We start from the raw sequence: 111,419 nt of genomic DNA on the forward strand, positions 1-111,419 counted from the left end.
CACCGGGCCGCAATGGTTCCTGGTGCCCGGCCTGACGCTGCTCGCGCTCAGGCTCGCGTACGGCTGGCGTCGAGGCCACTACGATGCCCTTTTCAGATGGAAGGTCACGACATGAGCGCAGGGATGGGGCTACGGGGAGACCGCATCCTCCGGTACGTCAACGCGTTCTGCCTGAAATGCCACGGCCAGGACCTCGACCAGGTCGAACGGCTGAGCGGCTGGCTGGCCGAACGCGACGGCAAGGTGTGGCTGGAACGCGGCTGCCGCGAACACGGCCTGATCCGCACGCTGTACGACGAGGACCCGGAGATCCTCTCCTACCTGGAGGAGTGGACCGCTCCCACCAAGCAGCACATCCCCGACGTGTCCGGAAACTTCGCTCCGATCCCCGGCGCGTACCTCAACGGCCTGCCCGAGATGCAGACCCAGCACACCTGCATCCTCCTGGAGGACATCGCCGAGGCGTGCAACCTGCGCTGCCCCACCTGCTTCGCCGACAGCTCGCCCGACCTGACCGGCGTCGTCCCGGTGGCCGACGTGCTGGCGAACGTCGACCAGCGTCTGGCCAGGGAGAACGGCAAGCTCGACGTCCTGATGCTGAGCGGCGGCGAGCCCACGCTCCACCCCGAGCTGAAGACCCTCCTCGCCGAGCTGGTGAGCCGGCCGGTCACCCGCATCCTGATCAACACCAACGGCGTGCTCATCGCCAGGGACGACGCCCTGCTCGACCTGCTCACCGAGCACCGCGACCGGGTGGAGGTCTACCTCCAGTACGACGGCTCGTCGGCCGAGGCGTCCAAGCACCACCGCGGCGGCGACCTGCGCCGGATCAAGGCGGAGGCCGTACGGCGGCTGTCGGAGCGGGAGATCTTCACGACCCTGGTCATGACCGCGGCCCTGGGCGTCAACGACGGCGAGATCGGCGACGTCGTGCGCCTCGCGCTCGACACGCCGTTCGTCGGCGGCGTGTCGCTGCAACCCCAGTTCGGCTCGGGGAGATCGGGCGTCATCGACCCGTCCGACCGGCTCACCCACACCGGCGTGCTCAAGCGGCTCGGCCCGCAGACCGGCGGCCTGGTGACCTGGCGCGACCTGACCGCCCTGCCCTGCTCGCACCCTCACTGCTGCTCGGTCGGCTATCTGATCCGCGACGACGCCCAGCAGTGGCGCTCGCTGGTCGCCCTGATCGGCCACGACCGCCTCAAGGAGAACCTGGGCCTGGTCTCCAACCGCATCGCCGACTCCGAGCTGCCGCGCGAGCTGCGGACGGCCGTCCAGGAATCGCTGCTCGGGCTGCTGTCGGAGCAGTCGTCGCTGTCCCACCCGCAGATCGGGGACCTGTGGCGGGACATCTGCGAGAACTGCGACCTCGGCGTCGCCACGCTGCTCACCCTCGCCTCCTCGGCGCTGCCCGGCCGGCGGAAGAAGCTGCGCAGGATGCTGGGCGAGCGGGTGGTGCGGATCACGATCAAGCCGTTCATGGACATCTCGACCATGATCGAGGAGCGGCTCACGCAGTGCTGCGTGCACGTCGGCACGCGGGCCGAGCAGGACCAGTGCGCGCCGTTCTGCGCCGTACAGGCCTGGCCGCAGCTGTCGCGGCAGCGGCTGTCCGCGGTGGCCGCCCGGCCGGGGCTGGTGATCCTCTGAACAGCCGGCCGTACGACCCGCTCCGGTTGTGCGTGTACGCCACCGTGGCGCTGCTGGCCTGGCTGCTCGGGCCGTGGGCGGTGCTCGGCTTCGCGGCGCTGGGGTTCGCGGGGTACTGGAAGGCGCGGCGGGCCGGGCTGACCCGGAGCAAATGCCTGCTCAGGGACACCCGGCTCGTGCTGGCCTATCTCGGGCTGATCGGGCTCGCCGCGGTGGTGGGAATCGTCCTGTCGCTGCGGTGATCAGCTCGCGGGGACGTACAGGCTGAGCGACTCGGCGATGCAGGCGGGCCGGCGCTCGCCCTCGATCTCGATCGTCATCTTCAGGTTGGCCAGATAGCCGGCCGGGGTGCCCTTGACGTCGGTGAGCTCGCCCACGGCCCTGACCCGCGCGCCCACGGGCACCGGCCGCGGGAAGCGCACCTTGTTCAGCCCGTAGTTGACGCCCATCGCGATGCCCTCGACGCGCACCATCTCGAACATGAACGTCGGCAGCAGCGACAGGGTCAGGTAGCCGTGGGCGATCGTGCCGCCGAAGGGCCCCTCCTTGGCGCGCTCCACGTCCACGTGGATCCACTGGTGGTCGTCGGTGGCGTCGGCGAAGAGGTCGACCTGCTCCTGGGTGACGGTGCGCCACTCGGTCGGGCCGAACGTCTCGCCCACGGCCGCCTTGAGTTCCTGTACGTTCGCGAAGGTCCGCATGGCCACGAACGCTATTGCGCGGGCGGGACGGCTGCCAAGTTGAGCACCCGGTACCCGTCGCGCAGGCTCTCGGCCCAGTACACGATCGCGGCCGGTTCGGCGGACCATTCGTGCCCCCACCAGATGCCCGGCCGGTCCGACGTGGCCAGCGTGCCGGTCCGCACGTCGTAGACCGCGCCGCCGCTGCTCACCACGAAACGGTCGAGGGCCGGGTAGTCGCCGAGCCTGGGCACGAGCCCGAGTCCCGGAGGTTCGGCCGCGCCGCCGCCGTCCAGGCGCTGCAGGTACGTGCGCCCGCCCCGCACGCCCCGGCACCAGGACGGGCCGCAGCGCAGCCTCAGCACGTCCGGGGGCGCGACGACGTCCCTGGTGGAGGGGCGGCCGGTCGACAGGTTCACGAGCCTGGTCTGGTTCCGGTCCTCGCCGTCGGCGACGTCGCTCGCCCACGGCCATTCGACGAGGTGCAGGCCGTCGCTGCCCGGAAAGCGCGTCGGGGCGCCGCCCGCGAGCGGCATCCACCACACGCCGCCGGTCCGTTCCGACCAGACGATCCGGTCGCCGTCGAGGGCGATGCGCTCGATCCGCAGGTGCTCTCCGGTCATCGCGGCGACCTGCCGGGGCTCGCCGCCGGCGAGCGGGACCGTCCAGATCTCGCGCACCTGCGTGCCGTCCTTCCGTACGGCGTTCACGTGCCAGGCGAGGTTCAGCCCGTCATGCGCCGGCGGCTGGGGGCGGTAGGTTCTCATGCCCGGCGGGGTCGAGATGCCGGTGATCTCGCGGAACGTCCGGGTGGTGGTGTCGTAGACCTCGATCGCGCGGATCGTGGCCATCCCGGGCCCGGCGACGACCAGGATCCGGGTGGCGTCGAGCGTGGTGACCGGGAAGCGGAACAGGCCGTCCGCGCGCACGCCGGGCATCGTGACGACGGCCTGCGGCCACGCCCGCTCCAGGGGCACGGCCACCGCCTGCGGGAAGGGCCGCGCGGCCGGGGACGGCGCGGCTGCCTGCCGCCCGTTCGCCGCCATGACCGTGCCGGCCGCGAGCACGGCCGCCACCGCCGTCACGACGGCCAGCCCCCGGGTACGCCGCCTCCGCCTGCGCCGACGCCGCCCCTCCACCCCGGCGAGCAGCCCGCCGGGGTCAGGAGCGTGGTCCGCCGCGGCCCGAAGCGTCTCGGTCAGGTCCTTCTCGCTCCTCATGCCCGTTCCCTCTCCAGCAGTGCCGGCCGGATCCTCAACGTGTGCAGCGCGCGCGACGCCTGGCTGCGGACGGTTCTGCGGGAGATGCCGAGGATGTCGGCGATCTCCTGGTCCGACAGGTCCTCGTAGTACCGCAGCACCAGGACCACCCGCTGCCTGCGCGGCAGCGTCGCCAGCTCCCGCCACAGCTCGCCGGAGGAGTGGCGGTCGGTGTAGGCGCCCTCGGGCACCTCGCCCGTGAGCTGTTCCCTGCGTCGCCGGCGCCACCAGTTCACGTGCTGACGGGTCATGATCGTGCGGACGTAGGACTCCGGGTTGTCCTTGTTGCGCACCTTGCGCCAGGTGTCGCCGAGCTTGAGCAGCGCCTCCTGGACGAGGTCGGCGGCGTCGTCCGGGTTCCCGGTGAGCACGTATCCGTACCGGAGCAGGGCGGCGCCACGCGCTTGCACGAACTCCTCGAACTCCACAACACCGAGACGCACGGGCGTCCCGGACTGTTGCAAAGATCTTTTACTCGAAACCATCGCATGCATGTTCGAGTCCGCGCTACAGTTCTGGGTATCGAAATCGAACAAGGGTTCGGCCTGGTGAGAGGGGGTGTGTCCGATGACGATGCTCGCCACAGCCCCTGCTCGGACACGCCGTAGCACTTTCTTCCCAAATCTAAGACGGCCGCTATATCCGGCAATAAAGTCCGAGAGCGTGGACCCTGTGCGCAATCCCTACGCCCCCGGCGCCGGGCAGCGTCCGCCGGAGCTGGCCGGGCGCGACCGTGAGCTGCAGCAGTTCGAAGTGGTGCTGGAGCGGGTCGCCCGTGGCCGTCCCGAGCGCAGCATGGTCGTCACCGGCCTGCGCGGCGTCGGCAAGACCGTCCTGCTCAACACGTTCAAGTCCATGGCCATGCAGCGGCTGTGGGGCACGGGCAAGATCGAGGCCCGGCCCGACCAGTCGATCCGGCGTCCCGTGGCGGCCGCCCTGCACATGGCCATCCGCGAGCTGGCTCCGCGCCACCGCGCGCCCGAGCGCATCGAGGAGTTCCTCGGCGTGCTGAAGGCGTTCGCGATGCGCGACCCGTCCGCGGCCAAGGGCACCTCCCACTGGTCGCCCGGCATCGAGGTGCCCGCCAGCCGCGGGCGCGCCGACTCCGGCGACCTGGAGATCGACCTCACCGAGTTGTTCGTCGACGCCGCCGGCGTGGCGACCGACCTCGGCGTGGGCATCGCGCTGTTCATCGACGAGATGCAGGACGTGCAGTCCGCCGACGTCTCCGCGCTCTGCGCCGCCTGCCACGAGCTGTCCCAGTCGGGCGGGCCGCTGATCGTGGTGGGCGCGGGGCTGCCGCACCTGCCGAGCGTGCTGTCGGCCAGCAAGAGCTATTCCGAACGGCTCTTCCGCTACGCGCGCATCGACAAGCTCGACCGTGAGGCGGCCGACCTGGCGCTGATCCTGCCCGCGCGGGAGGAGAAGGTCGAGTTCACCCAGGAGGCCCTCGACGCGCTCTACGAGGCCGCCGACGGCTATCCCTACTTCGTCCAGGCGTACGGCAAGGTCGCCTGGGACCTCGCGCTGCGCAGCCCGATCACCCTCGACGACGTCAAGGTGTCCGCGCCCGAGGCCGAGGAGGAGCTGGCCGTGGGCTTCTTCGGCAGCCGCTACGAGCGCGCCACCCCCGCCGAGCGCGACTACATGCACGCCATGGCCCAGATCGGCGATGAGCCGGTCGCCACCGCCGACGTGGCCGACGCCCTCGGGCGGAAGCCGTCCAGCCTCTCGCCCGCCCGCGACAGTCTGATCAAGAAAGGGCTCATCTACAGCGCCGAACGCGGTCTGATCGCGTTCACGGTGCCGCACTTCGGAAGGTTCCTGCGGGCTCAACCCATTTGAGCGCCGCCCCTAGACCTCTATTGGGCTGTCTAGTGGGGAAGCTAGACAGCCCAATAGAGCTGTATCGCCATGCCCGGATAGAGAAATCTAGGGCTCTCTAGCGTCACGCCGATACTGACGTATATTCCGGCAGAGAGTCGCTGTCGTCGCTGCTCACTACGGCCACGCGCACCGCCGGACGCCGTCCGCTCAGGTAGACCGCGAAGACGACGTCGTCGTGGTCGCGGCCGGTGAAGACGAAGAAGCGCCAGCACAGCTCACGCCAGCTGTCGTAGGGTTCGGGCGAGGTCAGCGCCTCCCGGTACGTCCGCCACGCGCCGCTCGACCTGAGCCTGGAGAGCATCACCTGCTCGGCGGGGCCGGGGCGCTGCTCACAGGGGGCGCGGTACCGTACGCGGTCGACCAGCTCCTCGATCTCGGGGGAGAGCAGCGCGAGCACCGCCACCCCCGCGGCCGTGAACCAGGTCGGGTGGGTCATCGCCGCCCAGCCCGACGCCGGCGCGGCCACCGACAACGCCGACATCCCGGTCAGCACGACCGTCCGGCCGATCGAGCGCATGCCGACCGGCGCCGAGCTGACCTCGCCGAAGCAGCCGCAGCCCGCGTCCGGACGCCGCCTGCGCAGCTCGATCAGCACGTACGTGGACAGAGCGAAGAAGCAGACCGTCCCCCACCTGAAGATCGGCGCGGTGCCGGCCAGCAGCCCGACGGCGAGCACCAGCTCGCCCGCCGCGCAGACCAGCAGCGAGGGCGCCTGCATCCGGCCGGGCATGAGCACGGCCGGGCCCAGCCTGGACAGGGCACCCGGCTCCCCGCCCCCGCGGACCGTCACCACCTTCGCGCCGGTGCCCATGACCAGCAGCACGATCAGGATCGGCAGCTGCGATCCCAGCACGCCCGTCTCCAGCACGCCCGTCACCCCAATCCGATCTGAGCGTTGAAGCAGCCCTTGATCAACTCGCCGCCCAGCTCGACGAACGAGGCCGGCGACAACTCGGCGACGCGCCCGCGCGGCGAGGTCTCGCACTCGACGCAGCGGTCGCAGAACCGCCCGGCCAGGCATCCGCAGGCGACCACCGGCAGGTTGGCCGTGCGGCCGGCGCACGTGTTCCTGATCTGCAGCAGCGAGCCGATGGCGAGGTAGGGCAGGCCGGCGCAGGAGAGCCCGGCGTCGGGGCAGCCGGTGTCCACGCGCTCCAGCATCGGGTACGCCGCGCCGCGCTCCTCCTCGTCGAACGTGTCGGACCAGGTGGCCGTGCCGGAGATGCGCGCCTGGGCCCCGGCGTAGGCCGGGGGCGGAGCCGGGACGCTGCCCGACCGGTGGGCGGGCTGCGAGGTCGCCGGCAGCAGCGCCAGGGCGGAGCCGTCGCGCCTGATCCCGATGGCGTCGAACAGGTAACCCGGCTCGAACTTCGGATGCCGCACCTGCAGCCGTCCGGTGGCCGGGTAGGGGATGACGATCGTGCGGGGGCCGCGGTGGGGGCCGCAGTCGAGCTCGACCGTCAGCTCCCGGCGCCCCTCGATCGAGACGATCGTGCCGGTGAGGCGGGTGGTGTCGGCCCAGATGCGCTCGACCACCCGGCCTTCGCGCAACGTGCGCATGAGGACCATGGAGCCCACCGGGAGGTCGGCGGGCGCGATCTCCGCGCCGTGCCAGGCCGTGGCCCAGGGGGCGATCACCAGCCGCTCCTCGGCGCCTTCGGAGGTCTCGACGGCGATGAGATGCGGGCTCACGTCAAGGATCTCGCCGGTGACGGCGCATAAAGGCGGGCCGCCGGCCGGGTCGGGGCCGGCGATGCCCGGGGCGCGGCCCAGCGCGGCGGCCGCGAGCAGTCTGCGGCGCTCGACGTTCGGATAGCCCATCCGCCCTCCCTCGTCAGGTACTAGGTTCACATGACTCCGGAGCGGCTCGTGCCGCGGCGAACAGATGGGAGCAAAATACGCATCCCCGGGGAAGGTAGTTGACACCCGCCTTCGAACAATCCGCCACCGACCTTGACTGACCTTTGTCTTCGTCGGGCCGAAACCTGAATTGTGGCTCAGTCGCAAAAGGGCATCAGGCTGCGATTCTGGCCACGATGCAGACCACCGGGTGGGAAGAGGAGTTCCGCGAGTACGTCATGGCCCGCGGTCCCGCGCTGCTGCGCGCCGCCCGTCAGCTCACCGGGCATCCGCTGGACGCGGAGGACCTGTTGCAGAGCGCCCTGGCCAAGACGTACCTGGCGTGGGGCAAGATCGAGGACCGGGGGGCGCTGGACGGGTACGTCCGCCGGGCGATGGTCAACATCAACATCTCGCAGTGGCGGCGGCGCAAACTGGAGGAGTACCCGTCGGACGAGCTGCCCGAGGTGCCCACGGCCGACCCGCCGGCCTGCGGCGAGGTGCACGAGCTGCTGGAACAGGCGCTGGAGGGGCTGCCCGAACGGATGCGGGCCGCGATCGTGCTGCGGTACTACGAGGACATGACCGAGCCGGAGATCGCCAGGACGCTCGGGATCAGCGTCGGCACGGTCAAGAGCACGGTGTCGCGGGCGATGGGCAAACTCAGGAGCGCCTTGGGGATCGCCACGGAGGCGGGGGGCCCGGGGGTGCCGGAGACGTCCGCGTAGGATCGCTCCAAGCTCTCGGTTGGTTCTAGGCCCTCGGTTGTGTGGCTCCAAGCCCTTGGTCGGCTCCAAGCCCTGGGTTGGCTCCCAGCCCTCGGTTGGCTCCAGCCCTTGGTCGGCTCCGAGCCCTCAGTTGAGCGACGGGGTGGTCTCCTCGGCGCCGGCGGTCGCGCAGGGGCGTACGACGTCTCTGATCTTGCGGAGCGTCTGCAGGAACGCGGCGAGCTCGTCGTGGCTCAGGAGGCCGGTGAAGGTGTCCTCGATGTCCTGAAGGTGCTGGGGCAGGACGCTCGCCAGCCGGTCGCGCCCCTCGTCCGTGAGCGCGGCGTAGGAGGCCCTGCGGTCGGTGGCGCACGCCTGCCTGGTCACCAGGCCCTCGCGTTCGAGCCGGTCGACGACCCTGGTCACGCCGCTCGTGGACAGGCCCGTCTGGGCGGCCAGGTCGGTCATCCGCAGCGCCTGCCGCGGTGATCGCGCCAGGCGGATGACGGTCTCGAAGTCGATGCCCGACAACCCCGCCGCACTGAAGACGGGCTGCATCCGGGCCGACAGGCCTGCGTGAACCTCGGCGAGCAGGCCCATCGCCGTCAGCCTGGGGTCATCGATGTGCTTCACGTCCATACCTTAACCGACGTTAGTTGACTTGCGGAATATTCCTCGTGTAGACATTTGTTGCCGCAGACATCCGCACAGCAACGTTCCCAAGGAGAACCCGATGAGCACCCGCACCTGGGAGTCCCTGACCATCCCCGCCGCCGGCACGTACAACCTCGACGTGGCCCACACCCGCATCGGGTTCGTGGTCAAGCACATGATGGTGAGCAAGGTCCGCGGCCGCTTCGGCGACTTCAGCGGCACCGTGACGATCGCGGAGAACCCGCTGGAGTCCACGGCCGAGCTGACGATCAAGACCGCCAGCATCGACACCGGCGTCGGCGACCGCGACGGCCACCTGCGCAGCGACGACTTCCTCGCCGTGGACAAGTTCCCCGAGATCACCTTCCGCAGCACCCGCGTGGTCGGCCACTCCGGCGACGAGTTCACCGTCGTAGGCGACCTGACCATCCGCGACGTCACCAAGGAAGTCGAGCTCACCGTCGAGTACGGCGGCGCCGGCACCAACCCCTGGGGCAACTCGGTCTGGGGCTTCTCCATCAACACCGAGTTCGACCGCGAGGAGTTCGGCCTGACCTGGAACCAGACCCTGGAGGCCGGCGGTGTGCTCGTGGGCAAGAAGGTCAAGATCGAGATCGAGGGCGAGGCGAACCCCGCCTGAGCTGGGTTATCCACACCCGGGAAGCCCGTCCTGACATGGGACGGGCTTCATCCACAGGTGGTTACCCACAGGCTGTTGATAACTCTTGGTGAAGGCACGACGCGCAACCGCTTTGCCGCCTCGGCAGAAGGCCGGTACGCTGTGCTGAGCCGCGATGGCTTCCAGGAGGATTCGCCTAGTCAGGTCTATGGCGCCGCACTGCTAATGCGGTTTGGTGGCAACACCATCCGGGGTTCAAATCCCCGATCCTCCGCCAGGTCAAAGGCCCTTCCCCGATCTCCGGGGGAGGGCCTTTTTCGATCTCTGCGGGGCTGTGGGTTGCAGTTGGCCTGTCAGCCCCAGAGGGCAGAGTCCGTGCGGTCGCTGGCGTCCTTCATCTGAAGGGTTGCGACGTGGGTGTACCGCTCGGTGGTGGTCACCCGCGTGTGGCCGAGGATCTTTTGTACGACACGGATGTGGACGCCCTGCTCGATCAGTAGCGTCGCGGCGGTGTGCCGGGCGTCGTGGACCCGGACGTCCCATACGCCGGCCTGCTTGAGGATGGATTTCCACTACTCCCGACCGTGGGCGGCCGGCCAGGTTTGCCGACGTGGCCGGATTGGCGTGCCCCTTCCAGCTCGCGGACTTTCCGGGTGACCTTCGCTTCCGTCTTGGCCTTGCGGTGGCGCCGGCCCTGGGAGCCGTCCGGCTTGATCCCGATCGTGACCCAGCCGTGCCAGAGGCCGTCCTTGCCGAGGTAGATGGAGGAGTGGCCGTTGGGCTTCCCGGTGGCCATCACACCGCCTCCCTTTCGGCTTCGGCCTCCAGGGCTTGGGCAAAGTCGAGGAGAGCCACCTCGGGAGCCGCCCGAGTGGACGATCATGAACTGTGGCGAACGGGACTGGACGGCGAAAGTGCCGTCCAGCGAGGTGACGGAGGCATGCGAACGTCAGTGAAGATCGTTTGTGGCCGTGCGATCAGATGTCGCGGGTCGCGTCGCGATCTGATCGCTGCGTGACGCGGATCACATCTCCTGACACGAACTCGTGCCAACCCTTCGGGCGAAAGCTGGTGAACCACCGCTCAGGGATTGGAGCACCATGTGACCGATGACGAATCCGATAGGGCTGTCGACGCCGAGCTGATACGGCGGTCGGAGCACGACCCGGAGTCCTTCGCCGACCTGTTCGACAGACATGCGCCCGCGTTACGGCGTTACGTTGCCCGGCGGCTGGGCCCCTCTCTTGCCGACGACATCGTCTCCGACGCCTTTCTGACCGCGTTTCGGCGCCGTGGCCGCTATGACATGAGCCATCCTGACGCACGGCCTTGGCTGTACGGCATCACCGCTCGACTCATCAGCCGACACAGACGTGTGGAGGTTCGGTTCTACCGGGCGCTGGTCCGCAGCGGCATCGACGAGATCGTCGAGCCCTACGCCGAGCGTGTCGATGACCGGGTCGCCGCACAGCAGGCCGGTCTGGCGGCGGCGCTGGCAAAGCTGTCACCCGGTGATCGGGAGGTGCTGTTACTCGTGGCCTGGGCCGACATGTCGTATCAGGACGTGGCCCGTGCACTGGATATCCCGATCGGCACTGTCAGATCCCGCCTGAACCGAGCCAGGACGAGGACACGCCAGGCGCTCGGCGGATCCGACCCCGCGATGACCCGAGAGGAGTCTTTCGATGGATGACCTGCGATCGTTGCACGAGTGGCGTGCCGAGGTCCCCGAGCCCGGCCATGAGTGGATCATCTCGGAACGCAGGCGGCTGCTGAAGCGGATAGGGGGGCGCAGGCGATCCGTGGGGCGGCGCCTGCTTGCGATCGGGGCGCTAGGGGCCGCCGCCTCGGTCGCCGTGGCCGCCCTATGGCCGCAACCGCCCGCTCAGGGGCCAGCGGCTAGACCCTCAGTCGTTCGGCTCGACTCCAGCGTGGTGCTGGTCCGCGCCGCCGATGTGGCGAGCAGGCGTAGGAGCGCCCAGGTGCCGCTGCCGACGCAGTGGCACTACACCAAGACTCTGGACAAGCAGCCGAACTCAGAGACGACCAAGACCCAGGAACAATGGCTGCGCTATGACGGCAGGCAGGCTGCCTCCTTCGGCGAGGACGGCCAGCTCACCGTTGGTAAGGAACACAACCCGCTGGATCCCGGCGATGACGACCTGTCGCCGCAGCAGTACGACGCCAAGCTGCGCAAGCTGCCCACTGACCCGAGGAAGCTGCTGGCCGAGATCACAGGTGATCGTCACTGGATCGAGGGAGCCCGCGAGGAGGGGGTGCCCAAGAGCGTCGAACCCGCTGATGCCCGCGCCTATCGCGTGATCATGCTCTACCTGAGCAGGTACGGCACGATGCCACCGCGGCTGGAGGCGGCCATGTTCCGCGCTCTGGCCCTCATTCCCGGCGTCCGGATCGAGCAGGGCGTGAGCGACGCCGCCAGCCGCAGTGGGCTGGGCGTCTGGCTGGAGCGCGTCGGCGATGCGCGGCCCTTCCGCCGATACGAGATCCTGGATCCGGCCACCTATCGCTACCTGGGAACTCGGACGGTCTGGTTGCGCGATGCGTTCATGCCTGGCAGCAGCGAGCCCGCCACCCGCAAGGGAGCGGTGTGGAGCACGGCCTTGCTGACGTCGATGATCGTGGAACGTCCCGGTCAGCGGGGCTGAGCGCTCACCCGTGGGTGGGAAGCACGCAAAGATGAGGGTCGGCTTGGGTCCTGTTCGTCGTGTGCGGCCGCATGAGCCAGGACGGTGGACGGCATGCACAGGGGCGCCGGGCTTGGCGTAACAGCGTCGTGACCAGCGTCGTCGCGGCGCTCTCGCTCGGCGTCTTGGATTTCGCGGTGCGCCTTGAGCTGGGCGAGGAGTGCAGGCGGGCACTGGAGAGTGAGCTTGCTCTTGCCCTTGCGTTGCCGGAAGACCAGGCCGCCGCTCGTCCGCTTGGGGCACTTGTCCGCGTGGCCGATGCAGTCTTTGAGGCAGAGGCGCTTGTAACAGTCGTGGCCTGCTTGGATGCAGTCCGGCTTGCAGCTCGGTCGATGGCCGTGGACCTTGCACTTCATGTGGCGCGGCCTGCGGTGCCACTTCTCACCGCAGGCGTGCGGATCGTCGCAGCCGTGCCGCCACTCCTGGCGCTGCACCTGGTGTTACTGACCGGAAGTACGCTGGCCTCTGTGTCGCTCAGCATTATCCCGTTGGGCGCGGACAGGACGAGCATGTGGCCCACCGAAGCGTTCTTCATGTTCGACGACGAGGAGGTTGCCGTCGAACTCGTATCGGGTCATCTGACGGTCACGCGGGCGCATGAGATCGCGGTGTACTCCCATACCTTCATAGAACTGGCTGAACGAGCTGTGTACGGCAAAGCCGCCCGCACGCTGATTATGAGGGCAATCCAGGTAGTAGACGAGCAGCCATCAGCTTTCCCTTAACCTTGAAATGTCACCTTCGGTCGAAACAGCAGAGGCGGCCATTTAGCAAAACCTGGGTGGGTGTCACGCTTGCAATCCCCCGGTGACATGGCTGAGATCGGCTGTCGCTGAAGATGATCCCATGAGAATCTTATGCGCGTTGCTAGGCGTCCTCGCCCTCCTGCTTACAGCGTCTCTGGCCGGCGTGGCGCACGCACAGGTCACCAGTTCGCTGGCTCAGGCGATATCCGCGCTCAAGGGTGAGTTCGCAGGTAAGAGCAGTGTGCTGTTCTCCCAGAAGACCCGCGCGGGCTTGGGTTCGGGCGCCAGCCTGGCGGTCACCCACGGCAAACACCGGTTCGCCGCCAAGACCGGCGTGTACGCCAGCGACATCACAGAGATTTCCACCGTGGGCGACGGAGACCCGGAACGGTTCCGCATGATCAACCTCGGCCGCAATACCTATACCCAAACCTATTGGGACGACCTTCCCGAGGGTAAGAAGTGGAACCACTGGCGGGATAAGGACGGCTTCCTTTGGTCACAGAACTTGGTGGACGCCCTCAATCCGAAATTCTTGCAGCTGATCTCCCGCAGCGCCGAGAAGGTGCCCAGCAAGGACAGGTGCGACGGCGTCCCCACCACCCGATATGACGGCTCGGTTGAGGTCGGTCACCTCGGCTCGCGCCAGGCCGGCATCTTCTACGGCAAACGAATAGGTGAGTGGACAGGAGGCCGCATCACGTGGAAGCTCTGGCTGGGTCCGGATAACCTGCCTCGACGCTTCCAGGCCGAGACCGTCTACGAGCCCTATGGCCCGGAGCAGAAAGCTGACACCGTGAGGATGAATGTCCTCTACAAAGGCTGGGGAAAGCCTGTCCACATCACCGCCCCTCCCGAGGACCTTGTGGTCGAGGCTGAATGAACCCCCGCCGAGACGTTCCCAACGCCGCCGACATCACCCTCATGTCCCTGTGCCAGATGGCACCGTGATGGCACAGACGACCCCCACCGCGCCACTGGAGGCCGAACCAATGCGCACAACCAGCGGCCCTTGACCTCCTGAAACACCATGAGGCCGATCGGCACCGAACGCCTGAGAGCGAGGTTCAAGGGACTGCTGATGCGGGAGCTCCGAGCCTGCTCTCTCAACAGCGTTGCGGCGGTGTGCCGGACGTCGTGAGCGCGGATGTCCCCATGCCGGCCTGGTTGAGGATGGACTCCACGCGACGCGCCGGCTTGTCCTGAGATGCGGCGGTTCTGCTTTGCGACGGTTGGCCGCCGCGCGGGACGAACCCGATGACCTCGCCGCTGTGGGGGCATCCGTACGGTCAGCGTGCCGGTGGGGTGGCGTTCGGGAGTCAGCCGGGCTGATCATCGGCTCGGACCAATCGGCGTTCCCAGGTCAGGGCTGCGACGACCCCGATGGCGTAGGCGACCAGGTCCCACGGGTCGGGGAACGCGCCGACCAGGACACCGCCGACGCCCGGCGGGGTTATGCCGACTATTTGGTAGAACTCGACGGCGGCGGCGATTGCGGCCGTGGCCAGGGTGCGGCGTGCGGCGGTGGTGCGCCACAACAGTCCCAAGAACGCGTAGACCAGCATGGTGGCGCTGACGTCGCTCACGTAGCCGCGGATGAACGGTTGTCCCGGGCCCCGGTAGAAGAGGACGAACGCGCCGATGGCGAGGGCGACGCCACCCAGAAGGACCATGGCGCGGCGCATGAGATTGACATCTTCTCCGAATCTCAACGATCAGGACGAATCTGATCATAGAGTTCGTCACCCATGGCGGCATGCTCTCTGCGTCAGATCGGCGCCCGCGTGGAGCGCCATGGCGCCGATTGATCTCATCGCCGATGCCCGCATCCTTGCCCAGCCACCCCCGTTCCTCAGCTCCGCCCCGGAGCGCGATGTCGTCCGGCGTGTAATCCAACTGCCCAACCACTTTCGCCGGGTAGGTTCCACCTCACTCGTCGAAACCACCGTGGCCTGTCGACCGTGCACACTCCACCTTCGTTCAGATGCCGCTCTCACGATCGCCTGACGCCGGAGTTGAGGCTCCGTTTTGACATCGAGCTGTGGCGCGTGCTCGTTGCGTGCCCGTACGGTCGGCAGTCAACAGGGGAATAACGGGCACGCACGGGCACTCGGCCGGCATGCGTGCGGGTCACAGTTTTGGCAGATCAGGCCAGTGGCGTTGAAAGACTTCCCAAGCTGAGGGCGCGGACTCGATGTCTCAATCCATCCAGTGGAACCAAGCATCGAACACCCTGTACGGCGGCCTGCCGAGAACTGTTTCGGGCCGAAGCTCGGCCTCTAACGGCAAGCTGAGGACCTGAGAATCGAGCAGGGCGATGTCGTGTCGATCGAGCACCTGGTGAATCTGCCGATACTCCTCCTCCCAACTCGGAAGAGCAGTATCCGTGACCAGCGACAGCTCCGGCATGCCGCGACTACCGGCACCACTCGGCCCCGAAGCTTGGATGTCGGGCTTGAAGAGTGCTGCCAGTGGAGCGAGCCGGGACAGCACGAGGGGCAACCCCTCAACGTTCGTCCAGCCGTTCTCGGATTGGCGCATCGATCCGTCGCGCTTGGTGATGAAGACATCAACGAAGGAGGCATATCCAGAGCCGTAATGCCGGAACTCGGCATCATGAACGCTCAACGCCGGCATCCGGTCGAGATCAGCGACAATCCACCGGAGAAGCCCGTCAACAGAAGTAGCCCCGCTGGCCCACGCGCCCGCCCAGCCTGGCAGTTGATCATTCACGGCATTTCGGAGAGCCGTCGGATCCGTAGCCAGCTTCCTGCTCACTGGTTCACTCCTCGGTCTGACTTCTCGTCCATGCACAATAACCTTGGCATCCCGGCCGAGCTGCCAAGGGGGTGCCGAGGCTGCAGTTCGGGTTGCAATACAGAGGCGTTCAGAGCCGTTCAGGATAGACCGCGCAGGCCCTCTGACCTGAGCAATCTGGAACAGCTCAACCTGGATCTTCAATCCGTAGGGTCAGGGTTCGAGAGCCTGCCACAATCAATGGTGTGGACCTGGACTCCTCGCTGTTGAAGGCCGCTCAGTTCTGCTCCCCTCACATCCGAACCGAGGCCGGTGCCAGCGTCGCCGATGCGCTGGAGTACCTGGAGCACGGTGAATGGGAGATGGTCCTTCTTTTGCTGGAGGAACTCGGCGACGCGCCCCCCCAGCCGCCCGAGTTCTGGGGTCTGCTGGCCGACGCTGCCCGGGTGATGTGGCTTGAATGGTATGTCACCTGGTATGAGTGGCGGTGCGGCGAGGCCCGGAACGGTGTTCTCCGGGCTGAGCTCTGCCTCTTGCCTACCGAGAGGGGAGGCCGCAAGGTGCCGATACTCCCCGGTAAAGGGCTTCGACCCATGTGGGATATCGGACGGCGCACGCCTGACGGTGAGCTGTCGCTCAGTATCGCCTTCCTCTGGGTGGAAGGTCGTACGCCGTTGGAACCGGGAGAGTGTGCACCTGTGCGACTTGTTCCCTTGACCCCTGGCCACTGGCGACACGTCAAGCCGAGTGACGTGATCACAATGCACGAGATGCGACCGCCCAGCGGAACAGCCCGCATCATCGAGGTAATGCCGCCCGTGGTGTCTGCTCCCTAGTTGCAATCCAGCACCGTCCCACGCCGTTCCAGGCGGATCAGCCGGGTCGCGTTCGTAGGTCCCGGTTGAACCGATCGGGACAGGCAAGATCCGGGCTGCCAATGCGGTTTGATCGCAACACTCTCCGGGGTTCAATCACCGATCCTCCGTCAAATCAACGGCCCTTCCCCGATCTTCGGGATAGGGCCTCTTTCAATCTCTGCGGAGCTGTGGGTTGTAATTGGGGCGTCATTCCCAGAGGGCGGACTTAATGCGATCGGTGGCGTCCTTCCACAACTTCCGTTACTGGGATCGCCGGCTCGGTAGCGTCGCCATTGCTGACTAATGCACGCCTCGATTGAACGAGCCCACCGCCACGGCTTGGACGCATGCTGTCACGCGGTTGGGCGGTGCCGCTGCCGCCGCCATGGCCAATCAGGGGATGCGAGTGGGTCCGGCGACGTTCGGGCGAGGAAGCTAGCGAAGTACGCCTCCGGCGGGCACATCACAGCGCCGGGAGAGTTGCGGGCGGTCCAGGCGTCTTTCGCACATACGTACGATCCCCTAATCTGTCGCGAACATGGAAGCCGGGCGATCGAACGAGAGGGACGCATGGGGGTCTTCTACGACTATTACCGGGCGGCGAACAGGCAGGCCGCTGCGGAGAATCCTGATGACCCACGTGCAGTCGAGAAGCCCATCCCGGGGGTGGCCACGTTCGACGCCGTGGAGGCCAAGTGGATCGACCCCTACGTGATTCTCGGCCAGCTGATAGCCCTTGCCAGAGACGTTCCGTACAGCTTGGACCTGGTGCGGCCGGTCACCGTCTATCCGCCGCCCGAGGGTGCTCCGGCGACGATGGAGGAGTGGGAGGCTCTGCCCGACGACTCTCCTTACAAGGAGGGGCCGGGAATCGAAGAGCTCTCTGCGGATGTGCGCGACACGCTGGCCGGCATCCCGGACAGCAGGTTGGACGAACTCGTCGAGCGATGGGAGCAGATCGAGGAGTTCGCCTACGTGCCACCGGGCGCTGGATACCTGCTGGAGATTCTTACCGGGCTGCGAGGTCTTGCTCAACGGGCGCAAGAGGAAGAGCAGATGATCTATTGCTGGATCTGCATCTAGTCTCTGCCGGTGCCGGGTTCGAGCCCACGGCGTCTTGTTCCCCGCGGTTTCGCGCCCGGCGCCCTCCGCCTGCCGGCGCAGGGATCAGAACTGGACGTTGGTCATCGTGTACCAGGTGGGAGCGAACGTCAGCACGGCCAGGGCGACCAGGACGGCGAGCGCGCCGAGTACGCCTCGGGTGGTGACGGGTGCGGGGGAGATGGGGCGCAGCTTCCAGCGTCCGGCCGTGACGAAGGCCGCGACGGCGCCCAGGAGGATGTTGGCGGGAACCAGTTCGTACTCGCCGCGCAGGATGTGGAAACCGGCCGCGAGGATCATCGTCAGCGTCAGGCCGGCGGCGGCGAGCGGCGTCAGCATCGGCTTGACCTTCGTCATCGCCGGCAGGATCAGTCCGATGCCGCCGAGCACCTCGACGATCCCGATGAAGACGATCAGGGACTGCGGCACAGCCGCGTACCAGGCCACAGCTCGGGGCGCTGTCGCGAACAGGGCGTCGTCGTACAGCAGCACCTTGCCGAAGCCGCTGCCGGCGAAGAAGAAGCCCCACAACGCCTGGAGTGACCAGAGTGCGCCGTTGAGGGTGAACCTCATTCTGCGGGCTTTGGGCCGCTGCTGCTGCTCGGTGTCCGTGATGCTGAGGACGTTCTCGCTGACGTGGTGGCTCATGTCCGGTCACTGCCTTTTCTGATCGGATTCGCGGGGACTCGCCGGTGCTTCGTGCCTTCGTCAGTACGTGGTGAGCGGTGCGTGCTGACGGGGCTTATCCGAACACGGAGGCGAGGTCGTGCGCATCGTCCGTGGGACAGGGTGGGACACGCGAGAGGCGGTCTGCCTGCGGAAACGTGAGTCATGCCGGGGCCGTGGGATGGGACGGTCCGGGGTGGGGCGGGCGCCGCAGGGTGGGGCAGGTGTTCCTGCGGCGCCGAACCGAGGCCCGGCTCCCAGGCGTCAGTCCTGGAGGACCGAGGCCTGGCTTCCGGGCGTCAGTCCTGGAGGACTGAGAGGACGTTTCCTGACGGGTCGGTGAACCAGGCGATCAGGGGGCCGCCGCCGCGGAAGATGCCCTTTTCGTCGGTCTTCAGGTGGTCGTAGCGCTGGAAGTGCACGCCCCGGGCCGCCAGGGCGTCGACGGCCTGCTCGATGTCGTCGACCGGGAAGTTGAGGATGGTGAAGGTCGCGGGGACGTGGTCGGGCTTGGGGTAGACCAGGATGTCGGTGCCGCCGGCGATGTGCAGGGTGAGCAGGCCGTTCGACTCCGACACCTCCAGCCCGAGGGTGTCGCCGTAGAACGCCTTCGCGGCGGCCAGATCGTTGACGGAGAATCCGCTGAACGCCTTCGTCTTGCCGAACATCGTCACATCGCCTTCCGGTGTTCCTCGCTGAGCTGGATGATCTGGACGTAGTTGCCGTCGGGGTCGATCGCCGTGGCGAACAGGCTGCCCTCGCGGTCTTCGAGCTCGGCCAGCCAGGACACGCCCGCCTCCTCCATCCGGGCGACGATCGCGCGCGCGTCGGGGACGTCGAAGTTGAGTATCACCCGTCCGGGCTCGGGATTCTTGTCCGCCACGTCGGCCCGGGTGTCGATGATCAGGTGGAAGTCGCCGAACGTCAGCACGCCGTAATGGGTGACGTCGGTGTCGGACTCGGGGTCGAGCACGGCGGCGTACCAGGCGCGTAGCCGGGCCGGGTCGGTGCTGGCCAGGAGCAGGCTGTTCAGGTTGGGGCGCGTCATCGGTGCCTCCCGGTGGTCGGTGCGGCGGAGGGTATCCGCTGTCGGGAGGGCAGACCGGGCCGGGCATGAGAACTCATCGGTGGCGCGCGAACGAATTTCCCCAAGGGAGCGCGCGAACGGATTTCCCGAAGGGAGCGCGCGAACGAATTTCCCGGAGGGAGCGCGCGAACGAGTTTCCCGAAGGTCCAGGGTGGCCCTGGAAGAGGGCGGGGTGTGGTCAGGCGGTGCGGAGGGTCAGGCCGTACGCGCTCAGGATCTCGTTGACGGGCTGGAAGTACGTCGTGCCGCCCGTGCTGCAGTTGCCGGAGCCGCCCGAGGTCACGCCCTGGGCCTGGCCGCCCGAGATGAACGGTCCGCCGGAGTCGCCGGGTTCGGCGCACACGTTGGTGCGGGTCAGGCCGTACACGGTGCCCTGGGCGTAGGTGATGGTGGCGTTGTGCTGCTGGACGGTGCCGCAGTGCCAGCCGGTGGTCGGGCCCCCACGGCAGACGGACGCGCCCACCGTCGCCTGGACCGAGCCGCGTACCGTCACCAGCGTCCCACCGGGGCCGCGGACGTACGGCTGCGCGGTGTACCCCGGGGTGGCGACCCACGCGTAGTCGTTGCCCGGGAAGGACGAGCCCTGGACGGTGCCGGCCGGCGACTTGACCAGGTCGCCGGTGTGCCCGCAGTGTCCCGCGGTGACGAAGCCCGGCATGCTGCCCTTGGTGACCGAGAAGCCGATCGTGCAGCGCATCGAGCCGATGTAGAAGGGGTCGCCGCCGATGATGTCGGCGTACGTGCGGGGCAGCTCGGCGGCCGGCGCCACCACGACGGCCGCGCTGCGCGCCGCCCTCACCAGGGCCGGGGCCGGGGCCGGTCCGGACGGGGAGGGGACCTGGAGGACGACCCGGTTCGCGCGGACGTCGGCGTACCAGAGGGCGGGACCGGTCCGGATGCGGCGGGCGGCCTGGTCCAGGCGGCGCACGACGGCGTCCAGCTCCGACAGCGAGTGCCGCACGACGGCAGGGCGCGCCCCCCGGGCCGAGATCGCGGCGGTCCTGGCGGGGTCGGTGGTGGCGACGACGAGGGCGGAGGCGTCGTCGGTCAGCCACGACCCGCCGTAGGAGTCGCCCAGCGAGGTGGCCAGTTCAGCCTCCAGGGCGGCGGCATGCCGCTCGTTCGCCAGCCGGGTGACCACTGCGGGCTCCGAGAGGCCGAGGTCGCGCGAGAGCGCCTCGATCACGGGGTCGGACGCCGCGTGGGCGGGGGTGGCCAGGCAGGCGGCCAGGAGGGTGACGCCTGCCACTGCACAGCGAAACATGCCGCCGCTCCTCGATGGGGGGGTTCTGTCACGGTAACGGCTGACAGACAAATGAGGAGATACCAATCATTTCCTATTAAGGCGATATGCCCGTCCTTCCGGCCACCGGCCACAAATGGAGATTTTTCGTCCTAAAGTTGTAACTGGTGGTATGTCGGTATCGTATTGGGCCTGGAGGTGTTCTCTATGGGTAATGGTGTTCGTCATTTCGCCGGGGCCGCGGTGGGGGTGGCCGCGATCCCGTTGATCGCGGCCGGTCTTCTGTACGGACTGCGCGCGACCACGTCCGTCCCCGAGTCCGTCCCCGAGTCCGTCCCCGACTGGACGGCGACGGCGGCGCTGGCGGGAACCGCGCTCCTCATCGGAGTCCTGGCCGGTTCCCGGATTTCTCCGGTCGCCTCGCTGCTGCCCGGCCTGGCATTCACCGCCCTGGCCGGGGCGACGGTCGTGCGGGCCGCCACGGGAGGCGACCGGAGAATGGGATTCGACCTGGTTCCCGCCGATTATCTGGACGCGTACGCGGCATTGCTGAATACCTGGTCGTTGGTGGTCGGTGGCATTCTGCTGACCGCTTCGGTGTTCCCGTCCCGCTGGCGGGCGCGCCGGGGCGGGGCGCCGGCTCCGGAGAAGGAGGGGGAGGAGCCGCCGCCGCTGCCCAAGCGCGTCCCGTTCGCGTCGAAGAGGATCACATCGGCGCGACCCGCTCCCGGGCCAGCCACAGGGCGATGACCACGTACGGCAGGATCAGGAGGGCGAACGTCGTGCCGTGGGACAGGAACGGCGATCCCGCGCCGTAGGCCGTGTAGACGGCCAGGGTGACCACGTTCGTCCCGAGGCCGGCCACCGACGTCACGGTGGCCCGCTGATCGCCCGAGACGCGTTCCTGCAGCCGCGTGTCGGCCACCACGCCGGCCATCTGGAACGCCCCGAAGGCGCCGGCGACCAGCAGGAACCCGGCCGGATGCGGAACCAGCGCGCCCGCCGCCATGGCCAGCGCCGCCAGCGCCAGGACCAGCGCGAACGACCGCTCGCTCAGGCGGCGGGCGGGCCCCGCCAGCAGGCCGCCCGCCGCCGCCCCGACCCAGACGGCCAGGACGAGCAGCGGCACGGCCGTCCTGGGCGCGCCGGTCGCGGCGGCCAGGAAGGGCACGTACTCCTCCAGCGCGCCCCAGATCGCCGTCACGACGGAGATCAGGACGATCGCTTCGAGCACGTTCCGATCAGTACGGGCCTCGGCCACACCGGCTCGCAGAACCGCGAGATACCGCCCGTCCGAATCAGCGGACGTCGCTCGGGCAGGACGCCGCTCGGGCAGGGTCAGCGCGGTGGCGGCGCACAACAGGCAGGCCGCCACGCTGGCCACCCCCACCGCCGGATATCCGCCGACCGCGAACACGGGCGTGGCGAGGGCGATCGCCGACGCGGCGGCGGCGATGCCGATCGAGTGCGCCCGGCCCATGACGGCGGCGTACCGGCCCTGCAGGCCCCGGCGTTCGAGCTCCTCGTACGCGAGCGCCTCGAAGGCGCCCGAGACGAGCGCGCCCTCGGCCCCCCACAACACGAAGCCCAGCGCGAAGGCCCAGTAGGACGGGAACAGCACCCACAGCGCGAAGCCGGCGCCGGCCAGCAGCGGGCCCAGGAACAACAACAGCCTGCGGGACACCGCGTCGGCCCAGGCGCCGGAGGGGATCTCCAGCACCATGCCGGTCACGGACCAGATGACGAACAGCGAGGACGTCTCGGCCACCGAGAGCCCGGAATCGGTGAACAGCAGCGTGTACACCGGGTAGAGCAGGACGAACTCGCCGAGGAACGTGTAGACGTAAAGCTTGGGGACGAACATGCGGCCCTCTCGGAAGGGGCGGACAGGGACTCCGTCTGGTGCTCGGCACCTCGGAGGCCCGCGCGCGCTCCTGCCGCGTCGGCCGCTGGTGGTTCATCAATGTCGCCAGTGCATGGCCGGAGTCTAACCCCGGCCCGCCTCCCCGCGCTCGCCCGTACGCGCTAGGCGGATCTGGCCGGTTCCTCGGGCAGCGTGATCCACTTGTGCGCCCAGGTGACCAGCTCGTCGAGCACCGGACGCAGCTCCTGGCCCATCTCCGTCAGGTGGTATTCGACCCGCACCGGCGACGTGGCCAGCACCCGCCGCTCGACGAGCCCGGCCGTCTCCAGCTCGCGCAGCCGGCGGGCCAGCATCGTGTCGTTGATGCCGGGGATGGCCGCCTTGAGATCGGCGTAACGATGGGCGCCCTTGAAGATCATGTGGATCACGGCTCCCGACCACCGGGCGCCGATCAGTTCGAGGGCGACGTGGAACCGGACGCAGACGGAATGGGGGCTCACGGGGATGATCCTAGCATTTGCTAAGAAATGTTTAGTTACTCAATAATGTTGAGGTATCAACTACCTGAGGAGGAACCCCATGGACAAGCCGGTCCTGCAGATCATCGTCGCCAGCACCCGTCCCGGCCGCGCCGGGCGCGAGGTCGCCGAGTGGTTCAGGAGCCGGGCCGTCGCCTCCGGCCACTTCGACGTCGAGCTGGTCGACCTCGCCGAGGTGGGCCTGCCGTTCCTCGACGAGCCGAACCACCCCAAGCTCAAGCAGTACGTGAACGCCCACACCAAGGAGTGGAGCGCCACCGTCGACCGTGGCGACGCCTTCGTGTTCGTGACCCCCGAGTACAACCACAGCTTCACGGCCGTGCTGAAGAACGCCCTGGACTACCTGCACCACGAGTGGCAGCACAAGGCGGCGGGGTTCGTCAGCTACGGCGGGATCTCCGGCGGCACCCGGGCGGTGAACGGCCTGCGCCAGGTCGTCAGCACGCTGAAGATGATCCCCGTGGTCGAAGCCGTCAACATCCCCTTCTACCAGCAGTTCATCGCCGAGGACGGCAGCGTGGCGGCCAACGACGTCATGATCGCCGCCGCCGACGCCATGCTCGCCGAGCTGGCCAAGCTCACCGGCGCGCTGCGTCCCATGCGGCTGGCCTCCGCCTGAGCTACGCTGCCGGTCGTGGCGCTGGCAGTGGATGTGGTGGTCCGTTACCGCAAGGCCGTGACGTACGGCGTGCACGCGGTGCTCGCCGCCCTGGAGACCTCGGGCGTGGAGCACCGGCAGCTGCTGGGCGTCACCCCGGAGGAGACGGCGGCCCACATCGCGGCGAGCCGGGCCGACCGGGTGCTCGTGCTCTGGTCGTTCTACTCGCCCGACGCCGAGGCCATGGCCGCCGAGCTGGCCGCCGTCAGGTCGCTCAGCGACGGCCGGGGGCTGCACATCGCCGGCGGCGTGCACGCCACCGCCGAGCCGCAGCAGGTCATCGACGCCGGCTGGGACCTGGCCGCGATCGGCGAGGGCGAGTCCACGATCATCGCCCTGGTCGAGGCGCTGCGCCGGGACGAGCCGCTGACGACCGTGCCCGGCCTCGCGGTCAAGGACGGCGACGGCGTCGCGCTCAGGACGCGCCCGGCCCCGCAGCTCCCGCTCGACGCGTTCCCGTCGTTCCTGGGGCGTAAGGGGCCGATCGAGATCACCCGGGGGTGCCGGTACACCTGCCGGTTCTGCCAGACCCCGTTCATGTTCGGCGGTCAGTTCCGCCACCGGTCGGTGGCGAGCGTGCGCGAGCACGTCAGGGGCATGGTCGAGCAGGGGCTGCGGGACGTGCGGTTCATCACGCCGACCTCGCTCTCCTACGGCTCGCCGGGCCCTGATCCCGATCTCGGCGCGGTGGAGGAACTGCTGGCGGGGGTCAAGGAGGAGCTGCCGCCGCACGGCCGGGTGTTCTTCGGCAGCTTCCCCTCCGAGGTGCGCCCTGAGCACGTCACGCCCGAGGCCATGCGGCTGCTCAAGCGGTACGTCGCCAACGACAACCTGATCATCGGCGCCCAGTCGGGGTCCGACCGGGTGCTGGCCGCCTCGGGCCGCGGGCACGGCACCTCGCCCGTGCGCGACGCCGTCCGGATCGCCGTCGAGCACGGCTTCAGGCCGAACGTCGACTTCATCTTCGGCATGCCGGGGGAGTCGGAGGAGGACCAGCGCCAGTCGCTCGTGCTGGCCGGCGACCTGGCCGAGCTGGGCGCCCGCATCCACACGCACACGTTCATGCCGCTGCCCGGCACGCCCTGGCGGGACGCCGAGCCCGCGTTCATCCCGCTCACGACCATGCGGGAGCTCGACCGGCTGGCCCAGCGCGGCGACGCGTACGGCCACTGGCGCCGGCAGGCCGAGCACTCGGCCCGGCTGGCCGAGACGGCCAAGGCCTACCCCCGCCGCACCCGCCGCCGCAGAACCGACTGACGGCCACGAGCCGCTACGCGCCCGTACGCGCCATGACGGGCCGGTCAGGGCCGGTCAGGGCCGGTCAGGGCCGGTCAGAGCTGGTCAGGGCCGGTCAGGGCCCGATCAGGGTCGGTCAGAGTCGGTCAGTCGTCGTCGGTGAGCCGTTCCAGCGCGCGGTTGATGGAGTCGCCGAGCGGCCGCAGCACCTCGGAGAGCGCCTCGGCCAGCGGCCTGAGGATCTCCGTCGCCTCGTCCAGCAGGTCGGGCGACTTGTGCTCGGGAGGCGCCCAGCGCATGGCGTCCGCGCTCAGCGTCTCCCATTCGTCCACGACGCCGTCGATGGCGTCGAGGACGTGATCCGGATCGTTTGGCATGACCCTCTCCGGAACAAATCGGTCGGATACCTGCCACGGTACCTTCAGGCCGGGATCGACACCCCTACCCCGCCCCGGGTCTGGGCGCCGTACCGCTCCTTGTCGGCGGCCAGGTCGAGCGGGCGGATGGCGGACCTGGCGGCCAGGGTCTCGTCCGTGATCAGCGAGGCGGGCACCAGCCAGGAGACCTCGAACTCCAGCCCGTCGGGGTCCTTGGCGTACAGCGCCTTGGTCGTCCCGTGGTCGGAGGCGCCGACGAGGGAGCCGAGCTCGCCCAGGGTGACCGCGATGCGCTCCAGCTCGTCGAGCGTGTCGACCTCCCACGCCAGGTGGTAGAGCCCGACGGCGGTGCGTCCGGCGGGCGAGGGGCCGGCGCCCGCGCCGATCTCGAACAGCCCGAGGTCGTGGTCGTTGCTGGAGCCGGGGGCCTGGAGGAACGCGGCGCCGCGCATGCCCATGACCACCTCGAATCCGAGCGCCTCCCGGTAGAAGGCCACGCTGCGCTCCACGTCACGGACGTAGAGGACCGCATGGTTGAGCCTGTGGACCGGCATGGTCGTCCCCTTTCACCTGTTATTCCCGGGTCAGAGTATATGAGAGTTCAACTAAAATGAGAGGGTGACCCGATGGCTGGATCCGGACGAGCAGCAGACCTGGCGTGACTTCCTGGCCGCCGGCCAGCTCATCAACGAGGCGCTGGACCGGCAGCTCCAGCGCGAGGCGGGCATGCCGCACACGTACTACATGATCCTGGTGGCGCTGTCGGAGGCGCCGGGCCGGTCGATGCGCATGAGCGAGCTGGCCGCCAGGGCCCAGAGCTCCCAGAGCCGCCTGTCGCACGCCGTCGCCCGCCTGGAGGAGCGCGGCTGGGTGCGCCGTGAGCGCTGCCCGGCCGACGGCAGGGGCAACCTCGCCGTCCTGACGGACGAGGGGTTCGCCACGCTGGCCGCCGCCGCCCCCGGCCACGTGGAGGAGGTGCGCCGGAGCCTGTTCGACGTCCTCACCCCCGAGCAGGTCCGCGAGCTCGGCGCGATCTGCTCGGCCGTGCGGGGCGCGCTGGAACGGTAGAACGCCCGGCCGTGCGGGGCGCGCTGGAACGGTAGAACGCCCGGCCGTGCGGGACGCGCGGGAACGACTTGGTCGCGGGCCGTGCGGGACACGCTGGAGCGGTAGCGAGCGAACTGTCGTGGCCAGGCCGTAGCCTCTCCCGGTAGCCGAACGAGGGGATTGCCGATGCACGACACCGAAGAGGCACTGTTCCGGACGGTCCACGGCATCGCCGGGCTGATGGCGGGCCAGCCCGTGCCCGTCGTCATGGAGGCGTTGCTGCGCCACTTGCCCAAGGCTCCAGGTCTCGAGGTGACGGAGATCCGCAAGATCGCGGAGGAGATCAGCGTCGGCCGCGACCCCTCGGGGTTGTGAATCATCCGAATTGCCCCTGAACGTCGCTCCCGAGCGGGGATACCATCTCAACCATCTCGCGCGGGAGCACGCATAAGGAGTTCGGGTGACGCTGGTCGCTGGGGTTGATTCCTCCACGCAGAGCTGCAAGGTCGTCATTCGCGAGGCCGAGACGGGCGCGCTGGTCAGACAGGGCCGCGCCGCCCATCCTGCCGGCACCGAGATCCACCCCTCCCACTGGTGGACCGCGCTGCTGCGGGCTGTCGAGGAGGCCGGCGGGCTGGCCGACGTCGCCGCCGTCAGCGTGGCCGGGCAGCAGCACGGCATGGTCTGCCTCGACGAGTCGGGCGAGGTCGTGCGCGACGCCCTGCTGTGGAACGACACCCGCTCCGCCCGGGCCGCCGCCGACCTGGTGGCGGAGCTGGGCGGGCCGGGGGCCTGGGCCGACGCGGTCGGCTCGGTGCCCGTCGCCGCGTTCACCGTGGCCAAGCTGCGGTGGCTGGCCGAGCACGAGCCGGACAACGCCCGCCGCACGGCGGCGGTCTGCCTGCCGCACGACTGGCTGACCTGGCGGCTGGCGGGCGCGCTCGCCCTGGCCAACGGCTCGGGTTCGGGCAAGGGCTCCGGTTCAGGCAAGGGCTCGGGTCCGGGCGGCGGCTCCGGTTCGGGCAAGGGCTCGGGGCCGGGCAGTTCGGGCGCCGGTTTCGATCTCGCGGCCTGGCACGATGCGCCTCCGCCGCCGCTCGACCTGCTCACCACCGACCGGGGCGACGCCTCGGGCACCGGCTACTGGTCCCCGGCGACCGGCGCCTACCGCACCGACCTGCTCAAGGCGGCCTTCGGCGCCGTCCCGCTGCTGCCCCGGGTGCTGGGGCCCGCCGACCGCGCGGGCGACCCGGCGTCTGCGGGGCCGCTGCTCGCGCCGGGCACCGGCGACAACATGGCGGCCGCCCTCGGCATCGGGGCCGGGCCGGGTGACGTGGTGGTCTCGCTCGGCACGTCCGGCACGGTGTTCGCGGTCGCGGAGACGCCCAGCGCCGACCCCACCGGCGCGGTCGCCGGGTTCGCCGACGCCACCGGCCGCTTCCTGCCGCTGGTGTGCACGCTGAACGCCGCCCGGGTCCTCGACGCGGCCGCCGGGCTGGCCGGGGTCGGCCTCGACGAGCTGAGCGACCTCGCGCTCCGGGCCCCGGCGGGGGCCGGCGGGCTGACGCTGGTGCCCTACCTGGAGGGCGAGCGCACCCCCAACCGGCCCACCGCGACCGGCTCGGTCCTCGGGCTCACGCTGGCCACCTCGACTCCGGCCCACCTGGCCCGCGCGGCCGTCGAGGGCATGCTGTGCGGCCTCGCCGACGCCCTAGACGCGCTCGGCACCCGTCCGGAGCGGGTGCTGCTGATCGGCGGCGCGGCGCGCTCTGAGGCCGTACGCCGCGTCGCGCCGACCGTCTTCGGCGTGCCGATCGCGGTGCCGCCGCCCGGCGAGTACGTCGCCGACGGCGCCGCCCGCCAGGCCGCCGCCCTCCTCACGACCCCCGACTGGCGAACCGAGGACACCGAGACCTACGACGCCCCGGCCGTCCCGGAGATCCGCGCCCGCTACGCCAGGGCCACGTCCCACGTGCTCGACTGAGGGCTCTTGTTATTGGGCGAAAAAAGCCTCGCGGTGGACAAGTCATTAGAAATCCGATGCGTGTCGGAGTTGCTGGTCGCGGCCGCGCGAAGCGATGCTGCGATCAGCGTGATACCTGGCACCACGGGTGTCCTTCCTGCGAGAAACGGAGAGATCCGTGGCCCTCACTCTTAATGCGGTGACCATTGACGCCGACGACAATGTCAACGGCGTTTTCCGGTACGACGGCTCCGGCACTTCCTGGACCCAGATCAGAGGACCGGTCACCATCCATGGGCCTTTCGGCGGCGGGTGGGGAACCCTTGTCGAGGGCACCGGCGACGAGACGGGCACCGCGTTCGGCTACAGCGGCACCCCATTCGACTGGTTCTCCGTCGGCGAGGTCGGCGGGACCTACGCCGTCTCCGACGACACCCTCTACAAGACGCCTCAGGACGGCAGCCGGATACTCCAGTTCGACGGCTTCGACGGCGACACGCCGCTGTGGAGCAAGGTCGGCGACTCCGGCTTCCTGAATGTGGCGGGGTTCAGCGTCGTGGCCCAGATGCCCGACTTCCAGGGTGACACCTTCCTCTACAGCGGCAACCCGAACGAGTGGGAACGCATCGGCCCCAAAGGCGGCGCATACGCGATCGCGGACACGGTCTACCGCACGGACCCGCTCAACAACACGGTGTTCAGATACACCGGATCCGGAACCGCCTGGGACAATCTCGGCGCCCCTCCCCGCGGCATTCTCCAGATCTTCGCCGGAGGTTTCGGGCTGTTCGCCACCGCCGCCGACTTCAGTGGCGTATATCAATTCCAGGACGCGGCCGGAAACTGGCAGCGCATCGGGGAGCACAGCGCGTCCTGCGCGGTCACGGACGACACCGTTTTCCGAGTGGCTCGGGACATGAGCGTATTTCAATACGATGGATTCGATGACTCCTGGACGCCCGTCGGCCGTCCCGGCCGCGTGTTCTCCCTCTTCGTCGCCTCCGACTGAGGGACGTCCACCCCGGGGGCCGGGGAGGGGGACTCAGGGGTGGACTCAGGGACGGCTCGGGGGCGCCACCGGATGTGGCGGCACGCCTGGGGGCGCGAGAGTTGGGCACATGACCGCAGTGCCGAACAGCAGAGTGAGAGTCGCGAGAGCGCCCTGGAGCGTGAACCTGAGGGCCCTCATGACCCCGACGAGGCTCTACCCCCTGATCGCCTGTGCATCGATCGTGTTCTCGGTGGTCGCGATCCTGGTCGGCCACTTCGGGCCCGACCCCTACCTCGACCCCATGAACGTGACCATCAGCGAGTACGCCGTGACCGACCGCGGGGGCGTCACGGAGGTCGCGATGGCGGTGCTCGGGGTCGGCTCGCTCACGCTGCTGGCGGCCCTGCGGAGGATGGGGGCGCCGATCCGGGGGCTGCCGGAGAAGTTGCTCATGGTGTGGTCGGCGGCGCTGATCGTGGTGGCGGTCATCCCGACCGTCCCGCTCGGTCTCGATCTCGACCTCGCGGCCCAGATCCACCGGTACGTGTCGATCGCGGCGTTCGTGAGCCTTCCGGCCGCCGGGGCCCTGCTGGTGCCCAGGCTGACCGCGAACGCCCACTGGAAGCCCGTCGCGCGGGCCGTGGAGTGGGTGGCGCTGGCGGGCGGGTTCGGGCTGCTGGCGATCACGTACGTGGCCCTGCCGGGGGAGCGGGTCATGATCGGCCTGGTCGAGCGGCTGCTGCTGGGCGCCGAGGTGTCGTTGCTGGGCCTGCTGGCGGCGTGGGCGCTGTGGCTGACGTGGTCGCCGGCCCGCGCCCCGAAGCACCCAGTAGACGCAAATTTCCCGACATATCACAGATTTATCGCTAGTCGATCTTAATCTCGTCTGTTTCGATGCTATTCTCTCCGCGATCTTCTATGCGGGAGCAGGTGTCATGGCATCGGGCAGATCCATCCGATTCAAGATCTCGACGCTGCTCGTCATCCCCTTGATCTCCCTGATCGCGCTCTGGGGCTTCGCCGCGAGCACGACCACGGGTGAGGCGCTGAACCTCTTCAAGGTCGACGCCATCTGGTCGGGAGTGATCAACAACGCCGACGGCCTGGTCTCCAGCCTTCAGGTCGAACGCCTGGCCTCCGCCGAACGCCTCGCCGGCACGGCGACCGAGCCCGGAGCCCTGACCAAGGCCCGCGCCAAGGTGGACGCCGCCAGGAAGACCCTGCGCGAGCAGGCCCTGTCGGAGGACTCCCAGTCGGCGATGACCGACGACATGAAGAAGCAGTTCCAGGTCGTCCTGGACACCGTCGACCGGCTGCCGGAGGTCAGGCGCAAGGTCGACGAGCGCAGGATCACCCCCGGCAACCTGGTCACCGAGTACGCCAAGGTCTCCGACGAGGTCCACCTGCTGTACTCCCGGCTGACCGTCAGCACCGACCTCGAACTGTCCCTCCAGGCCCACGGCCTGATCGCGGCCGACGAGGTGCGCGAGCTGCTCAGCCGCGAGAACGCCCTGATGGTCGGCTCGAACGGCCGTCCCTCGATGCACGACGTGCACCTGCTGGCCGGCATCGACGGCACCCGCACGTTCCTGTTCCCGAAGGCGCTGGCCAACCTCGACACCGAGCTGCGGGCGCCGTTCGAGAAGCTGTTCTACTCCTCCAGGTACATCACCATGGAGAGCCTCCTGCGGAGCTACGTCGCCGGCCAGCCGGCCGACATGGACCTCTGGCGCGGCATCGCCGACCAGGTGCTCAAGGAGTACAGCGAGGCCGTCTGGGACACCGGGGACAAGCTGCTGGGCCGGATGCAGCCGGCCGGCGTGGTCATCGTGGTCAGGGCCGCGATCGCGGGCGCGCTGGGGCTCATCGCGGTGGCCTTCTCGATCTTCATCTCCGTCCGGGTGGGCCGCAGGATCACCAGGGAGCTGGCCACCCTCCGCCGTACGGCGCTGGACCTGGCCGAGGTCAGGCTGCCCGACGTGGTGACGAAGCTGCGTACCGGCGAGCGGGTGGACATCGAGGCCGAAGCCCCGCCGATCAAGGTCGGCGACAACGCCACCAGCGAGGTCGCCGACCTCGCCGCGGCCTTCGACAGCGTGCAGAGCACCGCCGTGGACGCCGCCGTCGAGCAGGCCAGGCTGCGCGAGGGCGTGGCCGAGGCGCTGCGGAACCTGGCCAGGCGCAGCCAGTCGCTGCTGCAGCGCCAGCTCAGGATGCTGGACGAGATGCAGCGCCAGACCGAGGAGCCCGAGGCCCTGGAGCGCCTGTTCCGGCTCGACCACCTGACCACCCGCATGCGCCGCCACGCCGAGGGCCTGGTGCTGCTCTCGGGCGGCACGGCGGGCCGCAGGTGGCGCGGCGTCATCCCGGTCGAGGACGTGCTGAGCGGCGCCGCCGCCCAGGTCGAGGAGTACACCCGGGTCCGGGTCTACCCGATGCCCGAGTGCGGCGTGTCCGGCTCGGCCGTGGCCGACCTCATGCACCTGTTCGCCGAGCTGATCGAGAACGCGACGTCGTTCTCCTCGCCCGCCAACGAGGTCTCGGTGCGCGGCGAGATGGTCGGCAGGGGCTTCGCGGTCGAGATCGAGGACCGCGGCCTCGGCATGGACGAGGAGACCCGCAAGGCCATCAACGACCGCCTGGCCAGCCCGCCCGAGTTCGACCCGGCGCAGACCGAGCGGCTGGGGTTCGCGGTGGTCGGCATGCTGGCCGCCCGGCACGGCATCAAGGTGACGCTGAAGCTGTCCCCGTACGGCGGCACGACCGCCATCGTGCTCGTGCCGGGATCGCTGGTCGAGCCCATGGCGACGCCGGTGCGGCCGATGGAGTTCGAGCCCGTGTCCGTCTCCGTCGTCCGGTCCGAGCGGCCGGCCGACGCGGGGGAGGCGACCGGGCCGGGCGAACTGCCGCGCCGGGTGCGCACGAGCAAGCGCGCGGGGCCCGCATCGGGCGAGGGGCAGGACCTGCCCCGCCGCGACCGGCAGACGGGCCTGCCGCAGCGGCAGCGGCTCAGGCAGGCGCCCTTGGCCGCGCCGACGCCACCGGCGCCCGTGGCGCCCGTGGCCGACGAGCGTTCTCCTGAGGAGACCAGGGCGCTGCTCTCCTCACTCCAGTCCGGATGGCAGCGGGGGCGGCAGGAAAGCGACCAGGATGGGGGGTCCCGAGCGTGAGCGGCGAGCACGAGTGGGTTGACGAGGAGGCCGGGCCCGTCGTCCGGCCGTACGCCGTGGCGCGGGGGCGCACCAGGCCCTCGTCCCCGGCCCTCGATCTGCTGGCGACCGTCGTCTCGACGGGACGGCCCGCGCCGGCCAAGGCCGAGCTGAGCGGCCAGCACCGGCGGCTGATGAGCTGCCTGACCGGTCACTCCAGGCCCGTCGCCGAGGTCGCCTCGGAGCTCGGGCTGCCCGTGGGCGTGGTCCGGGTGCTGCTCGGCGACCTGCTGGAGTACGACCTGATCGACGTGCGCCCGCCGCGCGACAAGACCGCCACCCCGACGGAGAGCCTGCTCCGCGAGGTGATCAGCGGGCTGCGCGCGCTCTAGCCCGGCGGCGGGCCGTGCCCGCCCGGGTTCGCGGCGGCGGGCCGCGCGTCCTAGTTGGCGGCGGTGAGCGTCCGCAGGGAGTGCTCGACCAGGGTGATCATCACTTCCTTGGCCGAGGCCCTGCGCCGCACGTCGCACAGCATCACCGGGACGTCGTCGTCGAGGTCGAGCGCGATGCGCACGTCGTCCACGCTGTGCTGGGAGGCGCCGTCGAAGCAGTTGACGGCCACCACGAACGGGGTGCCGCGCTGCTCGAAGTAGTCCACCGACGGGAAGCAGTCGGTCAGCCGCCGGGTGTCGGCGATCACGACCGCGCCCAGCGCGCCGTAGGACAGCTCGTCCCACATGAACCAGAACCGTTCCTGGCCGGGGGTGCCGAACAGGTAGACGACCAGTCCGTCGCGGATCGTGATGCGGCCGAAGTCCATCGCCACGGTGGTGGTCGTCTTGGCCTCCACGCCGTCGAGGTCGTCGACCCCGATCCCGCGGTCGGAGAGCACCTCTTCCGTGCGCAGCGGCTTGATCTCGCTGATCGACCCGACCAGGGTGGTCTTGCCGACGCCGAACCCGCCCGCGATGAGGATCTTCAGCGCGACGGGGTCCTCAGAGAGCACGGAGTCCATTGATCACTTCCTTGAGAATGCGCTCATTCGAACGCGACCCCGTTGCCGAGGGCGACGTCACCGAGATGAGGCCGTGGTCACGCATGTCGCCGAGCAGCACCCGGACGACGCCTACGGGCAGGTCGAGCTCGACGGCCAGGTCGGCCACCGAGATCGGGCTCCGCGCCGCCCGCAGGATGAGCTGCTGTTCCGGCCCGAGGTCGGCCGCCTGGTCGGCGAGCGCGCGCACGGACGCGACGAGGTCGAAGGCGTCTCCCGACGAGCGCGTCCGGCCTCGGATGAGGGCGAAGGGCCGGACGACGGGCCCGGCCTCCTCGTCGTACCAGCGGGGGGCGTCGGTCATGCCGTTCCCGCGCGCGGGTTGGTGGTGATGTGCTGGCCCACCCGCTTGACCAGCATCGCCATCTCGTACGCGATGTGCCCGACGTCGACGTTCGCCTCGGCGATCACGGCCAGGCAGGTGCCCTGGCCGGCCGCGGTGACGAACAGGAACGCGCTCTCCATCTCCACGATGGTCTGGCGCACGTCGCCGCCGCCGAAATGGCGCCCGGTGCCGCGGGCCAGGCTCTGGAAGCCCGCGGCCACGGCCGACAGGTGCTCGGCGTCCTCGCGGGTCAATCCCTTGGAGTACCCGACGGCCAGGCCGTCGGTGGAAAGGATGACCGCCTGGCGGACGGCGGCGACCCTGCCTGCCAGGTCGTCGAGCAGCCAGTTCAGCTCACCGGTGTTGGTGGTTTGCGCAGTCATGCGTCCCCCTTGCTCATGGGCTCCTCCTCGGAGGCTTCTTCTCGGGCACGTTGGGTTCCCCGCTGGAACGCGGAGAACAGATCGCGTACCTCGTCGGGAGAGCGTTCGGCCTGCGGCTCCGGCTCCGGCGGTTCTTCCTTGAGCTGCGGCGCCAGGTTCGCCTGGCGCACGCGCCTGGGCAGTCCGGCGTGGGTGCCCGAGGTGACCACCGCGAGTGCCTTCTTCGTCCGGCTCGGCAGCTCCGCCGGCCGGCCGTCGTCGTCGCCGGAGGTCAGCGCGGCCTGGTCGGCGACCAGCGAGCGCGGCACGAGCACGATGGCCGCGGTGCCGCCGTAGGGCGAGCGGCGGAGCTGGACCTTGACGCCGTGGCGTTCGGCCAGCCTGGCCACCACGAACAGGCCCAGCCGGTCGCTGTCGGCCAGGTCGAACTCGGGCGGCGCGGTCAGCAGCTTGTTGATCGCGGCGTACTCGACGGCCGACAGGCCGAGCCCCTTGTCCTCGATCTCGATCGCGTAGCCGTTGCTGACCACGTCGCCGCGGATCTGGACCACGGTGTCCGGCGGTGAGTAGATGGTGGCGTTCTCGATCAGCTCGGCCACGAGGTGCGTGAGGTCGGCCGCGGCCCCGCCGTCGAACGCGCTGACCGGAATGGCCTCGACGTTGACCCTCGTGTAGTCCTCGACCTCGGCGACCGCGGCCCGGACGATGTCGATCACGGGCACCGGCCGGCGCCAGGCCCGTGCCGGGGGCGCGCCCGACAGGATCATCAGGCTCTCGGCGTGCCGCCGCATCCGGGTGGTCAGGTGGTCGAGGCGGAAGAGCTCCTCCAGCCGGTCGGGGTCGTGCGTGCGGCGCTGCATGCCGTCGAGCAGCCCGAGCTGCCGGTGCAGCAGGCCCTGCTTGCGTCTGGCGAGGTTGAGGAAGACCTGCCCGACCCCGCGGCGCAGCGCGGCCTGGCCGACGGCCGCCGTCACCGCCGTGCGCTGCACGGACGCGAAGGCCCGGCCGACGTCGGTGATCTCCGCCGATCCGCTCACCCTGATGGCCCTGGCCTCCTTCCGCACGTCAACGTCCTCGCCCTTGCGCAGCCTGTCCACGACGTCGGGCAGGCGCACCTCCGCCAGCTCGATCGCGGCGGTGCGCAGCCCGTACAGCTCGCCCGCCAGGCGGCGACCGAAGCGTACAGAGATGATGATCGACGCGAGCACGGCTATCAACCCGAGGCCGCCCGCGACGGCGATCTCGACGACCGTGCCGGTCGCGGCCCGCGAGGTCCGGCCGGCCAGCGTCCTGGCCGCGGCGGCGCTGTCGCGGTCCAGTTCGGTGGTGAGCCGGTCCACCGCGCTCTTCCACGCCTCGGCGTCGGCGGGCGGCGCCCCGGTCTTGACGACCCTGGACTCCAGCGCGGAGAAGGTCAGGAACGGCTGGGACGCGAAGATCTGCTCGAACGGCCTGCGCAGCGGCACGTCGAGCCCGGCCAGCCCGCGGGCGTGCAGGAACTTCCTGGAGGCCGCGTACTCGGTGAAGGCGGCCCGCTCGGGCTCGGTCAGCCGCTTGTCCACCAGCGCGCCGACGATGAGGGCGTGCTCCCTGGCGATGTACTCCCGGGCGCTGCCCATGGCGTGCAGGGAGGTGGCCTGCTGGAAGACGGTCAGGTCGGAGACGGAGATCAGGTGGTCGTAGAGGGCGTAGACGGCGTCGAGCACCTGGTTGTAGGCGTCCACGCCGGCCAGGCGGGAGCTGATGCCGCCGTCGATGTCGGCGCGGATGGCGCCGAGCCGGTCGAGGTGGGCGGTCAGGGCGTCGAGCGGCATGCGCAGGTCGTCGCCGACCGCGTCGCCCGCCTCGGTGACGGCGTGCCGGAAGTCGGCCGCCGCCTTGTCCGTACGGGCCCGCTGCGCGCCCAGGACCTCGGTGAGTTCACGGGTGGTGAGCGCCTCGGCGGAGCGCACCCGTTCGGACTGGAGCTGTACGCCCAGGTCGGTGGAGGTGACGCCGAGTGTTTCGTAGAGCGTGTCGGCCCGGAGGAGTGACTGTGCGTCGCCCATGGTCAGGTTGAGGACGAAACCCCACAGCGCGCTGAGAGACAGGAGGGGTAGCAGCAGCAATAAAAAGATCTTGAACCGAATTGACCGGTTTCGCGAGCCCATGTCCCAACCTCGAGTCGGGGGCATTTCCACACCTTGTGTAAATACACCTCCGGAAGATCGCACAGGAGACTAGCATCGTTTATGGTTCCGGCGCAGTGGGAGGAACAGGATGATTACCGTGATTATTGGGGCATGATCTCGGTCTCCCGGCGAGCCGCGCGCAGCACCCGCCAGAGCCACCCCAGCGCGACCAGCGAGATCACGATGAGTCCGGCCCAGTTCACCAGCGTGTACACGTGCACCTGCCCTTCGGTCACGTTCGGCACCCGGCCGATCCGCAGCAGCTCGAACTGCCACCGCCGCCCGGTCAGGACCAGCGTGATCGCGATGGCGATGGCGCTCATCGAGTCCCACAACGCGTGCAGCAGCGAGACGCCGAGATAGCACCACACGACGTGCCCGGTGAGGCGTCCGTGGGCGGCGAACAGCACGCCGCCGAGTATCGCGGTCCACAGGCCGTGGCCCACCGGGGCCAGGATGCCGCGCAGGATCTCGGTCTCGACGAGCTGCGCCAGCGACAGGCCGTCGGCGGTGAACAGGGCGTTGAAGGCGTAACCGGAGCTCTCGAAGGCGGCGAAGCCGAAGCCGACCGTCGCGCCGAGCACCACGCCGTCCCTGGACGAGCGCCGGACCGCGTGCCGGGTGACGTACATCAGCGCGGCCAGCTTCACGCCCTCCTCGATCAGGCCGACCAGCGCGTACATGACGAACGAGGGCCGGATCAGCCAGCTCTCCAGCAGCGACGCGCCGAGCACCCCGAGCACGCCGCCGACCACGAACGCCCGGAACTGCAGCTCCACCGTGACCACCGGCGAGCGGTCGCGCCCGTGCGCCCACACCACGAACGTCACCGGGATCAGGAAGCTGCCGAACAGCACGACGGTGGGCACCAGGTTGGAGTTGGCCGTCCAGGCCGTGACGGCGACCGTGGCCAGCCACAGGACCAGCCCGCCGAGGAAGACCCGCAGCCAGGGCCTCATGCAGTGAGCTCGCGCACGGCCCGGTGCGCGGCCACCACCGCCGCGTCGCCGCCGGCCGCCGGCTCGGTGTCCGACCCGGCGATGGCGATGCGGCCGAACCGCCTGCGGGCGACGTCGGCGGGGAAGGGGCCGTCGGGGTAGAAGGGGTGCCAGGGCCTGCAGTACGCCACCGGCAGCCCGTGCCCCCAGCGGTGGACGGTGACCGCCTCGACGCCGGCCCGCGGGCCCAGCAGCCGGGCCACCTGGTCGCGCACGCCGTCCGCCAGCCGGTCGTACGGCGTCGCCATCATCTCCCGCCGGCCCGCCGCCGCCCCCGCCACGGGCCCGAGCTCCGACCGGCACGGCGTGGCCAGCAGGCGCAACCCCTCGGGCGCGGGCTCGCTCAGACACCAGAACGCGCCCGTCCACCGGGTGCGCCCGATCCGCGCCCGGCCGCCGCGCAGCCGCACGCTCGCCTCCAGGACCGGCAGCCGGGCCGCCTGGCGCAACGCCCGCTGCTGCTGCTCGGGCAGGTCGGGCACCAGGTACGGCACGTCCGCGCTCCAGCAGGCCATGATCACCGACTCCGCGCCGACGGTCCTGACCCGATGCCCGTCGAAGTAGGCGACCACCACGGACGCGTCCCCGTGCCGTACCGAGACCACGGGGCTGGACGGCCGCAGCACCGCCCGCGCGGCCCCGAGCGGGCCCGCGGTCGCCGGCCCGGCCGCCGAGGCGTACCGCGAGGGCTTGTCGAGCCCCAGGCCGCCGAAGCCCGGATAACCCGCGGCCCAGGCGTCCACCGCCCCGAGCGCCCGGCCGTCGTAGGCCCGTTCGGCGCACGGCAGCGTCCGGCAGAACCGTTCGGCGTCGGGATGCACGCCGCAGACCTCCAGCAGAAACCCGGAGTAGGTCAGCCCGGCCAGGCGCTCCTGCTTGTCCTCCTGCGACAGCCCGGGGAACCAGTCGGGCGGGTCGTCGCGCAGCATGCGCAGGTCGTCGACGGCCCGCGCGGCGAGCGGCAGCTCCTCCAGCCGGCCGGCCGGGACCAGCGTGTCGGCGCCGAAGCTCTCCCTGTCGCACATCACGCGCACGGCCGGGCGCGCGCCGAACCCCGCCGGGCCGCCGTGCTCGCCGGGGTCGCGGTTGTCCAGCACGAGCACGCGGGCCCGCGGCTCCCGGCGCAGCCACTCCGCCGCCGCGCTGAGACCGCTGCGCCCGCCGCCCACCACCACCAGGTCGTAGCTCTCGCCGGTGGGCTCGGGCGGGCCCGCGTGCCGCCAGAAGCGGCCGTCGCGCAGCGCGTGCGGCACGGCGACCGCCTGCGCGGTGTCCCCGCGCAGCCCTCCGGCCGGTTCCGCGTCATTGACAACGGCCTTCGCCGCCGAGCATGCCAGAGCGCTCACCGCAATCCCGTCGAACAAGTCACGGCGGGAAATGGGCACATCCATCCCGAGGTCGCGCGGATTCCTGCTCATGAGGGCGATCATCAGCACTTCGACCAAAAGCCCCACAGGGGCGCGCAGCGGTTCGAGAAACATTTTGCGTGGCCTATTACCGCGAATGCCCGTTTGGAGTAGCGTCCGGAACGGAAGCGAGCGGGGGGAGCGCGGTGGTCGGCAAGCAGGGCAGAGTCACCGGAAAGATCGGCCCTGGGCTCGTCGGCGAGGTCATGATCCCGGTCAGGGGCGGGGTGGAGGCCTTCTACGCCCACCCCAGCGTGCCCGACGAGGAGTTCGGCCTCGGAACCGTCGTCGTCGTGGTGGACTACTTCCCCCCGCGGACGGTTTACGTGGCCAGAGCACTCGTCTAGGGAGGGCCGGATGTCCCCCGAGGTCTTCATCGTCGCCGGAGCCGCGGTCGTCGCGGTCGTCATCGTGATTCTGCTGTTCAAAGCCGTCTGGCGGGTCGCCGAGCCCAACGAGGCGCTGATCATCTCCGGCCTGGGGGCGCGCCGCCGGGGCGAGGGCGTCGACAGCCTGGGCTTCAAGATCATCACTGGCAAGGGCACGGCCGTGCTCCCCGGCTTCCAGGCCGCCCGGCGGCTGCGCCTGGACACCAGGGCGGCCAATCTCCAGGTCTCCTGCGTCACCCAGCAGGGCATCCCCGTGCACATCCGCGGCGTGGTCATCTACAAGGTCGGCGACGACCTGTCCTCGATCGCCAACGCCGCCCGCCGCTTCCTCGACCAGCAGGACTTCATGACCAGCGCGATCCACGAGCTGTTCACCGGGCACCTGCGCTCGATCATCGGCAACCTCACCATCGAGGACCTGATACTCAACCGCGAGCGCCTGACCAGCGAGACCAGGGCCTCGGCGGCCGACGAGATGAGCAAGCTCGGGCTGATCGTCGACTCGCTGCAGATCCAGGAGATCGACGACGAGACCGGCTACATCGCCAACCTCGGCAAGCCGCACGCCGCCAGGGTCGCGGCCGTCGCCCGCATCGCCCAGGCTCAGCGCGACCAGGAGGCCACCGAGGCCGAGCAGATCGCCGCCGCCAACAAGGCCGCCGCCCAGCGCGACGCGCAGCTCAAGCGGGCCGCCTACCAGGCCGAGATCGACCGGGCGCAGGCCACGACCCGGCAGGCCGGGCCGCTGTCGGAGGCCACCGCCCGGCAGGAGGTCGTCGTCCAGGAGACCCGGGCCGCTGAGCTGGAGGCCCAGCTCGCCGAGCAGCGGCTGCAGTCGCAGGTGCGCAAGCCCGCCGACGCCAAGGCGTACGAGACCGTCACGCTCGCGCAGGCCGACCGGGACGCCCGGATCGCCCAGGCCCAGGCCGAGGCGCAGGAGACCGAGCTGCGCGCCGGGGCCCAGGCGAGCCAGGTGAAGCTGGCCGCCGCCGCGGAGGCCGAGTCCGTACGGCTGCGCGGCGAGGCGGCCGGCGCGGCCACCAAGATCGCGGGTGAGGCGGAGGCCCAGGCCGCCCAGGCGCGCGGGCTGGCCGAGGCGCAGGCGGCCAGGGCGCTGGGCCTGGCCGAGGCCGAGGCGATCAGGGCGCGGGCCGAGGCGCTGAAGGAGAACCAGGAGGCGGTCATCGCCCAGCAGCTCGCCGAGCGCTGGCCGGAGGTCGTCGAGGCGGGCGCGAAGGCGTTCGGGAACGTGGACCACATGGTGGTGCTGAACGGCGCCCAGGGCGTGGAGGAGCTGCTGGCCAAGGCGCTCACGCTCGGCGGCACCGGGATCGGCCTGGCCAGGGCGCTGCTCGACGGCGGAAGCCGGAACGGCGCCGAACCCGGAGTCCCGCGCGAGCCCAAAACCACTCGCGAGCCTGAAGTCCCGCGCGAGCCCAAAACCACTCGCGAGCCTGAAATTCCTCGTGAACCTGCCGAATTCCGTGAATAGCGCCGTTACTCGGCTCCTTACTCGGCCCTTCCTCTAGCGTTTTCGAAAAAGCCGCTAGAGCAAGGGGAGAATTCGTGCTTAAGGCTATTTCGGGGGTATGTCTGAGCATGATGGTCGTCGCCGGATGTTCCGCCGGCGAGGCCGGTGATCAGGCCGCCGGGTCGGCGCAGCCCGCCGCGTCCTCCTCGGCGGTGGAGGCGGCCCGGCTGCGCGCCGCCCTGCTGCCCGTGCCCAAGGGCATGCGCATCGCGTACGGGCCGGAGATGGGGGCGTTCGGCTCGCTCAAGTCCACCCAGGAGGGGCTGGCCGCCATCCAGCAGGCCAAGCTGGAACGTCCGGAGTGCGCCGGGGCCGCCCAGCTCGACGCGGCCAAGCCGGAGGTGGCCCGGGCGCCCGCCGCCGTCATCGCCTTCTCCGCCGCGCGCGGCTCGATCACGCAGGCCGTCGTGTCGATGCCGTCGGCGTCCATGCCGGCGCCGCTGCCGCCGCAGTGCGCCCTGTACAAGGCCACCGTCGAGGGCGCGGACGTGACCTACCGCACCGCCAAGCTGGCCATGCCGGCCAGGGGCGACGAGTCGCGGGCGTACCTGACGACGGCCTCCGGCGGCGACAAGCGCGCCCAGATCGGGTCGATCGTGATCAGGCGGGCCCACCTGATCATGAGCATGCTCGTCGTCGGCGAGAAGGTGAAGGCGGCCGGCCTGTACGAGCTCGCCCGCCTGGCCGACCAGAACCTGGCCCGCGTCACCCGCTGAGGCTCAGATGAGCACGTGGTCGTCCGGGCGGCCGACGAAGGAGAACTGGGCGTTGCGGGTCAGCTTGATGTGGTCGGCCTGCCAGGTGTGCATCGAGGCGTCGGCGCTGCGCCAGTAGACGAAGTTGAACCGGTCGGCCGAGTAGATCTTGACGGAGTCCTCCTTCAGCCGGCGTACCAGCTGGGTGTCCTCCCCCCGCGTGATGTCCGCGAAGCCGTACGAGCGGAACATGTCCGCCTTGCCGAGGAACGTGCCGCCCTGGACGAGGAAGGAGTACCGGTGCTCCAGGCCGGGCAGCCGGAGCATGGTGGTGTTGCTGCCCTCGAAGTACGCGTAGTGCGCGCCCTTGCCGACCAGCTCGGCGTCGGAGTAGTCGAACGCGCGCACCAGGTCCGACAGGTAGTGCTCGCCGTAGAGGTTGTCGTCGTCCATCTTGGCGATCAGGTCGCCCTCGGCGGCGGCGATGCCCAGGTTCATGCAGGCGCCGAGCGTCAGCTCCGGGGCGGCGGGCAGCACGACGACGTCCGTGATGCCGGCCATCCGCGCCTTGTCGGCGACCACCACCGGGTCGATGTCCAGCCCGTGCAGGACCATGACGAGCTGCAGCGGCCGGTGGAGCTGCCGGGCCACCGACGAGATCGCGTGCTCGATCTGCGCGGCCCGGTTGGTCGGCAGCACGACCGAGATCGAACGTGACCGCGGCGTGGTGGCGTGGCCGAGGTTCTGCAGGATCTGGTCCACCCGGTGCGAGAACAGGTGCTTGTCGAAGACCTCCCGCATCGCCAGGTGGCCCATCCTGGCCCGCAGCTCGGGGCTGTTGATCAGGTGCAACACCTGGTTGTACGACTCGACCGGCTCGCGCGCGATCGGCACCAGCTCGCCGAACGTCTCCTCGATCGCCCGCGACCAGCCCGACACCACCGGGGTCGCGCACGCCGACAGCTCGAAGACGCGGCGGGCGCACATGGTCGGCGAGTCGAGCACCGAGTTGACGTTGAGGAAGACCTTGTACATCCGGTACGCGGCCAGCATCTGGTCGTAGGGCAGCTCGCCCACGATGTGCGGCCGGTACTTCTCCGGCCAGGCGTACTTCTCGTCCACCTCGCCGTTGCGGGCGAAGATGTGCAGGCCCAGCTCGCGCACCGGGTCGAGGACGACCTCCATCTGCTCGCGCCGCTCGGGGTGCTTGTCGCGGAAGTACATGCCGGCGAACACCACGTCGTGCAGCCGGCCCTGCTTCTGCTGGATCGGGTTGTGCACCCGCGGCTGGGCGGCGAACTGCAGCACGTCGACCCGGTCGTGGCCGAGCACCTCGCGGTACTTCGGCAGCATGTCGCCGTCGCAGGTGAACACGTAGTCGAACAGCTTGGCCGTGTCGATGAAGAAGTCGAAGTTCGGCGGGTCCTCCTTGTTCCAGAAGACCGTGGGGATGCCCTCGGCGCGGCACCAGGCGACCAGGTCGCGCAGCGGCTCCTTGGGGGCGTTCGTGCCGGTCATCTGGTAGCGCCAGCGGCCCTGGTTGCCGTGCCAGGCCGACTCGCAGAACAGCAGGTCGGGGCGCTTGTCGGCGAAGATCTCCGGCCAGTCCTTGAGGCCGAACTCGATCTGGTCCCACTCGTACCTGAAGGCCATCCTGGAGAAGTCGTCCAGGATGACCGCCACCTTGAGGTCGGGCCGGTTGACCGGGCCGAGCGGCCACTTCGCCGCCGGCACCTCGACCAGCGGGGGGCGGTGGTTGGCGAGCTCGACCGCCTCGGTGACCGGCATGGGCGGCTTGGGCGCCTTGTCCTTCGACCTGACCGCCTCGACGATCCTGCCCGGGCTCTTCGAGCCCAGGGCCTCGCCCAGCTTGAACGTGCGCTTGGCCTGGGTGGCCTCCAGCTTCCAGCCGGCGTACGCGGCCTTGGCCTCGGCGATCTCCAGCCGCCGCCGCAGCTCCCTGACCTCGGCCTCGTACCGCTCGATGAGCTTGCGCTCCTCGGGCAGCCAGTTGACGGGTCCCAGTCGCTGGAACGCGGGGGGCTCAGGGTTTTCGGCCATGGTGATACGCCTATCGCTCAGCGGAGGTATGTCATAGTACGGCGGATTCAGTCGCTATTCGGGGCGTTTGGCCTGGGAAGCCGGGGCCAGGTTGTCGCCCTTCAGCCACGCCGCGATCACCGTCGCGATGCGCGGACCGGCCTTGCCGTCCCACAACACCGGCAGCTCGCCGGCCGGGGTGGCGGCGCCGTCGGCGAGCGCCTTCTCCGCGGCGGCGGGCAGCAGCGCGGGCGTGACCAGGCGGTTCGTGCCGTGCGTGATCGTGATCGGCCGCTCGGTGTTGGGCCGCAGCGTCAGGCACGGGACGCCCAGCATGGTCGTCTCCTCCTGCACGCCGCCGGAGTCGGTGACGACCAGCGCCGCGCCCCGGACGAGTGAGAGGAAGTCCACATAACCCAGCGGCTCGATGACCTTGATCGTGTCGCCGTCCACCAGACCCGCCTCGGCCAGCCGCGCCTTGCCGCGCGGGTGCACCGGCACCACGACCGGCGTCCGCCGCGACACCTCCAGCACCGCCTCGACCAGCTCCCTGGCGGCCTCGGCGGTGTCCACGTTGGCCGGGCGGTGCAGGGTCGCCACGGCGTACCGGGACGGCAGGCCGAGCCGCGCCACCACCGGCGCCGGGTCCAGCGAGGGCAGCGCGGCGAACAGGCTGTCGATCATCGGGTTGCCCACCAGGTGCACCTTCGCGGGCGGCACGCCCTCCGAGGCCAGATAGGCGAGGGCCTCGGGCGAGGTGACGAACAGCAGGTCGGCCAGCGCGTCGGTGACGACCCGGTTGACCTCCTCGGGCATGCCCCGGTCGAACGAGCGCAGCCCGGCCTCGACGTGCGCCGTCCTGATGCCGAGCTTGGCGGCGACCAGGATCGCGGCCAGCGTCGAGTTCACGTCGCCGTAGACCACGACGAGGTCGGGCTCCTGGGCGACGAAGACGTCCTCCAGGCCCACGAGCAGGGCCGCGGTCTGCCTGGCGTGCGTGCCGGAGCCCACCGCCAGGTTGGCCACCGGCTCGGGCAGGCCGAGATCGGCGAAGAAGACGTCCGACATCAGCGCGTCGTAGTGCTGACCGGTGTGGATGATGCCCTGCCGCACGCCGAGTTCACCGAGTGCACGCACCACCGGGGCCGCTTTCACGAAATTGGGACGAGCACCCAAAACGTGCAGGACCAGGGGGTTCTCCCTCATTGACCTCGCCTTTCATAGCGGAAGGGAAAAAACGCTGCCTATGGTACGGTCCCAGCGTGGCATCCGACGCCAGTCGTCAAGACTCCTCCAAGGTTTCCGCGAAGTCCGCCCGGGCCGGCGTCGGGGGACTTCTCAAAGGCTTCGTCCAGCACCCCGTCATCGTCTCCCGCGTCGTCGTGACCAAGGTCAAGTCCGACCCCGTCCGCGTGGCGCAGGCCGCCGCCGACGCGCTCCCGCCCAAGCTGCGCCCGTTCGTCGGCAGCGTGGCCTGGCCGGCCGCCCGTGGCGCCCGGCGCATGGTCCGCAAGCTCGGCATGCGCATGATCAAGGCGCCGTGGAACGAGGCGAAGGCCCACTGGGACGCCGGCCGGGTCTCCGAGGCCGCCGAGGTGCTCGACGCGCACACCAAATACCCCTTCGTCAAGCGCAGGGCCGCCTACTACCGCGGTGAGCTGGCCGCCATCAGCCCCGACCCGATCCCGCCGGGGCCGAAGGTCGCCATCGCCGGGCGCGTCGAGGGCCGCGTGCTGCACCTGGTCACCAACGCGCTGCCGTACACGCAGGCCGGCTACACCGTGCGCACCCACCGGATCGTCACCTCCCAGAAGGCGGCCGGGCTCGACCCGCACGTCGTGACGAGCTGGGGCTGGCCCATGCTCCAGGGGCACGCCGACGCGCCCGCGCAGGAGGAGATCGACGGCATCCCGTACTACCGCCTGCTGCCCGACGGGCACGGCGAGGTGCCGTTCGAGATGCGCGGCCGCATGGTCAAGGGCGCCGAGGGCGTCACCCGCCTGGTCGAGCAGCTGCGCCCGCAGGTCCTGCACGCCGCCACCGACCACCGCAACGGCTCGGTCGCCCACGCCGTCCGCGACCGGACGGGCACCCCGTTCGTCTACGAGGTGCGCGGCTTCCTGGAGGAGACGTGGGCCTCTCGCGACCCGATCCGGGTCGGCAGCCAGCGGCACGTGCTCCAGCGCGAGCGCGAGGCGTTCCTCATGCGCGAGGCCGACGCGGTCGTCACGCTGGCCGAGACGATGGCCACCGAGATCGTCGAGCGCGGCGTGCCCAGGGAACGCATCCACCTGGCCCCCAACGCCGTCGACGACACCCTGCTGTCGGCCCACTACGACGGCGCCTCCTTCCGCGAGGCGTACGGCATCGCCCCCGGCGAGATCGTGGTCGGCTCGGTGTCCAGCATCGTGGCCTACGAGGGCTTCGCCACCCTGCTGCGCGCCGCCGCGCTGCTGCGCGACGACCGCACGCCGGTGCGGGTGCTCATCGTGGGCGACGGCGCCGAGCGGGAGAACCTGCTCGCCCTGGTCGAGGAGCTGGGGCTGCGCGACGCCGTCCTGCCCGGCCGGGTGGGTCCCGACGAGGCGCTGCAGGCCCAGGACGCCATCGACATCTTCGCCTGCCCGCGCGAGGACCTGCGGGTCTGCCGGCTCGTCACGCCCCTGAAGCCGGTCGAGGCGATGGCGCTCGGCAAGCCGGTGGTGCTCAGCGATCTGCCCGCGTTGTCCGAGCTCGTCGGCTCCGACGGTGCCGGCCTGCTGGTGCCTCCCGGCGACCCGGCCGAGCTGGCCAAGGCCATCGCCGGCCTGCGCGAGGACCCGGCCAGGCGGGCGGAGATGGGCGAGGCCGGACGCGCCGAGGTCGCCGCGAAGCGGACCTGGAGCCGCGTTGCCGAGACTTATCAAGCCCTGTACCGATCGCTTGCCGAAAGATGACCTCCACGTTGCCTGTACGTTGTGACGGGTTCGGTCGCATTAGGCGTGAGCTAGGTGGACTTGAGATAACCTTTGCGACCATGAAGTGTTGTTTCCGGCTCTCGAAGGCACTGCTGTGACAGAAATCGACTTGGCTGTCATCGGCCTGGGCTACGTCGGTATGCCGCTTGCGAAGGAAGCGGTTGCCGCCGGGCTGCGGGTCGTCGGCGTGGACGTCGACCCCCGGAAGGTCGACGCGCTCAACGCCGGGCAGTCCTACATCGATGACCTGACCGACGCTGACCTCGATCACATGCTGGCGAACGGATTCAGCGCGACGCTGGACGAGTCCGTGCTGGCCAGAAGCAACACGATCGTCATCTGCGTACCCACCCCGCTGGACGAGGACCACCGTCCCGATCTGTCCGCGGTCGAGGGCGCGACCAAGGCCGTCGCCCGCAACCTCAGCAAGGGCACGCTCGTCGTGCTCGAATCCACCACCTGGCCCGGCACCACCGACGAGGTGGCCCGCCCGCTGCTGGAGCAGTCGGGCCTGGCCGCCGGCGTGGACTTCCACCTGGCCTTCTCGCCCGAGCGCATCGACCCGGGCAACCCGAAGTTCGGGCTCAAGAACACCCCGAAGGTCGTGGGCGGCTACACGCCGGTCTGCCGCGACCGGGCGACGGCGTTCTACAACCAGTTCATCGAGCAGGTGGTGCCGGTCAGCGGCACCCGCGAGGCCGAGATGGCCAAGCTGCTGGAGAACACCTACCGGCACGTCAACATCGCCCTCGTCAACGAGATGGCGATCTTCTGCGACGAGCTCGGCATCAACCTGTGGGAGTCGATCGAGGCCGCGGCCACCAAGCCGTTCGGCTTCCAAAAGTTCCTGCCGGGGCCGGGCGTCGGCGGTCACTGCATCCCCGTGGACCCCTCGTACCTGTCCTACACCGTGCGCAAGCTCGGGTACCCGTTCAGGTTCGTGGAGCTGGCCCAGGAGATCAACGAGCGCATGCCGTCCTACGTGGTGGCGCGCGTCCAGCGACTGCTGAACAGACACAAGAAGCCCGTGAACGGCGCCCGAGTGGTTATGCTCGGCGTCACGTACAAACCGGATATCGCCGACGAACGGGAAACTCCGGCTCTGCCGGTGGCGCGTGCGCTGCTGGAACTGGGGGCCGACCTCTCGTTCGCCGATCCGTACGTCAAGGAGTGGTCGGTCGACGGCACTCCGGTGCCACGGGAAGAGGATCTGGCCGAGGCCGTGGTCAACGCCGACGTGACGCTGCTGCTGCAGCAGCACGCCGCGTTCGATCTGGCCATGGTCGAGGCGAAGGCCAAGCTCGTGCTGGACACCCGCGGTGTGCTCACCGAGGGTGAACGCGTCGAGCGGCTGTAGCGACGGAGGGCTGCGCGCAGTGCACGTGCTCGTCATGACGGTGGTGCATAACCCCGAGGACGCGAGAATTCTGCATCGGCAGATCCGTGCCCTCGTGGATGCCGGTCATGAGGTCACGTATGCCGCCTCCTTCTCGGCACACGGGGTCGTACCGCGTCCATGGGTCAACGGCGTCGATCTGCCCAGGGCCGCCCAGCGCAAACGCATGGCGGCCGTCTGGGCCGCCCGGCGGCTGTTCAAGCGCATGCGGAACAAGGTCGACCTGGTCCTGATCCACGACCCGGAGCTGCTGTTCGCGGTCTGGGGCGTGCGCAACCGGCCGCCGGTGGTCTGGGACGTGCACGAGGACACCCCCGCGACGCTGTCGCTCAAGCCGTGGCTGCCCTCGTTCCTGCGCCCGCCGGTGCGCTTCTTCGCCCGCATGCTGGAGGGCACGGCCGAGCGGCACATGCATCTGCTGCTGGCCGAGACCGCCTATGCGGGCCGCTTCAAGCACGCCCACCTGATCGTGCCCAACGAGACCTGGGTGCCGGACTCGGTGACGCCTCCGGGCGACGACCGGGTGGTCTACCTCGGGTGGTTGTCGCGGGCGCGCGGGGTGTTCGAGGCCGTCGAGGTGGCCAAGCTGCTGCAGCCGTACCGGGTGACGGTGGAGCTGATCGGGTACGCCGATCCGCAGAGCCGTCCCATGCTCAACCAGGCCGTCGCCGACGGGCTGCTGGAGTGGCGTGACTTCATGCCCAACGACGAGGCGCTCAAGCGGCTCGACGGGGCGCTGGCCGGGCTGTCGCTGCTGCACGACGAGCCCAACTACCGGCACTCGATGCCGACCAAGATCGTGGAGTACATGGCGCACGGCATCCCGGTCATCACGACGCCGTCGCCGCGCGCGGTCGAGCTGGTGGAGCGGTACGACAGCGGCGTCGTCGTGCCCTGGGAGGACCCGAAGGCCGTCGCGCAGGCGGTGCTGACGCTGCGCGACGACGTGCGCGAGCGGCGGGCGCAGGGTGCTCGCGGGTACGCCGCGGCCCGCGCGAACCACCACTGGCCGAACTCGGCCAAGCGGTTCGTGACCCAGCTTGAGGCATGGGCCGGAATCACCCGATAGCGGTTTATCTCCGGCAGATCACGAGAGCGGTAGGTTCCTGAACGTGCGATGGCTCTTCCTGCTCGTGGGCGCAGCCGTCCTGGCCGTGGTCGCGGTGGTGATCATCCTCTTCCCGTCGTCGTCCGAGCGGCCGGTCGCGTCCTCGTCGAGCACGCCGAAGCCGTCCAGGACGGTCTCGACGCCGCCGCCGCCGAAGGTCAAGGAGTTCACCGACCCCTGCGGCACGTTCGACACCACGACCAAGAACTTCTACGCCGTCACCGGCTACTGGATCACGCCGAAGTCGAACCCGTGCACCTGGCGTCACCAGCTCCAGGAGATCCACCGCGCCGGCGGCGACACGATCATCAGGATCGGGTACGGCCTGCAGTTCCGGAGCGTCTCCGACGACACCGGCGAGGTGCTGGCGAAGGACGGAACGCTCGACCCGCTGTACAAGGCGTGCGAAGAGGACGGCCTGAGCTGCCACGACGCCGCCGAACGGGACCTGCGCAAGGCCAACCCCGGCAACCGGATCGGGCGCACGTACGTCTACCGCACCGACGAGGCGTTCGGCGGCGGCCTGTTCCGCTGCCCCAAGATGGAACACGCGGTCAAGGCCGGCGACCGCATCTACTACCGCATGGTCGCCCCTCCGGACGGCTCCGACGACGCCACCTGCGACTTCACCAAGAAGGCCACGTCGTACGACCTGATCCTGGTGGCCGGCTCGGCCAAGGACAGCCTGAACGAGCTGCTCGACCTGGCCGACCAGTTCAGCATGCGGGTCTTCCCCGCGCTGCCGCTCGCCCCGCGCGACTCCGAGACGCCGACCAGGGCGAACAAGCGGCACATCGGCACCCTCACCACGCTGACCCGGCGCATCCTGCAGGACTACGGCGTGCGCTTCGCCGACCGGCAGGCCCTGGGCGGCGTCTACCAGCCGTTCGAGGTCCAGATGGGGGCCACGCTGGCCACCAACCCCACCCTTGAGGTGTACGCCGACCAGCACCGGATCGTGGAGCAGGAGCTGGGCAAGCCGATCCTGATCAGCCCGTACCTGGACGCGCGCAAGCGGGTCGGCTTCGGCCAGACGCCGGCGCAGGTGGCCGAGGCGTTCAAGGCGCTGGCCCGGACCGGCGTCGGCATCATCGCCCCGCAGGACAGCCGGGGCACCGGCAAGGTCGGCCTGTTCTGGCCGGACGAGCGCGACACCGAGGTGGACGACCGGCTGCGCCCGGTGGTGGGCGAGGCCACGTACGGCACCGCGTACCACGGCTCGACCCGCGACTACTACCGGGAGATGGCCAAGGCCCGCGACGAGATGCTCCAGGCCGGTCACGAGGTGGAGCTGTGGGCGAACGTGGAGGCGTTCGAGCCGTCCGGCAAGCAGCCGTGCGCCCCGCAGGGCACCCGCGGCCAGACCGACAAGAAGCGCCTGGACCAGGCCGTCACGATGGCCGGCCGGTACGTCCAGAAGATCGTCTCCTACATGTGGAGCGACTTCATGACCTGCGGCGACCCCTCGCTCCAGGACGAGATCGCCCGCGACTGGCAGCGCCCGATCGCCGTGGACGCCATCAGGCGGGCCCGCGACCCGCAGGACGGCGTCGAGGTGCGCGGCTACAACCTCGACGGCAGCACCGTGCTCGTCGAATGGTCCGGCGGCACCAAGGAACTGGTGGTCTCGGCCGTCGGCTGGCTGGACAAGGACCCGCTGGACGAGCACCCGGCCCGGATGGCGACGGCCTGGGTGCCGTTCGACTGGACCCAGGTGCCGCCCGGGGAGTGGGTCAAGATAGGGATCAAGGGGGCGTCCGGCAAGGAGGCCACGACGCCCCTCCACGTACGCATATCCGCATAGGGCAGACGGGACTCCGTGTAACGTGCCGTCCATGGTCCCGAGCATCCCGGTCAGCGTCGACCTGGTCGTGCTCACCGTGCGCAACCACGCGCTCAGCGCCCTGGTGTGGCGGCGCGACAATCCGCCGTTCCTGCGCCGCTGGTCGCTGCCGGGCGGGTTCATCCAGCTCGACGAGGACCTGCCGGCCGCCGCCCACCGCGTGCTGGCCGAGCGGGCCGGGCTCCCGGGCGCCCCGGTGCACCTGGAGCAGCTCCAGACGTACGGATACCCCGACCGCGACCCGCGCCAGCGCGTGCTGAGCGTCGCCTACCTGGGCCTGGCCCCCGACCTGCCGGCCTCGGAGCAGGCGCACATGAGCTGGCAGCCGGTCGAGGCGCTTTCCGTCATGGCCTTCGACCACCGCCGCATCATGCTCGACGGCGTCGACCGCGCCCGCGCCAAGCTGGAGTACACGTCCCTGGGGGCGGCCTTCTGCCCGCCGGAGTTCACCGTCGCGGACCTGCGGCGGGTGTACGAGATCGTCTGGGGGCGCGCCCTCGATCCCCGCAACTTCCACCGGAAGGTCACCAAGGCGGAGGGCTTCCTGGTGGAGACGGGCGCCACCACCACCAGGGACGGCGGCCGCCCCGCCAAGCTCTACCGCCGCGGCCCCGCCGAGCTCCTCCACCCGCCCATGCTCCAGGAGTGACCATCCCGAACGACCTCGTCGACGTCATCGAGACCCCTCGCCTGTCGCTCGTGCCCCTGCGCGTCGAGCACGCGGCGGAGATGGCGGCCGTGCTCGCCGACCCGCGCCTGCACGAGTTCGTCGGCGGCGCCCCCGCCACCGAGCAGGAACTGCGCGCCCGCTACGAACGCCTGGTCGGGGGCCCGCCCGGCTGGCGCAACTGGGTGCTGCGCCTGCGCGCCGACGGCCGGCTGGCCGGTTACGTGCAGGCGACCGTCGAGGCGGGCACGGCCGAGATCGCCTGGGTGGTCGGGGTGCCCTGGCAGGGCCGCGGCCTGGCCGCCGAGGCCGCCCGCGCCCTGGTCTCCTGGTGCGACGCCCACGACCTCGGCACGGTCGTCGCCCACATCCACCCGGGCCACGCGGCCTCCGCCGCGGTCGCCGCGCACGCCGGCCTCCACCCCACCGACCTCGTGCACGACGGCGAGATCCGCTGGGAGCGCACCCGGCCATGAGCCCTCCCGACGTGCGGGGGCTGGCGGATGCTTCATCGGGCGTGGCCTTTTAAGGTAGTTCTATGCCTCGTTTCCGCCACATCCTGGACACCATGCCCCCCTACAAGCCGGGCAAGGCCGTGGTCTCCGCCGACGGCCGGTCGTACAAGCTCTCCTCGAACGAATCCCCCTACGACCCGCTGCCCTCCGTGGTCGAGGCCGTCGCCGAGGGAGCCCGGCAGATCAACCGCTATCCCGACCCCGGCGCCGTCGGGCTGACCGAGGCCATCGCCGAGCGGTACGGCGTGCCGTTCGAGCACATCGCGCTGGGCGCCGGCTCGGTCACGGTGGCCCAGCAGCTGTTCGAGACGGTCGGCGAGCCCGGCGTCGAGGTCGTCTACGCGTGGCGGTCGTTCGAGGCGTACCCGTTGCTGGCGGACCTGGCGGGGGTCACGTCCGTCCAGGTGCCGCTGGCGGGCGAGGACCACGACCTGGACGCCATGGCGGAGGCGATCACCGACCGCACCCGCATGGTCTTCGTGTGCAACCCCAACAACCCCACCGGCACCGCGATCCGCCGCGACGCCCTGGTGTCCTTCCTCGACCGCGTGCCGGAGAACGTGCTCGTGGTGCTGGACGAGGCCTACCGCGAGTACGTCCGCGACGAGGACGTCCCCGACGGCCTGACGCTCTACCGCGACCGGCCGAACGTCTGCGTGCTGCGCACCTTCTCCAAGGCGTACGGGCTGGCGGGCCTGCGGGTCGGCTACCTGATCGGGCACGAGCCCGTGGCGGCGGCCGTCCGCAAGACGATCATCCCGTTCGCCGTCAACCACCTCGCGCAGGTTGCCGCCGTCGCCTCGCTGAAGGCCGAGGATGAGCTGCTGGAGCGGGTCGAGCGGGTGGTCAAGGAGCGCAGCCGGGTCCGCGAGTCGCTGATCGAGCAGGGCTGGACGGTTCCGCCGACCGAGGCGAACTTCGTCTGGCTGCGGCTCGGCGAGCGCACCCTCGACTTCGCCGCCGCCTGCGCGGTGGAGGGCGTGGCCGTACGGCCGTTCGCGGGCGAGGGGGCCCGGGTCTCCATCGGCGACCCCGAGGCCAACGACGCCTTCCTCGCCGCGGCCAAGGCGTTCCGCGGTTAGGCGCTGACCTCTTCGGCGAGGGGCGCGGTCCTGGCCTTGGCGCGTCGTTCGGTGGAGACCACCAGGGCGACGCCCACCAGGATCACCGCCCCGCCGGCGATGATCTGCGGCGTCACGTGCTCGTTCACGACCAGCACGCCGAGGATCACGGCGACGACCGGGTTGACGTAGGCGTACGTGGAGACCAGCGAGATCGGCGCGTTCCCCAGCAGCCAGGTGTAGGCGGTGAAGCCGACCAGCGAGCCGACCAGCACCAGGTAGGCCAGCGCCGCCCAGGACCGTCCGGAGATCGCCGCCAGGTCGAGCCGTTCGCCGAGCGCCGTGCCGGTCACGGCCAGGCCGGCGCCGCCGACCAGCATCTCGATCGAGCTGGCCGCGAAGGGGTTGGCGGGCATGGGGATGCGCGCCGACAGGAACGAGCCGACCGACCACGAGAACGAGGCGACCAGGATCACCACGATCCCGGTGGTGTCCACCGACTGGCCGCCGGTCAGCGACAACGCCGCGACGCCGCCGAACCCGACGAGCACGCCGGCCAGCGTCAGCACGGCCGGCCGGTCCCTGACCAGGATCCGGAACACGACGAGCCAGAGCGGCACCGAGGCCACGAGCAGCGCGGCCAGGCCGCTGGAGATGTGCTGCTCGGCCACGGCCACCATGCCGTTGCCGCTGGTCAGCAGGAGCAGGCCGACCAGCCCGGCCCCGCAGACCTGCCGCCACGACACCCGGAACGGCTCCAGGCCCTTCCTGATCAGCAGGAAGCCGCCGAGCAGCAGCGCGGCCGTCACGAAACGCAGCGCGCCGCTCAGCATGGGCGGCATGGTCTCGATGGCGATCCTGATGCCGAGGTAGGTCGAGCCCCACACCACGTACACGATCGCCAGGGCACTCCAGACGAGGACGGGAGCCCGGCTGTCAGTGGTGTTCGCACTCATGGGTCATGACTTTATCCGGCGACTCCGACAAAGCACCTGCGGGTATCGGACTTCGGGATTTGGCGCGATATTAGCGACAGGCGGCTTTCGTGCCACTGTTGAGTGCGAGGGCCGGCTGGGAGGATCGCGACTGACCAGCAATGAAGGGACATGTCGTAGATGTCAGCCGTCACCTCCACCCCCGCCGCCCCCAACGCCGCCGCGCTCGCCCACTTCGCCGCCCGCCTGGCCTTCGAGACCGACGTCTCCGACGTGGCCGCCGACCTGGCCGCCGGCGTGCCGGAGGTCGTGGTCGTGGACTCGCGCAGCCGGGAGAGCTGGGACCAGGGGCACGTGCAGGGGGCGGTCCACCTGCCCACGGCCGAGATCGCCGCCGGGGCCGCCGCGCTGATCCCCCGGGACGTCACCGTCGTCACCTACTGCTGGGGCCCTGGCTGCAACGGCGCCACGCGGGCCGCGCTGGAGTTCGCCAGGCTCGGCTACGCGGTCAAGGAGATGCTCGGCGGCTTCGAGTACTGGGCCAGGGAGGGCTTTCCGGTCGAGACCGCGTCGGGCGTGAGCCGGCGACCGGTCGACGCCCTGACGGCGCCGGTGTCGGGGATCGCGTGCGCCTGCTGAAGCCGGCGCGGACGACGGCGTGCGTCTGCTGGACGGGCGATGGTGTGCGCCTGCTGAAAGCGTCCCAGGCGGGTTGGTGTGACCGGCTATATCCGGACATGCCCGGTGGCCCGACAGTGCCGCCAAACGGCCTCACAGCCCCGTCCGGACGCCTTCCGTAAAAAGGGCGGCGGCGAAGGGGCTGTGCGGGAAAGTTTGGCGCCCCCGTCCGAATCCCGTCGATCGGGGGCGTGGGAGAACATACCCGGATCTACTCGGGTCAACCAATAAGACCACAAGAGTCAAGCGGATTGTCTGTACCTTTGACTCCCCAGGTCAAGAACCGGGCACCCGTCGCCCCTGAAATGGGGCGACGGGCCCCCGTACGGTCACCGCGGTCCGAGCTTCTCCACGATGAGCCGGTAGAGCTGGCGCGGACGCCCCGGCTGCGGGGTGCGGTTCGGCGGAAGCGGCCACGCGAGTCCCTCGTCAACCAGCGTGCGCAGCAACCGCCGAGCCGTGCGCGGCGTCACCCCGAGCATCTTGCCCGCGCCCTCGGCGTCGACCACCGTGTCGCCGCCTTCGAGCTTGGCCGCCAGCCTGGCCAGCACCTCCACGCCCTTCGGCTTGAGCGCGGTCGACCCGGTGGGTGGCATCCGGGGGGCCGGGATGAGGGCCCGGCCCTCGCGGTCCACCGCGAACCCCTGCGCCTGCTTGCCCGCCTGGGTACGGGCCAGCGCGGCCCGCGCGTGCGACTCCGCGTCGTGTGTCGTCCGCCCCATGCCGACGCCCACCTCGACCGCCAGCCCCAGCTCGTCCCGGATCCTGGCCGCGAAGGGCAGCACCCGGAACCCGTCGGTGGCCGCGGCGATCGAGCCCCTGGTCGCGGTGACCAGGTAACTGTGATCGTCGATCGGCCAGACGGTCGCGTTGATCCGGTTCGCCTCCTGGACCAGCAACCGGTGCAGCGACAGCCGCAGCTCGTCGCGCCAGTAGCGCGGCGCCGCGCGCCGCACGGGCTCGCGCAGCGTCGGCACCTCCACCAGCACCACGGTGAGCTGCGACTCCTCCAGCCGGTGATGCGCCCCGAGCAGCGCCGCGGTGTGCAGCGCCGTCCGGACCGCGGCCGAGGTCGGCCTGATCCTGATGACCGGCACGCCGGCGGCGTGCAGGCGTTCGGCCACCGCGGGCAGGCACGTCAGTGCCCCCGAGGTGGCGCCCTGGCGGGCCAGCCGTTCGTGGTAGGCCGCGATCGTGCCCGTGGCTCCGGGCTCGTCGCGGCTGTGCACGTCCGTGGCCGGTATGCCGAGGTCGGTGTACGCCTCCTCGACATCCGCCCTGCTGACCACGTCCACGCTGACCCGTTGCGGGTCCATCCGAGTGTCAAGTGCGGCCTTCGCCAGCGCCGCCACCAATGCCGCTCCGCCGAGTTGCACGTAGGTCGCGGGCATCGTCAGCACGCCTGATCGCCTGGCCAGGTCATAGGGGACCGGGCTGGCGAACAGGCACGCGTCGACACCGGGACCGAGCCGCGTCACCTTGTCGGGCGCCTCCTGCTCATCGCGGTACGCGGCCGCGACCAGGCGACACGGCAGCGGTGCCGCGGCGTGACCCATCAGCATGACTCGCTCGACCAGGTCGTGGGGTCCGACCACGCCGATGGTGAGGTCCGGTGTCATGGCGCCCGGGCGTGACACTCGGGGAGTTTCTTCGGCCCTCTCGACCAATGTTCGTCCCATCCTGCCGTCCGTTGCAGTGCTCTCTTTTGGAACGATCGCTCGCGGGGGCCGTAATGTCACGCCCGACTTTTCCGGAAAGTCGTTCTGGTTGACCGCCCGACAAGATGTCTCAGCAGCTCAACGCGGTTTTTCTCATGTTTTTTAGCGCTCAGAAATCTCTCGTGTAATGTCCGCGCCGAGCGCGCGCATTCGCGCCGCGAGATGTGCGTGGCCGCGATCGATGAGGTATCCGGACTCGATGACGGTCTCTCCTTCGGCCGCCAGACCGGCGAGCACGAGCGCGATACCGGAGCGCAGATCGTGCGCCGTGACTTGTGCGCCCTTGAGCGGCGTGCGCCCGCGCACGACGGCCCGGCTGCCGTCGACCTCGACGTCGGCGCCCATCTTGTTGAGCTCGCCGGCCAGGGCGAAGCGGCCGTCGAAGATGCGCTCGTGGATGTAGCTGGTGCCGTCGGCCAGGGCCGCCACCGTCATCATCGGCGACTGCAGGTCGGTCGCGAACCCGGGGTAGGTGTCGGTGATGATGTTGATGGGCCGCAGCGGGCGGTCGCAGCGCACGTGCAGCACCGCGCCCTGCCGGGCGAAGTCGACGCCCATCTGCTCCAGCTTGTAGCGGACGACGCCGAGGTCGAGGCCGGTGCCCACGAGGCTGAGCTCGCCGCCGGTGATCGCCGCGGCCATCGCGAACACGCCCGCGTCGAGCCGGTCGGGCATCACGGTGTGCTCGACGGCGTGCAGCTCCTCCACGCCCTCGACGGTGATGAACCCGGTGCCGCCGCCGCTGATGCGCGCGCCCATCTTGGTGAGCATGTCGATGACGTCGAGCACTTCCGGCTCAAGGGCCGCGTTCTCGATCACCGTCGTGCCCTTGGCCAGGGCGGCGGCCATGATCAGGTTCTCGGTGCCGGTGTGGGAGGGCGTGTCGAGGTAGAGCGTCGCGCCGGTCAGGCCGCTGGCCTTGACGTGGATGACGGTCTCGCCCTCGTCGACGACCGCGCCCAGCCGCTTGTAGCCCAGGTAGTGGAAGTCGAGGTTGCGGCTGCCGAGGTTGCAGCCGCCCACGCCCTCCACGATCGCCTCGCCGAGCCGGTGGAGCAGCGCCGGGGTGAACAGCACCGAGCCGCGGAACCGGCGCGCGATCTCGGCCGGCAACACCGGGCTGCTCAGCCGGGAGGCGTCGATGACCAGCGTGCGCTCGGACTCGTGCAGCTCCACGTACGCGCCGATCGCCTCGGCCAGCTCGACCGCGCGCCGGACGTCTTCGATGATCGGCACGTTCCGCAGCACGGTACGGCCCTTGGCGGCCAGCAGAGCCGCACCGATCATGGGAAGCACGGCGTTCTTCGCGCCCTGGATGAACGCGGTTCCACGCAGTGCGTTGCCACCGCGCACGCGGTAACGGACCATTTCGTGCGGCTCCTTGAAATCAACGGTGAGGCTCGATCGGGCCAACAGTAGTGGCTGACACCAGGTGACCCAGCCGAATCATCCGCTAAAGGGAACCCCCGTGACGCGCTCATACGCTTCTAGGTATCGCTGCCTTGTGCGCTCGACAACGTGCTCCGGAAGCCGAGGCGGGGGGTTTCCGGATGATTTGTCCCATCCGGATTCGGGCGAGAGCAGCCAATCGCGTACATATTGCTTATCGAAAGAAGGTTGCGCCCGGCCAGGCTGCCATTCGTCGGCCGGCCAGAACCGCGACGAGTCCGGGGTCAGCACCTCGTCGCCCAGGGTCAGCACGCCGTCGGCGTCGAAGCCCAGTTCGATCTTGGTGTCGGCCAGGATGATGCCGCGCTCGCGGGCGATGTCCGCGCCGCGCGTGTAGACGTCGAGCGTGATGCGCCGCAGTTCGTCGGCCGTCTCCGCGCCGACCTCGGCGACCACCTGCTCGAAGGAGATCGGCTCGTCGTGCTCGCCCTGCGGGGCCTTGGTCGAGGGGGTGAAGATCGGCTCCGGCAGGCGGGAGCCGTCCTCCAGCCCCGGGGGCAGCGGCACCCCGGAGACCGTGCCGGTCGCGCGGTACTCCGACAGGCCGCCGCCGGCCAGGTAGCCGCGAGCCACGCACTCCACCTGGACCATGCGCAGCGGCTTGCACACCACGCTGCGCGCGTCGTCGCCCCTGGCCAGGATGTGGTTGGGCACGACGTCCTTGAGCTGGTCGAACCACCACAGCGACATCTGGGTGAGGATGGCGCCCTTGTCGGGGATGCCGGGCTCCAGCACGTAGTCGAAGGCCGAGATCCGGTCGGAGGCGACCATCAGCAGCAGGCCCTCGTCGGTCTCGTAGAGGTCGCGTACCTTGCCGGAGTGCAGATGCTTCATCGGGCGATGTCCGTCCTGTGGTGCGAGCCGCGCAGCTCGACGCGGTCGACGAGGTCGTAGGCGTTGCGGCGGGCGCTGGCCTGGTCGGGGCCGTGGCCGACGACGGTCAGCACCCGGCCGCCGTTGGAGACGACCTCGCCGCCGGGGCCGCGCGCGGTGCCGGCGTGGATCACGTACGCGTTCTCGGTCTCGGTCAGGCCGGTGATCACGTCGCCCTTGACCGGCGCGTCGGGGTAGTTCTCCGCCGCGATCACCACGGTCACCGCCGAGCCGTCCTTGAACACCGGGTCGAGGCCCAGCTCGCCGGTGGCGCAGGCCATCAGCAGCCCGCCGAGCGGCGTCTCCAGCCGGTCGAGCAGCACCTGCGTCTCGGGGTCGCCGAACCGGGCGTTGAACTCGACCACCTTCGGCCCCTTCCGGGTCAGGGCCAGCCCCACGTAGAGCACCCCCTGGTACGGCAGCCCGCGCCGCCCCAGCTCGGCGATCGTCGGGTGCACGACCTCGCGCATGACCTGCTCGGTCAGCCCTTCCGGAGCCCAGGGGAGCGGCGTGTACGCGCCCATGCCGCCGGTGTTGGGCCCCTCGTCGCCGTCGTAGGCGCGCTTGAAGTCCTGGGCGAGCTGGAGCGGCACCGCCGTGCTGCCGTCGCAGAGCGCGAACAGCGACACCTCGGGCCCGTCGAGGAACTCCTCGATGACCACCCGCTCGCAGGCCCGCGCGTGCTCCAGCGCCTGGTCGCGATCGCGCGTGACGACCACGCCCTTGCCCGCGGCGAGGCCGTCGTCCTTGACGACGTAGGGGGCGCCGAACTCGTCGAGCGCGGCGGCGGCCTCCTCCTCGGTCTCGCACGTGCGGGCCCGGGCGGTGGGCACGTCGGCGGCCTTCATGATCTCCTTGGCGAACGCCTTGGAGCCTTCGAGCATGGCCGCCTCGCGGGTCGGCCCGAAGCAGGCGATGCCGGCCTCGCGCACGGCGTCGGCCACGCCCGCGACGAGCGGCGCCTCCGGCCCGATGACGACGAGGTCGGCCCCCAGCCGCCCGGCCAGCTCGGCCACCTGCGCGGGATCGACGGGATCGACGGGATGAACGGTCGCGACGCCTTCGATGCCCGCGTTACCGGGAGCACAGTGGAGCTCGCTGACCTGGGGATCGAGTTTGAGCGAACGGCACAGGGCGTGCTCACGCCCTCCGGAACCAATGACTAGAACGCGCACGTGCCCCATTGTCGCAGGCCCGGCCCCCTCGCCCGGCGCGGGTCCCGGACGGCTCCGGAGCACGTCCCGGGCGAGTTGCGGGCACGTCGAATGCCGGATCAAGCCCGCATCTTTGTGTGGTTCCACCTGATCCGAGCAGCCTCCGGCGAGTATCGTCGTTTGGGTTCACCCGCCTGTGGTAGGTTAAGGCGGCTTTGCGGCGTCTCTTGTGATTGGAGGTGGTCCGGGATGAAACCTGGTGATCCCAGCAGTACGTGCTCTCCCACGTACGCCCCAGTTACCCCCGACCACTCCAATCCGGCAGCCTGATCGTGCCTCCACGCATTTGTGTCGATTGAGGTGACTTTTCATCGCGCGTGGAGCGTGCCAGGTCGGGCGGAAAGGGACTGCCATGCGCTCGTCCACGCTTTTCCGTCGCATCAACCGTCACCCTGTTCAGCCGCATGCCGCACGCCCGCTCACCAAGCCGGTGCGTGAGGTCTGCGTGCCCCCTGTCGACTCCATCGTCGAATTCGGCGCCTACATCCAGGGCAAGAAGGTCTGCGCCCCGGGCATCGTCGAGTCCCTCGAGCTCGTCCGCGAGCACAACAAGAGCTCCGACGGCGCGAACGCGTTCGTCTGGGTCGGGCTGCACGAGCCCGAGGCGCCCGAGGTGGAGTGGTTGTCCGAGGTCTTCGGCCTGCACCCGCTGGCCGTCGAGGACGCGGTCAAGGCCCACCAGCGTCCCAAGGTCGAGCGCTACGGCGAGTCGCTGTTCATGGTGCTGAAGACGGTCGCCTACCTCGACCACGACGAGCTGACGGCCAACAGCGAGATCATCGCCACCGGCGAGATCATGGTCTTCCTCGGCGTCGACTTCGTGGTCACCGTGCGCCACGGCGAGCACTGTCCGCTCACCCTGGTCCGCGAGCGTCTCGAGGACAAGCCCAAGCTGATGAACCGCGGCCCGGCCGGCGTGCTGCACGCCATCGCCGACCACGTCGTCGACCAGTACCTCCAGGTGGCCGACCTGATGCAGCTGGAGCTCGAAGAGGTCGAGGCGACCGTCTTCGCCGACGTCAGCTCCCGCGACATCAACCGGATCTACCAGCTCAAGCGGGAGATGCTGGAGATGAAGCGGGCCGTGACCCCGCTGCAGTCGCCGCTGTCGGCGCTGCCGCAGCGCCGCGTGATCCCCTCGGAGATGCGCGAGTACTTCCGCGACGTCGGCGACCACCTGTCCCGCGTGTGCGAGCAGGTCGAGTCCTCCAACGAACTGTGCAGCTCGATCCTGCAGGCCGCCCTGGCCCGCTCGAACGCCCTGGCCAACGAGGACATGCGCAAGATCTCTTCGTGGGTCGCCATCCTGGCCGTGCCGACGATGATCGCCGGCATCTACGGCATGAACTTCGACTTCATGCCCGAGACCAAGCAGGTCTGGGGCTATCCGGCGGTGCTGGCTGTGATGATCACGGCCTGCGTGCTGCTGCACCGCGGCTTCCGCCGCAACGGCTGGCTCTGAACGACGCGTCCGGACGCTCGGGGCTCGCGGCGCTCAGACGCTCACGGGCTTGAGCGGCCGGACGCCCTCCGGCAGATCGAGGCCGCGCTCGCGCCACAGCTCCCGCATGCGGTCGGGGTAGTCGGTGACGATCCCGGCCACGCCGAGGTCGATCATGCGAGCGGCCAGGGCCTGGTCGTTGACCGTCCAGACCGCCACGTCGAGGCCCGCCGCGGCCGCCTGGGCCATCAGCTTCTCGTCGACCATCACGTGCTCGGGCGAGAGCGTGGTGGCCCCGGCCTCCCGGGCGGCGGCCGGGATGTCGTCGCCCAGCCCGCCCTCGTGCCAGTGGAGCGTGTCGAACTCGATCAGCGCGAACCGCCTGGCCGCCGGGGCCAGCCGGGCCGCGTGCCCGATGACGCGCCAGTCGAAGCTGAGGAGGGCGGCGTTGCCCAGCCTGCCGTGCCGGTCGAGCTCCTCGACCACCAGCTCGGTGAACATCTCCGGGTCGGCCGTCAGCTCCGGCCTGGTCGGGTCGGACTTCAGCTCGACGTGCAGCCGTACGTGCTCGGCCTCGTAGGCGTTGACCAGCCCGAGCACCGCGCCGAGCGTCGGCATCCTGGTCTCCGGCATGGCGACCTGGGTCAGCGCGAACGGGTCGTCGAGGTGGCGCGGCAGGCGTACGCCCACGTCGAGCGTGCGCAGCTGGGCGAGGCTGAGCGCGTTGATCGGCTTGCCCACGTACGGGAAGAGCGGATCGCCCGGCCGCAGCGGCCGGCGGTCGGCACTGGTGACGGCCGAGACCGTGAGGTCGTGCGTGAGCACGAGGCGGCGATCGGCGGTGAGGGCGACGTCGAACTCGAGCGCGTGAACGCCCAGCTCCATCGTGTGGCTCAGCCCTGGCAGGGTGTTCTCCGGCCACAGGCCCCGAGCTCCTCGGTGACCATGAATCTCAACGCGCACACCGGGGACACTACCCGGCGCGAGGCCCGCTGAGGCAGTGCCACGCCGTGTCCTTTTTATCCTGCTACGCCCCGGTCGCCGGTGAAGGTGCTAAGAGAACTCTCCGCCCGCCTATTGCACGATAAATGCAACTACCTTGCAATAAGCTGGAGCTCATGACGGAGGTTCTCAAACATGCCCATTCCGCAACAGTCCGGGCATGGGTGGACGGCTGGGTGATCTCCCGCAACGCCCCGCGGCCCGTGCCCGAACCGTGGGGCCTCAGAGTGGACGTCGGCCTCCCCGGCCACGTGACGCGGCACGTCGTCCCCGCCCCGACCGCGGAGATCCTGGACCACCTGACCGGCACCCTCACCGTCCCCGGCACCTGGCTCAAGCTCTGCGCCCCCGCCGAGGCGGTCGCCCCCTCCCTGCCTCCGCGGTGGTCCGTGCAGGAGCAGGAGTACATGATGACCACCGCGTCCCTGACCCGCACCACCCCGAAGGCCCCCGCGGGCTACACCCTGGCGATCACCACCAGGGCGGGGGTGACCGTGGCGCGGCTGCTCACGGCCGCGGGCGAGGTCGCGGCGCGCGGCCAGTTCGCCGTCGCGGGCCGGGCCGCCGTGATCGACCAGGTGGAGACGGCCGCCGAACACCGCCGGCGCGGCCTCGGGACGGTCGTCATGGCCGCGCTCGCCGCCGCCGCCGTCTCCCGGGGCGCCCGTACGGGCATCCTGGTCGCCACCGAAGCGGGGCAGGCCCTGTACGAGACCCTGGGCTGGACCCTGCACACCCCGATGACCGCCGCCGTCCTCACCGCCGGAGGCCCGGCGGACGAGCAGCCCGCCGGCCGGCCGTAGTCCGGAGACACGCGAGGGGCCCGGCGCGTTCCCGCGCCGGGCCCTCTCTCACGTGCCGGTCAGACCAGCGACCGCACCACGACGGTCTGGTCGCGGCCGGGGCCGACGCCGATCGCCGAGATGGGCGCCCCGCTCATCTCCTCCAGGGCGCGCACGTACGACCGCGCGTTCGGCGGCAGGTCGTCGAACGACTTGGCGTTGGAGATGTCCTCCTTCCAGCCCGGCAGCTCCTCGTAGACCGGGACCGCGTGGTGGAAGTCGGTCTGGGTCATCGGGATCTCGTCGAACCGCACGCCGTCGACCTCGTAGGCCACGCACACCGGGATGCGCTCCAGGCCCGACAGGATGTCGAGCTTGGTGAGGAAGTAGTCGGTGATGCCGTTGATCCGGGTGGCGTAGCGGGCGATCACCGCGTCGAACCAGCCGCAGCGACGGTCGCGGCCGGTGGTGACGCCGTACTCGCCGCCGGTCCTGCGCAGCCACTCGCCCGTCTCGTCGGTCAGCTCGGTCGGGAACGGCCCCGAGCCCACGCGGGTCGTGTACGCCTTCAGAATCCCGATGATCTTCGTGAGCCGGTTCGGCGGGATGCCCGCCCCGGCGCACGCGCCCCCGGACGTCGGCGAGGAGGAGGTGACGAACGGGTACGTGCCGTGGTCGATGTCCAGCAGCGTGCCCTGACCGCCCTCCAGCAGCACGAACTTGCCCTCGTCCAGCGCCTTGGAGAGCACCAGCGAGGTGTCGGCGATGTGCGGCTTGAGCCGTTCGGCGTAGGCCAGGTACTCCTCCAGCACGGCGGCCGGGTCGATGCCGCGCCGGTTGTAGACCTTGGTCAGCACCTGGTTCTTCTCGGTCAGGGCGACCTCGATCTTCTTGGCCAGGATGCCCGGGTCGAGCAGGTCCTGGACCCGCACGCCCATCCGGGCGATCTTGTCGCCGTACGCCGGGCCGATGCCGCGTCCGGTGGTGCCGATCTTGGCCTTGCCGAGATAGCGCTCGGTGACCTTGTCCAGCGCCTTGTGGTGCGGCATGATCAGGTGCGCGTTCGAGGAGATCAGCAGGCGTTCGGCGGAGATGCCCCGCTCGGCCAGCCCGTCGATCTCGCTCAGCAGCACCCCCGGGTCGATCACCACACCGTTGCCGATCACCGGTACGACGTCCGGCGACAGGATCCCCGTCGGCAGAAGATGCAGAGCGTATTTCTGGTCACCGATGACGACGGTGTGTCCCGCGTTGTTGCCACCCTGATAACGGACGACGTAGTCGACGTCGCCACCGAGCAGGTCGGTGGCCTTGCCCTTGCCCTCATCGCCCCACTGGGCCCCAACGAGAACGGCAGCCGGCATTGTTCAGTCTCCCGAGCACAAAACGAAACCCCTGGCGCAAGTGCGACAGGGGCTCTTGCGTAGAGAGACTACCCGAGTCTGCCCATTCGTCCCAAGGCGCGTGGGTCCAATGCGGGCCCAACGCGCCGCTAACCCTTGGTCAGCGCCTCATATCCGGTCTCGCTGCTGTCCTTGAGGAACTGCAGGCAACGCTCGGCCTCGTCCTTCTCGCCGATGGACTGCGCCGCCCTGGACAGGGCGTGCAGGCAGCGCAGGAAGCCGCGGTTGGGCTCGTGCTCCCAAGGGATGGGGCCGTGGCCCTTCCAGCCGTTCCTGCGCAGCTGGTCGAGGCCGCGATGGTAGCCCGTGCGGGCGAAGGCGTAGGAGGTGACGGCATGGCCCTGCGCGAAGTACTCCTCCGCGAGCGCGGCCCAGGCCGCCGGGTGGGCGGGGAAGCGGGCGGCCACGTCGGCGGCCTTGGCCCCGGATTCCAGCGCCTCCCTGGCCTCGGGCAGGTCCGGCAGGTGAGTCGGGGGCGGCCCGGCGAGAAGGTTATCCATAGGACAAGTCATACCCGCCGTGCCGCCCAAGTGGCTAGGAGATCTTCGTCCCACTGCTCTTGAGGTTGTGGCAGGCCTCCGCCACGCGGGCCGCCATGCCGGTCTCGGCGCTCTTGCCGTAGGCGCGCGGGTCGTAGGCCTTCTTGTTGCCGACCTCGCCGTCGACCTTCAGCACGCCGTCGTAGTTGCGGAACATGTGGTCGGCGATCGGCCTGGTGAAGGCGTACTGGGTGTCGGTGTCGACGTTCATCTTCACCACGCCGTAGGAGATGGCCTCGTGGATCTCCTCCAGCAGCGAGCCGGAGCCGCCGTGGAAGACCAGGTCGAACGGCTTGTCCTTGCCGTACTTGGCGCCGACCGCCTCCTGGATCTCCTTCAGCACGCTCGGCCGCAGCTTCACGTGGCCCGGCTTGTAGACGCCGTGCACGTTGCCGAACGTGGCGGCCAGCATGTAGCGGCCCCGGTCGCCGACGCCGACGGCCTCGGCCGTGGCCAGCGCGTCCTCGGCGGTGGTGTAGAGCTTCTCGTTGATCTCGCCGACGACGCCGTCCTCCTCGCCGCCGACCACGCCGATCTCCATCTCCATGATGATCCGGGCGCGGGCGCACTTGTCCAGGAGTTCCTTGGCGATCTCCAGGTTCTCCTCCAGCGGCACGGCCGAGCCGTCCCACATGTGCGACTGGAAGAGCGGGTCGAGGCCCTTGGACACCCGCTCCAGCGAGATGTCGATCAGCGGCCGCATGTAGCCGTCGAGCTTGTCCTTCGGGCAGTGGTCGGTGTGCAGCGCCACCGTGACCGGGTACTTGGCGGCCACCACCCGGGCGTACTCGGCCAGCGCGGTCGCGCCCGTCACCATGTCCTTGACCGTCGTGCCGGAGAGGAACTCCGCGCCGCCGGTGGACACCTGCACGATGCCGTCGCTCTCGGCCTCGGCGAACCCGCGCAGCGCGGCGTTCAAGGTCTGAGAAGAGGTCACGTTGATCGCCGGATAGGCGAACCCGCCCGCCTTGGCACGGTCGAGCATCTCGGCGTAGACCTCTGGAGTCGCGATGGGCATGAGTCATCTCCCTGAGAAGTACGGCTTCGCGCCTGCCCAGTATCCCGGCTCCCAACCACAACTGGTAGTGACAACGCGAGCCGGATGGCCACATCCGATTCGCTCGGCTCCAGGTAGGCTCACGGGGTGGACTGGCTCTGGAATCTCCTCGACCCGACGTGGTGGCTCACCATCCTCGGCGCCTTCGCCACCATCGGCGTCCTGGCGATCATCTTCGCCGAGACGGGTCTGCTGCTCGGCTTCTTCCTGCCGGGCGACTCGCTGCTGGTGGCGGCGGGGATCTTCAGTTCCGCGTCGCTGGTCGTGGGCGAGGCGCCGCCGATCTCCTTCCCCGTCCTGGTGATCGGCACACCGCTGTGTGCCATCGCGGGCGCCCAGCTCGGCCACTTCCTGGGGGCCAGGTTCGGCAGGAAGATGTTCGACCGGCCCGACTCGCGGCTGTTCAAACGCGAACACGTGATCCGCGCCGAGGAGTTCTTCCAGAAGTTCGGCCCGGCGCGGGCGGTCGTGCTGGCGCGGTTCGTGCCGATCGTCCGCACGTTCATGAACCCGGTGGCCGGCGTCCTGGAGATGCCCGCCAGGCGCTTCTTCGTGTGGAATGTCATCGGCGGCGTGGTCTGGGTCGAGGGCCTGGTGCTGCTGGGCTACTTCCTCGGCAGCAAGGTCGATCCCAAGCAGATCGACAAGTACATCCTGCCGGGCGTGTTCATCATCGTCTTCATCTCGCTGATCCCGATCATCGTCGAGGTCGTCAAGAAGCGCCGCGAGCGCAAGCGGCTGCCGCTGCCCAACGGCAAGCACCACCGCGTGCCCTCCAGCACCGACCCCCAGCACTAGCGTCCGGCGCCGGCGCCGGGGGCCCGGAGTCACTGCCGGGTGCAGGCGCGCCCTGGTGCGCAGGGCGCGAGGGAGGTCTTCAGAGTCCGAGGTCCTGGAGGGTGAAGGCGGTGCGGTAGTCGAGCCCCTCCTCCGCCATCCGCGCCGCCGCGCCCCGGTCGACGATCGTGGCCACGGCCACCACCTCGGCCCCCGCCTCCCGCAGCGCCTCCACGGCGGTCAGCGGCGAGCCGCCGGTCGTCGAGGTGTCCTCCACGGCCAGCACCCGGCGGCCCTTCACCTCCGGGCCCTCGATCCGGCGCTGCATGCCGTGCGACTTCTGCGCCTTGCGCACCACGAACGCGTCGAGCGTGCGCCCGCGCGCCGCCGCCGCGTGCAGCATCGCGCAGGCCACCGGGTCGGCCCCCATCGTGAGCCCGCCGACGGCGTCGAAGTCGAGATCGTCGGTCAGGTCGAGCATCACCTTGCCGACGAGCGGCGCGGCCACCCCGTCGAGCGTGATCCGCCGCAGGTCGAGGTAGAAGTCGGCCTCCTTGCCCGAGGAGAGCGTGACCTTGCCGTGGACGACGGCCTTGCGCTTGATCTCGGCCAGCAGGTTGTCGCGGTCTGTCATGCGCCCAAGCTTAGGGTCCCAGGCTCAGCGTCCTGATGAGAGCCAGGGCCTGCGCGTGCGCGCGGGGGAGCCGGCGCACCCGGACGCGGGGGTGGCGGCCGTACAGGATCTCCGTGGCCCGCAGGTCGGCGACCTTCTCGGCCAGCCGATCGTCCTCCCTGGTCACCGCGCCGACGCGGGTGGGCGCGAGCAGCGCCAGCGTCTCGTCGCCGGTGAAGGCCCTGCGCAGCGCCGTGGCCAGGTTGAGCGCCGCCGCCAGCCGCTCGGCCAGTTCCGCGATCCGCCCGTACGGCTCGGCCACCACCAGCAGGTGCCCGCCCGCGACCGCCCCCCGGTAGAGCTCGCCCAGCCTGGTGCGCAGATAGGCCACCGTGGCCAGCCCGGTCAGCGGGTCCTCGCACTGCAGGTCGTTCATGGGCGCGAAGCTCTGCTCGGCCCACCCGGCCGCGTACGCCCGTACCAGCGGGAACGTCGGCTCGCCCCGATCGGTGACGGCGAACAGCGCCGCCAGGTCGCCCAGCCCCTCGGTGATCCCCACCCCCGCCCCGGCGCGCGCCGCGCCCAGCTCCTCGCAGGCGCGCGGCAGGTCGCCGCCGTCCGTCACGGCCCTGATCGCGTACGTCACCGCCGGGGTCCACCAGTCGTCGGCCAGCGACCAGCCCTCCGCCATGCTCCGGCCGCGCCAGCGCGACAGCACGTCCTCGTCCATGCGTCCTCCCGTGGTCCTCGGAGGTAAAGACGGCGCTTCGGTTTAGTCATGACGCAGAATGCGGAATGATTGCGCGGGGCAACCCGCTGTAATCGTGAGGTCACAATGAGTGTGGAATCGCCGCGAAGCGATGCGGACCTGCTGAAGGAGGTCCGGGCCGGCGACGCGACCGCGTACGGACGGCTCTACGAGCGTCACGTGGCCGCGGCCCGTGCGCTGGCCAGGCAGCTCGTCAGGGGCGAGTCCGAGGCCGAGGACGTCGTGGCCGAGTCGTTCACGAAGATCCTCGACCTGGTGGGCAGGGGCGGCGGTCCCGAGTCGGGGTTCCGCACCTACCTGCTGACCGTCGTGCGCCGCACCGTCTACGACCGCGGCCGGGTCGAGAGCCGCCAGGTGACCACCGGCGAGATCGAGCGCTACGACGCGGGCGTGCCCTTCGTCGATCCCGCGCTCGTCGGCCTGGAGCGGTCGATGATCTCGCGCGCGTTCCTGTCGCTGCCCGAGCGGTGGCGGGCGGTGCTCTGGCACACCGAGGTGGAGAAGTGCAAGCCCGCCGAGGTCGCGCCGCTGCTCGGGCTGTCGGCCAACGGGGTGGCGGCGCTGGCCTACCGGGCGCGCGAGGGGCTGCGGCAGGCGTACCTGCAGATGCACCTGCGCGCGGCGCCGCAGCACGAGTGCCGTCCGGTGCTCGGCAAGATGGGCGCCTACGTCAGGGGCGGCCTGGCCAGGCGTGACTCGCGCGCGGTCGACGAGCACGTCAACGACTGCGAGGAGTGCCACGGCGTCCTGCTCGAACTGACCGACGTCAACCGCGGCCTGCGCGTCATCGTCGGCCCGCTGATCGCCGGCCCCGTGTTCGGCGGGTACGCCGCGGCGCTGGCCAAGGCGGGCGCGGCCGGCGGCGGAGCCGGCTGGCTGCTGCGGCTGTTCGGCTGGTTGCGGCGGGCGCCCTCGCGGCAGCAGGTCGTGGCGGCGGGCGGCGTCGCGGTCGCGTCCGCGGCGGTGGCGGCGTTCGTGCTGGTGTCCGGGGAGTCGCCGGTGGCCGAGCGGCCGGCGGCCACGCCCACGCCGCTGGCCCAGCCCTCTGCGTCGGTGCGGCCGGTGCCGCTGCCCGTGGCGAGCGAGCCGCCGGCGCGCGTCCCGCCGCCGCGGAGGGAGCCACGGGGCAGGGCGCGGCTGCGGGCCACGATCGGCGCGCTCGGCGCCCTCGTACGCGCCCAGCCCGGCATCGTCGGCATGCGCCTGCGCAACGACGGCGACGGCCCGAGCGGCGAGCTGGCCGCGACCGTCGAGCTGCCGCCCGGCGTGACGCTCCTGCCCCCGGCCAGGCGCGGGCACGGCGTGGCGCTGCTCGAACCCGTGGGCACGGTCGACGGCTGGTCCTGCCGGCAGGCCGGCCAGGGCGCCCGGTGCGCCAGGCAGCCGCTGGCCGCCGGGCAGGGCACGGCGGTGTTCCTGCGCGTGCAGGTGTCGGAGCTGGCTCCGGAGGGCGCCGGGCCCGCCGTGCGCGTCGACGCCGACGACCTCCACGTCAACGCGCGGGCCGCGCAGGGCGTGCGCACGGTGGGGGCGTCGGCCCGGTTCGCCACCGAGGGCAGGGTGGCCGTCCGGGCGATCGGCAACACGTTGCTGAGCTGTCCCGAGGAGCACGACGGTTGTCCCGAGGCCAGGCGCCGCCAGGGCGACCAGCGCGACAACGACCTGTGGCCGATGACCCCGCTCGACCAGGACTCCAGCCCGGCCACCAGCGCCTCCAGCGCGGCCCGGCTCACCCTGCCCAAGGACGGCCGGGTCGTGTGGGCGGGCCTCTACTGGTCGGCGAGCGGCGCGGCGGCGGGGCCGGTCAAGGTCAGGGCGCCGGGCCGGCGCACGTACGTGTCGGTCCGTCCCGACCACGTCACGGCGCTCGACATGCCGCTCGGCCCGGCCTACCAGGCGTTCGCCGACGTCACCGCGCTGGCCGGGCAGGCGCGGCCGGGCGGTCTGTGGTGGGCGGCCGACGCGCCGATGGCGGAGGGGGCCTCCAGCCACGCCGGGTGGAGTCTGGTGGTGGTCGTGGCCGGGCCGCGGGAGCCGTACAGCCAGGCCGTGGTGCTCGACACGGCGACCGTGATCGGCGGCGCGGCCAGGAAGGTGCGCATGCCGCTCGGCGGCCTGAGCCGGGCCGCCGCGCCGGCCCGGGCCGAGCTGGTCACCTGGGAGGGCGACGCCGACCTCCAGGGCGACAAGGTCTCGCTCGGCACCGGCGCGATCGTCCCGGAGGGCGGCGACCGCGAGCGCGCCAACGTCTTCGACGGCTCCGCCAACGGCGCCACGGGCATGACCTTCGGCGTCGACGTCGACACGGTCGACGCCGAGCTGGGCCGCGATCCGGCGCTGACGATCGTGACCGACAAGGACGTCGTGCTCTTCGGAGCGGCCGCGCTGACCGTCCGGGCACGCTCATGACCGCAAACAGGACGAACTGGTACGGTCTGCCTAAATGGTCTGGCTGCACGGCGGCCCGCGGTCGAATCGTCGGGATTCACCCTCGCGCGATCACCTGCTTTCATTACCCTGAAAGAGGGCCGCCGAGTCCGGTCTCTGACGGTGCAGAGCCAGCAAGGTCGGACCACCAGGAAAGGGGCGGTGTCAGTGGATCGCTGTGCGCTGTTCGTGGACGCCGGCTATCTGCTGGCAGACGGAGCGATGGCCGTGCACGGCACTCGCCATCGAGAGGCCGTCGCCTGGGACTATCCCGGGCTGCTCCAGCTGATGACCAACCTGTCGCGCGAACGCACGGGCCTGCCGCTGCTGCGGTGCTACTGGTACGAGGCGACCGTCGAGGGCCGCCGCACCCCGGAGCACGACGCGCTGGCCGACATCCCGGGCCTCAAGCTCAGGCTCTCGCGCATCCGGCCGGGCCGCCGCGAAGGCGTCGACGCCCAGGTCCACCGCGACCTCATGACCCTCGCCCGCAACAACGCCATCTGCGACGCCGTCGTCGTCAGCGGCGACGAAGACCTCGCCCAGGTGGTGTGCGACGCACAAGACCTCGGCATCAGGGTCACCGTCATCCACATCGCCGCCGACGGCGGGTGGGCCGTGTCCCGGTCGCTGCGGCAGGAGTGCGACGACCTGGTCGAGCTGGGCAACGCCCACCTGCGGCCCTACGTCACGATGGTGAGCGGCGTCACCGAGTCCTCCAACGGCCACCACCAGTCGCTCAGCAACGGGCACGCCGCCCACTCGCTGCCGCCCGCGCCGCCGGCCGCGCCCCCGGTGACCCCGACGGCCTCGCTGCCGCCGGCGCCGTCCCCGCCGTCCGCGCCGACGGCGGGCAGCCACGCGGCCGGGCAGCCCTCCGGGAGCCACGCGGCCCCCTCCTCCGGCCAGTCGTCCGCCAACGGGCAGGCGTCCTCGGGCGGGCGGTCGGCCACGCCGCCGGTGCTGCCGTCGTACTCGGGGTACCAGGAGCAGCCGCCGTCGATCCCGCCTTCCGTGCCGCCGTCCGCGCCGGCGACCGGGCCGTTGCAGCAGCCGCAGTCCGCCTCGCCCACCACCGGGCAGTTCGCCACGCCGTCCTCGGGGGGCGCCTACCAGCCGGCGCAGCTCGGGCCGTACACCGGGCCGCAGGCCGCGCCCGTCTCGCCGCCGCCCGCCGCCACCGCCGGGGCCACCACGCTGGCCGACGCCGTGAAGGCCGCCCATCGCGAAGGGCACGACTTCGGCGAGTCCGTGGCCCGCGACGCGCCCGCGCTGTGGCTGGAGGCGGTGCTGGCCCGCAAGCCCCGCATGCCCTCCGACCTGGAGGCCCGCCTCCTGCAGGGCTCCTCGCTGCCGATCGACTTCCTGCTGCACGACGAGGTCCGCCACGCCCTGCGCCGCGGCTTCTGGGACGCCCTCGAACGCGCCCGCCACTGACCCGTCCCGCACAGCAAGCCGGACGCCCGGGCGCCGTGAGCGGCGGCCCGGGCGTCGGACGGCACGGGGTCAGGAGAGCGCGTCGAAGCCGGCGCGCAGGTGGGCGAGCCGATCGCCCAGGTCGGCCAGCGGCACGGCGAGCGCCGGATCCTGCGACTTGCGGGCCAGCTCCCGCACCCGGGCCAGCTCGTCCTCCACCGCCGTCAGCCGCCGGGACAACTCCGGCAGCACCGAGGCGTGGTCACCCGCTCCGGGCGGCAACTCGCCGGTCAGCCGCTCGCGCAGCAACGACGCCTGCTCGGCCAGGCGCTTGTTCATGTTGTAGAGCTCGGTGAACACCGACACCTTCGCCCGCAACACCCAAGGGTCGAACGGCTTGGTGAGGTAGTCGACCGCCCCCGCCGCGTATCCGCGGAAGGCGTAGTCGGGGGCGCTGTCGACCACGGTCAGGAAGATGATCGGGATGTTCCTGGTCCGCTCCCGCCGCTTGATGTGGGCGGCCGTCTCGAAGCCGTCCATGCCCGGCATGCGGACGTCGAGCAGGATCAGCGCGAACTCGGTGTTGAGCAGCGCCTTGAGGGCCTCCTCGCCGGACCTGGCGCGTACGGGCACCAGGTCGAGCGAGCTGAGGATCGCCTCCAGAGCGATCAGGTTCTCCTCGCGGTCGTCGACCAGGAGGATCTTTGCACGGTCCGGCATCGATCACGACCCTTCAGCGGTTGAGGGCGACGAGTCGGTCGTGGCTCCCCGCCCACGGCTGAGCCAGCCGCGCAGCCGTTCGAGCAGGCGATCGACGTCGACCGGCTTGGGCACGTAGTCGGACGCGCCCGAGGCGATGCTCTTCTCGCGATCACCACGCATGACCTTAGCGGTCAACGCGATGATCGGCAGGTCGGCGAACTGCGGCATGCGCCGGATGGCCGAGGTCGTGGCCCAGCCGTCCATCTCCGGCATCATGATGTCCATCAGCACGAGCGCGACGTCCTCGTTCCGTTCGAGCTGCTCGATCCCCTCGCGGCCGTTCTCGGCGTAGACGACCGTCGATCCGTGTCGTTCCAGCACGCTGGTGAGGGCGAACACGTTGCGGATGTCGTCGTCGACGATGAGGATCTTGGCGCCGTTGAGCGGGTCGTCGCCCTGCCACTGGGCGGGCGTCTCCACCGGCGGCTCGACCAGCTCCGGCATCGGCATGTCCAGCGGCGGCGGCTCGGGCAGGGTCGCGGCGGCGGCCTGCTCCTCGGCGGGCGAGGTCATGAGCTGCCGGCGCGGGGCCGTGCTGCCGTCGGTGGCGGCCAGCGGGCCGGTGTAGGAGGCCGGCAGGTAGAGGGTGAACGTGCTGCCCCTGCCCAGCTCGCTCTCGACGTGGATCTCGCCGCCGAGCAGCCGGGCGATGTCGCGGCAGATGGCCAGGCCGAGGCCGGTGCCGCCGTACTTGCGGCTGGTGGTGCCGTCGGCCTGCCTGAACGCCTCGAAGATGACCTCGCGCTTGTCGGGCGCGATGCCGATGCCGGTGTCGATCACCTGGAAGGCCAGCAGGTCGGTGGCGTCGTGGAGGGTGTCGTCGTCGAAGTCGACATCGCGGGGCGCCGCCGCGACCCGCAGCTTGACCTCGCCCTTCGGGGTGAACTTCACCGCGTTGGACAGCAGGTTGCGCAGCACCTGCTGCAGGCGCTGCTCGTCGGCCCGCAGCTCGCTCGGCACGTCGGAGGCCACCTCGACGCCGAACGACAGGCCCTTGTCCTGGGCCAGCGGCGCGAAGGCCGCCTCCAGCAGGTCGACCATCTTGGGCAGCGACACCTGGATCGGGTGGATGTCCATCCGGCCCGCCTCGACCTTCGACAGGTCGAGCATGTCGTTGATGAGCTGCAGCAGCGCCGAGCCCGCGCTGTGGATCGTGCGGGCGAACTCGACCTGCTGCGACGTCAGGTTGCCCTCGGCGTTCTCGGTCAGCAGCTTGGCCAGCACCAGCAGGCTGTTGAGCGGCGTGCGCAGCTCGTGGGACATGTTCGCGAGGAACTCGGACTTGTACCGCGAGGAGACCGCGAGCTGCTCGGCGCGCTCCTCCAGGGTGCGGCGGGCCTGCTCGATCTGGAAGTTCTGGATCTCGATCGCGCGGTTCTGCTTGGCCAGCAGCGCCGCCTTGTCCTCCAGCTCGGCGTTGGACCTGCGCAGCTCCTCCTGCTGCCGCTGGAGCTCGTCGGAGCGCTCCTGCAGCTCACGGGTGAGCCGCTGGGACTCGGTCAGCAGGTCTTCGGTGCGGGAGTTGGCGATGATCGTGTTCATCGTGACGCCGATGGTCTCGACGAGCTGCGTCAGGAAGTCGAGGTGCACCTCGCCGAACGGGGTGAAGGAGGCCAGCTCCAGCACGCCGAGCACGCGGTTCTCGAACAGGATCGGCAGCACCACGATCTGCGCGGGCGTGGACTGGCTGAGCCCGCTGTCGATGGTGATGAACTGCGGCGGCACGTCGTCGAGGATGATGTGCCGGCCCTCGGCCGCCGCCTGGCCGACGATGCCCTCGCCGATCGCGAAGCGCCGGCGCGGCCCCCGGTCGGGACGCACGCCGTAGCCGCCGATCAGCGTCAGCTCGTGGTCGCCCTCGGGGTCGATGCCGTAGAAGGCGCCGTAGCGGGCCGAGACCAGCGGGGTGAGCTCGCTCATCGTCAGCTTGGCCACCTCGAACAGGTCGCGGTGGCCCTGCATGAGCCGGGAGATGCGGGCCAGGTTGGACTTGAGCCAGTCCTGCTCCTGGTTGGCCTGGGTGGTCTCGCGGAGGTTGGCCACCATCGAGTTGATGTTGTCCTTCAGCTCCGCCAGCTCGCCCTGCGCCTCGACGGCGATCGACCGGGTCAGGTCGCCCCGGGCCACGGCGCTGGTGACGGTCGCGATGGCGCGCACCTGCGTGGTCAGGTTCCCGGCCAGCTCGTTGACGCTCTCGGTGAGCCGCTTCCAGGTGCCCTCGACGCCCTCGACCCGGGCCTGGCCGCCGAGCTGGCCCTCCGAGCCCACCTCGCGGGCCACGCGGGTGACCTCGGAGGCGAAGGAGGACAGCTGGTCGACCATCCGGTTGATGGTGGTCTTCAGCGCCAGGATCTCGCCCTGGGCGTCGACGTCGATCTTGCGGGTCAGGTCGCCGTTGGCCACGGCCGTGGTGACCTCGGCGATGTTGCGCACCTGATAGGTCAGGTTGTTCGCCATGAAGTTGACGTTGTCGGTGAGGTCCTTCCACACGCCCGACACGCCCTGGACGCGCGCCTGGCCGCCGAGCTGCCCCTGCGTGCCCACCTCGCGGGCGACGCGGGTGACCTCGTCGGCGAACGACGACAGCTGGTCGACCATCGTGTTGAGGGTGTCCTTGAGCTGCAGGATCTCGCCCTGGGCGTCAACGGTGATCTTCTTCGACAGGTTGCCCTGCGCCACCGCGGACGAGACGGCCGCGATCTGGCGCACCTGCGAGGTGAGGTTGTTGGCCATCGAGTTGACGTTGTCGGTGAGGTCCTTCCACACCCCGGACACGCCGCGCACCTGCGCCTGGCCGCCGAGCTGGCCTTCCGTGCCCACCTCGCGGGCCACGCGGGTGACCTCGGAGGCGAACGAGGACAGCTGCTCGACCATCGTGTTCATGGTCGACTTGAGTTCGAGGATCTCGCCCTGGGCATCGACGTCGATCTTGCGGGTGAGGTCGCCGTTGGCCACGGCCGTCGTCACCTGGGCGATGTTGCGCACCTGGTAGGTCAGGTTGTTGGCCATCGAGTTGACGTTGTCGGTGAGGTCCTTCCAGACGCCCGACACGCCCTTCACCTCGGCGCGTCCGCCGAGCTTGCCTTCGGTGCCGACCTCGCGGGCGACGCGGGTGACCTCGTCGGCGAACGAGGACAGCTGGTCGACCATCGTGTTGAGGGTGTCCTTGAGCTGCAGGATCTCGCCCTCGGCGTCAACGGTGATCTTCTTCGACAGGTTGCCCTGGGCGACCGCCGTCGCGACGGTGGCGATCGAGCGCACCTGCGAGGTCAGGTTGTTGGCCATGAAGTTGACGTTGTCGGTGAGGTCCTTCCAGACGCCCGACACGCCGGTGACCTGCGCCTGGCCGCCCAGCTGGCCCTCGGTGCCCACCTCGCGGGCCACGCGGGTGACCTCCTCGGCGAAGCCCGAGAGCTGGTCGACCATCGTGTTGACGGTGTTCTTCAGCTCGAACATCTCGCCCACGGCGTCGACCGTGACCTTGCGGCTCAGGTCGCCCTTGGCGACCGCCGTGGTGACCACGGCGATGTCGCGCACCTGCGCGGCCACGCGCGAGGACATCGTGTTGACGGCCTCGGTGAGGTCGCGCCAGCTTCCCGACATGCCCCGCAGGTTGGCGCTGCCGCCCAGCCTGCCCTCGGTGCCCGCCTCGCGGGCGACCCTGGTGACCTCGGAGTTGAACAGGGCGAGCTGGTCGACCATGCCGTTGATGGCCTTGCCCAGCCGGCGCACCTCGCCGCGCGCCGACCGGTCGAGGTCGATGCGCCGCGACAGGTCGCCCTTGGCGACCGCGTCGATCACGTCGGCCGCGCCGCTGACCGGGCTCACCAGGGCGTCGATCAGCATGTTGACCGACTCGACGCTCTCGGACCACGCCCCGACGCCCGGGCCGGGCGTCAGCCGCTCGCCGAAGCGCCCTTCCTTGACGACTTCTTTGCGAACCCTTGCCAGCTCGTTGGCGAGATGTTCGCGGCGATCGGCCACTTCGTTCAGCAGCAGGCGCACTTCGCTGAGGATGCCGGGAGGAGCGTGCGGGACCCGACGCCGGAAATCGCCGTCACGCCAGGAGAAGAGAGTCTCCAGCACGGGAACGAGATCCGATTCTGTATAGGTCCGCTCCTCCGGGCTTGATGCGGCCTTGGCCGTGGTCATGGGGCCTCCTTCACTCGCGACGGGTCCCGGCGAGTGATTCAAGTCTGTCACGATGAGTAGCTCGTAGTCCTGCCCTTGGATTTACCCCAAGTCAGTGAGAAGTGTGGTAGGCACGATGGGATGACTGCTTCTCCCCACGCGGTCCTGGCCGCGACCTTCGCGCCTGGCGATACCGCTGTGACGGCTGCGATGAGGTTCACGCGCGAGGTGATGACCGCGTGGGCCACCGTCAGCGTGCTCCACACCGCCGAGCAGGTGGCCGGCGATCTGGCGGAGCAGGTCTCTGACGAGCCGTTTGAGGTGATTTGGAAGCATTACGGGGACGCAGTCCAGGTCGAACTGCGGCAGCGGAACACCGCGCACGGTGACCCGAAGGCTCCTTCCGTGAACGTGGAGGAATGGGGAGTCACCTTCGCGGGCGATTCCCGTGTCCATTGGGCAAGGCTCACGCTACCCGGCTCCGTGGACCAGGTGGCCGCCGAATGGGCGGAGGAGAGCGCGCGGGGCCCCCACTGGCTCGGGTTCCTGGCTGACGCCAGCGACCTGCTGGCTGGCACCCTCGACCCCGACATGGTCCCGGCGATCATCGCCCAGATCGTCGTGCCCCGCCTGTCGAGCTGGTGCGCGGTCTACACCGCCGGCAACTCGGGCGGCCCGCTGCGCCTGGTCTACCTCTGGCACGCCGACGAGGCCCGCATCGACGGCCTGCGCGAGCAGCTCACGGAGCTGGACGTCGGCGCGGCCGACACCAGGGCCACGTCCGTCATCCACCTGAACGACTCCCAGGTGCTGGCCGTGCCGCTCACCGCGCGCGGCCGCGGGCTCGGCATGATGTGCCTGGGCCGGTCCGACCGCTTCCCCGACGAGGTCATCCAGTTCGCCGACGACATCGGCAGGCGCGCCGCGCTGGCCATGGACAACGCCCGGCTCTACGCCCAGCAGGCCGCGGCCAACCGGGCGCTGCAGCGCAGTCTCCTGCCGCCCAACGAGCCCGAGGTGCCCGGCCTCGACTACGGCGTCATCTACGAGCCCGCCGGCGAGGCCAACGAGGTCGGCGGCGACTTCTACGACCTGTTCAAGGCGGGCGACGACTCCTGGCGCTTCGCCATCGGCGACGTCTGCGGCACCGGCCCCGAGGCCGCCGCGGTGACCGGCCTGGCCCGCCACACGCTGCGCCTGCTGGCCCGCGAGGGCTACGGCGTCGCCGCGGTGCTCGGCCGGCTCAACCAGGCGATCCTGGAGGAGGGCGAGCGGGCCAGGTTCCTCACGCTGCTGCACGGCGACATCACGCCCGTGGAGTCCGGTCTGGAGGTGCGGCTGGTGTCCGCCGGCCATCCCGAGGCGCTGCGGCTCAAGCCGAGCGGCAAGGTGGAGGCGGTGACCACGCCCCAGTCGCTGCTCGGCGTCTTCCACGAGGTCGTGTTCGAGGCCGACACCATCCATCTCGACCACGGCGACGTGCTGCTGGCGGTGACCGACGGCGTGACCGAGCGGCGCTCGGGCGGGCGGCTGCTCGACGACGACGGCGGCCTGGCCAAGCTGCTGGCCGAGTGCGCCGGGCTGTCGGCCAGGGCGGTGGCCGAGCGCATCCGCAGGGGCGCGGCGGAGTTCGCCGCCGAGCCGAGCGCCGACGACCTGGCCATCGTGGTCCTGCGCGCGCGCTGACCCGCCCGGGGCGCCCCCGCAGGAGCGCTCCCACGACGTGCGCCAGAGGTCAGCCGACGTGCACGTGCTTGCGGGCGAACTCCAGTTGCAGGGCCGTCTGCGCGATGCGTTCGGCGACCACGAGCGAGCCGCGGATGGCGCCGTAGGTGTAGAGCTCGTGCTCGCGGCCGTGCTCGGCCAGCTTGGCCACGTACTTCTCGATCTGGCGCAGCGGGCAGCGGGTGTCGTTCTCGCCGGCGAGGATCAGCAGAGGGCTCTTGATCTGATCCACGTACGTGATCGGCGAGCAGAACGCGTACCGCTCGGGCTGCTCGTCGGGGGAGCCGCCGAGCAGGGCGCGCTGGTAGGCGCGCAGGCTCTCGGCCTCGTCCTCGTAGCAGGTCTGGTGGCAGGCGATGGGCACCGCGGCGATGCCCGCGGCCCACAGGCCCGGCTGGACGCCGAGCCCGAGCAGCGAGAGGTAGCCGCCCCAGGCGGTGCCGGCCAGGATCAGCCGGGCGGGGTCGATCGTGCCCCGGTCCACCAGCGACTGGCGGACGGCGGCGATGTCGGCCAGCTCGATGTGCCCGACGTCGCCGTGCAGCGCGTCGCGCCAGGCGGAGCCGTAGCCGGTCGAGCCGCGGTAGTTGACGCGGACGACGGCGAAGCCCGCGTCGACCCAGGCCGCGACCTCGGGGGAGAATGCGTCGCGGTCGTGGTCGGTCGGGCCGCCGTGCATGAGGAAGACCGCCGGATAGGGCGCCGCGCCGGTCTCGGGCTTGGACACCAGCGCGTGGATGCGCCCGCCGGGCCCCTCGACGTCGAGGTCCTCGACGGGCACGCTCGGCGGCGCCGGCGGGCCGCCCGCGTTGAGCACGACCTGGCCGTTGCTCGACCGGATGACCGGCGGCCGCGAGCCGCTGGACCAGGAGTACTCGATGTGGCCGCCGGGCCGCGGCGCGGCCTCGTCGATCACGCCGTGCGGGGTGTCGATGAGCGTCAGGACGCCGCCCGCCAGGTCGTAGCGGTGCAGGTAGCTGCGGGCACGGTGGTCGCGCACGATCAGCAGGCCGCGGCCGTCGTCGAACCACTCGGCGGCCAGGTCGCCGGGGTCCTTCAGCCAGATCTCGCGCTGCTCGTCGGTGACCGGGTCCCAGACCAGGGGCTCGTGGCGCTGGCGGCGCTCGTGCAGGGTCAGCAGGCGGCGGTCGCCGAGCACCGGGGCGAAGCGGAGGCCGTGCACGCCCTTGTCGGGGCCGTCGTAGAGCTCGCCGACGGTCTCGCCGTGCTGGTCGACGACGCGCAGCGCCGGACGCCGGAAGTCGCCGTACTCGCCGTGGTTGATGGCGATGAGGGAGCCGTCGAGGGACATGTCGGTCACCCAGGCGGCCTCGGCGTGCTCGTACAGCAGCTCGGCCGGCCCGCCGGGAGGCACCAGATGGATCCGGAACGTGCCCTCGCTGGCCAGGCTGATGGCGGCCATGCCGGTGGCCGACAGCGCGATGCCGCCCGGCTGACCCGGCGGCAGGCCGGGCGCGGCCGGTTCGCTCGGACCGCCGGCGAACGGCTGGCGCCACCAGGTGCCGAACTCGTCGCCGTCGGTGTCGGCGAACCAGTAGATCCACTGTCCCGCCGGGTCGATCGCCGCGTACGCGGTGCCCTTGGGCCGGTCGGTGACCTGGCGCACGGCGCCCGTCGCCCGGTCCCAGGCGTAGACCTCCCACGTCCCGGTGGCGTTGGAGCGGTAGATGGAGCGGTTCGGGGCCTGGCGGGCCCAGGTCGGCAGCGTCATGCGCGACGCGCGGAACCTGGCCTGCCAGCGTTCCTCCGCCTTCATCCGGCGCGCCCCCTCCCATCGATGGCCCACGCCCTCTGGGTGCGGGATGCCGTCCAGTATTGCGCCTGAGTCGGGGAAATACTCGGGGAATGTGGGGGAATTTCGGACTAAATGCCCCATCAGTAACACCAGTCGCAGATGCCCGTCAAGGAACAGGTCTTGAACGGGGCTCAGGCTCGAAGATAGACAGATGAAACGCGGCTCTGACCGTAACTTTCTTCTGGCCATTCTTGGCATGCCGGCGGAAATAACCGGATATGCGGGCGGCCAGCTCGGCGGAATCAGTGTGCCACGCGCTCGGGCCCATTCCCACGACCTGGACCAGCTCGTCCGGCCCGAGCTCCATGTCGAACTCGATCGTGCGCCGCCCGGCCTGGGCGAACCCCTGCATGCTGCGGGCGACCCGGCGATCCTTCTCCTCGTCCACCGAGAGCAGCCCCAGCTCCTGCACCAGCGGGCTCAGGTGCGCCGCGGCCGGGGTCGCGACGACCGCGGCCCCTCCAGGGCGCAGGATCCGCCGGAACTCGGGCCCGTTCCTGGGCGCGAACACATCGATCACCACATCGGCCACCCCATGCCGGATCGGGAGCGGCCGCCACACGTCCGCCACGAACGCCCCCAGCCTCGGATGCGCCCGCGCCGCCCGCCGTACGGCGTGCTTGGACACGTCGAACGCCATCCCGATGCCATCGTCCACCGCATTGAGCACGGCCGCCAGATAGTGTCCGGTGCCCGTGCCGGCGTCGACGATCAGCGGTGCGACCCTGCCCGCCGCGCCGAGACCCTCGACGGTCACCGGCCCATCTTGCGGACCGGCCTCCACTCCCGCCCCACCGTACGCTCTCGGCCCGGTTTCGTCATTCGATTCAGTAGAAGATTCACGTTTTTCTCCAGCCGCCACCCGTACGCGTACGGTTTCCGCCAGCGCCTGCGCCAGCGGGGCGTAGTGCCCGGCCGCCAGGAACTCGGCCCGCGCGGCCACCATCGCGGGACTGTCGGCGGTGCCGGGCGGGCGTGACCCGGTGAGCAGGCTGACGTACCCCTGCTTGGCCACGTCGAAGGAGTGCCCCCGCGCGCACCGCAGGGCGCCCTCGGCGAGCTCCACGTCCGCGTGGCAGACGGGGCAGATCAGGTGTTCGACGATGTCGGCCAGCATGCGCCCATTCTCCAGCGGCCTCACGCCGCCGCGCGCAGCGCCTCCAGCAGGAACGCGGCGTTGGACGGCGTCGCGCGCAGCTTGCCGACGAGCGTCTCCAGGGCCTGCTGCCGGTCCAGCCCGGCGAGCGTGCGGCGCAGCCGCCAGATCACCTGGCGCTCCTGCGGGTGCAGCAGCATCTCCTCGCGCCTGGTGCCGGAGGCCTCCAGGTCGACCGCCGGGAACAGGCGTCGCTCGGCCAGGTCGCGGGCGAGGTGGAGCTCCATGTTGCCGGTGCCCTTGAACTCCTCGTACAGGCTGTTGTCCATGCGCGAGCCGGTGTCCACGAGGGCGCTGGCGAGGATGGTCAGCGAGCCGCCGCCCTCGACGTTGCGGGCCGCGCCGAAGAAACGTTTGGGCGGGTAGAGGGCGCGGGCGTCGATGCCGCCGGTGAGCACCCGGCCGCCGCCGGGCGCGAGGTTGTTGTAGGCCCGGCCGAGCCGGGTCAGCGAGTCGAGCAGCAGCACGACGTCGCGGCCGCCCTCCACCAGGCGCTTGGCGCGTTCGAGGGCCAGCTCGGCGACGGCGGCGTGGTCGCGGTCGGGGTGGTCGAAGGTGGAGGCGAAGATCTCCCCCTGGACGGAGGCCCGCATCTCGGTCACCTCCTCGGGCCGCTCGCCCACGAGCACGACCATGAGGTGCACCTCGGGATGGTTGCGGGTGACCGCGGCGGCCAGCGCCTGCAGCACCATCGTCTTGCCGGCCTTGGGCGGCGCCACGATGAGGCCGCGCTGCCCCTTGCCGATGGGCGCGACCAGGTCGATGACCCGGGTGCTGAGCGACCCGGTCTCGATGACCAGCCGCTCGTCCGGGTGGACGGGCGTCAGCTCCTCGAAACGCGGCCGGTCCCGCCACTCGGTCAGGCCGTTGACGGACTGGACGGCGGCCGGCTTGTTCCCGGCCACGGAGGCCACGACGTGGTCGCCGCGCCGCAGCCCGAGCTGCCTGACCCGCTCGACCGGCAGGCGTACGTCGCCCGGCCCGGGAAGGTGTTCCGCGCGGATGAAGGCGGACTTCTCCTGCACGTCGAGGAGGCCGCTCACCTGCCCTGCGGGCGTTTCCGCGCGCTGGTGCGGAATGGTGTGAACAGACATGATGAGCCCCTTTGGGGGAGATGCGCCGATGCGGGATCGGCGAGTTCGATGAAGAAGCCGGGCCCGGAGAACCTGGGCGGGGCTTGACGAGGAAAACCAGCGGAGCAGAAGCTCAACGCTTGTGGGGAAGATACCACACGTTCCGCCCCATGAAACGCCTAGCCCTCTTGGACTATTCCCGGACGGTTCTGGTGTGTTCTGCCGCGCGTTCCGGCCCGTACGCGTGACAATGTTCTTCATCGCACCACGCCGTGAGGAAGACGCCCGGCCGGCGGTGCGGCGAAGACACACAACCCCCATCAGCGCAGCGGCACCGTGTCAAGTGACATGCAGGACCCCTGCAACTCGGCGGGGGTTCCATGGACACATCCGAGCTCCTTGGGGGAACGCCATGAACACCGTCCACTGCCCGCAGTGCCAGCACACGCTCGACGAGGGCCCGATCATGTACCGGTGCGCCCACTGCTGCCGCGCCGTCTACGCCGCCGACCTGGAGAACGAGTACGTTCCGCGGCAGCCCGTCGCCGCCTAACCTAGGCGGGATGAAGCACAGCCCCATCACCGTCTCCGGCGTCGAGGTGACGCCGCTCTGCGACGCGGTGGGCCCGATGGGCCCCGCGATCCGCCTCCCGCTCGCCGAGATGTTCCCCGGCTCCGGCCCGGCGGACGATCCGTGGGTCCTGCACTTCCACTGCTACCTGCTGCGTGACGGCGCAGGCCGCCTCACCCTCGTCGACACCGGCATCGGCGGGGAGGACTCCCCGGCGGCCGGCTGGGCGCCCGTGCCCGGCGTCCTGGCGGACGAGCTGGCGGCGGTGGGCGTCACGCCCGCCGACATCGGCACCGTCGTCCTCACCCACCTGCACAGCGACCACGCCAGCGGCGCGGTCACGGGCGGCCGGCCGGTGTTCGAGAACGCGCGCCACGTGCTCCAGCGGGCCGAGGTGGACTCGGCCTCCGGAGCCATGTCCGACCTGCTGACCCTGCTCAAGGACCAGCTCCACGTCGTCGAGGGGCAGGCCGAGATCGCGCCGGGCGTCCACGTCCAGCACACGCCCGGCCACACCGCCGGCCACCAGATCGCCAGGGTCGGCGACCTGGCCATCACCGGCGACCTCGTGCTCCACCCGGTGCAACTGGCCGACCCGGGCATCCACTACGCCTACGACGACGACCAGGAGACGGCCGCGCGCACGCGCACCGAGGTCCTGGCGGCGCTGCGGGCCGAGCGGGCGACGATCGCCACCGCGCACTTCAGCGAGCCGTTCATGCGTCTTTGATCCGTTACGGCACCATAGGCTGTCATGAAGATTCGTGTTGTGGCCGGGCTCGCCCTCGGCGCCGCATTGCTGGCCCCCGCCCCCGCGTCGGCGGCCACCGCGCCCGAGCTCTCCGGCGCCGCCGTCTACGCGGGCGACGGCCACCGGCTCGCCCGCTACGAGGGCGGGGAGTGGAGCACCCTCGCCAAGATCGGCGCGCTGCCGCAGTTCGCCGTCTCGCCGGACGGCAGGAAGGCCGCCTGGGTGACCGACGGCGGCAACCTCCAGGTCAAGGACGGCGCCAAGACCGTCACCGCGGCCACGAAGCTCCAGGGCGGCACGCCGTGCCTGACCCCCGTCTGGTCGCCCGACTCCACGCAGATCGCCTACGTCGGCAAGGGCGAGACCGTCATGGCGGTCAAGGCCGACGGCACCGGCAGGCGCCGGCTCGGCACGACCAAGGGCGTGTGCCACCTGGCGTGGGCGGCGGGCGGCCGGTACCTCGCGGGCTACACCGGCGAGGCCGACGCCGTCTACCGGCTCGACGTCCAGACCGGGAAGGCCGTCAGGGCCAAGGGCGTCAAGCTCGTCACCCACGTGCAGAGCCTGTCGCCGAACGGCCGCAACGCGGTCGTCGCGGTCCCCGCCGATTCGGCCGCGCTCGGCGACGGCAGCTGGCCGGCGGCCTTCAAGCCGGCCGTGGTCGACCTGGTGACGGGCCGGAAGCTCACCCCGGCCGTCAAGGGCCGGCTGATCGGCGCCTTCTACCTGGCCGACGGGCGGCTGGTCGTCCGCGTGGCGGGCGGCGCGCACAACACGCTGGTCGTGCTGGACGCGGCGGGCAAGGAGAGCCAGCGGATCGAGGAACCGGCCAAGGCCAGGACCCAGGCGCTGCTGCAGGTGCTGCCGTAACGTTGGCCCGGTGAACGATTTCTGGTCCACCGTCAACAGGGTCGTCACCGGGGCCGCGGCCTACATCACCGACGAGCGGGGCCGCGCCCTGCTCGTCAAGCCCAACTACCGCGACCACTGGTCCTTCCCCGGCGGCATCATCGACGCGGGCGAGCACCCGGCGCAGGCGTGCGCCAGGGAGGTCGCCGAGGAGCTCGGCCTGACGCTGGAGGTCGGCCGGCTGCTCGCCGTGAGCTGGGTCGACGGCCTGGCCTACGTGCCGTACGCGATGGTCAACTTCATGTTCGACTGCGGTGAGCTGCCGCCGGGCACGGTGATCACCTTGCAGGCCGAGGAGCTGGACGACCACGGCTTCTACACCCACGAGGAGGCCGCCCGCCTGCTGCCCGCCCACGGCCACCGGCGGCTGCTGGCGGCCGCGCGGGCGCGGGCCTCGGGCGGGACGGCCTACCTAGCTCCCGGCGAGGACCGGCTGGTCGGCCAGGAGGGCTGAGGGCAGGAAGACCATCGCGGTCAGGCCGCCGTAGGGCGAGGGCGCGAGGGTGACCTTGATGTCGTGCCGGGCGGCCAGCCGGCCGACCACGAACAGGCCCAGCCGGTCGCTCTGCGCCAGGTCGAACTCCGGCATCTTGGCCAGCCGGTCGTTGAGCTCGTCCAGCTCGACGCGGGGCAGGCCGAGGCCGCGGTCCTCGATCTCGATCATCAGGCCGTTCGGGGTGCTCGAACTGCGCACGTCCACCCTGGTCTGCGGGGGTGAGAAGAGGGTGGCGTTCTCGACCAGCTCGGCCAGCAGGTGGGCCACGTCCGTGACGGTCGCGCCGAGCAGCGCGGTCTGCGGCGGCGGCAGGATCTCGACGCGCTCGTACTCCTCGACCTCCGCGACGGCCGCGCGCAGCACGTCGAGGATGGCCACCGGGTTGCGCCAGCCGCGTCCGGGGGCCTGGTCGGACAGGATGATCAGGCTCTCGGCGTGTCTGCGCATGCGGGTGGTGAGGTGGTCGAGCTTGAACAGGTCGGCCAGCAGGTCGGGCTCCTCGGTGGCCCGCTCCATGCTGTCGAGCTGGAGCAGCTGGCGGTGCAGCAGCGACTGGTTGCGGCGGGCCAGGTTCACGAAGACCTGGCTGACGCCGTGCCGCAGCCTGGCCTGGCCGACGGCGGCCTCCACGGCCGTGGACTGCACGTGGTTGAAGGCCCGCACGATGTCGGCGACCTCGGAGGTCTCCGTCCTGACCTCCAGCGGCGCGACCTCGGCGGCCGTGGGCGGGCGGGTGTTCGTGCGCAGCCGCTCGATCAGCCCGGTCAGCCGCACCTCGGCCAGCTCGGTGGCCGCGTCGCGCAGCCCGGCCAGCTCGCGGACCAGCCGCCTGCGGAAGCGCAGCGACAGCAGGATCGAGGCGAGCACGGCGAGCAGGCCCACGCCGCCGGCCACGCCGATCTTGATCAGGATGCTCCCGGCGGCCGGCGTCACCCGGGCCACGATGCCCTCCACGGCCTGGCCCTGGTCGCGTTCGAGCACGGCCCACAGGTTCTGGCCGTCGATCTCCCAGGTGGCGGCGGTGGCGGGCAGGCCGTTCATCGCGGCCTGGCCCCGGATGGCGTCCTCGGCGTCGAGGAACTCCTTGTAGACGGGCGAGGCGGCCAGTTGCTCGTACGGGCCGCGCAGGCCGCCGTCCAGGTGGGAGAGCGCCTGCGAGTACAGCAGCCGCCGGGTCGCCACCATCCCGGTGAACGCCTCCCGCTCGACCGCCTCGACCCGCCCTCTGGCCAGCACCACGACGATCATCGCGCGCTCGCGCGAGACCAGGTCCTTGGCCTCGCCGAGCATGGTGACGGCCCGCGCCTGCCGGTACAGCGACATGTCGGGCACCAGGACCATCGCGTCGTACATGCGGAAGGAGGCGTCCACGATCTGGCTGTAGCCGTCGATCACGGCCAGCGGCGCGACCGTGTTGCCGTCCACCTCGGCGCGGATGCCGGACAGCAGGTCGAGCTTGGCGTTGAGGGCGTCGAGCTGGGTGCGCATCTCGGGCGACATCCCGCGCTGATCCTTGGCCAGCTTGCGGAAGGCCGCGACGGCCCGGTCGGTCTGCCCGCGCTGCCTGGCCAGCTTGTCCGCGCCGCGGTGGGTGGCCAGGAACTCGACCGAGGCCAGCCGCTCGTCCTGGAGCTCGGCGTTGATCCGCTCCGACGGCGTGGCCAGGTTGGAGGCGAGCTTGTTGATCTCCAGCAGGCGCAGGCCGTCGCCGCCGGTCAGGCCCGCCGCGAACGCCCACAGCCCGACCAGGGACAGCAGCGGCACGAGCAGGAGGATCAGGAGCTTCAGAGCAATGGGACGGCCACGCGTGGGGGGCATGCGACCTCCGGGTGCATGATGAGATCGCCTCGCAGATTACACCCCCCTTTGGAAGGATTTCTGTGCGTCTTCCGCGTTCCGCCGCCGGCTGGACCATCGGCGTCTTCGGCGTGCTCGCCTTCGCGCTCGGGCTCGTCGGGCTGCTGTCGCCGGACTCCCTGCTGGTCCTGCTGGGTTTCGAGGTGCTCGGCGTACGGCCGTCCGGCGACTACACGCTGGTCTACATGGCGGCTTCGTCGATGGCGGCGGTGAACATGGGGGTCTATTACGTTTTCGCGGCATCCGCCGACTACACGCCGTTCTTCCGGTGGACCGTGCCGTTCCGGCTGGTGACGTTCGCGGTGTTCACGACGCTGGTCGTCACGGGGGCGGCGCCGGGCGAGTTCTTCGGCGTGGGGCTCTGGGAAGGCGTGGGAGCGCTGGTCACGGGGTTCGCGCTCTGGCGCGAGGGCAAGCTGCTGCCCTCGCGCCCATGAGCTCACGGCCTGGTGTCGTCGGGGCGGCGGCCGCCGGCCACCAGCCGGTCGCCGTCCACCCGTTCGTGCGCGGCTCGCTCGCTCGCGACCCGTTCGTGCGCGACGCGGCCGTCCGTTCCGCCGTCCGTCACGCCGTCGTGCGCGGCGCGGTTGCGGTCGCGTTCGAGCCGCCGTTCGAGGTCCCGCTTCTCGTTCTCCAGGCGGGAGACCCGGTCGGATTCCTCGGCGCGGGCGGCCCGCAGCCTGCGGCGCTTCCTGGCGGTCCTGCGCGACCCGGCGCCGATCAGCCAGATCCCCGCCAGCAGGGCGGCCGCGACGACCGCTCCGGCGAGGAACATCTGGACGTGGTCGAGCTGGTAGGTGTTGCCGAACAGGATGTACCTGGAGCTCTCCTCCGTCGCCACCAAGGCGACGGCGCCGCCGGCGAGCAGGACCAGGATCAGACCCAATAAGACCATCCGAACTCACCCCTTGTCGTCAGAGCGCGTTTCTTCTGCCCTGACGGAGACGGGGTATGCGCATGATGGCGGGTATGAGACCCGAGCCCGGCCAGGTGCTGCACTTCTCTGAGGACCCGACCATCGAGCGGTTCGTGCCCCGGGTCGCGCAGACGTCCTCGCTCGGCGAGCCGTACGTGTGGGCGGTCGGCCACGACCGCTGCCCCGACCACTGGTTCCCGCGCGCCTGCCCGCGGGCGATGGCCTGGCGCGGGCCGCACACCACCGACGAGGACGTGGCCAGGATCGCCGGCGCGGGCTGCGGCGAGCGCGTGCACGCCGTCGAGTACGCCTGGCTCAGGGCCGTCATGGACGTCCGCCTGTACGCCTACCGCCTGCCCGCGGCCGGGTTCGCGCCGATCGGCGATCCGCCGCACGCCCTGGTGTCGAGGGAGCCGGTCGTCCCGATCGGCCCGCCGGAGCCGGTGGGCGACCTGTTCGAGCTGCACGAGCAGGCCGGGATCCAGCTGCGCGTGCTGGACAACCTGTGGCCGTTCTGGCACGAGGTGACCGGCAGCAGCATGGAGTTCAGCGGGATCAGGCTGCGGAACGCGCGTCGATGAGCGCGGTCAGCTGCGCCACCGGCATCGAGGCGGGCGGCAGCTTCTCGCGGGCGACCCGGTTGGCCTCGCGGCGCAGCACTTCGTTGACCGGCGTGGGCACGCCGTGCTCGCGGCCGAGCAGGACGATCTCGCCGTTGAGGTAGTCGGCCTCGATCGAGCCGCTGCCCCTGGCCAGGCTCTGCCAGGACGACCCGCCGCCCCGCCGGACGCCTTCGATCGGGACGACGTCCACCTGGTGGCCGCGGACCCGGCGCTCGTCCTCGGAGGTGGAGTAGGGGATGCCCGCGTGCTCGAACACGCCGATGGCCTCGGCGCGGGCCCGGTCGGCGAGCTCGGCCATGCCGTCGGCGTGCCCCACGAGGGCTTCGACGGCGTTGCCGAGGTTGTTGAGCAGCTTGCCGTGCTTCCAGCGCATGACGTCGGGGGTGGCGCGGGCGAGGAGCCCGTGTTTGCCGAGGTCGTCGGCGATCTTCCCGGCGAGGTCGTCCACACCCTGGGGATAGCGCCCGACGTGCAGCAGGCCCGAGTACGGGTGGCCGTGGGCGGCCACGACGCCGGGTTCGAGGTGCTGGGACGGCAGCCACACGCACATGCCGTAGACCCGCTCGGACCTGCGCAGGACGGTGCGCTCATTGGCCACGCCGTTCTGCGCGCACACGACCGGCAGGTCCGTCGGCCAGGGATCGAGGGCGGCCAGGGTGTCCTGGGACTTGGTGGCCAGGATCAGCACGTCGTCGTCGCGGGTGGGGATCGGGCCGGAGGCCGCGGGGATGGCCAGGGTCTCGTCGGAATCGGGGGTGATCAGGCGGAGTCCGTCACGCTTGAGCGCCTCGTGGTGCGCGCCTCTCGCGACGAGCACGACCTCGTGCCCGCCCTGGTGGAGGCGGGCGCCGATGGTGCCGCCGACTGCTCCTGCTCCGATCACTATGTAGCGCATTGTCGGAGGATGTCACTTCCTACTTCGCCAGCGCCACCTCGGTCTGCGGCATCATGGCGGTCCCGCGCGTACGCTCGCGCATGATCGTCTTCAGCACGCGCCAGCCGTCGCGCACCGCGTGCAGGTTGCTCGCGCCGTGGATCCGGGAGCGCTCGTGGCTGGGCACCTCGTGGATGACCAGGCCGGCCTGGGCGGCCCGGACGTTCATGAGGGTCTCGATCTCGAAGCCGTCGCAGTCGAGCTCCATGACGTCCAGGTGGTCGCGCCAGAAGGCGTTGTAGCCGTAGCACAGGTCGGTGAAGCGGGTGCCGTACAGCATGTTGGTCAGGCCGGTGAGGAACTTGTTGCCCAGCGACCGGATGGGGCTGAGGTCGTCGGAGCCGCCGCCGGGGGCGTACCGGGAGCCCTTGGCGAAGTCGGCGCCGTCGATGAGGGTCTCGACGAACGAGCGGATCTCCTTGCCGTCGGTGGATCCATCGGCGTCGATCATGACGATGATGTCCCCCCGGGCGGCCTGGAAGCCCTCGATGAGGGCGTTGCCCTTGCCGCGCCGGCTCTGCACGACGACCCGGAGGTCGGGACGCAGCCTGCGCGCGACGGCGACGGTGTCGTCGGTCGAGTTGCCGTCGACCAGGATCACCTCGTCGATCCAGTCGGGCAGCGTGGCGAAGACGTGGGGAAGGTTCTCGGCTTCGTTCATCGCGGGGACGATGACACTGACACTGGCGGCGAAGGGCTGCTTGTTCATGGGTACAAGGTGCACCTGCACACATGCAGCCCACTTGACACTGCCTTGCAGTGATCCTACTTATATGCGATCTCCACCGACCAATGCCTCGTCCGCCCGCGCGAGGATCTCCTCGACGGTCTCGGCGGGGGACTGGGCGGAGGTGTCCAGCCACAGGCCGATGCGTGGCGTCCCGGCCCGCAGGGCGGCGTCGAGCTGGGCGATCGTCCAGGCGCCGTAGCCGGTCTTGGCGCGTTCGCGCTCGCGGCGCTCGACGGCGGCGGCGTCGGGGGCGAGCACGACCACCCGGAGCGGACGGGTGCGGATCCACTGAGTGAACCGCTCCAAGTCCTCTCCAAGAACCACATCTTGCACAATTGCTGTAAATCCGGCTTCGAAATACAAGTCCGCCGTCCGGGCCGCGAGCCGGTAGCGCAGGTGCAACTGGCGCACCGCCTCCTCCTCCGACCCGGGCGTCATCTCGGCCCGGCCGCCCACGACCATGCGGCGGAAGGTGTCGCCCCGGACGTGGGCCGACCGCGGCAGGCGCTCGGCCAGCGCCTGGGCGACCGTGGACTTGCCCGCGGCCGAGATCCCGGTGACCAGGACGACGCCGTTCACCCGCGGCCGCCCCTCACCCGCCGACCAGCTTCCGCACCCGGTCGGCGCCCACCGCCATGAGCAGCGTGGGCAGCCGCGGCCCGGTGTCGCGGCCGACCAGCAGCCGGTAGAGCAGGACGAAGAACGCGCGCTGGGCCGCCTTCAGCTCCGGCGTGGGCTTGGCGTCGGCGTCGAGACCGGCCTGGAGCTTCGGCACGCCGTAGACCAGGTTGGTGAGGCCGTCGAGCGTCCAGTCGTCGAGGCCGTCGGCCAGCAGCCGCAACGACTCGCGCTCGGTCTGGCCGAGGGAGTCGAGCAGCTCCTGGTCGGGCGTCTCGCGCACGTGGGTGCGCTGGTCGGCGGGCAGGTGGTCGGCCACCCAGCGCTGCGCCCGGTCGAGCCGGGGGCGGGCCTCGTCGAGCCGGTCGACGGCGTCGAGGTCGCGCAGGATGCGCAGCGCCTGCTCGTCGTGGCCGGTGGTGATGTCGAGGATCGAGGCCAGCGTGCGGTAGGGCACCGGGACCGGCGTGGCCGGCAGCGGCCCGGCGGCGGTGCCCACGGCGCGGGCGTGGGCGGCCAGCTCGGCGGGCTGGGCCTGGCCGGCGGCGACCTTGCGGGCCAGGGCGTCCCACTCGTCGTAGAGGCGCTGGATCTCCTGGTCGAAGGCGATCTTGAAGGACTGCGCGGGCTTGCGGCGGGCGTACAGCCAGCGCAGCACGGGCGCCTCCATGATCTCCAGCGCGTCGGCCGGGGTCGGCACGTCGCCCTTGGAGCTGCTCATCTTGGCCATGCCGGTGATGCCGACGAAGGCGTACATCGGGCCGATGGGCTGCTCGCCGCCGAAGATCTCGCCGACGATCTGGCCGCCGACGATCCAGGCCGAGCCGGGGGAGTGGTGGTCGACGCCCGACGGCTCGAAGACCACGCCCTCATGCGCCCACCGCATCGGCCAGTCGACCTTCCACACCAGCTTGCCGCGGTCGTGCTCGGCCAGGCGCACGGTCTCGCCGAACCCGCACTCGCAGGTGTAGGCCAGCTCGGTCGTCTCGTCGTCGTACCCGGTGACCTTGGTGAGGTCGCGCTCGCACAGCTCGCAGTACGGCTTGTACGGGAAGTAGTCCGCCACCTCCCGGCCGCCGTCCTTGGTCCGGTACGCCGCCAGGATCGCGTCGATCCGCGACCGCTCGCGCATGGCCAGCAGGATCTGCTCCCGGTAGGCCCCCGAGGTGTACTGCTCGGTCTGGCTGATGCCCCGGTAGTCGACGCCCAGCTCGGCCAGCGCGGCGGTCATCGGCGCCTTGAAGTGCTCGGCCCAGTTGGCGTGCGGGCTGCCCGGCGGGGCGGGCACCGAGGTCAGCGGTTTGCCGATGTGCTCGGCCCAGGACGGGTCGACGCCCGCGGGCACCCTGCGGAAACGGTCGTAGTCGTCCCAGGACAGCAGGTGCACGCAGTCGAGGCCGCGCCGCCTGATCTCGTCGGCGACGAGGTGGGGGGTCATGACCTCGCGCAGGTTGCCGAGGTGGATGGGACCCGAGGGGCTGAGCCCGGAGGCGCAGACGATCGGTTTGCCCGGGGCACGACGCTCCGCCTCGGAGATCACCTCGTCCGCGAACCTGGAGACCCAGTCGGCCTCTGCACTTTCCGCCATCGAGCCATTGTCGCGGCTCGCCCGGGTCATACGCGAACCGGCCGAAAATCCGGTGCGTCGCCGATGACCCCTGCAGTAGCCTCCGGCGCATGACGCCACCCCGTGTACGTCCGCCCTTCGTGGCCGACGAACGTACCCAGCTCGTCGGCTGGCTCGACATGCAGCGCGCGATCGTCCACTGGAAGTGCGAGGGGCTGGCCGAGGCCGACGCCCACCGGCCGGTGCTGCCGACCTCGCCCCTGATGACGGTGGCCGGCCTGGTCTCCCACATGCGCTGGACCGAGCACTGCTGGTTCGAGGTGCTCTTCCTGGGCGGCAGCGCCGAGGGCAACCCGCAGTTCCAGGACGAGCCCGAGGACGCCGACATGCTGGTCGAGGGCGTCACGCTGGCCCAGCTCCTCGACGACTACGCCAAGCAGTGCGAGCGCTCCAACGAGATCGTCGCCGCCCACTCGCTCGACGACGTCGGCAAGCACCCCGACTTCCGGTCGGCGGCCTCCTCGCTGCGCTGGGTGCTGATCCACATGGTCGAGGAGACCGCCCGGCACGCCGGCCACCTCGACATCGTCAGAGAGCTGGTCGACGGGAACAAGGGCTACTACTGACCCGTCACACGCCCAGCACGTCCGCGGGGTCGGCGACGATCCGCTGGATGATCAGCCCGGCCGCCCCCAGCACCGCCGCGTCGGCGCCGTTGGCCGAGACGACCAGGGCGGGCGGCGTGCCGCGCATCTGCCCCAGCCGGGCCGCCAGCACGTCCCCGGCCGGGGTCTCCAGCCACGGGAACAGCGGGGCGAAGATGCCGCCGAGCACGATCCGGCCGGGGTCCAGCAGGTGCACGGCCGACGTGAGCGCCACCCCGAGCGCCTCCCCGGCCCGCGCGCAGGCGGCCAGCGCGCGCCGGTCGCCGCCGGCCAGCGCGTCGGCCAGCTCGGCCACCGAGTCCAGGTCGCCGAGCAGGGCGTCCTGGCCCGCGTACACCTCCAGGCAGCCGCGGCCGCCGCAGCGGCAGGCGGGGCCGTCGGGGGTCACGACGACGTGCCCCAGCTCGCCGGCCAGCCCGTACGTGCCCCGGAACACGGTCCCGTCCACGACCAGCCCGGCGCCGACGCCGATCTCGCCGGAGACGTAGAGGAAGTCCGTCGCCCGCGAGCCGAACCACAACTCGCCCAGCGCCGCCAGGTTCGCCTCGTTGTCGACCGCGCACGGCAGGTCGAGCAGGTCGGCCACCCGTACGTCGCGCCAGCCCAGGTGGGGGGCGTTGCGCAGCAGGCCGTCCTCGACCGTGCCGGGCACGGCCAGGGCGGCGCCGATGATCCGCAGCCCGGCCGCCTCGGCCTCCGCGGTGACCTCCTTCACCAGGTCGCGCAGCAGGTGCAGCACGCCCGCCGGGTCGGAGCCGCGGTTGTCGGCCGGGCGGATGCGGCGCAGGCGTACGGACCGGGTCAGGTCGACCACGCAGGCGGCCAGGTAGTCGATGTTGACCTCCAGCCCGAGCGCGGCCACCCGGTGCCCGCTCAGCTCCACGGCCACGCCGGGCCGCCCGCGCTCGCCGTCGCGCACCGCGCCCGACTCGCTCACCGCGCCGGCCTCCAGCAGGGCCGCGACCAGGCTGGACACGGTGGTCTTGGTCAGCCCGGTGAGCTCGGCCAGCGCCGCCCTGGTGAGCGGGCCGTGCCCGTGGACGGCCTGGAGTACCACGGCCAGATTGCGGGCACGCATGGAATCATGCCGGACCCCCCTTGACGCCACCATGCATGCCTCCTCAGGATTATGTACAGATTATGGACTAAAGGTAGGGGACGTCAGCAAATGTCATCCTTCACTCCGACACCAGCCGATCGCTTCACCTTCGGACTCTGGACCGTGGGCTGGCAGGCCCGTGACCCGTTCGGCGACGCGAGCCGTCCCGCGCTCGACCCCGTCGAGAGCGTGCACCGGCTGGCCGAGCTCGGCGCGTACGGCGTCACCTTCCACGACGACGACCTGCTGGCCGTCGAGCCCGACCGGGACAAGGCGATCGCCGCCTTCCGCAAGGCCCTGGACGAGACCGGGATGAAGGTCCCGATGGCCACCACGAACCTGTTCACCCACCCGGTGTTCAAGGACGGCGCGTTCACCAGCAACGACCGCGACGTGCGCCGGTACGCCCTGCGCAAGGTCATGCGCAACATCGACCTGGCCGCCTCGCTCGGCGCGACCACGTATGTGTGCTGGGGCGGCCGCGAGGGCGCCGAGTCCGACGCGGCCAAGGACGTCAAGGCGGCCCTCGACCGCTACAAGGAGGGCCTGGACCTGCTCTGCCAGTACGTCCTCGACCGCGGCTACGACCTGCGCTTCGCCCTGGAGCCCAAGCCCAACGAGCCGCGCGGCGACATCCTGCTGCCGACCATCGGCCACGCCCTGGCGCTCATCAACGACCTGGAGCACCCCGAGATGGTGGGCCTCAACCCCGAGGTCGGCCACGAGCAGATGGCGGGGCTCAACTTCGTCCACGGCATCGCCCAGGCGCTGTGGCACGGCAAGCTGTTCCACATCGACCTCAATGGCCAGCACGGCCCCAAGTACGACCAGGACCTGATCTTCGGCCACGGCGACCTCAAGAGCGCCTTCTTCCTGGTCGACCTGCTGGAGAACGGCGGCTACGACGGCCCCCGGCACTTCGACTACAAGCCGCTGCGCACCGAGGACCCCGACGACGTGTGGGACTCGGCCGCCGCGAACATGCGCACGTACCTGATCCTGAAGGAGAAGTCGCGCGCCTTCCGCGCCGACCCCGAGGTCCAGGAGGCCCTGCGCGCCTCCCGCGTGGACGAGCTGGCCCGGCCCACGCTGGCCGCCGGCGAGACCTGGCAGGACCTGGCCGGCGACGACTTCGACCCCGAGGCGGCGGCCCGGCGCGGCTTCCACTTCACCCGGCTCAACCAGCTCGCCCTCGAACACCTCATGGGGGTCCGTGGATGACCAGGCCGCTCAGCGTCCAGCTCTACACCGTCAGGGAGCAGCTCGCCGCCGACCGCGACGGCACCCTTGAGCGCATCGCGGGCATCGGTTACGGCGCCGTCGAGCCCTTCGACCCGACCGCCGACCCCAAGGGCTTCCGCCAGGTGATCGACGACCTGGGGCTCGCGGTGAGCAGCACGCACGCGTACGCGCTGCTCAGTCAGGAGCCCGCCGAGGTCTTCGACGCCGTCGCCACGGTCGGCGCCGACCTGGTGATCATCCCCGGCGGCGTCCCCGAGGCCGAGTTCACCACCCGCGACGGCCTCACGCGCACCGCCGACCTGCTGAACGGCCTGGCCGAGCAGGCGGCCGGGCACGGCATGCGCATCGGCTACCACAACCACTGGTGGGAGATCGAGCCCAGGATCGACGGCCGGCACGCCATCGAGGCGCTGGCCGACCTGTTGGTCCCCGAGGTGTTCCTGGAGATCGACACGTACTGGGCGGCCGTGGGCGGCGCCGACGTGCCCGCCCTGCTCGGCCGCCTGGCCGGGCGCACGCTCGCGCTGCACGTCAAGGACGGGCCGATGGTCAAGGGCGAGCCGCACACGGCGGTGGGCGCGGGCGCGATGCCGGTGCCCGAGATCCTGGCCGCCGCGCCGGACGCCTGGCGGATCGTCGAGCTCGACACGTGCGCGACCGACCTGTTCACCGCCCTGGCCGACAGCCATGCTTACCTGACCGGCCTGGAGGGCTCGTGAGCGGCGGGCCCGTCGGCGTCGCGGTCGTCGGCGCCGGGGTGATCAGCGCCCAGTACCTGCGCAACCTCACCGCCTTCCCCGACGTGCGGGTGCTCGGCGTGGCCGACCTCGACACCGGCCGGGCCGCCGCGGCGGCCCGCGAGCACGGCGTGCCCGCCTCGGGCAGCCTGGCCGAGATCCTCGCCCTGCCCGAGGTCGAGATCGTGGTCAACCTGACGGTCCCGGCCGCGCACGCGGCCGTCGCGCTGGAGTCCCTGCGCGCCGGCAAGCACGTGTACGGCGAGAAGCCGCTCGCCCTGGACATGGACCAGGCGGCCAAGGTCATGGCCGAGGCCGCGAACCTGGGCCTGCGCGTCGGCGGCGCCCCCGACACCTTCCTCGGCCCCGGGCTCCAGGCCGCGGCGCACGCCCTGCGCTCCGGCCTGATCGGCGAGCCGGTCGGGATCACCGTCGCCTTCCAGAACCTGGGCCCGGAGTCCTGGCACCCCGATCCCGAGTTCTACTACCGGCCCGGCGGCGGCCCCCTGTTCGACATGGGCCCCTACTACCTGACCGCGCTGGTCTCCCTGCTCGGCCCGGTCGCCCGGGTCGCGGGCGGCACCCGCAGGGCCCGCGCCGAGCGGGTCGTCGGCTCCGGCCCCAAGGCCGGCACCCTGTTCCCCGTGGACGTGCCCACCCACGTCAACGCCCTGCTGGACTTCCCCGGCACGGCCACCGCCACCGCGACCTTCAGCTTCGACTCGCCCGTCAGCCGCAAGCTGATCGAGGTCATCGGCACGGAAGGAGCCCTGCTGCTGCCCGACCCCAACACCTTCGGCGGCCCGCTGCTGGTCCGCGGCCCGCACGACGCCGACTGGCGCGAGCTGCCCGTCGCCGCCGAGCAGGCCGGGCGCGGCATCGGCGTGCTCGACCTGGCCCGGTCGCTGCGCGCGGGCACGCCGCACCGGGCCTCCGGCGAGCTGACGCTGCACGTGCTGGAGCTCATGACGGCCATCACCGAGTCGGGCGAACGCGCCGAGTTCCGCCCGATCACCTCGGCCGCGACGGCCCCCGAGCCCCTGCCCGCCGGCTGGGACCCGTACGCGAGCACGCTGTCCTGACGGGACGGCTCAGAAGAGCGGCCTGGCCAGCCGGATCGTCAGGATCCGGCTGGTCACGCCCGAGTCCACCAGGCGGCCGTCGGCGTCGAAGGTGCCGAGGCCGAAGTCGTTGTCGTTGGCCACGGCGAGCGTCACCGGGTCGAGCAGGGCGACGCCCTCGATCTTGCCGGGCAGGCCGGGGATCGCCGCCAGGTCCACGGCCAGGGCCTTGGTGGCGACGGTGACGTCCGACGGCAGCGACGCCTCCAGCGAGGGCGTGGTGGCCGGGTCGTCGTGCCGGCCGCCGAGCAGGTTCGTCGCCCGGCGCAGGTCCACGGTGTAGAGGCGGGCCACGGCGTCGGTGCGCTCCTGGAGCAGCAGGCGGCCGGGGCTCAGCACGTTCAGGGCGGAGATCTTCATGTCGCCCTGCTCGGCCGCCGGGTCGAAGGCGGCGACGTTCTCCATGGTGTAGGCCCACTCGCCGGTCGGGCGGCCGGTACGCAGGTCCACCCGCAGGATCCGGGCCGTGCTCGACGCCTTGCCGGTCTTCTTGTCGGGGTTGGCGAGCGGGCTCTGCACGGCCAGGTACAGCGCGCGCTCGGCCTGCGAGACGCCGAGCGCCTCGATGCCGCGGTTCTGCTGCCGGGTCGCCAGGATCGCGGGCAGCGTCTCGTGGACCGGGTAGCCGGCGCCGGTCAGCTTCAGGCCCTTGGGCACGTACCTGGCCAGGACGCGGCCGTCGCCCGCCACGTGCAGCAGCGAGGGGGAGTACTCGTCCACCAGCCAGAAGCCGCCGTGGCCGTCGGTGACGAGGTCCTCGGTGTCCAGGCCGTTCGGGTCGTAGGGGAGCTGCGTCAGGCCGTCCCAGGTGTAGGGGATCTCGTCGTGGCCGGACTGGTTGGACAGGCCGGTGATCGGGGTGCCGTCGGAGGTCTTCAGCGGGATGCTCTGCACGATGCGCGCCGCGTCGTGCCGCACGGCCACGCGGACGATCGCCGGGGCGAACTCCGGCACCGGGAACGTGCGCCGCTTCTCGCCGTTGATCTTGGGCTCGCCGTTCGGGCCGCGGTCGGTGACCATCCAGTACTCGCCCGCGCGCGTGGCCGGGAACAGGCCGCTGCCGAGGCCGCCCAGCTTGACGCCGCGGGAGTTCTTGACGATGTCCGGCTCGAAGGCGGCCAGGTCGGGGGCGGGCAGCGTCACGTCGGACAGGACGCGCGGCTGCCGTCCCGAGGCGGCGTCGGCGGGCGCGGCGACGGTGGTGGCGAGGGCCGCGCCGACGGCCAGCAGGGCGATGAACGAACGAGACATGACGCTTCCCTTGGCAGCAAATCTACAGATAAGGGTCGAAAGGTATCCACGCTGGATGTCCTGCTGTTGAAGGGCGCGTGAATTCGTCACACGACATCCTGCGAAATTTCACGACGACCGGTGACATGTCGTACTAGGTGGTCCTCCGAGGGCTTCCTAGCGTGGAGCCGTGATCCTCATCCGGCGTACGGCCGTCGCCGCGGCGGCCGCGCTCATCTGCTCGCTGCTGCCCGCGCAGGCCGCCCGCGCCGACGGCGCCTACACCTGCTTCCTCGGCCGGATCGACCACGGCACGATCTCCGGCCGGGACTGCGAGGGCGTCGGCTACGTGAACGTCAACGTCACGATCATGGCCGGCCCCGACCCCGGCACGTACCTGTGCCGCACGGCCTTCTCCTGGAACGGCTCCCTGTCCGGCGAGGGCTGCACGCGCTGAGCGCGAGCCGGGCGTCCTTTCCTGCCGGTGAGGTCCCCGGACCGGCCGTTCCCTTCCCTCTGTTCGGGGCAGAGGGCTGCTCATGACCCAAGACCCTTTCGAACCCCCCGGAGCCGGGCTCATCACCTCCTGGATCGCGCTCCTCGACAACGCCCGCCACGAGAACCGGGTCATCTCGGTACGCCTGCTCAGCGGCGACTCCTTCACCGGCCACGTCACCCGCCGGGGCGACTCCGTCGTCACCGTCGAGTCCTCGGAGCGGACCTCCGGCGTCCGGGAGCACAACCTCGCCATCAGCGCCATCGTGTCGATCACCTTCGAGTCGCCGGCCGCTCCCGGCGGGACCTCGCCCGCCTGAGCACCCGCCGGAACGCCCGGCTGTGTGCCGGAAGCGCCGGACGCGCCGGCCTGTCGCACGGGAACGCGTCGTCCCGTATCGTCCCCACCAGCGGACCCCGTCCACGTGAGGAATGATCAACATGTCCCACGATGTGGTACGACGCGTTTTCCAGGCGGTCGACTCGTTCGACCCCGACACGTTCGCCGAGCTGCTGGCCGAGGACGCCACCCTGGTGTTCGGCAACGCCGAGCCCATGGTGGGACGCCACGCCGTCGCCGCCGGCCTGCGGACGTTCTACTCGACCATCGGCGGCCTGCGGCACCGGATCGTCCGGGACTGGCAGGTGGGGGCCGACACGATCGCCGAGACCGAGGTGACGTACCGGCGGCTCGACGGCAAGGACGCCGCGGTGGTGGCCGTGTCCATCTGGCGCACCCGGGACGACGGCCTGATCTCCGACTACCGCATCTTCGCCGATCTCGCCCCCGTCCACGAGTCGTAGCGACTTCCTGCTATTCCTGTCGGTATTGTGGACAACTCCCCGTGCGCCGCCGGCGGCCACGTACCGACAGGAGAACCGCCATGCCCACCTACGAGCCGCCCACCCCCACCCCGACCGGTACGCCCGCCCCGAGCCCCACGCCCCCGACCCCCAGTGAGCCCCCGACCCCCAGCCCCACGACCCCGTACCCCACCCCGACCCCCACCTCCACGGCAACCCCGTCGCCCACCGGGACCCCGACTCCGACCGGGACCCCGACCCCCACCGGGACCCCATCTCCGACCGGGACGCCGGCGCCGACCCCGACCGGGACCGGCACCCCGACCCCCACCGGGACCCCGACCCCCACCGCAAGTCCGACCCCCACCGCGAGCCCGACCCCGACCCCGACCACCACCCCCAGTGCGACACCGAGCCCTTCAGGGGTGGCTCCCGCCCCGAGCGCCACCCCCTCGGCCCCCGCCCCCGGCGCGGCCGGCCCCCAGGGCCCTGGGATGCCGACCACCGAGGTGCACGGCACCACCTTCACCAAGGCCGCCGGCGCCTTCCTGGCCGAGCGCACCGAATTCGCGAACGACACCCGCCGCATCCTCGACGCCCTCGACGCACTGGGCGACTTCGCCGGCACCGACGAGACCGCGAACACCTTCAAGAAGAACTACGCGACGGCCCTGGGAAAGGCCGAGACCTACGTCGACGCCCTGCGCGAGGTCTACCCGGCGGTGGCCGACCGCCTGGCCGAGATGCGGACCAGCTTCGACGTCGCCAACTGGGCCACCATCGCATCCCTGCCCGAAGTGTCCGACCCGCCCAAGCTCGCCCCCAAGGACGGACAGCTCATCTGACACCCCTGGAGCCCCCGATGACCACCCCCGAAGACCCCACCCCCTACCTCGACGACGAGATGCGCCACCTCCTCGGCCAGTTCCAGGCCGACGTCCGCCCGCTGGAGGAGTTGCAGGAGAGCCTCGACGCCGTCCGCGGCCGTGGCGAGGCCGCCGACGGCCAGGTGACGGCCGAGGTGTTGCCGACCGGCGCGCTCGGCGGCCTGCGCATCGATCCGCGGGCCATGCGACTGGGCGCGGACGCCCTGGCCGAGGCCGTGCTGGCCGCCGCGAACGCCGCGGCCGAGGACCTCGCCGCCCAGATGACCGGCCTGATGACGACCGGTCTGAGCCCGTTCGCCGACGAGATCCGTCGTTTCACCCGGGACTGACGACGTGACCGGCACTCAGTACCGGCGCCACCGCCTGAACTGGTCCTGGCCCGCGGCGACCCCCAGCTTGGCGAGCATCTGCTGCCAGGTCGGCAACAGGCTGACCGGGTCGTCCACGACGTCGCCCGGCCGGTTGAGCGCGTTGGCGGTGGTGCTGAAAATGGTGGACCCGGTCAGGAACACGACCGCGTTCCGCGCCGCCGGGTTCTTCGGCAGCACGTTGGCGGCCTTGCCGAAGTTGGCCGGGTCCACGTGGTAGAAGACCATGGCCGCGGCGAAGTTCTTCAGCATGTACTCGCCGCGGTCCCCCCAGGAGCCGGTGTCCTCGCCCCTCGCGAGCTTGAGCCCGTCGACGACCGCCTGGTCGAGCACGGTGTAGGCCAGGCTGCCCCCGACGGCGTAGATGAACCGCTTGCCCACGGCGTTCTCGAACATCTTGAGCAACAGCCGCGCCTGCGACCTGCGTATCGCCCAGTTGATCATCACCTGGACCTTCTTGTCGATCGCCGGCCAGCAGAAGAACATCAGCAGTTCGATCCACTGGATCATGGCCATCGTGCGCAATGTGTGCTGGGTCCGTTCCAGCAATTCGGCGTAATCCTCGACCGCGTCCGCCAGCCCTCGGATGTAGGCGGCGACGCGCGGCGGATAAGGCGCGATCTCCTGGTTGAAATACGTCCGGAACGCGTCGATGCCCACGCCGGAATTCGGCGGCAGCCAGACCCGGGACGCGACCTCCTCGACGTCGTCAAGGCTGGCGTCCACGCGTCCCGCCAATTGCCGCAACAACCCCGCGGCCGCCCGCGCCTTCGCCGGATCGCCGTCCGGATAGGCCACGCTCAACATCTGCAGAACCACGCCGCCCACTCCGACGGCGGAGAACATGAACCCCGCCATCGGCAGCGCCCGGGAAGACGGACTCATTCGACAACCCCTTCTGCTGGAATCGACAATCAGTTGTGGGATCATCCCATCAATAACATCGATAACGCCAGTCCCAGATTTCCGCCGCTGTTCACCTGCCGGTCCGGTTAGGGTTTCCGGTCATGAGCCGAACGCCCATCGTCCCGGTTTCCCAACTGGCGAGTTACGTGGAGACCGCGCGGGCTTATTACGAACCCCAGATGCAGCTCATGGGGCTCGGCCAGCAGCAGATCGAGCAGCAGTCCTTGACCGAGCTGAAGGATTCGCTCGACCGGGTGAACCGGGCTATCGCGCACCCGTCACAGTTCGGCACGCTCGCGCTGAAGATCAGCGCCTCGGCCGGCGCGATAATCGCCAAGACCGGCGCCGAGGCGACGGTCTCCATCGGCGCCCTGCCCATATTGCTGGAGCGAAAGCGAGCCGTCATCGACCGTATTCGCGTCGTCTATCCGCAGGAACAACTGCAGGACGTCCAGGAGGTCGTCAGCCGGAAGGTCGACGACCCGGAGGTCCGCGACGAGCTCTACGGGATGATCTCTTCTCTGCTCAGCGAGCAGCGCGCGCTGGCGGAGCAGACCGCCGCCTCGCAGCTCGACGACATCGACATGGCCCTGAGGGACATCGAGATCAGCGAGCGGAAATGGCGGATGCGCTGGTCGTTCCTCGAACGGGAACCGGTGGCCATTCTCATCGGCGCGGTGCTGCTCATTCTGCTGGGCGTCGCCCTCGTCATCGCGATGTTCACCGCGACCGCGATCCCCGAGCTCGTGGCCAGCGCCTTCCTGGTCATTCTCGGCTTCTTCTTCGGCCAGACGACCTCCGGGGCCCGCGCTAACGCCGACCGGCAGGGCGAAGGCGGCGTCACCGACCCTCCGAGATAGCGGCACCGACGCCGAGCGGCCTTCTCCGTATTCGTCTGTCACGTCTGGAACCATCCGGACACCTGCTTGTTGTGACATACCCCTACGGAAGGGACGACCGCGTGGGCCCACCGGACCCCCGGCAACGCTTCGAGGAGCTCTACACCGAGCACTACGCGACCGTCTCCGGCTATGTGCGGCGGCGCAGCGACGACCCTCACGACGTCGCCGACGTCATCGCCGAGACGTTCACGACCGCGTGGCGGCGGCTCGGCGAGGTGCCGACCGGCGACCGCGCCCGGCTCTGGCTGTACGGCGTGGCCCGGCGCACCCTGGCCAACCACCGCCGCGGCGAGTCCCGCCGGGCGGCGCTCACCACGCGCCTGCGCACCGAGCTCGCGGAATGGACCGGCCCGGCGGCGGACCCCGTGCCCGAGACCGCCCGCGCGGCCTTCATGCGGCTGTCCGCCGACGACCGCGAGGTGCTCTCGCTGGTCGCCTGGGAGGGGCTCGGCAACGCCGAGCTGGCGCAGGTGCTCGGCTGCTCGCGCCTCGCCGTCCGGCAGCGCCTGCACCGCGCACGCAAGCGCCTGGCCGCCGAGCTCGCCGCCGCCGACCCCGATCTCGCCCGGTACGGCCCGCGGGCCGTCCGGCTCGCCAAGGAGACCTCATGAACCCGCAGCCCGACGACATCGTCAGGCGGCTCGCCCCGCCCGCGGGGCCGGGACTGACGCCCGGCGCCATGGAGACGATGTACAAGATCATGGAGGACGAGCCCGCTCCGGCCCTGCCCGCGCCCAAAAGGCGGCGTGCCCTGTTCGTGCTGCCGGCCGCGCTGGGCGCCCTCGCGGCGTCGCTGGCCGTCGTCGTCGCCCTCGGGCCCGCCTCGGCCTCTGCCCTGGACGTCAAGGAGGAGGGCGGCTACTTCGTCATCGAGGTCAAGGACGTGTTCGCCAAGCCGGAGGAGTACCAGCGGCAGCTGCGCGACGCCGGCCTCGACATCACGCTGCGCCTGTTGCCCTCCACACCCAGCAGCGTCGGCTCGGTCGCCCCGAGCATGGTGGAACCGGACGGGATCAAGGTGATCGACCGTCAGGAAGGCTGCGAGACGATAGGCGGCTGCCCGATCAGCATCAAGGTCCGCCGGGACTTCAAGGGCTCGGCCGAGCTCTTCCTCGGCCGGGAGGCGCGTCCCGGTGAGGAATACCAGATCATCACCGGCTTCGACGTGCCCGGCGAGCCCATGCACTGCGCGCCGTACTACAACAGGCCCGTCAGCGAGGTGCGCGCCCTGCTCAAGGACCGGGGGGTGGACATCCAGGCGTTCGACGTCCTCGGTCCCGCCTTCTGGACGGACGAGGGCAAGAACACCGAGCCGGTGACCAAGACGTCGGTCCCGGAGTCCATGCACGTCGTCGGCGGCTACCTGACGATGGCCGGCAAGGCGGCAGTCCAGGTCAGCGACTCGGACCTGCCCGCCGACCTCGTGCGCACGCTGAAGGAGAAGGCCGGATGCCCGTGATCCCGAACAAGGCGCTGGCCGCCGTCCTGGTGGCCGCGACGGTCGGCGTCGTGCCCGCGCCGGACCGTCAGGACGACCTTCCGCAGCCCGTGGACGCGGGCCGGGCGGGCGGCGTCACGCTGATCACCGGTGACCGCGTGGTGGTCACCGGCGGCGGCGGATACCGCGTGCAACCGGGTCCGGGCCGGCGGGTGGCGTTCAGCGGCCAGGTCCAGGACGGTCACCTGTACGTGATCCCGTCCGACGCCCGGCCGCTGGTCGCGGCGAGCCTGCTCGACCGGCGGCTGTTCGACGTCACCCAACTGCTGGCCTGGCGGTACGGCGACGCCGACCGGCCGGACATCCCGCTGATCGTCCAGTCGTCCCGAGGGACGGCCCCGGCGCTCCGGGGGACCGAGCCGGCTCGGCCGCTCGGCGGGCTCGGGATGAGCGCGATGAACGTTCCCAAGGCGTCCGCCGGGCAGACCTGGCAGGACCTGGCGGCCGGCGCCCGCTCCCTGACGGCCGGATCCACCAAACTCTGGCTGGACGGCCGCCGCTCCTACAGCCTCGACCGGAGCGCCGAGCAGATCGGCGCGACCCAGGCCTGGAAGCAGGGCATGACGGGCAAGGGCGTCACGGTGGCCGTCCTGGACAGCGGGTACGACCCCGACCACCCCGACCTGAAAGGCGTGGTCACCCAGGAGAAGAACTTCACCGACGAGCCCGACATCCGCGACAACACCGGGCACGGCACCCACGTCGCCTCGATCATCGCGGGGGCCGACGCGAAGTACCGGGGGATCGCGCCCGGCGCGAAGCTCGCCGTCGCGAAGGCCGGCACCGCCTTCGGACTGACCGAGTCGGCGATCCTGGCGGGCATGGAGTGGGCCGCCGCCGAGGTCAAGGCCAAGATCGTCAATTTGAGCTTCGGCGCCCCCGACACCCTGGACCTCGACCCGGTCGAGCAGGCGGTGAACACGCTGTCGCAGCGGTACGGCACGCTGTTCGTCGCGGCCTCGGGCAACAAGAGCACCGTCGTCACCAGCCCCGGCAGCGCGGACGCCGCGCTCACCGTCGGCTCCGTCGACCACCAGGACCGCATCGCCGCCTCCTCGGGCAGCGGCCCCCGTGAGGGCGATCACGCCATCAAACCGGACATCACCGCGCCCGGAGTGGGGATCGTGGCCGCGAAGGCGGGCGGGACCGGGACCGAGGCGCACGTGGCGATGTCGGGCACCTCCATGGCCGCGCCGCACGTGGCGGGCGCCGCGGCGATCCTCGCCCAGCTTCATCCCGACTGGACCGGGCAACGGCTCAAGGCCGCGCTGACGGGCAGCGCCACGCCGCTCCCCGGCCTGACGCCGTACCGGCAGGGGACCGGCCGGGTGGACGTCGTCCGCGCGCTGGCCCAGCAGGTCGTCGCCGTGCCGGAGCGCGTGTGGGCGTACTTCCCCTCCGACGGGACGGGCGAGCGGGTGTCCACCGGGACCGTCACGTACGACAACGCCGGTGACACCCCCGTCGACCTCGACCTGACCGCCGACGGCGAGGTGGTGCGGCTCTCCGCGCGACGTCTCCAGGTGCCCGCCAAGGGGCAGGCGACCGTCACGGTGACGATCGACGCCAAGGACGAGGCGTCCGGCGATCACCTGGCCACGATCATCGCCAGGTCCGGCGACACGGTGATCCGCACCCTCGCCGGCGCGTACGTCGAGCCCGAGTCCCACAACGTGACCGTCAAGGCGCTCGACCGGGCCGGCCGGCCCGCCGAGGCGGCCTTCGTCCAGGTGTACGACGCGCGGACGGGCGCCGGCCGCGACGTCCCCCTCGTTGACGGGACGGCCCGGCTCAGGCTGCCCGAGCGCGAGTGGAACCTGTACACCGAGATCTACGACGACGGGGGACACACCCTGGCCCACGCGCGGATCGATCTCGACCAGGACCGGCAGGTGACCGTCGACGCCCGCGACGGCAGGCGAGTCGGTTTCAGCGTGGACGACCCGGACGCCGCGCCGGGCGCCGAACTCATCGTCGAACTGGCCGACGGCGCGTGGTCCTACGGCTTCTCGAGCTGGTCCGCACCGGGCTGGGACACCTACGTCGTCCCGGCACGCGCGCCGGGCCTGCGATTCCTGACCAGGAACATGTGGACGAGCAGGACCCGCACGCCGAGCCCGTACGTCTACGACCTGGTCAAGACCCACACCGACGGGCTGCCGGACAACCCCTTCTACGCCGCCCGGCGGGTGGACCTGGCCAAGGTGACGGCGACGTACCGGGCCGCGGCCACGGCGGCGACCGGACTTCCGTACTTCGGCCCGAGGCTCGTCGAGGACAGGCCCGGGATCACGGCGAGCCCCGACCAGGAGCTGGAACTGCCGAGCACCCTCACCCACTACCGGACGCCGGGACTGGTGTGGGACAGCGTCTTCCAGGTCGGCACGTCCTTCGTGGCCGGCACCCCGGTCAGGCTGGAGCGGGGGAGCACCACGGAGGTGTGGAACGCCGCCGTGACGGGTCCGTCCGCGCCCGTCGCGACCCGATCGGGCGACGAGCTGACCGTTCCGGTGGGCGAGCTGTTCGCCGACGGCGTCGCCGGCCACAGGGGCGCCGACGACGCGGCCACCGGCACCGCCACCCTCACCGCCGGCGGCCGGACGCTGGCCGAGACCGACCTGGCGGGATGCGCGACGGAACGGCCCAAGGAGTGCGTGCTCCACGCCACCCTGCGTCCGGAGCCCGCCACGTACACCCTGAAGGCGTCGGCCCGCCGCCAGGTGCCCTACTCCGCCCTCTCGACCGCCGTCGAGTCCGTCTGGACGTTCCGCGCCTCCAGCGCCGACGGCCACCGCCCGCCGCCCCTGACGGCGGTCCGCCTCACCCCCACCCTGGACGACCACAACCGCGCCCGCCCGGGCACCGGCACCCCCATCACCCTCGACCCCTCATCCCGCAAGGAGAGCACCCGGATACGCCTTGAGACCTCCGACGACGACGGCCGAACCTGGCGTCCCGTCCCGGTGACACGATCCGCCCGGGGCTGGCTGGCGGTGGTCCCCAACCCCCGCACAGCGGGATTCGTCTCCCTGCGCGCAACCGTCACGGACACCCCCACCACCCGGCTGACCCAGACGGTCATCCGCGCCTACGCGGTGGGCTGAACCGGTGCCCGGCCGTGCATCGGGGGCACGGCCGGGCACAGTCGGCTGACTCACCCCCCGCCCGTGCGCGCGCTATGTGGAGCTGACCTCGTCGTCGGCGATCGGCAGGGGCGCCGAGAAGTACGGCAGGCCGGACGAGCGATAGAGCACGACGATGAGCACGACCAGGGCGGCGAACCACGCGACGAGCAGCACAGGTGACAGCTCGGCGTAGCCGTACCCGGCCAGCAGGCCGGCCGCGCCCAGACCGGCCACGGCCCAGCGCAACACGTCCAGCAGGGCGGCCTGGGAGTCGTCGCCGTGTGCGCGCATGGCGGTGACGAGGGCGTCCGCGATCAGCCAGACCGTGATCAGCGGGCCGGCCGTGCCGACGAAGCCGATCACCAGCCTGATCGGCTCGTCCGTGCCCGGGCCGATCGCGACGGGCACCAGCGAGACGAGGCCCATGCAGAACGCCCACTGCCGGGCCGTGGCGAAGGCGTCGCCCGGTCGCTGCAACGAGAGCAGCCCGGCGGCGCACAGGCCCCAGCCGACGGGGTCGAACAGCAGGTCGAGGCCATTGAGGCGGAGCGCACCGAAGGCGATGACCAGCCCGGTGGCGATCTTCGTGACGGGACGCACGTGCGATGCCCTTCTCTCCCGAGGCGGCCGTTTCTCTCTGAGGTGGCCGTCTCTCCCGAGGCGGCCGTCTCTCCCGAGGCGGCCGTCTCTGCTGTGGTGGTCGTCAGAACTCGCCGCTCACTGCCTTGTTGCACACCGTGCCGGCCAGGGCGCGTTGCCAGGCCACGGGAACGCGACGCTCGCCCACCGTCATCTGCCACGGGTCCAGCACCACCTCCGACGTGCCCGAGACCAGCCAGGTCCGGTAGGTGAACCGGATCGGCCGCGGCTCGTGCGGCACCGCCGCGCAGTCGGTGATGACGATCCGCCGGATCACCGTCTCCGAGTCGTCGCCCCTGACGGTGAACTTGGCGGGATCGTCCTGCGTGTCCTCGGGAGGGAGCAGTCGCAGGCCCGGTATGGCCATCGAGATATCCGTGATGGTGAATGGAGAAATCGCCTGGTTCTCCAGCTCGATCCAGGCTCTGGTGGACAACACGCCATTGTCGTCAACCTGGGCGGTGAGAAAGAAGCTGTTGATTCCCCAGCGGATGTTCGGCGTTATCGACCCCGTCCACCACAAGCCGCCCGCGACGCACATCAGCACGAGACAACCGGACACCACGAACGGTAATCGTGTACGCGGGGCGACGCCAAATCGCTGCCATATATCCGCTGAACTCACGAGATGGAACCATATATCGTGACGCCTTGTGACGATACCCCCCTTGATCTTCTGGGCGGCGGCGCTGATCACCGTGCCGGCGGCAGCCGCGCCCCTCGGTCAGGGGCGTCTCGGCAGGTTCGTCGCCCTGACGGGCCTCCCGGTCGAGGAGACCGACGCCCGCCGGGTCGTCGGCCATCTCGCCGGTGTGCGCCGGTGGCGGCTGGCGGCCGTCGTCCTGGCGGCCCCCGTGGCGGGGCTGACCGCGGATCCGTTCTATCTCGTCGTGGGGTGGTGCGCCGTTTCGGTGTTCCGCGTCGTACGGGCGCCGGTCACGGAGGCCGTATATCGCCAGGCATGGCTGCTCGCCGTATTCGCGTCCGCCGTGACAGGCTGCTACCTCCTGGCAGCGCAGGGAATCACTCTCACGCGGCTGGCGCATGCCGTCATCGTGGTCGCGGTGATAGCGGCGATATTGTACGCCGAGCGGAATGCCGGGCCGGAAAAGGCAGATGAAACCGAGTCCGCCATTGGCCGATGGTCCGTTCGCGCGCGCTATTCGGCGGGCGCCGCGATTGTGCTGGCCGGTGTTTTCCTGGCTCCCGGACGGGCGCTGCCGAGCGAATCGCCGCAGTACACGATGCCCATACGGTTCGAGGAGCAGCAGGTCTCGTTCCAGAAGATCGGCGAGGTCAAGCGGCCCACCTGTCCGTGGATCGACGAACTGGACGCGCCGTGCCGCTACTGGCTGGTTGACGACGTGCCGTTCCCGCAGGCCGCGCCATATGTCGTCATGAGGGGTGGGGCGCCGAAGGCGGCGCCGTTCGTGGTGAGCCCCGATCGGCGATCCGTCGTCTACCTGGACCGGACCTCGCGTCGCATGGTCCACCAGAACGAAGCGAACCGGAATGAACTCGGCGGGCCGCTCGCCGACACGGACGTGCCCGAGGTGAGCATCAGCGAACGCGGCAGGTACGTCGCCCTGACCAGGAACGGCACCCGCGTCATCGACACCAGGACCTGGAGCGGAATCACGCTTCCCGGCGTGCTGAAGGTGCTCGAAGTCAACTCGGCGGGGACGGTGGTCAGGACGGCTTCCCGCCTGATCGCCTACGACCACCGCGGCAAGGAGCTGCTGAGCACCGCCATCCCGGACGGGCTCCTGCGATCCCACACCGCCTTCCTCAAACCGGACGCAAACCGACTTCTGATCATCAGCGACGACGGAAACCTCGTCGAGACCTACGACCTCACCACCGGCGAGCGCATCCATCGCGTGCGCCCCCGACTCCCCGACGGGGACCCGATCGATTCGGGCACCGGCTGGTCGAGCAAGGGCCCGTTCCAGGTCCGCCGGGACTCGGGGGACGGGGAGCGCAAGAACTTCTTCCTCGACCTGGCGACCGGCAGGACCTGGCACATCAAGAACGGCCCGCCGCCCGGCTACCGACCCGGGAACCAGTAGGCGGCCGCCTACTGGTTCCCGGGCCTTCCGACCCACCTGTGGCCGTGACTCCGGATGAGGCTTGGGTGTGCCGATGGAGTGCAGGCCGCCCGGGAGCTCTCCGGCTCGATGGACCGGCGGGTCCTTCGCGAACGTCCTAGCAGGCGTCGACCCACTTGTGCGAGGCGACGTTGTCGTTGAGGGACTGCCCGTAACCGGACAGGCCGGCGCCGCCGTTGAAGGTCTCGCGTCCCAGCGAGAGGTTGTCCCAGTGGTTGCCGCTCGCCAGGCAGCGCCAGGCGCCGGTGTAGTTGCGGCCCCAGTAGAGCTTGACGACGCTGTAACTGCCCGGGAACCCGTTGTTGAACATCTGGGAGGCCTGGTTCTCCATGCTGATGGTCTGGTTCTCGCCGTTCAGGCAGTCGGCCCAGGAGGTGTCGTAGAGGAGCCACCTGCAGTACTTGCCCAGCCCGTTCGGATGCTCGGCCGCGTAGAAGAACCCGTCAGGGATCAGGAGGTTCGCGGGCGTGACCGCCTTCTCGGCCGTGCCGTCGGCGGGAGCGCCGGACGAGGTGGACGAGGGGGACGAGGTGGACGCGGCGGGCGCGGCGGGCGCGGTGTCGTCGGCCACGGCCTGGCCGGCCGGCAGGACGGCGGCCAGGCCGGCGATGGCCAGCCCCGCGGCCACGGAGATGATGGTGCGCATGGTGGTCCTTTCTCGGGTTCGACAGAAGGCGGGAACTCAGAGGGACTCGGTGAGGGTTCGGGCTCGCGGAAGCGCGGAGAGCGACAGGCGGCGCCAGGTCGCCAGCTCCTCGCGGTATCGGGCGCGGATGCGCTGCTCGTAGTGCCGGTCCAGGCGGTGCGCCGTGGCGGCGAAGCCCGTCCGCAGAGCGCAGGTGGCCTCGGCGACGGCGGTCCGGCGCCACCGGGCCTCCGTCCCGTTCTGGCGGCTGTTGTCGAGGGCGACCCGGATCTCCACGGGGGATGCGAACGCCTGCCCCTGCCCGCGCATGCAGGCCGCCCACCCGGCCATGGCCGTGGCGAAGGCCGGATCGCCGCTCACGGCCTCGTACCGGACCGCGCGCAGGCTCGTCCTGATCTC

At 70.7% G+C, this 111,419-nt stretch carries 113 protein-coding genes and 1 tRNA gene (2 of these 114 only partly in view); 60 read left to right on the forward strand and 54 right to left on the reverse strand.

The features are described 5' to 3' along the window. The 3 genes in view from ACFYYW_RS23580 to ACFYYW_RS23590 are tightly spaced (at most 32 nt apart) and all read left to right on the forward strand, a layout consistent with a single transcriptional unit that may run on beyond the window. A protein-coding gene (locus tag ACFYYW_RS23580; protein ID WP_387651473.1) for a prolipoprotein diacylglyceryl transferase crosses the window boundary here: on the forward strand, positions 1 to 115 show its end. 617 nt of this gene lie to the left of the window's left edge; the window shows 115 of its 732 coding nt (coding positions 618–732); the start codon falls outside the window, past its left edge; it ends in the stop codon at positions 113 to 115. Continuing rightward, positions 112 to 1,650 carry a radical SAM protein gene (locus ACFYYW_RS23585; RefSeq protein WP_387651476.1) on the forward strand — a complete coding sequence of 513 codons (1,539 nt, stop codon included), beginning with the start codon at positions 112 to 114 and terminating at the stop codon, positions 1,648 to 1,650. The genes ACFYYW_RS23580 and ACFYYW_RS23585 overlap by 4 nt, the downstream gene beginning before the upstream one ends. Before the next feature lie 32 nt (positions 1,651 to 1,682). Next, entirely contained in the window at positions 1,683 to 1,892 is a 210-nt protein-coding gene (locus ACFYYW_RS23590; RefSeq protein ID WP_352365768.1) for a hypothetical protein, read from the forward strand. Here the strand turns inward: ACFYYW_RS23590 and ACFYYW_RS23595 are convergent, their stop codons facing one another. From ACFYYW_RS23595 to ACFYYW_RS23605, 3 genes are read right to left on the reverse strand one after another with little or no spacing between them, the layout of a single operon-like run. Further along, positions 1,893 to 2,351: a MaoC family dehydratase gene (locus ACFYYW_RS23595; RefSeq protein ID WP_352318119.1), complete on the reverse strand. Its 459-nt coding sequence runs from the start codon at positions 2,349 to 2,351 to the stop codon at positions 1,893 to 1,895. Between the two features lie 11 nt (positions 2,352 to 2,362). Beyond that, entirely contained in the window at positions 2,363 to 3,550 is a 1,188-nt protein-coding gene (locus ACFYYW_RS23600) for a TolB family protein (protein ID WP_387651479.1), read from the reverse strand. Further along, complete coding sequence (locus ACFYYW_RS23605; RefSeq protein ID WP_387651482.1) at positions 3,547 to 4,032, reverse strand: SigE family RNA polymerase sigma factor; 486 nt, start codon at positions 4,030 to 4,032, stop codon at positions 3,547 to 3,549. The genes ACFYYW_RS23600 and ACFYYW_RS23605 overlap by 4 nt, the downstream gene beginning before the upstream one ends. Before the next feature lie 220 nt (positions 4,033 to 4,252). On the opposite strand from ACFYYW_RS23605, the gene ACFYYW_RS23610 reads away from it, so the two are divergent. After that, on the forward strand, positions 4,253 to 5,434 hold the full coding sequence (locus ACFYYW_RS23610; RefSeq protein WP_352318114.1) for an ATP-binding protein: 1,182 nt from the start codon (positions 4,253 to 4,255) through the stop codon (positions 5,432 to 5,434). A gap of 103 nt (positions 5,435 to 5,537) precedes the next feature. On the opposite strand, the gene ACFYYW_RS23615 is transcribed toward ACFYYW_RS23610, so the two are convergent. Continuing rightward, positions 5,538 to 6,329, reverse strand: coding sequence for a MauE/DoxX family redox-associated membrane protein (locus ACFYYW_RS23615; protein WP_387651485.1), 792 nt, complete (start codon positions 6,327 to 6,329; stop codon positions 5,538 to 5,540). Between the two features lie 20 nt (positions 6,330 to 6,349). Beyond that, positions 6,350 to 7,297 (reverse strand): hypothetical protein, encoded by a 948-nt coding sequence (locus tag ACFYYW_RS23620; RefSeq protein WP_387651488.1) that lies wholly within the window; start codon positions 7,295 to 7,297, stop codon positions 6,350 to 6,352. Between the two features lie 215 nt (positions 7,298 to 7,512). Here ACFYYW_RS23620 and ACFYYW_RS23625 point away from each other — a divergent pair, with 215 nt between their 5' ends. Continuing rightward, entirely contained in the window at positions 7,513 to 8,043 is a 531-nt protein-coding gene (locus ACFYYW_RS23625; protein ID WP_387651491.1) for a SigE family RNA polymerase sigma factor, read from the forward strand. 126 nt (positions 8,044 to 8,169) lie between these two features. Here the strand turns inward: ACFYYW_RS23625 and ACFYYW_RS23630 are convergent, their stop codons facing one another. Next, the gene (locus ACFYYW_RS23630) at positions 8,170 to 8,661 is read right to left on the reverse strand and encodes a MarR family transcriptional regulator (protein ID WP_352318106.1); all 492 of its coding nucleotides are present in this window, start codon (positions 8,659 to 8,661) and stop codon (positions 8,170 to 8,172) included. A gap of 94 nt (positions 8,662 to 8,755) precedes the next feature. On the opposite strand from ACFYYW_RS23630, the gene ACFYYW_RS23635 reads away from it, so the two are divergent. Then, positions 8,756 to 9,316, forward strand: coding sequence for a YceI family protein (locus ACFYYW_RS23635; protein WP_352318104.1), 561 nt, complete (start codon positions 8,756 to 8,758; stop codon positions 9,314 to 9,316). A 164-nt stretch (positions 9,317 to 9,480) separates the two neighbouring features. After that, positions 9,481 to 9,572, forward strand: a tRNA-Ser gene (locus tag ACFYYW_RS23640). Between the two features lie 76 nt (positions 9,573 to 9,648). On the opposite strand, the gene ACFYYW_RS23645 is transcribed toward ACFYYW_RS23640, so the two are convergent. Further along, positions 9,649 to 9,858, reverse strand: coding sequence for a tyrosine-type recombinase/integrase (locus ACFYYW_RS23645; protein WP_387652030.1), 210 nt, complete (start codon positions 9,856 to 9,858; stop codon positions 9,649 to 9,651). 539 nt (positions 9,859 to 10,397) lie between these two features. On the opposite strand from ACFYYW_RS23645, the gene ACFYYW_RS23650 reads away from it, so the two are divergent. The 4 genes from ACFYYW_RS23650 to ACFYYW_RS23665 all read left to right on the forward strand — a co-directional run bounded on the left by ACFYYW_RS23650 (position 10,398) and on the right by ACFYYW_RS23665 (position 13,629). Further along, positions 10,398 to 10,988 carry an RNA polymerase sigma factor gene (locus tag ACFYYW_RS23650; RefSeq protein ID WP_387651495.1) on the forward strand — a complete coding sequence of 197 codons (591 nt, stop codon included), beginning with the start codon at positions 10,398 to 10,400 and terminating at the stop codon, positions 10,986 to 10,988. Next, entirely contained in the window at positions 10,981 to 11,961 is a 981-nt protein-coding gene (locus ACFYYW_RS23655) for a CU044_5270 family protein (protein ID WP_387651498.1), read from the forward strand. The genes ACFYYW_RS23650 and ACFYYW_RS23655 overlap by 8 nt, the downstream gene beginning before the upstream one ends. Positions 11,962 to 12,089: 128 nt before the next feature. After that, a complete protein-coding gene (locus ACFYYW_RS23660) occupies positions 12,090 to 12,725 on the forward strand; it encodes a hypothetical protein (protein ID WP_387651501.1) in 636 nt (211 codons plus the stop codon). A gap of 82 nt (positions 12,726 to 12,807) precedes the next feature. Beyond that, complete coding sequence (locus ACFYYW_RS23665) at positions 12,808 to 13,629, forward strand: hypothetical protein (RefSeq protein ID WP_387651503.1); 822 nt, start codon at positions 12,808 to 12,810, stop codon at positions 13,627 to 13,629. A gap of 436 nt (positions 13,630 to 14,065) precedes the next feature. On the opposite strand, the gene ACFYYW_RS23670 is transcribed toward ACFYYW_RS23665, so the two are convergent. Together ACFYYW_RS23670 and ACFYYW_RS23675 are read right to left on the reverse strand one after the other, a co-directional pair. Continuing rightward, on the reverse strand, positions 14,066 to 14,419 hold the full coding sequence (locus ACFYYW_RS23670; protein WP_387651506.1) for a DUF2809 domain-containing protein: 354 nt from the start codon (positions 14,417 to 14,419) through the stop codon (positions 14,066 to 14,068). A 526-nt stretch (positions 14,420 to 14,945) separates the two neighbouring features. Continuing rightward, positions 14,946 to 15,524, reverse strand: coding sequence for a hypothetical protein (locus ACFYYW_RS23675; RefSeq protein ID WP_387651508.1), 579 nt, complete (start codon positions 15,522 to 15,524; stop codon positions 14,946 to 14,948). Positions 15,525 to 15,748: 224 nt separating this feature from the next. Between ACFYYW_RS23675 and ACFYYW_RS23680 the strand changes: the two genes are divergently transcribed. Beyond that, positions 15,749 to 16,339, forward strand: coding sequence for a hypothetical protein (locus ACFYYW_RS23680; protein ID WP_387651511.1), 591 nt, complete (start codon positions 15,749 to 15,751; stop codon positions 16,337 to 16,339). 591 nt (positions 16,340 to 16,930) lie between these two features. Continuing rightward, the gene (locus ACFYYW_RS23685) at positions 16,931 to 17,443 is read left to right on the forward strand and encodes a hypothetical protein (protein WP_387651513.1); all 513 of its coding nucleotides are present in this window, start codon (positions 16,931 to 16,933) and stop codon (positions 17,441 to 17,443) included. A gap of 84 nt (positions 17,444 to 17,527) precedes the next feature. On the opposite strand, the gene ACFYYW_RS23690 is transcribed toward ACFYYW_RS23685, so the two are convergent. The 4 genes from ACFYYW_RS23690 to ACFYYW_RS23705 form a co-directional block, all read right to left on the reverse strand. After that, a complete protein-coding gene (locus ACFYYW_RS23690; protein WP_387651516.1) occupies positions 17,528 to 18,109 on the reverse strand; it encodes a DoxX family protein in 582 nt (193 codons plus the stop codon). A 317-nt stretch (positions 18,110 to 18,426) separates the two neighbouring features. Next, the gene (locus ACFYYW_RS23695; RefSeq protein ID WP_352318092.1) at positions 18,427 to 18,795 is read right to left on the reverse strand and encodes a VOC family protein; all 369 of its coding nucleotides are present in this window, start codon (positions 18,793 to 18,795) and stop codon (positions 18,427 to 18,429) included. 2 nt (positions 18,796 to 18,797) lie between these two features. Continuing rightward, a complete protein-coding gene (locus ACFYYW_RS23700) occupies positions 18,798 to 19,175 on the reverse strand; it encodes a VOC family protein (protein ID WP_352318091.1) in 378 nt (125 codons plus the stop codon). A 217-nt stretch (positions 19,176 to 19,392) separates the two neighbouring features. Next, the gene (locus ACFYYW_RS23705) at positions 19,393 to 20,478 is read right to left on the reverse strand and encodes a S1 family peptidase (RefSeq protein WP_387651519.1); all 1,086 of its coding nucleotides are present in this window, start codon (positions 20,476 to 20,478) and stop codon (positions 19,393 to 19,395) included. A gap of 165 nt (positions 20,479 to 20,643) precedes the next feature. On the opposite strand from ACFYYW_RS23705, the gene ACFYYW_RS23710 reads away from it, so the two are divergent. Continuing rightward, positions 20,644 to 21,207, forward strand: coding sequence for a hypothetical protein (locus tag ACFYYW_RS23710; RefSeq protein WP_387651522.1), 564 nt, complete (start codon positions 20,644 to 20,646; stop codon positions 21,205 to 21,207). Here ACFYYW_RS23710 and ACFYYW_RS23715 read toward each other — a convergent pair. Continuing rightward, the gene (locus ACFYYW_RS23715; protein WP_387651524.1) at positions 21,164 to 22,321 is read right to left on the reverse strand and encodes an MFS transporter; all 1,158 of its coding nucleotides are present in this window, start codon (positions 22,319 to 22,321) and stop codon (positions 21,164 to 21,166) included. The genes ACFYYW_RS23710 and ACFYYW_RS23715 overlap by 44 nt on opposite strands. Positions 22,322 to 22,482: 161 nt before the next feature. Next, positions 22,483 to 22,821 (reverse strand): helix-turn-helix domain-containing protein, encoded by a 339-nt coding sequence (locus ACFYYW_RS23720; RefSeq protein WP_352318083.1) that lies wholly within the window; start codon positions 22,819 to 22,821, stop codon positions 22,483 to 22,485. A 79-nt stretch (positions 22,822 to 22,900) separates the two neighbouring features. On the opposite strand from ACFYYW_RS23720, the gene ACFYYW_RS23725 reads away from it, so the two are divergent. Beyond that, positions 22,901 to 23,479 carry an NAD(P)H-dependent oxidoreductase gene (locus tag ACFYYW_RS23725; RefSeq protein WP_352318081.1) on the forward strand — a complete coding sequence of 193 codons (579 nt, stop codon included), beginning with the start codon at positions 22,901 to 22,903 and terminating at the stop codon, positions 23,477 to 23,479. Between the two features lie 15 nt (positions 23,480 to 23,494). Further along, positions 23,495 to 24,775 carry a TIGR04013 family B12-binding domain/radical SAM domain-containing protein gene (locus ACFYYW_RS23730; RefSeq protein WP_387651527.1) on the forward strand — a complete coding sequence of 427 codons (1,281 nt, stop codon included), beginning with the start codon at positions 23,495 to 23,497 and terminating at the stop codon, positions 24,773 to 24,775. Between the two features lie 125 nt (positions 24,776 to 24,900). On the opposite strand, the gene ACFYYW_RS23735 is transcribed toward ACFYYW_RS23730, so the two are convergent. Next, positions 24,901 to 25,131, reverse strand: a complete 231-nt coding sequence (locus ACFYYW_RS23735) for a hypothetical protein (RefSeq protein ID WP_352318077.1) — start codon at positions 25,129 to 25,131, stop codon at positions 24,901 to 24,903. Positions 25,132 to 25,175: 44 nt separating this feature from the next. After that, positions 25,176 to 25,685 (reverse strand): VOC family protein, encoded by a 510-nt coding sequence (locus ACFYYW_RS23740; protein ID WP_352318075.1) that lies wholly within the window; start codon positions 25,683 to 25,685, stop codon positions 25,176 to 25,178. 64 nt (positions 25,686 to 25,749) lie between these two features. Between ACFYYW_RS23740 and ACFYYW_RS23745 the strand changes: the two genes are divergently transcribed. From ACFYYW_RS23745 to ACFYYW_RS23775, 7 genes are all read left to right on the forward strand, one after another. After that, positions 25,750 to 26,199 carry a MarR family winged helix-turn-helix transcriptional regulator gene (locus tag ACFYYW_RS23745; RefSeq protein ID WP_387651529.1) on the forward strand — a complete coding sequence of 150 codons (450 nt, stop codon included), beginning with the start codon at positions 25,750 to 25,752 and terminating at the stop codon, positions 26,197 to 26,199. A gap of 165 nt (positions 26,200 to 26,364) precedes the next feature. Further along, complete coding sequence (locus ACFYYW_RS23750) at positions 26,365 to 26,553, forward strand: hypothetical protein (protein WP_352318071.1); 189 nt, start codon at positions 26,365 to 26,367, stop codon at positions 26,551 to 26,553. A gap of 85 nt (positions 26,554 to 26,638) precedes the next feature. Next, complete coding sequence (locus ACFYYW_RS23755) at positions 26,639 to 28,162, forward strand: xylulokinase (RefSeq protein WP_387651531.1); 1,524 nt, start codon at positions 26,639 to 26,641, stop codon at positions 28,160 to 28,162. 178 nt (positions 28,163 to 28,340) lie between these two features. Continuing rightward, complete coding sequence (locus ACFYYW_RS23760; RefSeq protein ID WP_387651533.1) at positions 28,341 to 29,150, forward strand: hypothetical protein; 810 nt, start codon at positions 28,341 to 28,343, stop codon at positions 29,148 to 29,150. A 178-nt stretch (positions 29,151 to 29,328) separates the two neighbouring features. Continuing rightward, positions 29,329 to 30,012, forward strand: coding sequence for a DUF998 domain-containing protein (locus tag ACFYYW_RS23765; protein WP_387651535.1), 684 nt, complete (start codon positions 29,329 to 29,331; stop codon positions 30,010 to 30,012). Positions 30,013 to 30,067: 55 nt separating this feature from the next. Continuing rightward, a complete protein-coding gene (locus ACFYYW_RS23770) occupies positions 30,068 to 32,302 on the forward strand; it encodes a nitrate- and nitrite sensing domain-containing protein (protein WP_387651538.1) in 2,235 nt (744 codons plus the stop codon). Then, on the forward strand, positions 32,299 to 32,673 hold the full coding sequence (locus ACFYYW_RS23775; protein ID WP_387651540.1) for a DUF742 domain-containing protein: 375 nt from the start codon (positions 32,299 to 32,301) through the stop codon (positions 32,671 to 32,673). The genes ACFYYW_RS23770 and ACFYYW_RS23775 overlap by 4 nt, the downstream gene beginning before the upstream one ends. A gap of 50 nt (positions 32,674 to 32,723) precedes the next feature. On the opposite strand, the gene ACFYYW_RS23780 is transcribed toward ACFYYW_RS23775, so the two are convergent. The 6 genes from ACFYYW_RS23780 to ACFYYW_RS23805 all read right to left on the reverse strand — a co-directional run bounded on the left by ACFYYW_RS23780 (position 32,724) and on the right by ACFYYW_RS23805 (position 38,558). Next, positions 32,724 to 33,296, reverse strand: coding sequence for an ATP/GTP-binding protein (locus tag ACFYYW_RS23780; protein ID WP_352318064.1), 573 nt, complete (start codon positions 33,294 to 33,296; stop codon positions 32,724 to 32,726). Beyond that, positions 33,277 to 33,639, reverse strand: coding sequence for a DUF742 domain-containing protein (locus ACFYYW_RS23785; RefSeq protein ID WP_352318062.1), 363 nt, complete (start codon positions 33,637 to 33,639; stop codon positions 33,277 to 33,279). The genes ACFYYW_RS23780 and ACFYYW_RS23785 overlap by 20 nt, the downstream gene beginning before the upstream one ends. Beyond that, the gene (locus ACFYYW_RS23790) at positions 33,636 to 34,043 is read right to left on the reverse strand and encodes a roadblock/LC7 domain-containing protein (protein ID WP_352318060.1); all 408 of its coding nucleotides are present in this window, start codon (positions 34,041 to 34,043) and stop codon (positions 33,636 to 33,638) included. Before ACFYYW_RS23790 ends, ACFYYW_RS23785 begins: the two co-directional genes overlap by 4 nt. Further along, on the reverse strand, positions 34,040 to 36,151 hold the full coding sequence (locus tag ACFYYW_RS23795) for a nitrate- and nitrite sensing domain-containing protein (protein ID WP_387651544.1): 2,112 nt from the start codon (positions 36,149 to 36,151) through the stop codon (positions 34,040 to 34,042). The genes ACFYYW_RS23790 and ACFYYW_RS23795 overlap by 4 nt, the downstream gene beginning before the upstream one ends. A gap of 164 nt (positions 36,152 to 36,315) precedes the next feature. Then, entirely contained in the window at positions 36,316 to 37,173 is an 858-nt protein-coding gene (locus ACFYYW_RS23800; RefSeq protein ID WP_352318056.1) for a PrsW family glutamic-type intramembrane protease, read from the reverse strand. Further along, the gene (locus ACFYYW_RS23805; protein WP_387651546.1) at positions 37,170 to 38,558 is read right to left on the reverse strand and encodes a hypothetical protein; all 1,389 of its coding nucleotides are present in this window, start codon (positions 38,556 to 38,558) and stop codon (positions 37,170 to 37,172) included. The genes ACFYYW_RS23800 and ACFYYW_RS23805 overlap by 4 nt, the downstream gene beginning before the upstream one ends. Before the next feature lie 206 nt (positions 38,559 to 38,764). Between ACFYYW_RS23805 and ACFYYW_RS23810 the strand changes: the two genes are divergently transcribed. The 3 genes from ACFYYW_RS23810 to ACFYYW_RS23820 all read left to right on the forward strand — a co-directional run bounded on the left by ACFYYW_RS23810 (position 38,765) and on the right by ACFYYW_RS23820 (position 41,254). Further along, positions 38,765 to 38,965 (forward strand): hypothetical protein, encoded by a 201-nt coding sequence (locus ACFYYW_RS23810; RefSeq protein WP_387651549.1) that lies wholly within the window; start codon positions 38,765 to 38,767, stop codon positions 38,963 to 38,965. 10 nt (positions 38,966 to 38,975) lie between these two features. Beyond that, positions 38,976 to 40,499, forward strand: coding sequence for an SPFH domain-containing protein (locus ACFYYW_RS23815; RefSeq protein WP_387651551.1), 1,524 nt, complete (start codon positions 38,976 to 38,978; stop codon positions 40,497 to 40,499). A gap of 107 nt (positions 40,500 to 40,606) precedes the next feature. After that, a complete protein-coding gene (locus tag ACFYYW_RS23820) occupies positions 40,607 to 41,254 on the forward strand; it encodes a hypothetical protein (protein ID WP_387651554.1) in 648 nt (215 codons plus the stop codon). 3 nt (positions 41,255 to 41,257) lie between these two features. On the opposite strand, the gene ACFYYW_RS23825 is transcribed toward ACFYYW_RS23820, so the two are convergent. Continuing rightward, positions 41,258 to 43,294 (reverse strand): glycosyltransferase, encoded by a 2,037-nt coding sequence (locus ACFYYW_RS23825; RefSeq protein ID WP_387651556.1) that lies wholly within the window; start codon positions 43,292 to 43,294, stop codon positions 41,258 to 41,260. Between the two features lie 54 nt (positions 43,295 to 43,348). After that, positions 43,349 to 44,479 carry a non-hydrolyzing UDP-N-acetylglucosamine 2-epimerase gene (wecB, locus tag ACFYYW_RS23830; protein ID WP_352318044.1) on the reverse strand — a complete coding sequence of 377 codons (1,131 nt, stop codon included), beginning with the start codon at positions 44,477 to 44,479 and terminating at the stop codon, positions 43,349 to 43,351. Between the two features lie 56 nt (positions 44,480 to 44,535). Between wecB and ACFYYW_RS23835 the strand changes: the two genes are divergently transcribed. From ACFYYW_RS23835 to hisC, 7 genes are all read left to right on the forward strand, one after another. After that, positions 44,536 to 46,209, forward strand: a complete 1,674-nt coding sequence (locus ACFYYW_RS23835; RefSeq protein ID WP_387651559.1) for a glycosyltransferase family 4 protein — start codon at positions 44,536 to 44,538, stop codon at positions 46,207 to 46,209. 115 nt (positions 46,210 to 46,324) lie between these two features. Further along, positions 46,325 to 47,587 carry a nucleotide sugar dehydrogenase gene (locus ACFYYW_RS23840; protein WP_387651561.1) on the forward strand — a complete coding sequence of 421 codons (1,263 nt, stop codon included), beginning with the start codon at positions 46,325 to 46,327 and terminating at the stop codon, positions 47,585 to 47,587. A gap of 19 nt (positions 47,588 to 47,606) precedes the next feature. Next, positions 47,607 to 48,695 carry a glycosyltransferase gene (locus ACFYYW_RS23845; protein WP_352318038.1) on the forward strand — a complete coding sequence of 363 codons (1,089 nt, stop codon included), beginning with the start codon at positions 47,607 to 47,609 and terminating at the stop codon, positions 48,693 to 48,695. Between the two features lie 43 nt (positions 48,696 to 48,738). Further along, positions 48,739 to 50,538 (forward strand): DUF4434 domain-containing protein, encoded by a 1,800-nt coding sequence (locus tag ACFYYW_RS23850; RefSeq protein ID WP_387651564.1) that lies wholly within the window; start codon positions 48,739 to 48,741, stop codon positions 50,536 to 50,538. Positions 50,539 to 50,569: 31 nt separating this feature from the next. Then, positions 50,570 to 51,226: an NUDIX domain-containing protein gene (locus ACFYYW_RS23855; RefSeq protein WP_352318034.1), complete on the forward strand. Its 657-nt coding sequence runs from the start codon at positions 50,570 to 50,572 to the stop codon at positions 51,224 to 51,226. Further along, positions 51,223 to 51,720, forward strand: coding sequence for a GNAT family N-acetyltransferase (locus ACFYYW_RS23860; protein WP_387651568.1), 498 nt, complete (start codon positions 51,223 to 51,225; stop codon positions 51,718 to 51,720). The genes ACFYYW_RS23855 and ACFYYW_RS23860 overlap by 4 nt, the downstream gene beginning before the upstream one ends. A gap of 62 nt (positions 51,721 to 51,782) precedes the next feature. Further along, entirely contained in the window at positions 51,783 to 52,841 is a 1,059-nt protein-coding gene (gene hisC, locus ACFYYW_RS23865) for a histidinol-phosphate transaminase (RefSeq protein ID WP_352318031.1), read from the forward strand. Here hisC and ACFYYW_RS23870 read toward each other — a convergent pair. Further along, a complete protein-coding gene (locus ACFYYW_RS23870) occupies positions 52,838 to 53,776 on the reverse strand; it encodes an EamA family transporter (RefSeq protein ID WP_352318029.1) in 939 nt (312 codons plus the stop codon). The two genes, hisC and ACFYYW_RS23870, sit on opposite strands and share 4 nt — an antisense overlap. A 159-nt stretch (positions 53,777 to 53,935) precedes the next feature. Here ACFYYW_RS23870 and ACFYYW_RS23875 point away from each other — a divergent pair, with 159 nt between their 5' ends. Continuing rightward, complete coding sequence (locus ACFYYW_RS23875) at positions 53,936 to 54,394, forward strand: rhodanese-like domain-containing protein (protein WP_387651571.1); 459 nt, start codon at positions 53,936 to 53,938, stop codon at positions 54,392 to 54,394. A gap of 368 nt (positions 54,395 to 54,762) precedes the next feature. On the opposite strand, the gene ACFYYW_RS23880 is transcribed toward ACFYYW_RS23875, so the two are convergent. From ACFYYW_RS23880 to purD, 4 genes are all read right to left on the reverse strand, one after another. Then, positions 54,763 to 56,052 (reverse strand): GTP cyclohydrolase IIa, encoded by a 1,290-nt coding sequence (locus ACFYYW_RS23880; RefSeq protein WP_125644142.1) that lies wholly within the window; start codon positions 56,050 to 56,052, stop codon positions 54,763 to 54,765. 201 nt (positions 56,053 to 56,253) lie between these two features. Further along, the gene (gene murA / locus ACFYYW_RS23885; protein ID WP_352318025.1) at positions 56,254 to 57,519 is read right to left on the reverse strand and encodes a UDP-N-acetylglucosamine 1-carboxyvinyltransferase; all 1,266 of its coding nucleotides are present in this window, start codon (positions 57,517 to 57,519) and stop codon (positions 56,254 to 56,256) included. A gap of 78 nt (positions 57,520 to 57,597) precedes the next feature. Continuing rightward, positions 57,598 to 58,434, reverse strand: coding sequence for a phosphoribosylaminoimidazolesuccinocarboxamide synthase (locus ACFYYW_RS23890; protein WP_352318023.1), 837 nt, complete (start codon positions 58,432 to 58,434; stop codon positions 57,598 to 57,600). Further along, positions 58,431 to 59,648 carry a phosphoribosylamine--glycine ligase gene (gene purD, locus ACFYYW_RS23895; protein ID WP_352318021.1) on the reverse strand — a complete coding sequence of 406 codons (1,218 nt, stop codon included), beginning with the start codon at positions 59,646 to 59,648 and terminating at the stop codon, positions 58,431 to 58,433. The genes ACFYYW_RS23890 and purD overlap by 4 nt, the downstream gene beginning before the upstream one ends. A 484-nt stretch (positions 59,649 to 60,132) precedes the next feature. Here purD and corA point away from each other — a divergent pair, with 484 nt between their 5' ends. Further along, complete coding sequence (gene corA, locus ACFYYW_RS23900) at positions 60,133 to 61,149, forward strand: magnesium/cobalt transporter CorA (RefSeq protein ID WP_352318019.1); 1,017 nt, start codon at positions 60,133 to 60,135, stop codon at positions 61,147 to 61,149. A gap of 33 nt (positions 61,150 to 61,182) precedes the next feature. Here the strand turns inward: corA and ACFYYW_RS23905 are convergent, their stop codons facing one another. Then, positions 61,183 to 62,091 carry a glycerophosphodiester phosphodiesterase family protein gene (locus ACFYYW_RS23905; RefSeq protein ID WP_387651574.1) on the reverse strand — a complete coding sequence of 303 codons (909 nt, stop codon included), beginning with the start codon at positions 62,089 to 62,091 and terminating at the stop codon, positions 61,183 to 61,185. Positions 62,092 to 62,246: 155 nt separating this feature from the next. Between ACFYYW_RS23905 and ACFYYW_RS23910 the strand changes: the two genes are divergently transcribed. Further along, positions 62,247 to 62,933: a GNAT family N-acetyltransferase gene (locus ACFYYW_RS23910; RefSeq protein WP_387651576.1), complete on the forward strand. Its 687-nt coding sequence runs from the start codon at positions 62,247 to 62,249 to the stop codon at positions 62,931 to 62,933. A gap of 59 nt (positions 62,934 to 62,992) precedes the next feature. Here ACFYYW_RS23910 and ACFYYW_RS23915 read toward each other — a convergent pair whose 3' ends face one another. The 3 genes from ACFYYW_RS23915 to fbaA form a co-directional block, all read right to left on the reverse strand. After that, entirely contained in the window at positions 62,993 to 64,276 is a 1,284-nt protein-coding gene (locus ACFYYW_RS23915) for an adenylosuccinate synthase (RefSeq protein WP_387651578.1), read from the reverse strand. Between the two features lie 128 nt (positions 64,277 to 64,404). Then, complete coding sequence (locus tag ACFYYW_RS23920) at positions 64,405 to 64,815, reverse strand: DUF3151 domain-containing protein (protein ID WP_352318011.1); 411 nt, start codon at positions 64,813 to 64,815, stop codon at positions 64,405 to 64,407. 34 nt (positions 64,816 to 64,849) lie between these two features. Beyond that, a complete protein-coding gene (gene fbaA / locus ACFYYW_RS23925; protein ID WP_352318009.1) occupies positions 64,850 to 65,872 on the reverse strand; it encodes a class II fructose-bisphosphate aldolase in 1,023 nt (340 codons plus the stop codon). Between the two features lie 126 nt (positions 65,873 to 65,998). On the opposite strand from fbaA, the gene ACFYYW_RS23930 reads away from it, so the two are divergent. Continuing rightward, entirely contained in the window at positions 65,999 to 66,709 is a 711-nt protein-coding gene (locus tag ACFYYW_RS23930; protein ID WP_352318007.1) for a DedA family protein, read from the forward strand. A gap of 79 nt (positions 66,710 to 66,788) precedes the next feature. Here ACFYYW_RS23930 and pyrE read toward each other — a convergent pair whose 3' ends face one another. Beyond that, a complete protein-coding gene (gene pyrE, locus ACFYYW_RS23935) occupies positions 66,789 to 67,322 on the reverse strand; it encodes an orotate phosphoribosyltransferase (protein ID WP_352318005.1) in 534 nt (177 codons plus the stop codon). A 10-nt stretch (positions 67,323 to 67,332) separates the two neighbouring features. Further along, positions 67,333 to 68,031, reverse strand: coding sequence for a hypothetical protein (locus tag ACFYYW_RS23940; protein ID WP_387651583.1), 699 nt, complete (start codon positions 68,029 to 68,031; stop codon positions 67,333 to 67,335). A 111-nt stretch (positions 68,032 to 68,142) separates the two neighbouring features. Here ACFYYW_RS23940 and ACFYYW_RS23945 point away from each other — a divergent pair, with 111 nt between their 5' ends. Together ACFYYW_RS23945 and ACFYYW_RS23950 are read left to right on the forward strand one after the other, a co-directional pair. Next, positions 68,143 to 70,479, forward strand: coding sequence for a sigma-70 family RNA polymerase sigma factor (locus ACFYYW_RS23945; RefSeq protein ID WP_387651585.1), 2,337 nt, complete (start codon positions 68,143 to 68,145; stop codon positions 70,477 to 70,479). A 186-nt stretch (positions 70,480 to 70,665) separates the two neighbouring features. After that, positions 70,666 to 71,934, forward strand: coding sequence for an NYN domain-containing protein (locus ACFYYW_RS23950; protein WP_387651588.1), 1,269 nt, complete (start codon positions 70,666 to 70,668; stop codon positions 71,932 to 71,934). 69 nt (positions 71,935 to 72,003) lie between these two features. Here ACFYYW_RS23950 and ACFYYW_RS23955 read toward each other — a convergent pair whose 3' ends face one another. Continuing rightward, positions 72,004 to 72,633: a response regulator gene (locus ACFYYW_RS23955; RefSeq protein ID WP_352321288.1), complete on the reverse strand. Its 630-nt coding sequence runs from the start codon at positions 72,631 to 72,633 to the stop codon at positions 72,004 to 72,006. 3 nt (positions 72,634 to 72,636) lie between these two features. Then, entirely contained in the window at positions 72,637 to 76,827 is a 4,191-nt protein-coding gene (locus ACFYYW_RS23960; protein ID WP_352321290.1) for a HAMP domain-containing protein, read from the reverse strand. Positions 76,828 to 77,289: 462 nt separating this feature from the next. Between ACFYYW_RS23960 and ACFYYW_RS23965 the strand changes: the two genes are divergently transcribed. Beyond that, positions 77,290 to 78,492, forward strand: coding sequence for a PP2C family protein-serine/threonine phosphatase (locus tag ACFYYW_RS23965; protein WP_387651591.1), 1,203 nt, complete (start codon positions 77,290 to 77,292; stop codon positions 78,490 to 78,492). A gap of 49 nt (positions 78,493 to 78,541) precedes the next feature. Here ACFYYW_RS23965 and ACFYYW_RS23970 read toward each other — a convergent pair whose 3' ends face one another. From ACFYYW_RS23970 to rho, 3 genes are all read right to left on the reverse strand, one after another. Then, a complete protein-coding gene (locus tag ACFYYW_RS23970) occupies positions 78,542 to 80,308 on the reverse strand; it encodes a S9 family peptidase (protein WP_387651594.1) in 1,767 nt (588 codons plus the stop codon). 145 nt (positions 80,309 to 80,453) lie between these two features. Next, complete coding sequence (locus ACFYYW_RS23975) at positions 80,454 to 81,464, reverse strand: putative RNA methyltransferase (protein ID WP_387651596.1); 1,011 nt, start codon at positions 81,462 to 81,464, stop codon at positions 80,454 to 80,456. 20 nt (positions 81,465 to 81,484) lie between these two features. Further along, complete coding sequence (gene rho, locus ACFYYW_RS23980) at positions 81,485 to 82,597, reverse strand: transcription termination factor Rho (protein ID WP_387651599.1); 1,113 nt, start codon at positions 82,595 to 82,597, stop codon at positions 81,485 to 81,487. A 391-nt stretch (positions 82,598 to 82,988) separates the two neighbouring features. Between rho and ACFYYW_RS23985 the strand changes: the two genes are divergently transcribed. From ACFYYW_RS23985 to ACFYYW_RS24000, 4 genes are read left to right on the forward strand one after another with little or no spacing between them, the layout of a single operon-like run. Further along, positions 82,989 to 83,129 carry a hypothetical protein gene (locus ACFYYW_RS23985; RefSeq protein ID WP_352321299.1) on the forward strand — a complete coding sequence of 47 codons (141 nt, stop codon included), beginning with the start codon at positions 82,989 to 82,991 and terminating at the stop codon, positions 83,127 to 83,129. Between the two features lie 10 nt (positions 83,130 to 83,139). Then, positions 83,140 to 83,877, forward strand: coding sequence for an MBL fold metallo-hydrolase (locus tag ACFYYW_RS23990; protein WP_387651601.1), 738 nt, complete (start codon positions 83,140 to 83,142; stop codon positions 83,875 to 83,877). 24 nt (positions 83,878 to 83,901) lie between these two features. Next, positions 83,902 to 84,768 (forward strand): TolB family protein, encoded by an 867-nt coding sequence (locus tag ACFYYW_RS23995; RefSeq protein WP_387651604.1) that lies wholly within the window; start codon positions 83,902 to 83,904, stop codon positions 84,766 to 84,768. A gap of 10 nt (positions 84,769 to 84,778) precedes the next feature. Next, complete coding sequence (locus ACFYYW_RS24000; RefSeq protein ID WP_387651606.1) at positions 84,779 to 85,261, forward strand: NUDIX domain-containing protein; 483 nt, start codon at positions 84,779 to 84,781, stop codon at positions 85,259 to 85,261. On the opposite strand, the gene ACFYYW_RS24005 is transcribed toward ACFYYW_RS24000, so the two are convergent. Then, positions 85,220 to 87,121, reverse strand: a complete 1,902-nt coding sequence (locus tag ACFYYW_RS24005) for a nitrate- and nitrite sensing domain-containing protein (RefSeq protein ID WP_387651609.1) — start codon at positions 87,119 to 87,121, stop codon at positions 85,220 to 85,222. The genes ACFYYW_RS24000 and ACFYYW_RS24005 overlap by 42 nt on opposite strands. Before the next feature lie 62 nt (positions 87,122 to 87,183). On the opposite strand from ACFYYW_RS24005, the gene ACFYYW_RS24010 reads away from it, so the two are divergent. Continuing rightward, complete coding sequence (locus ACFYYW_RS24010) at positions 87,184 to 87,597, forward strand: hypothetical protein (RefSeq protein WP_364415828.1); 414 nt, start codon at positions 87,184 to 87,186, stop codon at positions 87,595 to 87,597. A gap of 2 nt (positions 87,598 to 87,599) precedes the next feature. On the opposite strand, the gene ACFYYW_RS24015 is transcribed toward ACFYYW_RS24010, so the two are convergent. Further along, positions 87,600 to 88,055, reverse strand: a complete 456-nt coding sequence (locus tag ACFYYW_RS24015; protein ID WP_352321308.1) for a hypothetical protein — start codon at positions 88,053 to 88,055, stop codon at positions 87,600 to 87,602. A gap of 74 nt (positions 88,056 to 88,129) precedes the next feature. Between ACFYYW_RS24015 and ACFYYW_RS24020 the strand changes: the two genes are divergently transcribed. Then, entirely contained in the window at positions 88,130 to 88,657 is a 528-nt protein-coding gene (locus ACFYYW_RS24020) for a DUF6886 family protein (RefSeq protein ID WP_352321310.1), read from the forward strand. Here ACFYYW_RS24020 and ACFYYW_RS24025 read toward each other — a convergent pair. From ACFYYW_RS24025 to lysS, 4 genes are read right to left on the reverse strand one after another with little or no spacing between them, the layout of a single operon-like run. Then, on the reverse strand, positions 88,632 to 89,594 hold the full coding sequence (locus ACFYYW_RS24025) for a ketopantoate reductase family protein (RefSeq protein ID WP_387651613.1): 963 nt from the start codon (positions 89,592 to 89,594) through the stop codon (positions 88,632 to 88,634). The two genes, ACFYYW_RS24020 and ACFYYW_RS24025, sit on opposite strands and share 26 nt — an antisense overlap. A gap of 19 nt (positions 89,595 to 89,613) precedes the next feature. Then, entirely contained in the window at positions 89,614 to 90,342 is a 729-nt protein-coding gene (locus tag ACFYYW_RS24030) for a glycosyltransferase family 2 protein (RefSeq protein ID WP_387651616.1), read from the reverse strand. A gap of 60 nt (positions 90,343 to 90,402) precedes the next feature. Further along, on the reverse strand, positions 90,403 to 90,942 hold the full coding sequence (locus ACFYYW_RS24035; RefSeq protein ID WP_387651619.1) for an AAA family ATPase: 540 nt from the start codon (positions 90,940 to 90,942) through the stop codon (positions 90,403 to 90,405). A 13-nt stretch (positions 90,943 to 90,955) separates the two neighbouring features. Then, complete coding sequence (lysS, locus tag ACFYYW_RS24040) at positions 90,956 to 92,569, reverse strand: lysine--tRNA ligase (protein ID WP_387651622.1); 1,614 nt, start codon at positions 92,567 to 92,569, stop codon at positions 90,956 to 90,958. Positions 92,570 to 92,658: 89 nt separating this feature from the next. Between lysS and ACFYYW_RS24045 the strand changes: the two genes are divergently transcribed. Further along, positions 92,659 to 93,174, forward strand: coding sequence for a DinB family protein (locus ACFYYW_RS24045; protein WP_352321319.1), 516 nt, complete (start codon positions 92,659 to 92,661; stop codon positions 93,172 to 93,174). Positions 93,175 to 93,178: 4 nt separating this feature from the next. On the opposite strand, the gene ACFYYW_RS24050 is transcribed toward ACFYYW_RS24045, so the two are convergent. Beyond that, a complete protein-coding gene (locus ACFYYW_RS24050; RefSeq protein ID WP_387651625.1) occupies positions 93,179 to 94,291 on the reverse strand; it encodes an ROK family protein in 1,113 nt (370 codons plus the stop codon). Positions 94,292 to 94,381: 90 nt separating this feature from the next. Here ACFYYW_RS24050 and xylA point away from each other — a divergent pair, with 90 nt between their 5' ends. From xylA to ACFYYW_RS24065, 3 genes are read left to right on the forward strand one after another with little or no spacing between them, the layout of a single operon-like run. Next, positions 94,382 to 95,533, forward strand: a complete 1,152-nt coding sequence (gene xylA, locus ACFYYW_RS24055) for a xylose isomerase (RefSeq protein ID WP_352321322.1) — start codon at positions 94,382 to 94,384, stop codon at positions 95,531 to 95,533. Further along, complete coding sequence (locus tag ACFYYW_RS24060; RefSeq protein WP_387651627.1) at positions 95,530 to 96,273, forward strand: sugar phosphate isomerase/epimerase family protein; 744 nt, start codon at positions 95,530 to 95,532, stop codon at positions 96,271 to 96,273. The genes xylA and ACFYYW_RS24060 overlap by 4 nt, the downstream gene beginning before the upstream one ends. Beyond that, entirely contained in the window at positions 96,270 to 97,373 is a 1,104-nt protein-coding gene (locus ACFYYW_RS24065) for a Gfo/Idh/MocA family protein (RefSeq protein WP_387651630.1), read from the forward strand. Before ACFYYW_RS24060 ends, ACFYYW_RS24065 begins: the two co-directional genes overlap by 4 nt. Positions 97,374 to 97,382: 9 nt before the next feature. Here ACFYYW_RS24065 and ACFYYW_RS24070 read toward each other — a convergent pair whose 3' ends face one another. Next, the gene (locus ACFYYW_RS24070; protein WP_387651633.1) at positions 97,383 to 98,663 is read right to left on the reverse strand and encodes an esterase-like activity of phytase family protein; all 1,281 of its coding nucleotides are present in this window, start codon (positions 98,661 to 98,663) and stop codon (positions 97,383 to 97,385) included. Positions 98,664 to 98,832: 169 nt separating this feature from the next. Here ACFYYW_RS24070 and ACFYYW_RS24075 point away from each other — a divergent pair, with 169 nt between their 5' ends. The 5 genes from ACFYYW_RS24075 to ACFYYW_RS24095 all read left to right on the forward strand — a co-directional run bounded on the left by ACFYYW_RS24075 (position 98,833) and on the right by ACFYYW_RS24095 (position 101,157). Further along, a complete protein-coding gene (locus ACFYYW_RS24075; RefSeq protein WP_352321327.1) occupies positions 98,833 to 99,099 on the forward strand; it encodes a hypothetical protein in 267 nt (88 codons plus the stop codon). An 82-nt stretch (positions 99,100 to 99,181) separates the two neighbouring features. Beyond that, complete coding sequence (locus ACFYYW_RS24080; RefSeq protein WP_352321328.1) at positions 99,182 to 99,457, forward strand: hypothetical protein; 276 nt, start codon at positions 99,182 to 99,184, stop codon at positions 99,455 to 99,457. A gap of 121 nt (positions 99,458 to 99,578) precedes the next feature. Beyond that, the gene (locus ACFYYW_RS24085; protein ID WP_352321329.1) at positions 99,579 to 99,941 is read left to right on the forward strand and encodes a nuclear transport factor 2 family protein; all 363 of its coding nucleotides are present in this window, start codon (positions 99,579 to 99,581) and stop codon (positions 99,939 to 99,941) included. Positions 99,942 to 100,435: 494 nt separating this feature from the next. Then, complete coding sequence (locus ACFYYW_RS24090; protein ID WP_387651638.1) at positions 100,436 to 100,786, forward strand: hypothetical protein; 351 nt, start codon at positions 100,436 to 100,438, stop codon at positions 100,784 to 100,786. Positions 100,787 to 100,803: 17 nt separating this feature from the next. Then, the gene (locus ACFYYW_RS24095) at positions 100,804 to 101,157 is read left to right on the forward strand and encodes a YbaB/EbfC family nucleoid-associated protein (protein ID WP_352321333.1); all 354 of its coding nucleotides are present in this window, start codon (positions 100,804 to 100,806) and stop codon (positions 101,155 to 101,157) included. Positions 101,158 to 101,172: 15 nt separating this feature from the next. On the opposite strand, the gene ACFYYW_RS24100 is transcribed toward ACFYYW_RS24095, so the two are convergent. Further along, entirely contained in the window at positions 101,173 to 102,081 is a 909-nt protein-coding gene (locus ACFYYW_RS24100; protein WP_364415846.1) for a hypothetical protein, read from the reverse strand. A 122-nt stretch (positions 102,082 to 102,203) separates the two neighbouring features. Here ACFYYW_RS24100 and ACFYYW_RS24105 point away from each other — a divergent pair, with 122 nt between their 5' ends. From ACFYYW_RS24105 to ACFYYW_RS24120, 4 genes are all read left to right on the forward strand, one after another. Beyond that, positions 102,204 to 102,962 carry a hypothetical protein gene (locus ACFYYW_RS24105; protein ID WP_387651641.1) on the forward strand — a complete coding sequence of 253 codons (759 nt, stop codon included), beginning with the start codon at positions 102,204 to 102,206 and terminating at the stop codon, positions 102,960 to 102,962. Positions 102,963 to 103,063: 101 nt separating this feature from the next. Further along, positions 103,064 to 103,615 carry an RNA polymerase sigma factor gene (locus ACFYYW_RS24110; RefSeq protein ID WP_364415848.1) on the forward strand — a complete coding sequence of 184 codons (552 nt, stop codon included), beginning with the start codon at positions 103,064 to 103,066 and terminating at the stop codon, positions 103,613 to 103,615. Then, positions 103,612 to 104,463: a hypothetical protein gene (locus tag ACFYYW_RS24115; protein ID WP_387651644.1), complete on the forward strand. Its 852-nt coding sequence runs from the start codon at positions 103,612 to 103,614 to the stop codon at positions 104,461 to 104,463. The genes ACFYYW_RS24110 and ACFYYW_RS24115 overlap by 4 nt, the downstream gene beginning before the upstream one ends. Then, positions 104,454 to 107,606 carry a S8 family serine peptidase gene (locus ACFYYW_RS24120; RefSeq protein WP_387651647.1) on the forward strand — a complete coding sequence of 1,051 codons (3,153 nt, stop codon included), beginning with the start codon at positions 104,454 to 104,456 and terminating at the stop codon, positions 107,604 to 107,606. The genes ACFYYW_RS24115 and ACFYYW_RS24120 overlap by 10 nt, the downstream gene beginning before the upstream one ends. 72 nt (positions 107,607 to 107,678) lie before the next feature. On the opposite strand, the gene ACFYYW_RS24125 is transcribed toward ACFYYW_RS24120, so the two are convergent. Together ACFYYW_RS24125 and ACFYYW_RS24130 are read right to left on the reverse strand one after the other, a co-directional pair. Beyond that, positions 107,679 to 108,227 (reverse strand): hypothetical protein, encoded by a 549-nt coding sequence (locus tag ACFYYW_RS24125; RefSeq protein WP_387651649.1) that lies wholly within the window; start codon positions 108,225 to 108,227, stop codon positions 107,679 to 107,681. Between the two features lie 103 nt (positions 108,228 to 108,330). Next, positions 108,331 to 108,891, reverse strand: coding sequence for a hypothetical protein (locus ACFYYW_RS24130; RefSeq protein ID WP_387651651.1), 561 nt, complete (start codon positions 108,889 to 108,891; stop codon positions 108,331 to 108,333). A 43-nt stretch (positions 108,892 to 108,934) separates the two neighbouring features. On the opposite strand from ACFYYW_RS24130, the gene ACFYYW_RS24135 reads away from it, so the two are divergent. Beyond that, positions 108,935 to 110,335, forward strand: a complete 1,401-nt coding sequence (locus ACFYYW_RS24135; RefSeq protein WP_387651653.1) for a hypothetical protein — start codon at positions 108,935 to 108,937, stop codon at positions 110,333 to 110,335. 136 nt (positions 110,336 to 110,471) lie between these two features. Here ACFYYW_RS24135 and ACFYYW_RS24140 read toward each other — a convergent pair whose 3' ends face one another. Both ACFYYW_RS24140 and ACFYYW_RS24145 read right to left on the reverse strand, forming a co-directional pair. Then, entirely contained in the window at positions 110,472 to 111,020 is a 549-nt protein-coding gene (locus tag ACFYYW_RS24140; RefSeq protein ID WP_387651656.1) for a hypothetical protein, read from the reverse strand. Positions 111,021 to 111,056: 36 nt separating this feature from the next. Continuing rightward, positions 111,057 to 111,419 carry the final stretch of a hypothetical protein gene (locus tag ACFYYW_RS24145; protein ID WP_387651659.1) on the reverse strand. 507 nt of this gene lie beyond the right edge of the window, so the window shows 363 of its 870 coding nt (coding positions 508–870); its start codon lies off the right edge, out of view; it ends in the stop codon at positions 111,057 to 111,059.

The organism is Nonomuraea sp. NPDC001831, assembly GCF_042892035.1.
Taxonomy (GTDB): Bacteria; Actinomycetota; Actinomycetes; order Streptosporangiales; family Streptosporangiaceae; genus Nonomuraea.

Coding starts and splice junctions, on each gene's coding strand:
- ACFYYW_RS23585 (WP_387651476.1), top strand. CDS start 112: ATGAGCGCAGGGATGGGGCTACGGGGAGACCGCATCCTCCGGTACGTC.
- ACFYYW_RS23595 (WP_352318119.1), bottom strand. CDS start 2,351: ATGCGGACCTTCGCGAACGTACAGGAACTCAAGGCGGCCGTGGGCGAG.
- ACFYYW_RS23600 (WP_387651479.1), bottom strand. CDS start 3,550: ATGAGGAGCGAGAAGGACCTGACCGAGACGCTTCGGGCCGCGGCGGAC.
- ACFYYW_RS23620 (WP_387651488.1), bottom strand. CDS start 7,297: ATGGGCTATCCGAACGTCGAGCGCCGCAGACTGCTCGCGGCCGCCGCG.
- ACFYYW_RS23625 (WP_387651491.1), top strand. CDS start 7,513: ATGCAGACCACCGGGTGGGAAGAGGAGTTCCGCGAGTACGTCATGGCC.
- ACFYYW_RS23630 (WP_352318106.1), bottom strand. CDS start 8,661: ATGGACGTGAAGCACATCGATGACCCCAGGCTGACGGCGATGGGCCTG.
- ACFYYW_RS23635 (WP_352318104.1), top strand. CDS start 8,756: ATGAGCACCCGCACCTGGGAGTCCCTGACCATCCCCGCCGCCGGCACG.
- ACFYYW_RS23655 (WP_387651498.1), top strand. CDS start 10,981: ATGGATGACCTGCGATCGTTGCACGAGTGGCGTGCCGAGGTCCCCGAG.
- ACFYYW_RS23670 (WP_387651506.1), bottom strand. CDS start 14,419: ATGGTCCTTCTGGGTGGCGTCGCCCTCGCCATCGGCGCGTTCGTCCTC.
- ACFYYW_RS23685 (WP_387651513.1), top strand. CDS start 16,931: ATGGGGGTCTTCTACGACTATTACCGGGCGGCGAACAGGCAGGCCGCT.
- ACFYYW_RS23690 (WP_387651516.1), bottom strand. CDS start 18,109: ATGAGCCACCACGTCAGCGAGAACGTCCTCAGCATCACGGACACCGAG.
- ACFYYW_RS23695 (WP_352318092.1), bottom strand. CDS start 18,795: ATGTTCGGCAAGACGAAGGCGTTCAGCGGATTCTCCGTCAACGATCTG.
- ACFYYW_RS23700 (WP_352318091.1), bottom strand. CDS start 19,175: ATGACGCGCCCCAACCTGAACAGCCTGCTCCTGGCCAGCACCGACCCG.
- ACFYYW_RS23705 (WP_387651519.1), bottom strand. CDS start 20,478: ATGTTTCGCTGTGCAGTGGCAGGCGTCACCCTCCTGGCCGCCTGCCTG.
- ACFYYW_RS23715 (WP_387651524.1), bottom strand. CDS start 22,321: ATGTTCGTCCCCAAGCTTTACGTCTACACGTTCCTCGGCGAGTTCGTC.
- ACFYYW_RS23725 (WP_352318081.1), top strand. CDS start 22,901: ATGGACAAGCCGGTCCTGCAGATCATCGTCGCCAGCACCCGTCCCGGC.
- ACFYYW_RS23735 (WP_352318077.1), bottom strand. CDS start 25,131: ATGCCAAACGATCCGGATCACGTCCTCGACGCCATCGACGGCGTCGTG.
- ACFYYW_RS23740 (WP_352318075.1), bottom strand. CDS start 25,685: ATGCCGGTCCACAGGCTCAACCATGCGGTCCTCTACGTCCGTGACGTG.
- ACFYYW_RS23750 (WP_352318071.1), top strand. CDS start 26,365: ATGCACGACACCGAAGAGGCACTGTTCCGGACGGTCCACGGCATCGCC.
- ACFYYW_RS23765 (WP_387651535.1), top strand. CDS start 29,329: ATGACCCCGACGAGGCTCTACCCCCTGATCGCCTGTGCATCGATCGTG.
- ACFYYW_RS23770 (WP_387651538.1), top strand. CDS start 30,068: ATGGCATCGGGCAGATCCATCCGATTCAAGATCTCGACGCTGCTCGTC.
- ACFYYW_RS23780 (WP_352318064.1), bottom strand. CDS start 33,296: ATGGACTCCGTGCTCTCTGAGGACCCCGTCGCGCTGAAGATCCTCATC.
- ACFYYW_RS23785 (WP_352318062.1), bottom strand. CDS start 33,639: ATGACCGACGCCCCCCGCTGGTACGACGAGGAGGCCGGGCCCGTCGTC.
- ACFYYW_RS23790 (WP_352318060.1), bottom strand. CDS start 34,043: ATGACTGCGCAAACCACCAACACCGGTGAGCTGAACTGGCTGCTCGAC.
- ACFYYW_RS23800 (WP_352318056.1), bottom strand. CDS start 37,173: ATGAGGCCCTGGCTGCGGGTCTTCCTCGGCGGGCTGGTCCTGTGGCTG.
- ACFYYW_RS23815 (WP_387651551.1), top strand. CDS start 38,976: ATGTCCCCCGAGGTCTTCATCGTCGCCGGAGCCGCGGTCGTCGCGGTC.
- ACFYYW_RS23820 (WP_387651554.1), top strand. CDS start 40,607: ATGATGGTCGTCGCCGGATGTTCCGCCGGCGAGGCCGGTGATCAGGCC.
- ACFYYW_RS23825 (WP_387651556.1), bottom strand. CDS start 43,294: ATGGCCGAAAACCCTGAGCCCCCCGCGTTCCAGCGACTGGGACCCGTC.
- wecB (WP_352318044.1), bottom strand. CDS start 44,479: ATGAGGGAGAACCCCCTGGTCCTGCACGTTTTGGGTGCTCGTCCCAAT.
- ACFYYW_RS23855 (WP_352318034.1), top strand. CDS start 50,570: ATGGTCCCGAGCATCCCGGTCAGCGTCGACCTGGTCGTGCTCACCGTG.
- hisC (WP_352318031.1), top strand. CDS start 51,783: ATGCCTCGTTTCCGCCACATCCTGGACACCATGCCCCCCTACAAGCCG.
- ACFYYW_RS23870 (WP_352318029.1), bottom strand. CDS start 53,776: ATGAGTGCGAACACCACTGACAGCCGGGCTCCCGTCCTCGTCTGGAGT.
- ACFYYW_RS23875 (WP_387651571.1), top strand. CDS start 53,936: ATGTCAGCCGTCACCTCCACCCCCGCCGCCCCCAACGCCGCCGCGCTC.
- ACFYYW_RS23880 (WP_125644142.1), bottom strand. CDS start 56,052: ATGACACCGGACCTCACCATCGGCGTGGTCGGACCCCACGACCTGGTC.
- murA (WP_352318025.1), bottom strand. CDS start 57,519: ATGGTCCGTTACCGCGTGCGCGGTGGCAACGCACTGCGTGGAACCGCG.
- ACFYYW_RS23890 (WP_352318023.1), bottom strand. CDS start 58,434: ATGAAGCATCTGCACTCCGGCAAGGTACGCGACCTCTACGAGACCGAC.
- ACFYYW_RS23910 (WP_387651576.1), top strand. CDS start 62,247: ATGACGGAGGTTCTCAAACATGCCCATTCCGCAACAGTCCGGGCATGG.
- ACFYYW_RS23915 (WP_387651578.1), bottom strand. CDS start 64,276: ATGCCGGCTGCCGTTCTCGTTGGGGCCCAGTGGGGCGATGAGGGCAAG.
- ACFYYW_RS23920 (WP_352318011.1), bottom strand. CDS start 64,815: ATGGATAACCTTCTCGCCGGGCCGCCCCCGACTCACCTGCCGGACCTG.
- fbaA (WP_352318009.1), bottom strand. CDS start 65,872: ATGCCCATCGCGACTCCAGAGGTCTACGCCGAGATGCTCGACCGTGCC.
- pyrE (WP_352318005.1), bottom strand. CDS start 67,322: ATGACAGACCGCGACAACCTGCTGGCCGAGATCAAGCGCAAGGCCGTC.
- ACFYYW_RS23940 (WP_387651583.1), bottom strand. CDS start 68,031: ATGGACGAGGACGTGCTGTCGCGCTGGCGCGGCCGGAGCATGGCGGAG.
- ACFYYW_RS23955 (WP_352321288.1), bottom strand. CDS start 72,633: ATGCCGGACCGTGCAAAGATCCTCCTGGTCGACGACCGCGAGGAGAAC.
- ACFYYW_RS23960 (WP_352321290.1), bottom strand. CDS start 76,827: ATGACCACGGCCAAGGCCGCATCAAGCCCGGAGGAGCGGACCTATACA.
- ACFYYW_RS23970 (WP_387651594.1), bottom strand. CDS start 80,308: ATGAAGGCGGAGGAACGCTGGCAGGCCAGGTTCCGCGCGTCGCGCATG.
- ACFYYW_RS23975 (WP_387651596.1), bottom strand. CDS start 81,464: ATGCTGGCCGACATCGTCGAACACCTGATCTGCCCCGTCTGCCACGCG.
- rho (WP_387651599.1), bottom strand. CDS start 82,597: ATGTCTGTTCACACCATTCCGCACCAGCGCGCGGAAACGCCCGCAGGG.
- ACFYYW_RS23985 (WP_352321299.1), top strand. CDS start 82,989: ATGAACACCGTCCACTGCCCGCAGTGCCAGCACACGCTCGACGAGGGC.
- ACFYYW_RS23990 (WP_387651601.1), top strand. CDS start 83,140: ATGAAGCACAGCCCCATCACCGTCTCCGGCGTCGAGGTGACGCCGCTC.
- ACFYYW_RS23995 (WP_387651604.1), top strand. CDS start 83,902: ATGAAGATTCGTGTTGTGGCCGGGCTCGCCCTCGGCGCCGCATTGCTG.
- ACFYYW_RS24005 (WP_387651609.1), bottom strand. CDS start 87,121: ATGCCCCCCACGCGTGGCCGTCCCATTGCTCTGAAGCTCCTGATCCTC.
- ACFYYW_RS24015 (WP_352321308.1), bottom strand. CDS start 88,055: ATGGTCTTATTGGGTCTGATCCTGGTCCTGCTCGCCGGCGGCGCCGTC.
- ACFYYW_RS24020 (WP_352321310.1), top strand. CDS start 88,130: ATGAGACCCGAGCCCGGCCAGGTGCTGCACTTCTCTGAGGACCCGACC.
- ACFYYW_RS24025 (WP_387651613.1), bottom strand. CDS start 89,594: ATGCGCTACATAGTGATCGGAGCAGGAGCAGTCGGCGGCACCATCGGC.
- ACFYYW_RS24030 (WP_387651616.1), bottom strand. CDS start 90,342: ATGAACAAGCAGCCCTTCGCCGCCAGTGTCAGTGTCATCGTCCCCGCG.
- lysS (WP_387651622.1), bottom strand. CDS start 92,569: ATGGCGGAAAGTGCAGAGGCCGACTGGGTCTCCAGGTTCGCGGACGAG.
- ACFYYW_RS24045 (WP_352321319.1), top strand. CDS start 92,659: ATGACGCCACCCCGTGTACGTCCGCCCTTCGTGGCCGACGAACGTACC.
- ACFYYW_RS24050 (WP_387651625.1), bottom strand. CDS start 94,291: ATGCGTGCCCGCAATCTGGCCGTGGTACTCCAGGCCGTCCACGGGCAC.
- xylA (WP_352321322.1), top strand. CDS start 94,382: ATGTCATCCTTCACTCCGACACCAGCCGATCGCTTCACCTTCGGACTC.
- ACFYYW_RS24060 (WP_387651627.1), top strand. CDS start 95,530: ATGACCAGGCCGCTCAGCGTCCAGCTCTACACCGTCAGGGAGCAGCTC.
- ACFYYW_RS24070 (WP_387651633.1), bottom strand. CDS start 98,663: ATGTCTCGTTCGTTCATCGCCCTGCTGGCCGTCGGCGCGGCCCTCGCC.
- ACFYYW_RS24080 (WP_352321328.1), top strand. CDS start 99,182: ATGACCCAAGACCCTTTCGAACCCCCCGGAGCCGGGCTCATCACCTCC.
- ACFYYW_RS24085 (WP_352321329.1), top strand. CDS start 99,579: ATGTCCCACGATGTGGTACGACGCGTTTTCCAGGCGGTCGACTCGTTC.
- ACFYYW_RS24090 (WP_387651638.1), top strand. CDS start 100,436: ATGCCGACCACCGAGGTGCACGGCACCACCTTCACCAAGGCCGCCGGC.
- ACFYYW_RS24095 (WP_352321333.1), top strand. CDS start 100,804: ATGACCACCCCCGAAGACCCCACCCCCTACCTCGACGACGAGATGCGC.
- ACFYYW_RS24100 (WP_364415846.1), bottom strand. CDS start 102,081: ATGAGTCCGTCTTCCCGGGCGCTGCCGATGGCGGGGTTCATGTTCTCC.
- ACFYYW_RS24105 (WP_387651641.1), top strand. CDS start 102,204: ATGAGCCGAACGCCCATCGTCCCGGTTTCCCAACTGGCGAGTTACGTG.
- ACFYYW_RS24115 (WP_387651644.1), top strand. CDS start 103,612: ATGAACCCGCAGCCCGACGACATCGTCAGGCGGCTCGCCCCGCCCGCG.
- ACFYYW_RS24120 (WP_387651647.1), top strand. CDS start 104,454: ATGCCCGTGATCCCGAACAAGGCGCTGGCCGCCGTCCTGGTGGCCGCG.
- ACFYYW_RS24140 (WP_387651656.1), bottom strand. CDS start 111,020: ATGCGCACCATCATCTCCGTGGCCGCGGGGCTGGCCATCGCCGGCCTG.